111 protein-coding genes, 1 other RNA gene and 1 pseudogene (2 of these 113 running past the window's edge) are annotated in these 113,059 nt (G+C 59.9%); 63 read left to right on the top strand and 50 right to left on the bottom strand.

The features are described 5' to 3' along the window. The 3 genes from alg8 to yaaA form a co-directional block, all read right to left on the bottom strand. Positions 1-742, bottom strand: partial view of a mannuronan synthase gene (alg8, locus tag FX982_RS03420; RefSeq protein ID WP_172609646.1) — the 5' portion only. Its footprint begins 740 nt before the window's first position; 742 of the gene's 1,482 nt are visible here — the first part of the coding sequence; its start codon is at positions 740-742; the stop codon falls past the left edge of the window. Positions 743-871: 129 nt separating this feature from the next. Next, a complete protein-coding gene (locus tag FX982_RS03415; protein WP_122535847.1) occupies positions 872-2,188 on the bottom strand; it encodes a nucleotide sugar dehydrogenase in 1,317 nt (438 codons plus the stop codon). 997 nt (positions 2,189-3,185) lie between these two features. Beyond that, complete coding sequence (gene yaaA, locus FX982_RS03410; protein WP_172609645.1) at positions 3,186-3,965, bottom strand: peroxide stress protein YaaA; 780 nt, start codon at positions 3,963-3,965, stop codon at positions 3,186-3,188. A gap of 183 nt (positions 3,966-4,148) precedes the next feature. Here yaaA and FX982_RS03405 point away from each other — a divergent pair, with 183 nt between their 5' ends. From FX982_RS03405 to moaE, 5 genes are all read left to right on the top strand, one after another. Then, positions 4,149-5,402: a polysaccharide deacetylase family protein gene (locus FX982_RS03405; RefSeq protein ID WP_172612968.1), complete on the top strand. Its 1,254-nt coding sequence runs from the start codon at positions 4,149-4,151 to the stop codon at positions 5,400-5,402. Positions 5,403-5,716: 314 nt separating this feature from the next. Next, positions 5,717-7,111 (top strand): PhoH family protein, encoded by a 1,395-nt coding sequence (locus FX982_RS03400; RefSeq protein ID WP_172609644.1) that lies wholly within the window; start codon positions 5,717-5,719, stop codon positions 7,109-7,111. A gap of 148 nt (positions 7,112-7,259) precedes the next feature. Further along, positions 7,260-7,745 (top strand): cyclic pyranopterin monophosphate synthase MoaC, encoded by a 486-nt coding sequence (gene moaC / locus FX982_RS03395; RefSeq protein WP_172609643.1) that lies wholly within the window; start codon positions 7,260-7,262, stop codon positions 7,743-7,745. Positions 7,746-7,747: 2 nt separating this feature from the next. Then, positions 7,748-7,993, top strand: coding sequence for a MoaD/ThiS family protein (locus FX982_RS03390; RefSeq protein WP_172612967.1), 246 nt, complete (start codon positions 7,748-7,750; stop codon positions 7,991-7,993). Position 7,994: 1 nt separating this feature from the next. Next, positions 7,995-8,444, top strand: coding sequence for a molybdopterin synthase catalytic subunit MoaE (gene moaE, locus FX982_RS03385; protein ID WP_172609642.1), 450 nt, complete (start codon positions 7,995-7,997; stop codon positions 8,442-8,444). Between the two features lie 32 nt (positions 8,445-8,476). Here the strand turns inward: moaE and rhlB are convergent. Then, positions 8,477-9,760, bottom strand: a pseudogene (gene rhlB, locus FX982_RS03380) (ATP-dependent RNA helicase RhlB); the annotation flags it as partial. A 297-nt stretch (positions 9,761-10,057) separates the two neighbouring features. Beyond that, a complete protein-coding gene (locus tag FX982_RS03375; protein ID WP_172609640.1) occupies positions 10,058-10,714 on the bottom strand; it encodes an alpha/beta hydrolase in 657 nt (218 codons plus the stop codon). Positions 10,715-11,204: 490 nt separating this feature from the next. Between FX982_RS03375 and FX982_RS03370 the strand changes: the two genes are divergently transcribed. From FX982_RS03370 to FX982_RS03345, 6 genes are all read left to right on the top strand, one after another. Beyond that, positions 11,205-12,236, top strand: a complete 1,032-nt coding sequence (locus FX982_RS03370) for an amino acid ABC transporter substrate-binding protein (protein ID WP_172609639.1) — start codon at positions 11,205-11,207, stop codon at positions 12,234-12,236. A 65-nt stretch (positions 12,237-12,301) separates the two neighbouring features. Continuing rightward, positions 12,302-13,483, top strand: a complete 1,182-nt coding sequence (locus FX982_RS03365) for an amino acid ABC transporter permease (protein ID WP_172609638.1) — start codon at positions 12,302-12,304, stop codon at positions 13,481-13,483. Positions 13,484-13,493: 10 nt separating this feature from the next. Continuing rightward, a complete protein-coding gene (locus FX982_RS03360) occupies positions 13,494-14,591 on the top strand; it encodes an amino acid ABC transporter permease (RefSeq protein WP_172609637.1) in 1,098 nt (365 codons plus the stop codon). Between the two features lie 10 nt (positions 14,592-14,601). Next, positions 14,602-15,366: an amino acid ABC transporter ATP-binding protein gene (locus FX982_RS03355; RefSeq protein WP_037014923.1), complete on the top strand. Its 765-nt coding sequence runs from the start codon at positions 14,602-14,604 to the stop codon at positions 15,364-15,366. A gap of 223 nt (positions 15,367-15,589) precedes the next feature. After that, entirely contained in the window at positions 15,590-16,897 is a 1,308-nt protein-coding gene (locus tag FX982_RS03350; protein ID WP_172609636.1) for a CynX/NimT family MFS transporter, read from the top strand. Positions 16,898-16,986: 89 nt separating this feature from the next. Beyond that, a complete protein-coding gene (locus FX982_RS03345; RefSeq protein ID WP_172609635.1) occupies positions 16,987-17,472 on the top strand; it encodes a nuclear transport factor 2 family protein in 486 nt (161 codons plus the stop codon). Positions 17,473-17,491: 19 nt separating this feature from the next. On the opposite strand, the gene FX982_RS03340 is transcribed toward FX982_RS03345, so the two are convergent. Then, positions 17,492-18,376, bottom strand: a complete 885-nt coding sequence (locus FX982_RS03340; RefSeq protein WP_172609634.1) for a hypothetical protein — start codon at positions 18,374-18,376, stop codon at positions 17,492-17,494. A 208-nt stretch (positions 18,377-18,584) separates the two neighbouring features. Between FX982_RS03340 and FX982_RS03335 the strand changes: the two genes are divergently transcribed. The 3 genes from FX982_RS03335 to FX982_RS03325 all read left to right on the top strand — a co-directional run bounded on the left by FX982_RS03335 (position 18,585) and on the right by FX982_RS03325 (position 21,381). Beyond that, positions 18,585-18,908 (top strand): GIY-YIG nuclease family protein, encoded by a 324-nt coding sequence (locus FX982_RS03335; protein ID WP_172609633.1) that lies wholly within the window; start codon positions 18,585-18,587, stop codon positions 18,906-18,908. A gap of 49 nt (positions 18,909-18,957) precedes the next feature. Further along, complete coding sequence (locus FX982_RS03330) at positions 18,958-19,890, top strand: glutathione S-transferase family protein (RefSeq protein ID WP_172609632.1); 933 nt, start codon at positions 18,958-18,960, stop codon at positions 19,888-19,890. Positions 19,891-20,166: 276 nt separating this feature from the next. After that, positions 20,167-21,381: a DUF2599 domain-containing protein gene (locus tag FX982_RS03325; RefSeq protein WP_172609631.1), complete on the top strand. Its 1,215-nt coding sequence runs from the start codon at positions 20,167-20,169 to the stop codon at positions 21,379-21,381. 25 nt (positions 21,382-21,406) lie between these two features. Here the strand turns inward: FX982_RS03325 and FX982_RS03320 are convergent, their stop codons facing one another. Together FX982_RS03320 and yejK are read right to left on the bottom strand one after the other, a co-directional pair. After that, a complete protein-coding gene (locus FX982_RS03320) occupies positions 21,407-21,757 on the bottom strand; it encodes a glutaredoxin family protein (RefSeq protein WP_172609630.1) in 351 nt (116 codons plus the stop codon). 24 nt (positions 21,758-21,781) lie between these two features. Beyond that, positions 21,782-22,783: a nucleoid-associated protein YejK gene (yejK, locus tag FX982_RS03315; RefSeq protein WP_074884246.1), complete on the bottom strand. Its 1,002-nt coding sequence runs from the start codon at positions 22,781-22,783 to the stop codon at positions 21,782-21,784. A gap of 354 nt (positions 22,784-23,137) precedes the next feature. Here yejK and FX982_RS03310 point away from each other — a divergent pair, with 354 nt between their 5' ends. Further along, positions 23,138-23,419, top strand: coding sequence for an HU family DNA-binding protein (locus FX982_RS03310; protein WP_037014905.1), 282 nt, complete (start codon positions 23,138-23,140; stop codon positions 23,417-23,419). A 66-nt stretch (positions 23,420-23,485) separates the two neighbouring features. On the opposite strand, the gene FX982_RS03305 is transcribed toward FX982_RS03310, so the two are convergent. The 6 genes from FX982_RS03305 to FX982_RS03280 form a co-directional block, all read right to left on the bottom strand. Further along, entirely contained in the window at positions 23,486-24,820 is a 1,335-nt protein-coding gene (locus tag FX982_RS03305) for a DUF2599 domain-containing protein (protein WP_172609629.1), read from the bottom strand. A gap of 95 nt (positions 24,821-24,915) precedes the next feature. After that, the gene (rlmF, locus tag FX982_RS03300) at positions 24,916-25,956 is read right to left on the bottom strand and encodes a 23S rRNA (adenine(1618)-N(6))-methyltransferase RlmF (protein WP_172609628.1); all 1,041 of its coding nucleotides are present in this window, start codon (positions 25,954-25,956) and stop codon (positions 24,916-24,918) included. 170 nt (positions 25,957-26,126) lie between these two features. Next, positions 26,127-28,973, bottom strand: a complete 2,847-nt coding sequence (locus FX982_RS03295) for a valine--tRNA ligase (protein ID WP_172609627.1) — start codon at positions 28,971-28,973, stop codon at positions 26,127-26,129. 174 nt (positions 28,974-29,147) lie between these two features. Next, a complete protein-coding gene (locus tag FX982_RS03290; protein WP_172609626.1) occupies positions 29,148-29,588 on the bottom strand; it encodes a DNA polymerase III subunit chi in 441 nt (146 codons plus the stop codon). A 7-nt stretch (positions 29,589-29,595) separates the two neighbouring features. After that, positions 29,596-30,024 carry a DNA polymerase III subunit chi gene (locus tag FX982_RS03285; RefSeq protein WP_172609625.1) on the bottom strand — a complete coding sequence of 143 codons (429 nt, stop codon included), beginning with the start codon at positions 30,022-30,024 and terminating at the stop codon, positions 29,596-29,598. A gap of 57 nt (positions 30,025-30,081) precedes the next feature. Next, on the bottom strand, positions 30,082-31,572 hold the full coding sequence (locus FX982_RS03280; RefSeq protein ID WP_122535869.1) for a leucyl aminopeptidase: 1,491 nt from the start codon (positions 31,570-31,572) through the stop codon (positions 30,082-30,084). Positions 31,573-31,877: 305 nt separating this feature from the next. On the opposite strand from FX982_RS03280, the gene lptF reads away from it, so the two are divergent. After that, positions 31,878-32,996: an LPS export ABC transporter permease LptF gene (gene lptF / locus FX982_RS03275; RefSeq protein WP_065992010.1), complete on the top strand. Its 1,119-nt coding sequence runs from the start codon at positions 31,878-31,880 to the stop codon at positions 32,994-32,996. Then, entirely contained in the window at positions 32,989-34,050 is a 1,062-nt protein-coding gene (gene lptG / locus FX982_RS03270; protein WP_122622521.1) for an LPS export ABC transporter permease LptG, read from the top strand. The genes lptF and lptG overlap by 8 nt, the downstream gene beginning before the upstream one ends. Positions 34,051-34,113: 63 nt before the next feature. On the opposite strand, the gene FX982_RS03265 is transcribed toward lptG, so the two are convergent. The 14 genes from FX982_RS03265 to gap form a co-directional block, all read right to left on the bottom strand. After that, a complete protein-coding gene (locus FX982_RS03265; protein ID WP_172609624.1) occupies positions 34,114-34,602 on the bottom strand; it encodes an RDD family protein in 489 nt (162 codons plus the stop codon). A 96-nt stretch (positions 34,603-34,698) separates the two neighbouring features. Next, the gene (locus tag FX982_RS03260; RefSeq protein WP_003227496.1) at positions 34,699-34,911 is read right to left on the bottom strand and encodes a cold-shock protein; all 213 of its coding nucleotides are present in this window, start codon (positions 34,909-34,911) and stop codon (positions 34,699-34,701) included. Positions 34,912-35,306: 395 nt separating this feature from the next. Further along, positions 35,307-36,428 carry a glycine cleavage system aminomethyltransferase GcvT gene (gene gcvT, locus FX982_RS03255; protein WP_172609623.1) on the bottom strand — a complete coding sequence of 374 codons (1,122 nt, stop codon included), beginning with the start codon at positions 36,426-36,428 and terminating at the stop codon, positions 35,307-35,309. Between the two features lie 70 nt (positions 36,429-36,498). Further along, positions 36,499-37,875, bottom strand: coding sequence for an L-serine ammonia-lyase (locus tag FX982_RS03250; protein ID WP_172609622.1), 1,377 nt, complete (start codon positions 37,873-37,875; stop codon positions 36,499-36,501). Between the two features lie 106 nt (positions 37,876-37,981). Next, positions 37,982-40,840 (bottom strand): aminomethyl-transferring glycine dehydrogenase, encoded by a 2,859-nt coding sequence (gene gcvP / locus FX982_RS03245; RefSeq protein WP_172609621.1) that lies wholly within the window; start codon positions 40,838-40,840, stop codon positions 37,982-37,984. Positions 40,841-40,850: 10 nt separating this feature from the next. Beyond that, the gene (gcvH, locus tag FX982_RS03240) at positions 40,851-41,234 is read right to left on the bottom strand and encodes a glycine cleavage system protein GcvH (RefSeq protein WP_122535875.1); all 384 of its coding nucleotides are present in this window, start codon (positions 41,232-41,234) and stop codon (positions 40,851-40,853) included. A gap of 455 nt (positions 41,235-41,689) precedes the next feature. Next, positions 41,690-43,198 (bottom strand): sigma-54-dependent transcriptional regulator, encoded by a 1,509-nt coding sequence (locus FX982_RS03235; RefSeq protein ID WP_172609620.1) that lies wholly within the window; start codon positions 43,196-43,198, stop codon positions 41,690-41,692. Positions 43,199-43,283: 85 nt separating this feature from the next. Continuing rightward, entirely contained in the window at positions 43,284-43,634 is a 351-nt protein-coding gene (locus tag FX982_RS03230; RefSeq protein WP_172609619.1) for a DUF5064 family protein, read from the bottom strand. A 184-nt stretch (positions 43,635-43,818) separates the two neighbouring features. After that, complete coding sequence (locus FX982_RS03225; protein ID WP_172609618.1) at positions 43,819-44,223, bottom strand: YbaN family protein; 405 nt, start codon at positions 44,221-44,223, stop codon at positions 43,819-43,821. Positions 44,224-44,316: 93 nt separating this feature from the next. Continuing rightward, on the bottom strand, positions 44,317-44,916 hold the full coding sequence (locus FX982_RS03220) for a biliverdin-producing heme oxygenase (protein ID WP_172609617.1): 600 nt from the start codon (positions 44,914-44,916) through the stop codon (positions 44,317-44,319). Positions 44,917-45,005: 89 nt separating this feature from the next. Continuing rightward, positions 45,006-47,363, bottom strand: coding sequence for a TonB-dependent hemoglobin/transferrin/lactoferrin family receptor (locus tag FX982_RS03215; protein WP_172609616.1), 2,358 nt, complete (start codon positions 47,361-47,363; stop codon positions 45,006-45,008). Positions 47,364-47,536: 173 nt separating this feature from the next. After that, positions 47,537-47,791 (bottom strand): FecR/PupR family sigma factor regulator, encoded by a 255-nt coding sequence (locus FX982_RS03210; RefSeq protein WP_254074872.1) that lies wholly within the window; start codon positions 47,789-47,791, stop codon positions 47,537-47,539. Between the two features lie 80 nt (positions 47,792-47,871). Further along, on the bottom strand, positions 47,872-48,387 hold the full coding sequence (locus FX982_RS03205; RefSeq protein WP_172609615.1) for an RNA polymerase sigma factor: 516 nt from the start codon (positions 48,385-48,387) through the stop codon (positions 47,872-47,874). A 225-nt stretch (positions 48,388-48,612) separates the two neighbouring features. Continuing rightward, positions 48,613-49,614, bottom strand: a complete 1,002-nt coding sequence (gene gap / locus FX982_RS03200; RefSeq protein WP_172609614.1) for a type I glyceraldehyde-3-phosphate dehydrogenase — start codon at positions 49,612-49,614, stop codon at positions 48,613-48,615. Between the two features lie 232 nt (positions 49,615-49,846). Here gap and edd point away from each other — a divergent pair, with 232 nt between their 5' ends. The 10 genes from edd to FX982_RS03150 all read left to right on the top strand — a co-directional run bounded on the left by edd (position 49,847) and on the right by FX982_RS03150 (position 61,948). Beyond that, the gene (gene edd, locus FX982_RS03195; RefSeq protein ID WP_172609613.1) at positions 49,847-51,673 is read left to right on the top strand and encodes a phosphogluconate dehydratase; all 1,827 of its coding nucleotides are present in this window, start codon (positions 49,847-49,849) and stop codon (positions 51,671-51,673) included. Then, positions 51,670-52,632 carry a glucokinase gene (locus tag FX982_RS03190; RefSeq protein WP_172609612.1) on the top strand — a complete coding sequence of 321 codons (963 nt, stop codon included), beginning with the start codon at positions 51,670-51,672 and terminating at the stop codon, positions 52,630-52,632. The genes edd and FX982_RS03190 overlap by 4 nt, the downstream gene beginning before the upstream one ends. A gap of 125 nt (positions 52,633-52,757) precedes the next feature. Then, complete coding sequence (locus tag FX982_RS03185) at positions 52,758-53,495, top strand: response regulator (protein WP_122622508.1); 738 nt, start codon at positions 52,758-52,760, stop codon at positions 53,493-53,495. 6 nt (positions 53,496-53,501) lie between these two features. After that, positions 53,502-54,962, top strand: a complete 1,461-nt coding sequence (locus FX982_RS03180; RefSeq protein ID WP_122622507.1) for an ATP-binding protein — start codon at positions 53,502-53,504, stop codon at positions 54,960-54,962. 138 nt (positions 54,963-55,100) lie between these two features. Continuing rightward, positions 55,101-56,387 carry an ABC transporter substrate-binding protein gene (locus FX982_RS03175; protein WP_122535890.1) on the top strand — a complete coding sequence of 429 codons (1,287 nt, stop codon included), beginning with the start codon at positions 55,101-55,103 and terminating at the stop codon, positions 56,385-56,387. Between the two features lie 114 nt (positions 56,388-56,501). Beyond that, positions 56,502-57,410: a carbohydrate ABC transporter permease gene (locus FX982_RS03170; protein WP_037014845.1), complete on the top strand. Its 909-nt coding sequence runs from the start codon at positions 56,502-56,504 to the stop codon at positions 57,408-57,410. Beyond that, on the top strand, positions 57,403-58,248 hold the full coding sequence (locus FX982_RS03165; protein WP_122622506.1) for a carbohydrate ABC transporter permease: 846 nt from the start codon (positions 57,403-57,405) through the stop codon (positions 58,246-58,248). Before FX982_RS03170 ends, FX982_RS03165 begins: the two co-directional genes overlap by 8 nt. A gap of 2 nt (positions 58,249-58,250) precedes the next feature. Then, positions 58,251-59,411: an ABC transporter ATP-binding protein gene (locus tag FX982_RS03160; protein WP_172609611.1), complete on the top strand. Its 1,161-nt coding sequence runs from the start codon at positions 58,251-58,253 to the stop codon at positions 59,409-59,411. A gap of 137 nt (positions 59,412-59,548) precedes the next feature. Beyond that, the gene (locus tag FX982_RS03155; protein WP_122535893.1) at positions 59,549-60,904 is read left to right on the top strand and encodes a carbohydrate porin; all 1,356 of its coding nucleotides are present in this window, start codon (positions 59,549-59,551) and stop codon (positions 60,902-60,904) included. Between the two features lie 168 nt (positions 60,905-61,072). Then, a complete protein-coding gene (locus tag FX982_RS03150) occupies positions 61,073-61,948 on the top strand; it encodes a D-hexose-6-phosphate mutarotase (RefSeq protein ID WP_172609610.1) in 876 nt (291 codons plus the stop codon). Between the two features lie 38 nt (positions 61,949-61,986). Here FX982_RS03150 and FX982_RS03145 read toward each other — a convergent pair whose 3' ends face one another. Beyond that, positions 61,987-62,856, bottom strand: coding sequence for a MurR/RpiR family transcriptional regulator (locus FX982_RS03145; protein ID WP_065992054.1), 870 nt, complete (start codon positions 62,854-62,856; stop codon positions 61,987-61,989). A 230-nt stretch (positions 62,857-63,086) separates the two neighbouring features. Here FX982_RS03145 and zwf point away from each other — a divergent pair, with 230 nt between their 5' ends. From zwf to FX982_RS03130, 3 genes are read left to right on the top strand one after another with little or no spacing between them, the layout of a single operon-like run. Continuing rightward, positions 63,087-64,556, top strand: coding sequence for a glucose-6-phosphate dehydrogenase (gene zwf, locus FX982_RS03140; RefSeq protein ID WP_172609609.1), 1,470 nt, complete (start codon positions 63,087-63,089; stop codon positions 64,554-64,556). After that, the gene (gene pgl / locus FX982_RS03135) at positions 64,543-65,262 is read left to right on the top strand and encodes a 6-phosphogluconolactonase (RefSeq protein ID WP_172609608.1); all 720 of its coding nucleotides are present in this window, start codon (positions 64,543-64,545) and stop codon (positions 65,260-65,262) included. The genes zwf and pgl overlap by 14 nt, the downstream gene beginning before the upstream one ends. A 17-nt stretch (positions 65,263-65,279) precedes the next feature. After that, complete coding sequence (locus tag FX982_RS03130; RefSeq protein WP_122535897.1) at positions 65,280-65,954, top strand: bifunctional 4-hydroxy-2-oxoglutarate aldolase/2-dehydro-3-deoxy-phosphogluconate aldolase; 675 nt, start codon at positions 65,280-65,282, stop codon at positions 65,952-65,954. Positions 65,955-66,301: 347 nt separating this feature from the next. Here FX982_RS03130 and FX982_RS03125 read toward each other — a convergent pair whose 3' ends face one another. Both FX982_RS03125 and FX982_RS03120 read right to left on the bottom strand, forming a co-directional pair. Further along, positions 66,302-67,507 carry an aminotransferase class V-fold PLP-dependent enzyme gene (locus FX982_RS03125; protein ID WP_172609607.1) on the bottom strand — a complete coding sequence of 402 codons (1,206 nt, stop codon included), beginning with the start codon at positions 67,505-67,507 and terminating at the stop codon, positions 66,302-66,304. Between the two features lie 26 nt (positions 67,508-67,533). After that, complete coding sequence (locus FX982_RS03120) at positions 67,534-67,797, bottom strand: DUF3820 family protein (RefSeq protein WP_172609606.1); 264 nt, start codon at positions 67,795-67,797, stop codon at positions 67,534-67,536. Positions 67,798-68,029: 232 nt separating this feature from the next. Here FX982_RS03120 and FX982_RS03115 point away from each other — a divergent pair, with 232 nt between their 5' ends. Next, positions 68,030-68,503: a PA2169 family four-helix-bundle protein gene (locus FX982_RS03115; protein ID WP_172609605.1), complete on the top strand. Its 474-nt coding sequence runs from the start codon at positions 68,030-68,032 to the stop codon at positions 68,501-68,503. Positions 68,504-68,545: 42 nt separating this feature from the next. Here the strand turns inward: FX982_RS03115 and FX982_RS03110 are convergent, their stop codons facing one another. The 11 genes from FX982_RS03110 to FX982_RS03060 form a co-directional block, all read right to left on the bottom strand. Next, positions 68,546-70,075 carry a sensor domain-containing diguanylate cyclase gene (locus FX982_RS03110; protein ID WP_438826297.1) on the bottom strand — a complete coding sequence of 510 codons (1,530 nt, stop codon included), beginning with the start codon at positions 70,073-70,075 and terminating at the stop codon, positions 68,546-68,548. 45 nt (positions 70,076-70,120) lie between these two features. Next, positions 70,121-70,393 (bottom strand): HPr family phosphocarrier protein, encoded by a 273-nt coding sequence (locus FX982_RS03105; protein ID WP_122535902.1) that lies wholly within the window; start codon positions 70,391-70,393, stop codon positions 70,121-70,123. A 16-nt stretch (positions 70,394-70,409) separates the two neighbouring features. After that, on the bottom strand, positions 70,410-71,267 hold the full coding sequence (gene rapZ, locus FX982_RS03100) for an RNase adapter RapZ (protein WP_122535903.1): 858 nt from the start codon (positions 71,265-71,267) through the stop codon (positions 70,410-70,412). A 2-nt stretch (positions 71,268-71,269) separates the two neighbouring features. Then, on the bottom strand, positions 71,270-71,734 hold the full coding sequence (gene ptsN / locus FX982_RS03095) for a PTS IIA-like nitrogen regulatory protein PtsN (RefSeq protein WP_172609603.1): 465 nt from the start codon (positions 71,732-71,734) through the stop codon (positions 71,270-71,272). A 12-nt stretch (positions 71,735-71,746) separates the two neighbouring features. Then, a complete protein-coding gene (gene hpf / locus FX982_RS03090; protein WP_172609602.1) occupies positions 71,747-72,055 on the bottom strand; it encodes a ribosome hibernation-promoting factor, HPF/YfiA family in 309 nt (102 codons plus the stop codon). Between the two features lie 76 nt (positions 72,056-72,131). Beyond that, a complete protein-coding gene (locus FX982_RS03085) occupies positions 72,132-73,625 on the bottom strand; it encodes an RNA polymerase factor sigma-54 (RefSeq protein WP_122535905.1) in 1,494 nt (497 codons plus the stop codon). Positions 73,626-73,814: 189 nt separating this feature from the next. Next, positions 73,815-74,540, bottom strand: a complete 726-nt coding sequence (gene lptB, locus FX982_RS03080) for an LPS export ABC transporter ATP-binding protein (RefSeq protein ID WP_074884367.1) — start codon at positions 74,538-74,540, stop codon at positions 73,815-73,817. Beyond that, the gene (gene lptA / locus FX982_RS03075; RefSeq protein ID WP_037014791.1) at positions 74,540-75,082 is read right to left on the bottom strand and encodes a lipopolysaccharide transport periplasmic protein LptA; all 543 of its coding nucleotides are present in this window, start codon (positions 75,080-75,082) and stop codon (positions 74,540-74,542) included. The genes lptB and lptA overlap by 1 nt, the downstream gene beginning before the upstream one ends. Next, the gene (gene lptC / locus FX982_RS03070) at positions 75,069-75,641 is read right to left on the bottom strand and encodes an LPS export ABC transporter periplasmic protein LptC (protein ID WP_037014789.1); all 573 of its coding nucleotides are present in this window, start codon (positions 75,639-75,641) and stop codon (positions 75,069-75,071) included. Before lptC ends, lptA begins: the two co-directional genes overlap by 14 nt. Before the next feature lie 10 nt (positions 75,642-75,651). Further along, on the bottom strand, positions 75,652-76,185 hold the full coding sequence (gene kdsC / locus FX982_RS03065) for a 3-deoxy-manno-octulosonate-8-phosphatase KdsC (RefSeq protein ID WP_172609601.1): 534 nt from the start codon (positions 76,183-76,185) through the stop codon (positions 75,652-75,654). Continuing rightward, on the bottom strand, positions 76,186-77,160 hold the full coding sequence (locus FX982_RS03060; protein ID WP_172609600.1) for a KpsF/GutQ family sugar-phosphate isomerase: 975 nt from the start codon (positions 77,158-77,160) through the stop codon (positions 76,186-76,188). A 308-nt stretch (positions 77,161-77,468) separates the two neighbouring features. Between FX982_RS03060 and FX982_RS03055 the strand changes: the two genes are divergently transcribed. The 10 genes from FX982_RS03055 (at position 77,469) to hisC (ending at position 85,498) form a co-directional block, all read left to right on the top strand. Beyond that, complete coding sequence (locus tag FX982_RS03055; RefSeq protein ID WP_122535907.1) at positions 77,469-78,278, top strand: ATP-binding cassette domain-containing protein; 810 nt, start codon at positions 77,469-77,471, stop codon at positions 78,276-78,278. After that, positions 78,278-79,075 (top strand): lipid asymmetry maintenance ABC transporter permease subunit MlaE, encoded by a 798-nt coding sequence (gene mlaE, locus FX982_RS03050; RefSeq protein ID WP_122535908.1) that lies wholly within the window; start codon positions 78,278-78,280, stop codon positions 79,073-79,075. The genes FX982_RS03055 and mlaE overlap by 1 nt, the downstream gene beginning before the upstream one ends. Then, positions 79,075-79,542, top strand: a complete 468-nt coding sequence (mlaD, locus tag FX982_RS03045) for an outer membrane lipid asymmetry maintenance protein MlaD (RefSeq protein WP_172609599.1) — start codon at positions 79,075-79,077, stop codon at positions 79,540-79,542. Before mlaE ends, mlaD begins: the two co-directional genes overlap by 1 nt. Before the next feature lie 11 nt (positions 79,543-79,553). Then, entirely contained in the window at positions 79,554-80,207 is a 654-nt protein-coding gene (locus tag FX982_RS03040) for an MlaC/ttg2D family ABC transporter substrate-binding protein (RefSeq protein ID WP_172609598.1), read from the top strand. Next, positions 80,204-80,509 (top strand): STAS domain-containing protein, encoded by a 306-nt coding sequence (locus tag FX982_RS03035; protein WP_172609597.1) that lies wholly within the window; start codon positions 80,204-80,206, stop codon positions 80,507-80,509. Before FX982_RS03040 ends, FX982_RS03035 begins: the two co-directional genes overlap by 4 nt. A 114-nt stretch (positions 80,510-80,623) precedes the next feature. Further along, a complete protein-coding gene (locus tag FX982_RS03030; RefSeq protein WP_065992095.1) occupies positions 80,624-80,863 on the top strand; it encodes a BolA family protein in 240 nt (79 codons plus the stop codon). Positions 80,864-80,886: 23 nt separating this feature from the next. After that, positions 80,887-82,152 carry a UDP-N-acetylglucosamine 1-carboxyvinyltransferase gene (gene murA / locus FX982_RS03025; protein ID WP_172609596.1) on the top strand — a complete coding sequence of 422 codons (1,266 nt, stop codon included), beginning with the start codon at positions 80,887-80,889 and terminating at the stop codon, positions 82,150-82,152. A 164-nt stretch (positions 82,153-82,316) separates the two neighbouring features. Further along, positions 82,317-82,952: an ATP phosphoribosyltransferase gene (gene hisG / locus FX982_RS03020; RefSeq protein ID WP_065992096.1), complete on the top strand. Its 636-nt coding sequence runs from the start codon at positions 82,317-82,319 to the stop codon at positions 82,950-82,952. Positions 82,953-83,108: 156 nt separating this feature from the next. After that, on the top strand, positions 83,109-84,437 hold the full coding sequence (gene hisD, locus FX982_RS03015) for a histidinol dehydrogenase (RefSeq protein ID WP_172609595.1): 1,329 nt from the start codon (positions 83,109-83,111) through the stop codon (positions 84,435-84,437). Between the two features lie 2 nt (positions 84,438-84,439). Next, positions 84,440-85,498, top strand: a complete 1,059-nt coding sequence (gene hisC / locus FX982_RS03010) for a histidinol-phosphate transaminase (protein WP_172609594.1) — start codon at positions 84,440-84,442, stop codon at positions 85,496-85,498. A gap of 195 nt (positions 85,499-85,693) precedes the next feature. On the opposite strand, the gene algW is transcribed toward hisC, so the two are convergent. Further along, positions 85,694-86,860, bottom strand: coding sequence for a Do family serine endopeptidase AlgW (gene algW / locus FX982_RS03005; RefSeq protein ID WP_172609593.1), 1,167 nt, complete (start codon positions 86,858-86,860; stop codon positions 85,694-85,696). Positions 86,861-86,958: 98 nt separating this feature from the next. Between algW and FX982_RS03000 the strand changes: the two genes are divergently transcribed. The 4 genes from FX982_RS03000 to cysN all read left to right on the top strand — a co-directional run bounded on the left by FX982_RS03000 (position 86,959) and on the right by cysN (position 91,136). Further along, a complete protein-coding gene (locus FX982_RS03000; protein ID WP_122535915.1) occupies positions 86,959-87,717 on the top strand; it encodes a Nif3-like dinuclear metal center hexameric protein in 759 nt (252 codons plus the stop codon). A 147-nt stretch (positions 87,718-87,864) separates the two neighbouring features. Next, positions 87,865-88,782, top strand: coding sequence for a sulfate adenylyltransferase subunit CysD (cysD, locus tag FX982_RS02995; RefSeq protein WP_122535916.1), 918 nt, complete (start codon positions 87,865-87,867; stop codon positions 88,780-88,782). Between the two features lie 60 nt (positions 88,783-88,842). After that, positions 88,843-89,145 (top strand): four helix bundle protein, encoded by a 303-nt coding sequence (locus FX982_RS02990; RefSeq protein ID WP_172609592.1) that lies wholly within the window; start codon positions 88,843-88,845, stop codon positions 89,143-89,145. Between the two features lie 92 nt (positions 89,146-89,237). Then, complete coding sequence (gene cysN, locus FX982_RS02985; RefSeq protein WP_172609591.1) at positions 89,238-91,136, top strand: sulfate adenylyltransferase subunit CysN; 1,899 nt, start codon at positions 89,238-89,240, stop codon at positions 91,134-91,136. A 140-nt stretch (positions 91,137-91,276) separates the two neighbouring features. Here cysN and FX982_RS02980 read toward each other — a convergent pair whose 3' ends face one another. After that, positions 91,277-91,714, bottom strand: a complete 438-nt coding sequence (locus FX982_RS02980; RefSeq protein ID WP_122535918.1) for a YhcB family protein — start codon at positions 91,712-91,714, stop codon at positions 91,277-91,279. Between the two features lie 145 nt (positions 91,715-91,859). Between FX982_RS02980 and FX982_RS02975 the strand changes: the two genes are divergently transcribed. From FX982_RS02975 to zapE, 3 genes are all read left to right on the top strand, one after another. Next, positions 91,860-92,489, top strand: coding sequence for an alpha/beta hydrolase (locus tag FX982_RS02975; RefSeq protein ID WP_172609590.1), 630 nt, complete (start codon positions 91,860-91,862; stop codon positions 92,487-92,489). A 28-nt stretch (positions 92,490-92,517) separates the two neighbouring features. After that, positions 92,518-93,873 (top strand): tryptophan--tRNA ligase, encoded by a 1,356-nt coding sequence (locus FX982_RS02970; RefSeq protein WP_172609589.1) that lies wholly within the window; start codon positions 92,518-92,520, stop codon positions 93,871-93,873. A 61-nt stretch (positions 93,874-93,934) separates the two neighbouring features. After that, on the top strand, positions 93,935-95,029 hold the full coding sequence (zapE, locus tag FX982_RS02965) for a cell division protein ZapE (RefSeq protein ID WP_172609588.1): 1,095 nt from the start codon (positions 93,935-93,937) through the stop codon (positions 95,027-95,029). A gap of 84 nt (positions 95,030-95,113) precedes the next feature. Here zapE and FX982_RS02960 read toward each other — a convergent pair whose 3' ends face one another. Continuing rightward, positions 95,114-96,034: a GlxA family transcriptional regulator gene (locus FX982_RS02960; RefSeq protein WP_172612965.1), complete on the bottom strand. Its 921-nt coding sequence runs from the start codon at positions 96,032-96,034 to the stop codon at positions 95,114-95,116. Positions 96,035-96,254: 220 nt separating this feature from the next. Here FX982_RS02960 and FX982_RS02955 point away from each other — a divergent pair, with 220 nt between their 5' ends. Continuing rightward, positions 96,255-97,391 carry an acyl-CoA dehydrogenase family protein gene (locus tag FX982_RS02955; protein WP_172609587.1) on the top strand — a complete coding sequence of 379 codons (1,137 nt, stop codon included), beginning with the start codon at positions 96,255-96,257 and terminating at the stop codon, positions 97,389-97,391. 78 nt (positions 97,392-97,469) lie between these two features. Here FX982_RS02955 and FX982_RS02950 read toward each other — a convergent pair whose 3' ends face one another. Then, positions 97,470-98,507 (bottom strand): NADP(H)-dependent aldo-keto reductase, encoded by a 1,038-nt coding sequence (locus FX982_RS02950; protein ID WP_172609586.1) that lies wholly within the window; start codon positions 98,505-98,507, stop codon positions 97,470-97,472. Between the two features lie 240 nt (positions 98,508-98,747). On the opposite strand from FX982_RS02950, the gene rplM reads away from it, so the two are divergent. The 7 genes from rplM (at position 98,748) to FX982_RS02915 (ending at position 103,553) form a co-directional block, all read left to right on the top strand. Continuing rightward, positions 98,748-99,176 (top strand): 50S ribosomal protein L13, encoded by a 429-nt coding sequence (rplM, locus tag FX982_RS02945; RefSeq protein ID WP_019693576.1) that lies wholly within the window; start codon positions 98,748-98,750, stop codon positions 99,174-99,176. Between the two features lie 14 nt (positions 99,177-99,190). Further along, positions 99,191-99,583, top strand: coding sequence for a 30S ribosomal protein S9 (rpsI, locus tag FX982_RS02940; protein WP_172609585.1), 393 nt, complete (start codon positions 99,191-99,193; stop codon positions 99,581-99,583). 123 nt (positions 99,584-99,706) lie between these two features. Further along, positions 99,707-100,300, top strand: a complete 594-nt coding sequence (petA, locus tag FX982_RS02935; RefSeq protein WP_172609584.1) for a ubiquinol-cytochrome c reductase iron-sulfur subunit — start codon at positions 99,707-99,709, stop codon at positions 100,298-100,300. Beyond that, positions 100,300-101,511, top strand: coding sequence for a cytochrome b (locus FX982_RS02930; protein ID WP_172609583.1), 1,212 nt, complete (start codon positions 100,300-100,302; stop codon positions 101,509-101,511). The genes petA and FX982_RS02930 overlap by 1 nt, the downstream gene beginning before the upstream one ends. Next, positions 101,511-102,278 carry a cytochrome c1 gene (locus tag FX982_RS02925; protein WP_172609582.1) on the top strand — a complete coding sequence of 256 codons (768 nt, stop codon included), beginning with the start codon at positions 101,511-101,513 and terminating at the stop codon, positions 102,276-102,278. Before FX982_RS02930 ends, FX982_RS02925 begins: the two co-directional genes overlap by 1 nt. Before the next feature lie 225 nt (positions 102,279-102,503). Further along, a complete protein-coding gene (locus tag FX982_RS02920) occupies positions 102,504-103,121 on the top strand; it encodes a glutathione S-transferase N-terminal domain-containing protein (RefSeq protein WP_037014722.1) in 618 nt (205 codons plus the stop codon). Between the two features lie 18 nt (positions 103,122-103,139). Further along, a complete protein-coding gene (locus tag FX982_RS02915; protein WP_172609581.1) occupies positions 103,140-103,553 on the top strand; it encodes a ClpXP protease specificity-enhancing factor in 414 nt (137 codons plus the stop codon). A 79-nt stretch (positions 103,554-103,632) separates the two neighbouring features. Here FX982_RS02915 and FX982_RS02910 read toward each other — a convergent pair whose 3' ends face one another. From FX982_RS02910 to FX982_RS02895, 4 genes are all read right to left on the bottom strand, one after another. Then, on the bottom strand, positions 103,633-104,211 hold the full coding sequence (locus FX982_RS02910) for a BON domain-containing protein (RefSeq protein ID WP_065992133.1): 579 nt from the start codon (positions 104,209-104,211) through the stop codon (positions 103,633-103,635). Then, positions 104,208-104,801: a phosphoheptose isomerase gene (locus FX982_RS02905; protein ID WP_065992135.1), complete on the bottom strand. Its 594-nt coding sequence runs from the start codon at positions 104,799-104,801 to the stop codon at positions 104,208-104,210. Before FX982_RS02905 ends, FX982_RS02910 begins: the two co-directional genes overlap by 4 nt. Positions 104,802-104,995: 194 nt before the next feature. Further along, positions 104,996-105,370 (bottom strand): YraN family protein, encoded by a 375-nt coding sequence (locus FX982_RS02900; protein ID WP_172609580.1) that lies wholly within the window; start codon positions 105,368-105,370, stop codon positions 104,996-104,998. Next, positions 105,367-107,181, bottom strand: coding sequence for a penicillin-binding protein activator (locus FX982_RS02895; RefSeq protein ID WP_172609579.1), 1,815 nt, complete (start codon positions 107,179-107,181; stop codon positions 105,367-105,369). The genes FX982_RS02900 and FX982_RS02895 overlap by 4 nt, the downstream gene beginning before the upstream one ends. Positions 107,182-107,403: 222 nt before the next feature. On the opposite strand from FX982_RS02895, the gene rsmI reads away from it, so the two are divergent. From rsmI to FX982_RS02860, 7 genes are all read left to right on the top strand, one after another. Further along, positions 107,404-108,309 carry a 16S rRNA (cytidine(1402)-2'-O)-methyltransferase gene (gene rsmI, locus FX982_RS02890; RefSeq protein WP_172612964.1) on the top strand — a complete coding sequence of 302 codons (906 nt, stop codon included), beginning with the start codon at positions 107,404-107,406 and terminating at the stop codon, positions 108,307-108,309. A gap of 86 nt (positions 108,310-108,395) precedes the next feature. After that, an RNA gene (gene rnpB, locus FX982_RS02885) (RNase P RNA component class A) lies at positions 108,396-108,753 on the top strand. A gap of 306 nt (positions 108,754-109,059) precedes the next feature. Then, positions 109,060-109,515 carry a division/cell wall cluster transcriptional repressor MraZ gene (gene mraZ, locus FX982_RS02880; protein WP_037017349.1) on the top strand — a complete coding sequence of 152 codons (456 nt, stop codon included), beginning with the start codon at positions 109,060-109,062 and terminating at the stop codon, positions 109,513-109,515. Next, a complete protein-coding gene (rsmH, locus tag FX982_RS02875; protein WP_172609578.1) occupies positions 109,512-110,459 on the top strand; it encodes a 16S rRNA (cytosine(1402)-N(4))-methyltransferase RsmH in 948 nt (315 codons plus the stop codon). The genes mraZ and rsmH overlap by 4 nt, the downstream gene beginning before the upstream one ends. After that, entirely contained in the window at positions 110,456-110,749 is a 294-nt protein-coding gene (gene ftsL / locus FX982_RS02870; RefSeq protein ID WP_037014701.1) for a cell division protein FtsL, read from the top strand. The genes rsmH and ftsL overlap by 4 nt, the downstream gene beginning before the upstream one ends. Next, the gene (locus FX982_RS02865) at positions 110,749-112,494 is read left to right on the top strand and encodes a peptidoglycan D,D-transpeptidase FtsI family protein (protein ID WP_206084628.1); all 1,746 of its coding nucleotides are present in this window, start codon (positions 110,749-110,751) and stop codon (positions 112,492-112,494) included. Before ftsL ends, FX982_RS02865 begins: the two co-directional genes overlap by 1 nt. Continuing rightward, on the top strand, positions 112,494-113,059 hold the 5' portion of the coding sequence (locus FX982_RS02860; protein WP_172609577.1) for a UDP-N-acetylmuramoyl-L-alanyl-D-glutamate--2,6-diaminopimelate ligase. It continues 898 nt past the right edge of the window; only the first 566 of its 1,464 coding nucleotides appear in the window; the start codon lies at positions 112,494-112,496; the stop codon falls past the right edge of the window. Before FX982_RS02865 ends, FX982_RS02860 begins: the two co-directional genes overlap by 1 nt.

Here is a 113,059-nt window from a genome sequence, read left to right as displayed (position 1 = left end):
ACAGCGCCATCGAGCACATGTTGATGTGGCGCTGAGCGAAACGCAGCTTGTGCCACTCGCTCATGATGTAGCCGCCACGTACTTCACAGAACTCGTTGGTGGTCAGGCCGCCGACGTTGCCGAACAGCTGGAACCACGGAACGGTTTTCTGCACCACGCCCTCAGCCAGAACGGTGTCGCCGTCGATCACCGCAACCACCGAGCGGTCGTCCGGCATGTGGCGGGAGATGGCGCGAAAACCGAACGCCAGACCATCACGCTTGCCGGTACCGGCGATGCGCACGAAGTCGAGCTTGACGTGCTCCGGCGGGTTGTACTTGGCCCACAGTGCCTTGACCAGCAGCTCGTCGGACATTTCCACCAGGGAGCACACGATGGTGGTCGGGAAGCCGCAGTTGATGGCTTCGCGGATCACCGAGCTGTACACCTGAGCGGTGGTCAGCGCATCGATACGAAAGCTGGTGACCATCAGGAACACGTGAGACGGATCGGCTGCCTTGCCCAGCTTGCGCACTTTACGGCGCAGGTGCGGGTAGACGATGTACAGGAAGATCATGCCGCGCACAAAGTGCGTTGCGCCCATCGAGTAGCGCCAGATGCCGACGATACCGATCAGGAAAATGAAATCTTTGGAATGCGAGTCAAACAGCGATGCAGGCAGCGCCATGGCAATGGCAGCCAGCAAAGTTAGATAAAACAGCCAACCTGCGGCCTGGAGGAAGCCGTGCTTCAGCCTTTGCATAGTGTGTATCCCTAAGTCAGTTGCAACCTCAAGCCGCAAGCTTCAAACCTCCCGTCGCAGGCGCTGACGCCTTGGACGGGAGGGATGAAGCCTGAAACTTGCAGCTCGTGGCTTGCAGCTCGCTGTGTGTTACCAGCAGATACCTTCGATTTGACCGTTTTCGGTGGTGGTGCCTTTCATGAAGCCCACCAGGTCAATGACACGCTTGCCGGCTGGCGCGTTGTTGGCGAGTGCACGGAAGCGCTCGTCGCGGTTACCCAGGATGATCACGTCGGAGTTGTTGATGACCGCGTCGAAGTCCGAGTTCAGCAGGGACGAAACGTGCGGGATCTTGGACTCGATGTAGTCTTTGTTGGCGCCGTGAACGCGAGCGTATTCGACGTTGCTGTCGAAGATGCTCAGGTCGTAGCCCTTGCCGATCAGCATTTCTGCCAGCTCGACCAGTGGGCTTTCGCGCAGGTCATCGGTGCCGGCCTTGAAGCTCAGACCCAGCAGGGCCACTTTGCGAGTGTTGCTGGCAGCGACGATGTCGAAAGCGTTCTGAACCTGGGAAACGTTGCTGCGCATCAGGGAGTTGAGCAGGGGAGCTTCAACGTCCAGGGTGCTGGCGCGGTAGGTCAGGGCGCGGACGTCCTTCGGCAGGCAGGAGCCGCCGAAAGCGAAGCCTGGGCGCATGTAGTACTGCGACAGGTTCAGAGCCTTGTCCTGGCAGACCACGTCCATCACTTCACGGCCGTCGACGCCGACTGCCTTGGCGATGTTGCCGATTTCGTTGGCGAAGGTGACCTTGGTCGCGTGCCATACGTTGCAGGTGTACTTGATCATCTCGGCAACGGCGATGTCCTTGCGGATGATCGGTGCGTCGAGTTCTTCGTACAAGGACTGCAGAACGTCACCGGACGCTGTGTCGAATTCGCCGATAACGGTCATCGGAGGATGGTCGTAGTCGGCGATCGCGGTGCTTTCACGCAGGAATTCAGGGTTTACCGCGACACCGAAGTCGACGCCGGCTTTCTTGCCCGAGCAGTCTTCGAGGATAGGGATAACAACGTTTGCGACGGTGCCCGGCAGAACGGTGCTGCGCACGACGATGGTGTGACGGGTGCTCTTGTCACGCAGTACGAAGCCGATTTCGCGGCAGACCGACTCAATGAAGTCCAGCTCCAGATCGCCGTTCTTCTTGCTTGGCGTGCCGACGCAGATCATCGACAGGTCAGTGTCGCGAATGGCTTCGGAGAAATCGGTGGTGCCGCGCAGCTTGCCGGTCTTGATGCCGGTTTCCAGCAACTCGCCCAGACCTGGCTCAACGATTGGCGACTTGCCTTTGTTGATCAGGTCGATCTTGGCGGCAGAGATGTCCACGCCAACAACATCATGACCACGCGCCGAGAGGCAGCCTGCGCAGACTGCACCGACATAGCCCAAACCAAAGATGCTGATACGCATAGTAATCTCCTCGATGTTTACGCCATTAGTTGGCCGAATATAAAAACTGTCTTACAACTTTCGCGCACTCGTACGCACGGCAAATGAATGTCGCGTGACAAGCACAGGCAGAATTAAGGGGTGAGTTACCTATATGAAAGGCAAACCCGAATGTTACAGATCAACAGTGTCGAGTGGCCCATACATATTTATATAGGTTCCCGATCTGGGATGTGGCAGGCACTCCAGCGGATGGTTTGCGCGTCATGCTCAGGCGGTCAAGGACAAGGCTTTTGGCCGTCTCCCGATGAATCAGCCCCGATTCACGACTGCGGGCACCCGAATGGTGCTAGCTCAATTCACTTCAACTAGTTTGGTGCGTGACTCCTTGTACGTACCACTTGACCCACGGGTCTAACTTCGTTGAGAAGCAACTTCCAGATCTGTCCATGTGCCATGTAAGAGATGTCCTACATGGGGGACGAGAATTGTTACGGGATGTAGGAGCGTGGGCATTCCCCATAAGTTCCGGGCCGCTCGTCCTCTTTTTGAGATTTTTCGTAACACTGAGCGGTTTAGGGCAGGTTCCGACGGGCTGGTGATCATGGTCCGAGCCTTAGTTTGTAAGGCTTTCGTCGGTATGAAGCCGGGAGTGACTATCGTTCAATCAGAGGGGCGAAAATCTGCAAAAAAAGTTGTTAAATTTTTGAGAAAAAAAGAACGCGTTAGATTTTGACTTTTAGTTGGCGCCAATTAGTCGGCAGCACTACCGTTCGTCCGCGCAAACTGTAGGTTATGAACTAAGTTAGTGTGGGAATTTGCGAACAACGTCACTGTTTTCTTTGCTTCCGGTTGGATGGATGGACGCATTCGAATGATGGGATCACGGCATGCACACTAAAATGGTGACACTTGTGTCTTGGGAAGTGCACCGAAGTAGGGATTGAATGCCGTCGCGTTGCCCGTCATGAAGTGGACACGGGCGACGCTGACTGGCGAACGTTCAGGGCGGTGCCGCTCAGGCGTCTTGCTCATCCCGCAGGAAAATAAGCTTGTCCGGAGAGGACTGCTCTTTGCTGTAGCGATAGCCGTGGGCATCGAACTGCATCAGGTCCTTGGGCTTGCTGATGCGCTCGGAAATCACGAAGCGAGCCATCATGCCCCGGGCCTTCTTGGCGTAGAAACTGATGATCTTGTACTGACCGTTTTTCTGGTCGCGGAACTCGGTTTCAATGACGCGGGCATTGAGTGCCGGACGCTTGACCGCTGAAAAGTATTCGTTCGACGCCAGGTTGAGCAGCACGTCGTCGCCTTGTTCTTTCAGCGCCTCGTTGAGCCATTCGCTGATGCGGTCGCCCCAGAATGCGTAAAGATCCTTGCCCCTTGCGTTCGCCAGCTTTGTACCCATTTCCAGCCGATAGGGTTGCATCAGGTCCAGAGGACGCAGCAGCCCATAAAGCCCGGACAACATACGCAAGTGCTTCTGGGCGTAAGTGAGATCAGCTGCGCTCAGGGTGTCGGCATCGAGACCGGTGTAGACGTCGCCCTTGAAGGCCAGCAGTGCCTGTTTGGCGTTTTCAGGCGTAAACGCCGGATTCCAGCTGCCGAAGCGGGCGGCGTTTAAGCCGGAGAGCTTGTCGGACAGGTGCATCAGCTCACCGATCTGTGCTGGCGTCAGGTCACGCAATTGGCTGATGAGCTCCTGGGAGTGATCCAGAAATTGCGGCTGGGTGTAGCGCTTGGTAGTAGGCGGCGTTTCGAAGTCGAGGGTTTTGGCTGGGGAAATCACCATCAGCATGGGCAGGGCTCCTTTGATCGTCGGGGGATTCTAGGGGTTGCGTGCGTATCACTCCAGCTATGGTGTCGATAGGCGCCATCCTACGGAAGCGGTGCCGGAATCCGGCATTCTGGTCCGAGGCAAATCCGCTATAGTGCCTCGCCGGTTTTCGGCCTTTTTATCAAGGATTGGGAGCACGTCGTGTTGCGCATGCTGGTATTGATTGGAGCCTGTTTATTGGGGCTCAACGCACAGGCGGCCACGGGCGAAATTGCGACGCTGGATCGCGCAGTCTGGCCGGAGGCACTGGAAACGCCGCAGCTGTTCGACGTCGCTTCGCGCGCGCAAATTCTCAGCTTCGCCCATCAGCTGCTGGAGAGCGAAAACCTCAGCGACGCCCAGCTGAGTGCGCGCCTGGGCCTGCGCCAGATCAACCTGCCGACGGTGAACCTGATCCGCACACGCTTATGGACGCGCCTGTTCGAGAACTGGACATTCGCTGAAAAAACCTGCGGAGCCGACGCGTCCTTCTGTGTACTGGTTGATGACGTGCCGATGCTGCGCCAGCGCGCCGCCGAGTACAAAGTGGCCGATGATTCCTTCTATGCGCAGTGGGCAGCGCCGGCCGATGCCTTCAACCAGCGTTACCTCAATGAACTGTTGCGCATGGCCGCCTTGTTCCCGCAGACCAGCAGCGAGATCGAGCGCTACAACTCCGACGAGCTCAGCGGCGAGGAAATGCCGGACCGGACCTTCCTGCTCAATTTCGAGAGTGGTCCGACCGTCGCCGATGGCGCCACCGACTGGCTGGCTGATTTCATGCGCCAGCAGAAAATCACCGCGACTTTCTTCGTTCTGGGCAAAAGCATCCAGAGTCGTCTGGACAGCACCTCGGCTCAGGCGCTGCAAAACGTCTACCGGCAGCAATGCGTCGGCTTGCAAGGCTGGGAGTTCAGGTCCCATGCCCACTGGCGCGACTGGCAAGACTCCATCGAGCGTACGGCCGCGCTGGTTCAGCAGGTGCTGCCGGACAATTTCGTGCCGCTGTTTCGCCCGCCTTACGGCCATCGTCGTGCCGACAGCGCGCCGTTCTTCCGGGATCAGCAGCTGCGTGTTTCGCTGTGGAACATCGATTCCCAGGACAGCACCGGACGCATCAGCGCCGAGCAGGCTGCCAATCGGGTGCTTACGCTGATGCTGCTGTGGCGGCGCGGGAACGTGGTGTTCCATGACAGCACGGACAAGGCGCAGCAGGCGGTGCCGTGGCTGATGGCGAACACCGCGCAAAGCGGCGTGATGTGGCAAGACTGCCATATTTATCCGCAGCAGTTGGCGGACGAAGAAGATGGGCCGGATGAGGAGGATGACACGCCAGGCGATGACGCCGCAGAAGAGCCTGTCGAGCAGCCGGGTGCAGCGGTTGAGCAGACAGTGCCGCCAGTGAAAGAAGGGGAATGACGAGGGGGGAGGTGGGAAATTTCTGAGGATTTGTCCCGGACCGGACTTCCGACTTTAAACGCGGCTGATCCATCCGCCAAGGCCTAATGTGCCCCTTGAGAAATAAACCTCAAAAAGCGCCGAAACGCGTTTTTATGTCATCGGTTTTGCGGTATTACGACAACAGACCGCCGAACCCTGCAACACAGGTGGCGTCATCCCAGACCCCACTTTGCGCAATTTTCTCCTGCCTCAAGGGGAAAGCCTCGGCGGCCTTTTCGTGGCGCAGCATCGCTGTGTGTTGCGTCACTTGGCTACTACAAAGGTGAGCGAGTATGGATGACCACGGACGCACCCCTTCCTCTAACCAGCCAATCCTCTACGTGCTCGATACCAACGTATTGATCCATGATCCAAACGCACTTCTGAATTTCGAAGAACATCACGTTGCACTTCCCATGACCGTCCTGGAAGAACTGGACAAGCTCAAGGCGGGCAAGCACTCGGTGGCTGCTGAATGTCGGCAGGCGATCCGGTTGATTGACAAGACACTCGGCGAAGCGACCCCGGAGGAGGTCGAAAAAGGCGTACCGATCGATCGCGGTACAGGCGTTTTCAAGGGTTATCTGTCCATCCTCATGAACAAGCGGCAAGAGCCCAACCGGGTCCTGCCTGACAACCTCAATGACAACATCATCATCAATCAGTTGATCGACCTGCATGCGCGGAAAAAGGACGCGCGCATCGTACTGGTCACCAAAGACATCAACATGCGCCTCAAGGCGCGGGCCTGCGGCATCGAGGCCGAGGATTACAGCACCGACCAACTGGTTGACGACGTGTCGATGCTGTCCCGCGGTTATCACAACATGACCGGCTCTTTCTGGGACCGGGTGAGCAAAGTCGATACCCGTCAGGATCACGGCCGTACCTGGCACAAAGTGCAGATGATCGAGCAGATTCCGTCTGTGCACATCAACGAGTTCATCATTGATGAGCAAGGCTTCGTCGGTTGGGTCAAAGGCGTCAAGCCTGACGAGCTGCTGTTGCTGGACATGCATCAAGAGCCGCTGCTGCACCAGGAAGCGTGGGGGCTGAAACCGCGCGACATTTATCAAGGGCTGGCGCTGTTCGCGCTGCTCGATCCGGATATTCATCTGGTCAACCTGTCCGGCGCGGCAGGTTCGGGCAAAACCATTCTCGCCCTGGCCGCGGCCATCGAGCAGACCATGGTCAGCAAGCGTTACCGCCGCATCATTGCCACCCGAAGCGTGCAGGGGCTCGACCAGGAGATTGGCTTTCTGCCCGGGACCGAGGCGGAAAAGATGGAACCCTGGCTTGGCGCGATCACCGACAACCTGGAAGCGTTGCACATGGATGACGAAAACACCCATGGCAGTGTCGATTACATCCTCAGCAAGGTGCCGCTGCAGTTTAAATCCCTCAACTACATTCGCGGTCGAAGCTTCCAGCAGAGCCTGATCCTGATCGATGAATGCCAGAACCTCACACCGCACCAGATGAAAACCATCATTACCCGTGCAGGCGCTGGTTCCAAGGTGGTCTGCCTGGGTAACCTGGCACAGATCGACACGCCTTATCTGTCGGCCACCAGCTCGGGGCTGACTTACCTGACGGAGCGTTTCAAGGACTTCCCCAACGGCGTGCACATCAGTCTGCAAGGTGTTCCACGCTCGATCCTGGCCGAATACGCGGAGAGCCATTTGTAACGTGGCAGCAGCTTCAAGCCTCTAGCCTCTAGCCGCAAGCTGCAAGCCGGCGTCCACTAACGGTCGTCAGCTTGTAGCTTGTAGCTTGCAGCTTGTAGCTTCTAGCCCTAACTCCCTACAATCCCCGCTCCTGTTCAGGAGTCATCCCGTGCTCACTCATCTCGATTCCCAAGGTCGCGCCCACATGGTCGACGTCACTGAAAAAGACGTGACGTTCCGTGAAGCCGTGGCCGAAGCGCGCGTGCGCATGCTGCCCGAAACCCTGCAAATGATTGTCGAGGGCGGTCATCCCAAAGGCGACGTGTTCGCCGTCGCGCGCATCGCCGGCATTCAGGCCGCGAAAAAAACCAGCGATCTGATTCCCCTTTGCCATCCGCTGATGCTCACCGGCGTAAAGGTCGAACTCACCGCCGAAAGTCCTGACACCGTGCACATCCTTGCCCGCTGCAAACTTTCCGGCCAGACCGGCGTGGAGATGGAAGCGCTGACCGCCGCCAGCATCGCGGCCCTGACCATCTACGACATGTGCAAGGCGGTGGACCGCGGCATGACCATCGAACACGTCCGGTTGCTTGAAAAGCTCGGTGGCAAAAGCGGACATTTCATCGCTGATGAGCAGGTGAGCGCCCAATGACCATTCACGTACAAGTCCAATATTTCGCGCGTTTTCGCGAAACCCTCGGCACCGAGAGCGAGAACCTCGAAGGCGCATTCGCCACCGTCGACGCGGTGCGCCAGCATCTGCTTGAGCGCGGTGGTGTGTGGGAAGTGCTGAGCGAGAAAGGCATCATGTGTGCCCGCAATCAGGAGCTGTGCTCGCTGGACACGGCTGTCGAGCCGGGCGATGAAGTGGCGTTCTTCCCGACCGTCACCGGAGGCTGATATGAGCGTGCGAGTGCAACCCGATGCGTTCGATCCGGGGGCTGAAGTCAACGCCATGCACGACGCCAACGTCGGCGTGGGTGCGGTGGTCAGCTTTGTCGGCTACGTGCGGGACTTCAACGATGGACGTGACGTGGCGGGGATGTTCCTTGAACACTATCCCGGCATGACCGAGAAAGCGCTGCTCAAGATCGTTGATGAAGCGCAGCAGCGCTGGCCCTTACTCAAGCTGGAAGTGATTCATCGGGTGGGCGAGTTGGAGCCGGGCGAGCCTATCGTGTTCGTCGCGGCCGCCAGCGCCCATCGCCAGGCCGCGTTCGAGGCCTGCGATTTCGTCATGGACTACCTGAAAACCCGCGCGCCGTTCTGGAAGAAGGAAAACACTTCAGAAGGACCGCGCTGGGTTGAGGGGCGCGACAGCGATCACAAGGCTGCGGATCGCTGGAAATAGGCCGAGGGCTCAGCCTTGGTAGCAGCGTGGCGTCATTCCGCCGCAGGAATCGCCCGCTGCACACGCACCACTGGCCGCAACAACACGGTTGGCGGCGTTTCGCAGCTGATCTTGCGACCCAGCTTCTCTTCGATCGACGGCAACTGATACGAATCGTCTTCACCAGCGAAACTGATGGACACGCCGTCCGCGCCAGCACGACCGGTCCGGCCGATGCGGTGTACGTAGTCGTCCGGTACTTCCGGCAGGGTGAAGTTGATTACGTGGCTGATGCCGTCGATGTGGATTCCGCGACCCGCCACGTCAGTGGCCACCAGCACACGAATCTTGCCTTCGCGGAAACCTTCCAGGGTCTTGATGCGCTTGTGCTGCGGCACGTCGCCTGACAACTGCGCAGCATTGATGCCGTCTCGCACCAGACGCTCTTCGATGCGTCGCACTTCATCCTTGCGGTTGGCGAAGACCATCACCCGCTCCCAACCGTGATCATTGATCAGGTTGAACAGCAACTTGTACTTGTCGGCGCCGGCGACGGCATAGATGTGCTGCTCGACCGTGTCACTGGCGACGTTCAGCGATTCGATCTCGACGATCGCAGGGTCCGTCGTCCACTGCTTGGCCAGGTTCATCACATCCTCGGTAAAGGTGGCGGAGAACAACAGCGTCTGGCGCTCGCCCTTGTGCGGGGTCTGGCGAATGATCGAGCGGACCTGAGGGATGAAGCCCATGTCGAGCATGCGGTCAGCTTCGTCCAGCACCATCACTTCAACCATGTCCAGATGCACTTCGCCGCGCTGGGCGAAGTCCAGCAGACGGCCTGGCGTGGCGACCAGGATGTCGCAGTGGCGGGCTTCGAGGTGCTTGAGCTGCTTGTCGAAATCCATGCCGCCGACGAACGTCATCACGTTGAGGTCGGTGTACTTGGTCAGCGCCTCGGCGTCCTTGGCGATCTGCACCACCAGCTCACGGGTGGGCGCAATGATCAGCGCACGGGGCTCACCCATGTAGCGCTCCTTCGGCGGAGGCGTCTGGGTCAACTGGGTAATGATGGAAATCAGGAAAGCGGCGGTCTTGCCAGTGCCGGTCTGGGCGCGGCCGATGGCATCGCGGCCTTTGAGGGTGTAACCCAGAACGCCCGCCTGGATAGGCGTGCAGTACGGGAAGCCCAGGTCCTGGATGGCGTGCATCAATTCAGGGGCGAGGGGGAAATCGTGGAAACGGGTTTTGCCTTCCTGGGGTTCGACGACGAAGTCTTCGGGTTTCCAGGGAATAACGACGGGCTTGGGTGCACGTTCGCGGCGCGGGCGTTCCGCCCTGGTGGGCGAAGTGACGGGCGGTGCAATGGCTGCCGAATGCTCTGGCATTGGCACGTGCACTTCTGCTGCTGACGGTTCCCGCGAGACGCTTTCGGTCTGGCGCTGGGGGACGGGAAGGGGGGCAGCAGGCGCGAGCGGCTCAGCCTCGCTTTTTCCGAACATCTTTTTAAGTGCTTTGAGCACGGTCATCTCATCGATTGATTTAGGAATGTACGCCGGGGAGTGTAAAGCAAGAACCCGGCGCGGCGTAGTGTCCTAGCAAATCCGCAACGTAATTGGAAGGATCAAATGAGTGGACTAGCGAAGCTTATCCGCGAGCCAGACACCTATGTCGGAAATTTCCTGCGGTAACACTTCGTGCTCCATTGGGTATTCCTGCCATGTCACGGTGACGCCCTGGGCCTTCAGATGCTCGTAAGCCGCTCGCCCCATGGCATGCAACACCACCGGGTCATTGCTGCCGTGCAAGCAATAGGCCGGGATGCGTTGCTGGCTGGCGGACAGGCTCATCTCGTCGCTGAATGTCGGTGCGTAGGTGGACAGCGCGAGCACGCCACCGAGGGGGCCTTCCCAACGCAGGAAGGCAGTGTGCAACACCACGGCGCCGCCCTGGGAGAACCCCGCCAGGAAGATTCGGGCCGGGTCGATGCCGCCGTCGCGTTGTTGTTCGATCAGCTTGATGACGCCTTGCGCTGAGGTTTCCAGCTGGTCGCTGTCGATGGCGCGGGCCGGGCTCATGGCCTTGATGTCATACCAGCTGGGCATTGCGTAGCCACCGTTGATGGTGACGGCACGGGTCGGCGCCTGGGGCAGGATGAACCGCGTGGTCTTCAGCGCCTTCTGCAGCATCTCGGCGACCGGCAGAAAATCATAGCGGTCAGCGCCCAGGCCGTGCAGCCAGATTACGCAGGCATCGACTGCCAATTCCGGCTCGATGATCAACGGTTCAGTCATGTGTGCTCCATTAGTGTGCGACGCCTCTGGCACAGCGCTTTAAGGCGGTGCGTCGGGTCGTGTGCGGATGTAGGAAAGATGTCGCAAGGTTACAAGTTTTGATCTTGACCTGTCGCTAATTCGACATTGCCAGCATGGTGGTACGGGCTTTGCTACACAACCCGCGGAGTGAAGGCGCTCACCCCGTGCGGTAACACTAATAGGCTATCAAGCAGACAGCCGAGTGTTGCGTCAGGGGCAGCAAGGAATCATCGAGCAGGATTCCCGGCACGATTCGCTTTGAACCTCGGGGTTCAAGGACATCATGGGGCTTCAGTCTGCAGGACTCGCAACAGGCCGAACACGGGATGACCAGATGCGTGGCGCCGGTGGCGGTAAACGGGTTCAACGTCGCATGACCCAAAAACAAGCCAGCACGGGTCATGAATGCCTCACAAGGGTGCGACGGGGCTAAGGCTCCTACACAACAAAGAGCAAACTGGAGGTTTGAATGAAGATGTTGAAATCCACCCTGGCTGTAGTGGCCGCCGCTGCAGCGCTCGGCCTGACCGGGTTCGCTCAAGCGGGTGCCAAGCTGGACGCCATTCAGAAGAAGGGCTTTATTCAGTGCGGCGTCAGTGACGGTCTGCCAGGCTTCTCGGTTCCGGACGCAAGCGGCAAGATCCAGGGCATCGACGCCGACTTCTGCCGCGCTGTGGCTGCTGCGGTATTCGGCGACGCGACCAAGGTCAAGTTCAGCCAGCTGAACGCCAAAGAGCGCTTCACCGCGCTGCAGTCCGGCGAAATCGACATCCTGTCGCGTAACACCACCTGGACCAGCTCCCGTGATGCGAGCATGGGTCTGGTCTTCCCGGGCTTCGTCACTTATTACGACGGCGTTGGCTTCCTCGCCAACAGCAAGCTGGGCGTGAAAAGTGCCAAGGAACTGGACGGCGCGACCATCTGTATTCAAGCCGGTACCACCACTGAGCTGAACGTGTCGGACTACTTCCGCGCCAACAACCTCAAGTACACCCCGATCACGTTCGACACCTCCGACGAAAGCGCCAAATCGCTGGAATCCGGTCGTTGCGACGTACTGACCTCCGACAAATCCCAGCTCTACGCACAGCGTTCCAAGCTGGCCTCGCCGAAGGATTACGTCGTTCTGCCTGAGACCATCTCCAAAGAACCGCTGGGCCCTGTTGTCGCCCGTGGCGATGAAGATTGGACCACGGTTGTTCGCTGGGTGGGCTACGCCTTGCTGAACGCGGAAGAAGCAGGCGTGACGTCGAAAAACGTTGAAGCCGAAGCCAAATCCACCAAGAACCCTGACGTGGCCCGCTTGCTGGGTGCCGACGGCGATTACGGTCCGCAGCTCAAGCTGAAAAAAGACTGGGTCGTGCAGATCGTCAAGCAAGTCGGTAACTACGGCGAGATCTTCGAGAAGAACCTGGGCGCAGCCACTCCTCTGGAGATCGCTCGCGGTCAGAACGCTCTGTGGAACGCTGGCGGCATTCAATACGCACCACCTGTGCGTTGATTGACCTGCGCCCGGCTGCGTGAATCGCAGCCGGGCGCTTTGTTGCATTTCTTCCGGGGCACTCCATGCAAAATCAAATCAGCGCACCCAAGCAGAGGCTCAGCCTCAGCGACCCTAAAGTGCGTGCGTGGCTATTTCAGATAATTACGGTTGTCGCCGTAGTCGCGATGGGTTGGTATCTGTTCGATAACACCCAGACCAACCTGCAACACCGGGGTATCACCTCAGGTTTCGGTTTCCTTGAAAACAGTGCCGGCTTCGGCATCGCGCAGCACCTGATTCCGTTTACGGAGTCGGACACCTACGCCCGGGTTTTCCTGATCGGATTGCTCAACACGCTGCTGGTGACATTCATCGGCGTGATCCTTGCGACCCTGCTGGGCTTCATCGTCGGCGTCGCGCGTCTGTCCAACAACTGGATCATCAACAAGCTGGCCACGGTTTACGTTGAAGTCTTCCGTAACATTCCGCCGCTGCTGCAGATCCTGTTCTGGTATTTCGCGGTGTTCCTGACCCTGCCAGGGCCGCGGGCTGCCCACGGCTTTCTCGGCTCGTTCTTCGTCAGCAGCCGTGGCCTGAACATGCCGGCCGCGATTGCCACCGATGCGGCATGGCCGTTCGTGATCAGCGTGGTGCTGGCCATTGTTGCCATCGTGTTCATGACCCGTTGGGCGAACAAGCGCTTCGAAGCCACGGGCGTACCGTTCCACAAGTTCTGGGCAGGCCTTGCGCTGTTCATCGTGATCCCGGCGCTCTGCGCGCTGATCTTCGGTGCGCCGGTGCACTGGCAACTGCCTGAGCTCAAGGGCTTCAACTTTGTCGGCGGCTGGGTATTGATTCCTGAACTGCTGGCGCTGACGTTGGCCCTGACGGTGTACACGGCGGCATTCATTGCCGAAATCGTGCGTTCGGGCATCAAGTCCGTGAGCCACGGCCAGACCGAAGCGGCACGTTCGCTGGGCCTGCGTCCAGGGCCGACACTGCGTAAGGTCATCATTCCCCAGGCGCTGCGGGTGATCATCCCGCCATTGACCAGCCAATACTTAAACCTGGCGAAGAACTCGTCGCTGGCCGCCGGTATCGGTTATCCGGAAATGGTTTCGCTGTTCGCCGGTACCGTGCTTAACCAGACCGGTCAGGCCATCGAAGTCATTGCCATCACCATGAGCGTGTACCTGGCGATCAGTATCAGCATTTCCCTGCTGATGAACTGGTACAACAAGCGCATTGCGCTGATCGAGCGGTGAGGAAACGCGCATGACATCCCATACTTTCAAACCCGACATGCCACCGCCGAGCAAAGTCTTCGGCCCCGTGGCATGGATGCGCCAGAACCTTTTCTCGAGCTGGATCAACACGCTGTTGACCCTGTTCGCGATCTACCTGATCTGGCTGGTTGTTCCACCGCTGCTGAGTTGGGCCATCTTCGATGCCAACTGGGTCGGTACCACGCGCGAAGACTGCACCAAGGCCGGCGCCTGCTGGGTGTTCATCGAACAGCGCTTCGGCCAGTTCATGTACGGCTACTACCCGCAGGCACTACGCTGGAGGGTTGATCTGACCGTCTGGCTGGCGATCATCGGCGTCGCGCCGCTGTTCATCAAAGTGATGCCGCGCAAGGCGATCTACGGTCTGTCGTTCCTGTTCATCTACCCGATCGTCGCGTACTTCCTGCTGCACGGCGGCGTGTTCGGCCTGGACCAGGTCGCCACCAATCAGTGGGGCGGCTTGATGCTGACCCTGGTGATCGCCACGGTGGGTATCGCCGGCGCATTGCCGCTGGGCGTGGTGCTGGCACTGGGACGTCGCTCCGAGATGCCGGCCATTCGCGTGTTATGCGTGACGTTCATCGAGTTCTGGCGAGGCGTTCCATTAATCACTGTGTTGTTCATGTCTTCGGTGATGCTGCCGCTGTTCCTGCCTGAAGGCATGAACTTCGACAAATTGCTGCGTGCGTTGATCGGCGTGATCCTGTTCCAGTCGGCGTACGTGGCCGAGGTGGTTCGAGGCGGCATGCAGGCCATTCCCAAGGGTCAGTACGAAGCGGCTGCGGCCATGGGCCTGGGCTACTGGCGCCGCATGGGCCTGGTGATTCTGCCGCAAGCCCTGAAGATGGTCATTCCGGGTCTGGTCAACACCGTGATCGCGTTGTTCAAGGACACCAGCCTTGTGATCATCATCGGCCTGTTCGACCTCCTCAACAGCGTCAAACAAGCTGCCGCCGACCCCAAGTGGCTCGGCATGGCGACCGAGGGTTACGTGTTCGCGGCCCTGGTGTTCTGGATCTTCTGTTTCGGCATGTCCCGCTACTCCATGCATTTGGAGCGTAAGTTGGACACAGGCCACAAGCGTTAGGAGTTTTGTGATGAGTGAAGCTATCAGTAAGCCTCTGGGCGCCGAAGGCATGATCCGGATGGAAGGCGTACACAAGTGGTACGGCCAGTTCCACGTGTTGAAAGACATCAACCTGAACGTACGTCAGGGCGAGCGCATTGTGTTGTGCGGCCCGTCGGGTTCGGGCAAGTCGACGACCATCCGTTGCCTCAACCGTCTGGAGGAGCACCAGCAGGGTCGCATCGTGGTCGATGGCACCGAGCTGACTTCGGACCTGAAGCAGATCGAGACGATTCGTCGCGAAGTCGGCATGGTGTTTCAGCACTTCAACCTGTTCCCGCACCTGACCATCCTGCAGAACTGCACGCTGGCGCCAATGTGGGTGCGCAAGATGCCCAAGCGCAAGGCCGAAGAAATCGCCATGCATTATTTGGAGCGGGTGCGTATTCCCGAGCAAGCGCATAAATATCCGGGCCAGCTCTCCGGCGGTCAGCAACAGCGTGTGGCGATTGCCCGCGCGCTGTGCATGAAGCCGAAGATCATGCTGTTCGACGAGCCGACCTCGGCCCTCGATCCGGAAATGGTGAAAGAGGTGCTCGACACCATGGTCGGCCTGGCGGAAGAGGGCATGACCATGCTCTGCGTGACCCACGAGATGGGTTTCGCCCGGACCGTCGCCAACCGCGTGATCTTCATGGACAAAGGCGAGATCGTCGAACAAGCCGCGCCGAACGACTTCTTCGATAATCCGCAAAGCGACCGTACAAGGCTGTTCCTCAGCCAGATCCTGCACTGAGTCAGCAGCCGCAACACAAAGAGCCCGGGCCTAGTGCCCGGGTTTTTACTTTGTGGGAGCAAGCTTGCTCGCGAAGACGGACGTCATCATATGAGGAGTGGGCGGGTACTCCACCGCAAAACTGTACCCAATCCTCGTAAAACTTGTGTTCTCTGCCGATCTCCAACAGGATTACTCCTTTGCGCAATGCGCTGTTACATCCTCCTGCCCCCACGAGAATCCCATGACGACCAAGGCGCCGACGGCGAGCAGTTCCCGTTCCAATGCTTCGACTCCCCATGAAATTGACAAACTGCTGATCGACGCGGAAGCGGATGACGAGCAAGTGCAGCAGCAACATCCTGTGCTCAAGCGCCCGTGGTTCCTGTTATTAGGCCTGGTACTGGTGGCGCTGAATCTGCGTCCGGCGTTGTCGAGCATGGCGCCGTTGTTGAGTGAGGTGTCACGAAGCCTGGGACTTTCTGCGGCCACGGCCGGATTGCTGACCACGCTGCCGGTGTTGTGCCTGGGCCTGTTCGCGCCCCTTGCGCCGATCCTTGCGCGGCGATTCGGCAGTGAGCGCGTGGTACTCGGCATTCTGCTGACCTTGGCCTGCGGCATCATTCTGCGCAGCTCGTTGGGCGAGTTCGGTCTGTTCGCCGGCAGCATCATGGCTGGCGCCAGCATCGGCATTATCGGGGTTCTGCTTCCCGGCATCGTCAAACGTGACTTCGCCAGGCAGGCCGGTGCCATGACGGGCGTTTACACCATGGCGCTGTGCCTGGGCGCCGCCGTTGCGGCCGGCTCCACGGTTCCGTTGAGCGAGGCGCTGGGTAACGGCGACGGCCGCGACTGGACACTGGGCCTGGGTTTCTGGATCGCCCCGGCAATTCTTGCTGCAATCTTTTGGTGGCCGCAGACGCGTCAACGTCATGGCCAGCATCAGGTGGCTTATCGGGTACGCGGTTTGCGCCGCGATCCTCTGGCCTGGCAAGTCACCCTTTATATGGGCCTGCAGTCCTCACTGGCCTACATCGTGTTCGGCTGGCTGCCGTCGATCCTGATCGGGCGAGGACTGACTGCCGTTGACGCCGGCCTGCTGTTGTCCGGTTCGATCATGGTGCAATTGGTCAGCTCGCTGACCGCGCCGTGGCTGGCCACTCGCGGCAAGGATCAGCGCATCGCCATTGTGCTGGTGATGCTGCTGACACTGGCCGGTCTGTTCGGCTGCCTGTATGCGCCACTTGAACAGTTATGGGGCTGGGCCGTGGTGCTCGGCGTGGGGCAGGGCGGCACGTTCAGCCTGGCATTGACCCTGATCGTGTTGCGCTCGCGGGACTCACATGTCGCCGCCAACCTGTCGAGCATGGCCCAAGGCTTCGGCTACACCCTGGCGTCGCTCGGACCTTTCGCGGTCGGCGTCGTGCATGACTGGACCGGAAACTGGAACTCGGTGGGCTGGATCTTCGGCATCATCGGCATCGCCGCGATCATCGCTGGTCTGGGCGCCGGGCGCGCGCTGTACGTGGGCGTGACCAGCGAGAAAGTCTGAGGGCCGGCATTTCTCTTGCGAATGCCCGTGGCATAACGCGCTGCGGCCGCTTATCGTGCAGGCATCCTATATCCATGGACGGCGTTCCCATGAGCGAGACCTTTACTAGCGAACACAACAGCGCGGTGATCACGCGCTTCTACGAGGCGTTCAGCCGCCTCGACGCCGAGGCGATGGCTGCGTGCTACAGCGAGGACGTGGTGTTCTCCGACCCGGTGTTTGGCGAGTTGCACGGGCGGGATGCCGGCGACATGTGGCGCATGCTGACCTCCCGGGCCCGTGACTTTTCGGTGGTGTTCGATCACGTTCGTGCCGATGCCACAACTGGCGCGGCGCACTGGGTCGCGACCTACCTGTTCAGCCAGACCGGCCGCACGGTGGTCAACGACATTCAGGCGCGGTTTGTTTTTCGCGACGGCAAAATCTGCGAGCACCACGATCAGTTTGACCTGTGGCGATGGGCGCGGCAGGCGCTGGGCACGAGGGGCCTGTTGCTGGGCTGGACGCCGTTGCTGCGCGCAAAGGTTCGTCGTCAGGCAACTGAAGGGCTGAGCAAATTCCGCCAGGCGCGATGACCTGGCGGGTTTGATTCGCTTACTGCGGCTCACTCACGGCCTGATCCGAACTGCGATAAATGAACGTGGCGTTTTGCGTCTCATCGCGTGGCAGACCGATCTCGATGATCGGGACGATGCGTCCAACGGTTGTGTGGTAATCCGTCTGGTCATATCGGGCCTGCTCCAGGCCGCCTGGCATCCCCCTGATATAGAAAAACGACTGAATGGGCACGCCGTTACTTTGCGTCTCGTCCCAGGCCTGGATCACCATTTCGTTCCACGGGAAAGGCTCGCCGTTGAGTAAACGCATCGCTTTGAGGTTCTCCATAAACTCGCGCGCTGCAGCTCCGTCACGGGATGTGTGCATGTCGAACGCACATTGGCTGAAATAGCGCTCCGCCGGGTTTCCGGGGGTGCGCTGGTAGTTGACGATCCAGTCCTCGGCGCTTCGAATGCCTTGCTCGTGGCAGAAGGTTTCCACCTGCGCGGTCTGTTGGTTGTCGCCGCAGCCTCCCTGGTCACGGGTCCAGCTGTCGCCATCGGTAGGAAACGCACACAGGACCCTGTATTGCAGAGTATCCGCTGGCCGGTTGCTGACCGGCGCCAGGCTATAGCCACTGCGTGCATCCTCCGCCAGACTGCTGATGGGAGCGTCGGCCCGGAGGAAAGAGAACGCCACTCCTCCCTTGGCTTTTGAGTTCGGACTGTGTTCCCACGAATGGTAAGCGGGTGAGGGCCGAGTGGACCGCAGGAAAATGCCCGAGCAGACGAACGCTGGCGACTGCGCTCCGCATGACTCTCGTGTGTCGTGGTACTGGCGAGTCATCGCCCTCGCGGTGTTTTCCCCCTCGCTGGCTTGCACCGAACCGATGTTGAATGCAACTGCGGCGAGGGTGCCGGTGATAGATAATGCCTTGAACATGTCGAATGGCTCCGTCCTTGGAATGAGTGATGAGCTTACTGATCTCGGATGGGGCAATGCTGTAGGCAACGCGCATTTTGGATAAGGCGTTGTTGGATTGAGTGCGTAGGTTCGTGGCCCTTGCCGTTGTTGGTTGGCGTCCATTCCGGGAAGGTCGACGGTAGGAAACTTCCTGTGTACCCTCCGCCAAACCTTTCGGAAACCTCGTGTGCCTGTCCAGACTCCCGCAGAACCTGTGGCTAAATCCTGGTTCGTGTACTTGGTGCGCGCGGCCAACGGTTCTTTGTACTGCGGCATCAGCAATGATCCGCAGCGCCGATTCGCCCAACATCAAGCCGGCAAAGGCGCGCGCTTTTTCAGCTCGAGCCCGGCGATGGCGCTGGTGTATGTGGAGGCCTGCCGCGACAAGGGCGACGCCTTGCGACAGGAGCGCCTGATCAAAAAGCTGCGTAAAAGCGCCAAGGAATACCTCGCCGCCAGCTACATCCAGCCGAGTGATGCCGCGCCATCAGGCCGAGCGGGTATGCCATAAGCGCGCAGGAGGCTAAGCTGGGGCTTTATCCCTGCGGATGGCCCGAAGCATGTCTGAGTTGATTCTTCATCACTATCCAACGTCACTTTTTGCCGAGAAAGCCCGCCTGATGCTGGGCTTCAAAGGCCTGTCATGGCGCTCGGTCAACATCCCGTCGATCATGCCCAAGCCCGACCTCATGCCCCTCACCGGCGGCTATCGCAAAACCCCGGTTCTGCAAGTTGGCGCCGACATCTACTGCGACACCGCATTGATCGCCCGGCGTCTTGAGCAGGAAAAATCGTCTCCCACGTTCTATCCCGAAGGTCAGGAGTTCACGGCGGCGAGCCTCGCGGCGTGGGCGGATTCGGTGCTGTTCCTGCATGCGGTCAGCCTGGTGTTTCAGCCGGCATCCCTTGCTGTGCGTTTCGCCAAAGTCCCGCCTGAGGCCGTGAAGGCATTTGTTGCCGACCGTGCCACGTTGTTCAATGGCGGCAGCGCCAATCGCGTGCCGCTGGAAGTGGCGCAGCATCAATGGCCGACGCTGATGGCGCGTCTGGAAACCCAGCTTGAGCGCAACGGTGATTTCCTCCTGGGTGCGCCCTCGATTGCCGACTTCTCGGTCGCTCACACCTTGTGGTTCCTCAAACAAACCCCTGTCACGTCCCCGCTCGTTGACGCCTATCCGGCGGTGTTGAGCTGGTACGAGCGCGTTATTGCGTTCGGGCATGGTGCGCCGAGTGAATTGAGTTCGGGAGACGCCGTTGAGATCGCCCGTGCTGCTACCCCGGCGGCGATCCCTGACGAAGATTTCACCGACCCCAACGGCTTTACCGTCGGCCAGCCAGTCACCGTGTCGGCGGTGGATTACGGCGTTGACGCAGTGGCGGGCGAGCTGATTTTCAGCGGGCGCGAAGCGATCATCCTGCGTCGCGAAGATGAACGCGCAGGCACCGTGCATGTGCACTTCCCGCGTTTCGGTTTTCAAATCAAGGCTGTTTGATTAGGTGATTGGGAAATAAGCCCGGCGCAATGCCGGGCTTTATCGCGGTGCCGAATAATCGCTTTGTTTTAATTGCCTATCAATCTGAAGGATTAACGCACGACGGTCGTAACTGTCAGTTGTGACAGTTGTTAAAAAAAACACTCGGTTTACTCTCTTCTTTCAACGTGAAAAAAACTCGTCCGGTCCTTGAGAACGTCGGTGCCCCCTTGTGCCTTGGATATTCTCAATGTTCAGTGATGTCGGACGGTTTATTCCAGGACGGGAGAGCATGTCATGGTCAACGCAAATACGTTTGGTGTATCGCTACTTGTTATTGCGATGCAAAGCGCTGATGTTTATGCGGCCAGTTGCACTGATACGGCCAAGGCACTGACGCGTCAGTATTACGATACGCGAGACAACTGCGGCAAAGCCTCGTCACCTGCGTTTTTGTGCAACGGGGTTATCTTCAGGGCTACCATTCCGTCGGACGACTACAATTCATGGGACCCGAGCCCGGCCTCGGTCAAAAGCGGCGGCACATCGTTCTCTTATCTGCGCAAGGACGCCAAGTTTTCCCGGCTCGTCCGCTATGAAAACAATGGCTACGTGCTTTTTCCGATTCAGGCGCTGCCGACTGACAAAAGCCCCTATAACGTGCTGTGCTCGTTCCCGATGGATGGCGGCACTGATTCGCGGGTCGACAAGGGCTGCGGCTCCTCTCCGGTGGCGACCGCGCCAGGCAAAGGCGCTGAGTGCTTTTCTCAAAAGATCGAGACCGGTCGCCAGTGGGCAGAGCAGTACAAGACGCAGACCAAGGGCGACAATCGCAATGAGTGCGGCTTTGATGTGCGCGATCCACTGGACCGGCACGCAACTGACAACTTCAATGCAAGTCTGAGCGCCATGCGCGAAATGGGAAAGACGTCGTTCAATAAACAGAATGAACTCAGGCTGGATACCTGGAGTGCTGAAACGCCTGATAAAGACTTGCCGATTCAGGCTTTTTTCTATTTGCCCGAACCTGGGGGCGGCAAGGACGATGCCCGGTTTGATCAACAACGTTATTACTCACAAACGGGTATCTGGGTGCCGATTATCGCAATGACACTTCCGGACTCCCCGTCTAAAGATGCAACGTTTGCCTGCGACGCCGATGATCAGGCCGTCTCTGAATCGGGCAAGACAATCAATCGGTATATCAAGTCCGCCACGTGGGCACTGCGCCCTGACCCGGGCACGGGAGAAGAGGAGTGGTCGCTGTCGGTCGTGCTGACCGAATTGGGCAAGAAGCAAACGGGTTCTTCAGGCTCTGACGCGGTGTATGCCGAACTGGTCCGCAAGTATAAAAACGATTTTCAATGGAAACAAAATGATGGCGGTGGCATGCGCCGCCAACTGGTGTGCCACTTCAACATCGCGCGCAACAAAGATGAATTCAATCTTGAGCCGTTCCGCCCCGATCTCTCTGAAGAGAAAGCCGAGGCGGCGGGTTGCAATCCGGTGTGACCCCACAGCAGCCAAGCGTCAGGTGTCACTTCAGCGCAGCGAGAATCTGCTCTTCGCTAAACCCCCTGATCAACGTGCCATTCACGTCGATCAGGGGAATGCCGCGGCCACCCAGGGCCTCATAGGCTTTGCGCCCTGCGGCGTCTTTCTCGATATCGAACTCGGTATAGCGAATGCCCTGGCTGTCGAGAAAACGCCGGGTCTGTTTGCAGTAGCCGCACCAGTCGGTGGCGTACAACGTCACCCGCGCGTTGGCCTGCGCATGCTCCGATAAAGTGGAGGAGGGGTGGACCAGGTTTTCGATCTTGCCCCAGTTCTGGTAAACGACTACCGCCAGCATGATGAGCAAGAACTTCTTCAGGGTACGAACGAACATTCGGGTCTTGGCTCCTCGGCAGAATCAGCGGCGTTTGAGCTGATCGGTCAATTGAGTGGGCAGCCCTTTGATGATCAACGTGCCTTTCTCTTCGTCGTACTCGATCTTGTCGCCCAGCAGGTGCGCCTCAAAGCTGATCGACAGACCTTCTGCGCGGCCGGTGAAGCGACGGAACTGACTGAGGGTACGCTTATCGGCCGGAATCTCGGGCGACAGGCCGTAATCCTTGTTGCGGATGTGATCGTAGAAGGCGCGCGGGCGGTCCTCGTCGATCAGGCCTGACAATTCTTCCAGGGCGATGGGCTCGCCCATTTTGCTCTGGCTGCTGGCGTAGTCGACCAGCGCCTTGGTCTTCTCGCGGGTCGATTCTTCTGGCAGGTCTTCACTCTCGACGAAATCACTGAAGGCCTTGAGCAGGGTGCGGGTCTCGCCCGGTCCGTCGACGCCTTCCTGGCAGCCGATGAAGTCCCGGAAGTACTCGGAAACCTTCTTGCCGTTCTTGCCCTTGATGAACGAGATGTACTGCTTGGACGCCTTGTTGTTCTGCCACTCGGAAATGTTGATCCGGGCTGCAAGGTGCAGCTGACCCAGATCCAGATGCCGGGAGGGCGTCACGTCCAGCGCTTCGTTCACCGCCACGCCTTCGCTGTGGTGCAGCAGCGCGATCGCCAGGTATTCGGTCATGCCCTGCTGGTAGTGCGCAAACAGCACGTGGCCACCGACCGACAGGTTCGACTCTTCCATCAGCTTCTGCAGATGCTCGACCGCGATGCGGCTGAACTGGGTGAAATCCTTGCCCTGATCCAGGTATTCCTTCAGCCAGCCACTGAACGGGTGCGCGCCGGACTCGGCATGAAACAGCCCCCACGCTTTGCCTTGTTTGGCGTTATAGCTCTCGTTGAGGTCTGCCAGCATGTTCTCGATGGCTTGGGATTCGGCGAGTTCCGAGTCCCGGGCGTGGAGCACGGCGGGCGTGCCGTCAGGTTTTTTGTCGATCAGGTGGACGATGGCGTGACGGATCGGCATGGATTTCTCGGCTGCTGAAGGGGAACTGAACGGGACCAGACCAGGCCCGTGCGAAAGTCGGCAAGTGTACCGCAGACGGGGGGCGGAACGCTCTGGAAGGGCCGAAAACGCTGACCTCGGTCCATTAATATGACTTTTTTACGCCTCTCGGGCGATAAAGCTGACCAAATGGGTAGGTAGGGGCGGATATTTGCGTTGCGCTGTGCTAGTTTTGCCCGGTCCTGAGCGCCCAAGCGCGCCAGGCGTGCAGTTTGTGGGCGTTCGGCCGAACCAAAGGCCGTTTACAGTATCTACATTTCGCGTCTGTACCACACTCTGCAAACCATTCGAATTTGATAGGGAAGGAACACCACCATGGCTCTGACTAAAGACCAATTGATCGCCGATATCGCAGAAGCTATCGACGCGCCTAAAACCACCGCGCGCAACGCTCTCGACCAATTGGGTCAAATCGTCGCTGACCAACTGGAAAACGGTAGTGAAATCACTCTGCCAGGCATCGGCAAACTGAAAGTCACCGAGCGTCCAGCACGCACCGGCCGCAACCCTTCGACTGGCGCAGCCATCGAAATCGCTGCCAAGAAAGTGGTCAAGTTCGTACCCGCCAAAGTGCTGACTGACTCGGTCAACAAGTAAGCGAAAACGCTGCTTGGATGAGGAACCGTGTGACGGAGTGATCCGGACACGGTTTTTTTGTGCCCGCTATTTCTTGAAAGGGTTGCACCCGGCCGCTTTGGCCGCTGCCTCGGAAACCACCGGGCGGAAGGGCTCCAGGTTCCAGTCAGCGCGTTGCGGATAGTTGCGCACGATGCAGGCGATTTGTTGCTTCATGCTGCCCGCGTCTTTTTCTTCGTCCCGCCATTGCGGGTCTGAACCGCGCAAGTCGTAGAGCTCCTGATAGACCACTTGCTGCTGACTCGCTTGCACTTTTTTCCCGAGCTCCGTCAGCACGACATTCAGGGTCCACTCTGTTTTCCCGGTGCCTGGGTCCAGGCGCTGCTCCCAGTTGCTCTTTGCGATGAATTTCGCGCTTATGTTGCTGTTGAGGTTAAGCGAAACCCCTTGATCGGCGGCGCTGTAGGTGAATCGTTGCTCCGGCGCCCGTGTGAAATCGACTTTCAGAATAGGTACTGCGTAGCCTTGCCCATAGAGTTTTCGTTGGAAGGTGCGCGCATTGGCCAGGCCGTCCTGCTGCACCGCGGCTTTGCCGTTGTCGCCTCGGACGGGGTAGTTGAAAGCGCTTTTACCTTGGTAAATAAACGCATCGATGTCATCCATGATGTCGCTGCCGCCGGCGGCATTCTTGAGCATGAATTCGTTGAAGAAGTCCTTGCGCGAATAAGGGTCGGCGTTGGTGGTGGTCACTCTGGCTTCATGGGCCTGGATCATCGCGTCCCACTGCGCAGGCACTTCGGCGTTCCACGAGCACTGCGTCGTCTGGATAGGCTGTCGGGCGCCGCCCTGATATTTCTGTTTCCACTGCTCGGCCGTGTTGACGTTCTGATCGGCACAGGTGCCGTAGGCCCATTGAGCGTTCTTGTTCACTGTCGTAGGTTGGGCAGGGGGCACGAAGGTGGCGTCATTGAAGGGCCCGCAGCCGTACCACTTGCGATCCGGTCCGGTGTAACCATCGAACGTGTAGATACAGGCCCAGCCCTCCTGCTTGACCGGGAGCTGCAGCGCGAGCCCGTCCGTTGGCGTCCTGAGAATGAAGCCGGCGGGATGCACGAGCACTGTTGTGCTCAGGTCTCGGCGTATCCAGGTGTAGGACGTTGCGCCGGTTTGCAGCGCGTAGGGGCTGTAGTCCCAGGGATTGAAATTGCCGTCATTGACCATGCGCAAGGTGATGCCGCTGCAGTAGTAATGGCCCCGGGCGGCGCCGGTGTCCGGCTCTGTGCAGTGGTTGTCGATGCGGTTGTAACTGGCGTTGATGCGCCGGACCGTTTCGACCGGATCAAGGTTTGCCTTCAACTCAACTGCCCACGACGGGCAGCTCCAGACCATCAACGTGCAGATAACGCAGGCTAAGACGCGCATGGCTGACCTCCTTGTGCCGGGGCACGCAACGAGGATTCAGCTTATGAACGGGGGCGTTTGCCGTCTACTGACAGAAATGACACTGCCGTTGAGGCTCAGGGCTTGCGTGCGGTCCAGCGCTGTTCCCGCCAGGCTTGCTGACGGGCTGTGTCGTGAAAGGTCCAGGCAACGAAGCGGCTCTGTTTCTGACCCTGGCCCATCTCCACCGTGTGGCTTTCAACGGCACCGGCTTTTTTCAGCGCGCTCTGGATGAGAGGCAGGTTCGACGCCTTGGATACCAGCGTGCTGAACCACAACACCTGCGCCACCACCTGAGCACTTTCATTGATCAACTGCGTCACGAAGCGCGCCTCGCCACCTTCGCACCACAGCTCCGCCGCCTGGCCGCCGAAATTCAGCACCGGCAATTTGCGTTTGGGGTCTGCCTTCCCGAGGGCTCGCCATTTGCGCTGGCTGCCGCTTAGCGCTTGCGCAGCAGAGGCGTGGAAAGGCGGGTTACACACGCTGATGTCGAAGCGTTCATCGGGCTGCAGCAAACCGGTCAAGATGTGCTTTTGGTTGGACTGCTCCCGAAAGCCGATGCTCTTGCTCAAGCCGTTGGCTTTGACGATGGTGGTCGCCGAAGCAAGGGCGATCTTGTCGATGTCAGAGCCCAGAAACGACCAGCCGTATTCGCCCTGACCGATCAGTGGGTAGATGCAGTTGGCGCCCGTGCCAATGTCCAGCGCTGTAACGGATGCGCCGCGAGGAATGACGCCGTCGTTGCGCTCCGCCAGCAGGTCCGCCAGAAAGTGCAGATAATCGGCGCGCCCAGGTATTGGCGGGCACAGGTAGTCCGCGGGGATATCCCAATGGGCAATGCCGTAGAACGCTTTGAGCAGAGCACGGTTGAATACCCGCACAGCAGCGGGGTTGGCGAAGTCGATGCTTTCCTTGCCATAGGGATTGAGGATCACAAATTTGCCCAGTTCGGGGCTGCTTTTGATCAGGCGCGGAAAATCGTAATGACCCTGGTGGCGGTTGCGTGGGTGCAGGGTGGCTTTCTCACGCGGCGCGGCAGGCTTGGCCTGTTGGGCAGGTTTGGCTTTCTTGCGTGGGGTGTTGCGTTGGGGTTTGGGGGCGTCGTGGCTGGTCATCGGTGATGCATCTCGTGAAAGCACAACCCCTGTAGGAATGAGCTTGCTCGCGATAACCGTGTATCAGTAACGGTTGAGTTGCTGATACACGGTTATCGCGAGCAAGCTCACGCCTACAGGGGCCATAGTCGTCAACCGGCCTGCGATTCAGACCGGCTGATTTGATCGGATTACAGACTCGCGATCCGCGCGTGCTGCTCGGCCAGTTTGCCCAGCGCCTGTTCGGCTTCGGCCATCTTCGCGCGTTCCTTGGCGATGACTTCAGGCGGCGCCTTGTCGACGAACGCGGCATTGGACAGCTTGCCGCCAACCCGCTGAACTTCGCCCTGCAGACGCTGGATTTCCTTATCCAGACGCGCCAGTTCGGCGTCCTTGTCGATCAATCCGGCCATCGGCACCAGCACTTCCATCTCACCGACCAGAGCGGTCGCCGACAGCGGTGCTTCAGCGCCGGCTTCCAGCACGGTGAACGATTCAAGCTTGGCCAGCTTCTTCAGCAGGTGCTCGTTCTCGTTCAGACGGCGCTGGTCCTCGACGCTGACGTTCTTGAGGAACAACTGCAGCGGCTTGCCCGGGCCGATGTTCATCTCCCCGCGGATGTTGCGCACGCCGAGCATCAGGCTCTTGAGCCATTCGATGTCGCCTTCGGCCGCGACGTCGATGCGCGCATCGTTCGCCACCGGCCACGGTTGCAGCATGATGGTCTTGCCTTCAACGCCGGCCAGCGGCGCGAGGCGCTGCCAGATTTCTTCGGTGATGAATGGCATGAACGGATGCGCCAGACGCAGTGCGACTTCCAGCACACGCACCAGCGTGCGACGGGTGCCACGCTGACGCTCGACCGGCGCCGTCTCGTCCCACAAAACCGGCTTGGACAGCTCCAGGTACCAGTCGCAATACTGGTTCCAGATGAACTCGTACAGCGCCTGCGCCGCGAGGTCGAAGCGGAACTGATCCAGCTGACGGGTCACTTCGGCTTCAGTGCGTTGCAGCTGCGAGATGATCCAGCGATCCGGCAGCGAGAGCTCGAACGCTTCGCCGTTCTGGCCGCAGTCTTCGCCCTTGTCGAGCACGTAGCGCGCGGCGTTCCAGATCTTGTTGCAGAAGTTGCGATAGCCTTCGACGCGGCCCATGTCGAACTTGATGTCACGGCCCGTGGAAGCCAGCGAGCAGAAGGTGAAGCGCAGGGCATCGGTGCCGTAGCTGGCGATGCCGTCGGCGAATTCGTCGCGGGTCTGCTTTTCGATCTTCTTGGCAAGCTTGGGCTGCATCATGCCGGAGGTGCGTTTCTGCACCAGGGCTTCGAGCTCGATGCCGTCGATGATGTCCAGCGGATCAAGGACGTTGCCCTTGGACTTGGACATTTTCTGGCCCTGGCCATCACGCACCAGACCGTGCACATACACGGTCTTGAACGGCACCTGCGCCGTACCGTCTTCGTTCTTCACCAGATGCATGGTGAGCATGATCATCCGGGCAACCCAGAAGAAAATGATGTCGAAACCGGTAACCAGCACGTCGGTCGGGTGGAAGGTTTTCAGGAAATCGGTCTGCTCCGGCCAGCCCAGGGTGGAGAACGTCCACAGACCGGAACTGAACCAGGTGTCTAGCACGTCGTTGTCCTGCTGCAGGGCAACATCAGGACCGAGGTTGTGCTTGGCGCGGACTTCGGCTTCGTCGCGGCCGACGTAGACCTTGCCGGATTCGTCGTACCAGGCCGGAATGCGGTGGCCCCACCAGAGCTGACGGCTGATGCACCAGTCCTGAATGTCGCGCATCCACGAGAAGTACATGTTCTCGTATTGCTTGGGCACGAAGGCGATGCGGCCGTCTTCGACGGCAGCGATGGCAGGTTCTGCCAGCGGCTTGGTCGACACGTACCACTGATCCGTCAGCCACGGCTCGATGATGGTGCCGGAGCGGTCGCCTTTCGGTACTTTCAAGGCGTGGTCGTCAACGCTGACCAACAGGCCGGCGGCGTCGAACGCAGCCACGATCTGCTTGCGTGCCTCGAAGCGGGCGAGGCCGGCGTACTCGGCAGGGAGGGTGCCGTCGACCGTGTCGTTCAGCGTGCCGTCGAGGTTGAACACCTGGGCAGCGGGCAAAACGGCAGCGTTCTTGTCGAAGATGTTCAGCAGCGGCAGGTTGTGGCGCTTGCCGACGTCGTAGTCGTTGAAGTCGTGGGCCGGGGTGATCTTCACGCAGCCGGTGCCGAATTCAGGGTCGCAGTAGTCGTCCGCGATGATCGGGATGCGACGGCCTACCAGCGGCAGCTCGACGAACTTGCCGATCAGCGCCTGGTAGCGCTCATCGTTCGGGTTCACCGCGACGGCGGCGTCGCCAAGCATGGTTTCCGGACGGGTCGTGGCAACGATCAGGTAGTCCAGACCTTCAGCGGTCTTGGCACCATCGGCCAAGGGGTAGCGCAGATTCCACAGATGGCCTTTCTCGTCGTGGCTTTCCACTTCGAGGTCGGAGATTGCGGTGTGCAGCTTGGTGTCCCAGTTGACCAGCCGCTTTCCACGGTAGATCAGGCCGTCTTCGTGCAGCCGCACGAACGCCTCTTTAACCGCTTCGGACAAACCGTCGTCCATCGTGAAGCGCTCACGGCTCCAGTCGACCGACGAGCCCAGGCGACGGATCTGACGGCTGATGTTGCCGCCGGACTGATCCTTCCACTCCCAGACTTTTTCGAGAAATTTGTCGCGACCCAAGTCGTGACGGCTCTGACCCAAGGCCTCGAGCTGACGCTCCACCAGCATCTGCGTGGCGATACCGGCGTGGTCGGTGCCCGGCTGCCACAGGGTGTTGCGACCCTGCATGCGGCGGAAGCGGATCAGGGCATCCATGATCGCGTTGTTGAAACCGTGGCCCATGTGCAGGCTGCCGGTGACGTTCGGCGGCGGAATCATGATGGTGTACGAGTCGCCCGCGCCTTGCGGAGCGAAATAGTTTTCGGACTCCCAGGTCTGGTACCAGGAAGTTTCGATGGCGTGCGGCTGGTAGGTCTTGTCCATGCGAGGCGGGAACCTGATCTGCTTTGAGTCGGAAAAGCCGACGAGTATAGCTTTTCAAGGCGGCGTCAAGCTACAAGCGCTAGGTCAGGTGCTACGAGCGGTGATGCCCGGAATCGTCGCGGGCATCTGTAGGACTGCGCTTACCCGCGATCCCGGATCGGAAAGAGAACGGGTTCAGCTGGTGTATTGACTCAGTAGCCGTTCCATCCGCGCATCCAGACGGCGTTTGATCTCGTTCTCGATGTGCGGGGCGAAGTCGTCGATCACGTCCTGCATGATCAACTGTGCAGCGGCCCGCAGTTCGGCATCCAGGTGCAGCAGCGCGTCAGCGTTCGGCGCCTTGGCGCTTGACGCGTTGGCCGCGGGTGCGGGAGGTGCCACGGCAGCAACCGGCTCGGGCGTGAGCAGGGGAATGTCATTGAGGTTGGCTTCGTGCTCATCGAGCGTCACGACCTGGCCAGTGACCACGTCAAACAGCAGCGGGATCTGCTCGTCGCTGTTCACGGACTCGGTCAGCAGGGGAGGCTGGGCCGGGTCATCGCCCAACAGCTGGCGAATCGACTCGAGGTCGTCCAGCAGGTGCGCTGAATCTTTCAGGTGTTTTGAATTATCCATCGTGTGCTCAAAGACGCTGCAGCTTGTGATCCTGCAGAGGATAGCCCTGTTCGCGGTAGAAGCGAAAACTCTCGCGCGCCGCGAGGCGAATGGCCGGGTCCTCGACAACGATCTCGGCGACACGCGCGAATCGTTTGAAGAATTCCGGGATGCGCAGGTCGAGATTGACCAGCAAATCCTGATGTTGGCCGGGGTCGCTGCCAATGCCCAGCGCCACGGGTGCGTCCTGGTCGTCTTCGACCGCACCATGGGGAACGAACGCTTCGCCCCTGAACCGCCACAGTCGGGCGTCCAGTTCTTCGCGCTGTCCGGCATCGCTGCAATGCAGGTACACCCGATGGCCGAGGCGCCAGGCCTTGTCCGTGAGTTTGCAGGCGAAGTCCAGGCGCGCGACAGGGTCGGCACTCGGCAGAATGTAGAAGTCGACTTGGGTCATGGGTGATTCCAGAACGCTGAACGCGCCGACCGGGGAGGCCGGCGCGTTTGCAGCGGCTTAAACGCCAGCGCGGTCGATCAGGTATTGGGTCAGCAGCGGAACCGGACGGCCCGTTGCGCCCTTGTCCTTGCCGCCGCTCAGCCATGCCGTACCGGCGATGTCCAGGTGCGCCCACTCGTAGGCTTTGGCAAAGCGCGAGAGGAAACAGGCCGCGGTGATGGTGCCGGCTTTCGGACCGCCGATGTTGGCGATGTCGGCAAATGGGCTGTCCAGTTGCTCTTGATACTCATCGAACAACGGCAGCTGCCAGGCACGGTCGTCGGCGCGCTTGCCGGCTTCGAGCACTTGGTTGATCAACGCGTCGCTGTTGCCCAGCAGGCCCGACGTGTGACCGCCCAGCGCAACGACGCAAGCACCGGTCAGGGTAGCGATGTCGATAACGGCCTGTGGCTTGAAGCGTTCGGCGTAAGTCAGCGCATCGCACAGCACCAGACGGCCTTCGGCGTCGGTGTTGAGGATCTCGACGGTCTGGCCGCTCATGGTCTTGACGATGTCGCCCGGACGCGTGGCGTTGCCGCTCGGCATATTTTCGGCCGCCGCGACGATGCACACCAGATTGATTGGCAGTTGCAGTTCAAGCACGGCGTTCAACGTGCCGAACACGCTCGCCGCGCCGCACATGTCGAATTTCATTTCGTCCATGCCCAGGCCCGGCTTGAGGCTGATGCCGCCCGTGTCGAAGGTGATGCCTTTACCCACCAGCACGAAAGGCTTTTCGCTTTTCTTGCCGTTGGAGTACTGCATGACGATCAGGCGTGGCGGCTGGGCGCTGCCTTGACCGACCGCCAGGAACGAACCCATGCCCAGCTTTTCGATGTCTTTCTCGTCGAAGATTTCGACCTTGAGGCCCTTGTTGGCTTTACCCATCGCCTTGGCCTGCTCGCCCAGATACGTCGGATGGCAGATGTTCGGCGGCATGTTGCCGAGGTCGCGGGTCACGGCCATGCCGGCAGCGATGGCCTGTGCATGCTTGGCCGCTCGCTCGACGTCGGCGACGTTGGCCTTGGCGGTCAGCAGGGTGACTTTTTTCAGGGCGCGAGGATCGACTTTCTGACTCTTGAACCGATCGAAGACGTATTCGCCATCGGCCAGCGTCTCGACCAACAGGCGGTTCTTGCCATAAACGTCGCGGTTCTTGACGTTCAGTTGATCAAGGTCGAAGCCGGCATCGACGCCGCCCAGGCTTTTAAGGGTGCTGAGGGCGCCGCTGATGATTTTGCGGAATTGACGATCGTTCAGTTCCGGCTCTTTGCCCGAACCGACCAGCAACACGCGTTCGGCTTTCAGGTTGGGCAGGCTGTGCAGCAACAGGCTCTGGCCGATCTTGCCCGACAGGTCGCCGCGCTTGAGCACAGCGCTGATGGCGCCGCCGCTCAGGGTGTCGAGGGTGCTTGCGGTGTCGCTCAGCGTGCGGCCTTCACCGACGGCGACCACCAGCGTGGCGGTCTTCAAGGTTTCTGCACTGACGCTTTTAACAACCAATTCCATGTCGGGGTCCCCGAATAAACTGTGAGTTATCGCACTTGAGCACAGGGCTCGGCAGCGGCGCGGAGGTATTTATACCGGCATGCCTGCGGCAAGGCCCGCAGTTTGACCCTGCGAGCCAATGGATGACAACCCCGTCCGGGTGCGCGCGTGCGCCGGTTGCAGAAGTATCCCGCACGCGCAGTGACAGACACACCCAATCACAGGATAATGCCGCATATTTTTTTGGTGGTACGCCGTCGCGCGCATCATGGCTGATTCATTTCATTGTCATGCCGCCTTAGCGTGACAACCCTGGAGTGTCTGGTTTGATTGTCTTCCGTTACCTGTCCCGAGAAGTGCTGGTTACCCTGAGCGCTGTCAGTGCTGTGCTGCTGGTAATCATCATGAGTGGCCGTTTCATCAAGTACCTGGCCCAGGCGGCATCGGGTGCACTCGATCCGGGTGTCCTGTTTCTGATCATGGGTTTCCGTCTGCCGGGCTTCCTGCAACTGATCCTTCCCCTGGGGTTGTTCCTCGGGATTCTCCTGGCGTACGGCCGGTTGTACCTCGAAAGTGAAATGACCGTACTGGCCGCCACCGGCATGAGCCAGCAACGTCTGCTCCTGATCACCCTCGCACCGGCTGCGCTTGTTTCACTGCTGGTGGCCTGGCTCAGCTTCAGCCTCGCCCCTCAGGGCGCTACGCAGTTCCAGCTGCTGATCAACAAGCAGGACGCGATGACCGAATTCGACACGCTGGTGCCGGGTCGCTTCCAGCTCCTGCGTGACGGCAGCCGCGTGACTTACACCGAGACCATGAGCGACGACCGCATCAACCTGGGCGGCGTGTTCATCTCCGAGAAGAAGCTCGACGAGAAGAAAGACCACGGCATCACCGTGCTGGTCGCGGAAAAAGGCCGGCAGGAAATCAAACCCGACGGCACGCGCTACCTGATTCTGGACAACGGCTATCGCTACGACGGCAATCCCGGTCAGGCCGATTACCGCGCGATCAAATACGACACCTACGGCGCCTTGCTGCCCAAGCCGGACATCAGCGATGAAGTCACTGACCGTGATGCCATCTCCACCAGCGAGCTGCTGACCGGCGAAGACAGCCTGCGCAACCGGGCCGAGCTGCAATGGCGAGTTTCGCTGCCGATTCTGGTGTTCATCGTGACGCTGATGGCGGTACCGCTGGCTCGGGTCAACCCGCGTCAGGGTCGCTTCCTCAAGCTTCTCCCGGCGATTCTCCTTTATATGGCTTACCTCACCATCCTGATTGCCGCGCGCGGCGCGCTGGAGAAGGGCAAGATTCCGATGGGCCTCGGCCTGTGGTGGGTGCATGCACTGTTCCTGTCCATCGGACTGGCGTTGCTCTACTGGGAGCCTCTGCGCCTGAAGCTTGCGAGTCGCCGCAGCGTGTCGGGGGTGGCTCATGGTTAAGCTCGATCGTTACATCGGCAAAAGCGTGTTCATGGCGATCCTTGCGGTACTGGGGATCATCCTCGGGCTGGCCTCGCTGTTCGCCTTCATCGACGAAATGGCTGACATCAGCGACACCTACACCTTCTGGGACGCTGGCAGTTTCGTGTTGATGACCGCGCCGCGTCGTCTCTACGACATGCTTCCGATGGCCGCGCTGATCGGTTGCCTGATCGGTCTTGGCGCACTGGCGAGCAGCAGCGAACTGACCATCATGCGCGCCGCCGGTGTGTCGATCGGCCGTATCGTCTGGGCGGTCATGAAGCCCATGCTGGTGCTGATGGTGGCGGGTCTGTTGATTGGCGAGTATGTCGCGCCGGTGACCGAAGCCTCGGCCCAGGCCGCGCGTTCCCTCGCTCAAGGCACCGGCGATGCGCAGAGCGCCAAGCACGGTCTGTGGCACCGTCAGGGTGAGGAGTTCATCCACATCAACACGGTGCAACCGAACGGCCTGCTGTATGGCGTCACTCGTTACCATTTCGATGACCAGCGCCACATGCTGACCTCGAGCTTCGCCAGGCAAGCCAACTTCATGACCGATTACTGGTTGTTGAAGGACGTTACCACTACGGTGTTCCACGACGGTCGCACCGAAGTGGTCACCGCCCCTGAAGAGCGCTGGAACGTCGCGTTGAGCCCGCAGTTGCTGAGCACGGTGGTGCTGCCGCCTGAGTCACTGTCGATGACCGGGCTTTATGGCTATGCGCGTTATCTCGCCGATCAGGGGTTGAACAACGGTCGTTACTGGCTGGCGTTCTACACCAAGATCCTCCAGCCGCTGGTCACCGTTGCGCTGGTGCTGATGGCGATTTCCTTCATCTTCGGGCCTTTGCGCTCGGTGACGCTCGGGCAACGGGTGTTCACGGGCGTGCTCGTGGGCTTCACCTTCCGTATCGCTCAGGACCTGTTGGGGCCGTCGAGCCTTGTGTTCGGCTTCTCGCCACTCTTCGCCGTGCTGGTGCCGGCGGGCGTGTGCGCCCTGGCGGGTATCTGGTTGCTGCGCCGCGCGGGCTGATACCTGCTGCGCGATGAAAAGCCGACCCCTGGGTCGGCTTTTTTGTGGGCGGCCTGCCGAGGTTCACCTCCTAATGCCGGGCACTCGCACCAGCTGCGTTTCGGAATACAGGTCATGCCAGCAGCGTTTCTGTTTGTCGAACAGGCTCCAGAAGAAACCCAGCCCGACACACAGCCACGAGGCGATGGCCACGACGAAACGCAGCAGCGCTTGCCACAGGCTGATGGCGGTTCCGTCGGCGTTCTGCACGCGTATTCCCCACACCTGCATGCCAAGGGTCTGGCCCGCGCGGGTCCAGAAATGGGCGAAGAAACCGAACAGCGTGATCAGCAGAATTGAGGACAGCAGCGGATCGGCATCAAGCGCGCCGGACTCGGAAAGCTGGCGCAGTCTGGCTTCGCCGATGAATCCCATCCAGAACAGCTTGTAGAGAAACGCAGTGACCATCAGCAAAGCCACGCATAACAGCGCGTCGTAGCTGATGGCAGCCAGGCGCCGGCCCAATCCGGCGGCAGGGAAGTCGCCCTGGGGGTGTAAAACGCGTCGGATCATGGCGGCGCTCGTGTAATCGGAGGCGGGCAGTTTACGGAATCGCAGGCACAAAAAAGCCCCTGATGTTGGCCATCAGGGGCTTTTAGCGTCGGCTGATCAGGCCTCGGCTTGTACTTCGTCAGCCTGCATGCCTTTTTGGCCCTGCACTGCGACGAACGTCACTTTCTGGCCTTCTTTCAGGCTTTTGAAGCCGTTGCCTTGAATAGCGCGGAAGTGGACGAACAGATCCGGACCGCTTTCAGGCGTGATAAAACCGAAACCCTTTTCATCGTTAAACCACTTAACGGTGCCGCTCTGACGTGTAGACATTTTCTTATTCCTTGACGCATTAAATTAATGACAGTCTCTTTCACGCGAAAGAGTACTGGGGCTGGTTGCAGGAAGAAGAAACGTAGAGCGGGATGTAGCATTGCTTTTGGCGCTACTGCCCGGGTCACGATCCCAGCGACCCATGCAAACACAGTCGAGAAACTCTACGCTAACTCTCGTCGAAAAAACAAGCCCCGCTCGGGCCAGCATTCATAGGGGTTTTCGGCTTTTTGAAAACATTAACCACGTTCGCAAGATCGATAGTTTTTAATGTTTAGAGGGTTATCGAAGTTCAATATTTTGACAGTTTTGAATGCACTTAACGCTGGCGCCAGACTGCAGCATCCGCACAGTTTAATGCACTGTTGCGGTGCCGCATTTTTTGACGGTGTTACTTACCCGCGGAAGTAACGTGCCGGAACGAATGGCATTTTCGTCACCTGCATAGGGACTCTCTTGCCGCGGACGATTGCCCAGACGGCTGTTTCCAGCGCAGTGAAACCCGCATCGACATAACCCATGGCCAACGGCGCACTCAGGGTCGGGCCAAAGCCGCCGCTGCAGACAGTCCCTATGGTCTTTCCATCGGCATCGACGATTTCAGCGCCTTCACGCACCGGCGTACGTTCCTGTGGCAACAGGCCGACACGTTTGCGTGCCGCACCGCTTTGGTGCTGGGCGAAGATCTTGTCGGCACCGGGGAATCCGCCGGCACGCGCACCGTCGGCACGACGCACCTTGGAAATCGCCCAAAGCAGGCTGGCTTCGATCGGCGTGGTGTCGGTGTTCATGTCGTGGCCGTAAAGGCATAGCCCGGCTTCCAGTCGCAGCGAGTCGCGTGCACCCAGGCCAATCGGCGCCACTTCGGGCTCCGCGAGCAGTCGACGTGCCAGGGCTTCTGCCTGATCTGCCGGCACCGAAATCTCGTAGCCGTCTTCACCGGTGTAGCCCGAGCGGCTGACGTAGCAGTCAATGCCGCCGATCTTCGTCGAGGTGTACTGCATGAAGGTCATTTTCGCGACTTCCGGGGCCAGCCGCGCCAGTGCGGTGACGGCCTGCGGACCTTGCAGTGCGAGCAATGCGCGTTCGTCGAACAGCGGCGTGATCTCGCACTGATGGCCGATGTGCTGCTGCAAGTGCGCCAAATCTTCGTTCTTGCAGGCGGCGTTGACCACCAGCATGAGCTGATCGTTGCCCAGATTGGCGACCATCAGGTCGTCGAGAATGCCGCCGGTTTCATTGGTGAACATCGCGTAACGCTGCATACCGACCGGCAGATCGATGATGTCCACTGGCACCAGGGTTTCAAGCGCTTTCGCTGCATTCGCGCCGCTCAAGAGGATCTGACCCATGTGCGAAACGTCGAACAGGCCGGCCTGATCCCGGGTGTGCAGGTGTTCTTTCATCACGCCAGCAGGGTACTGAACGGGCATGTCGTAGCCGGCGAACTCGACCATTTTCGCGCCGAGTTCACGGTGCAGGGCGTTGAGCGGGGTCTTCAGCAATTCGGTGGTCATGGGGTCACTCCTTGAAAGCGGTTCCGGCTTCCCCGCCCATGGCAGGGAAGTCTGTGAATAGGGGCTGATGTCAGCACTCGATGATGTTCACGGCCAGCCCGCCACGGGCTGTTTCCTTGTATTTGCTTTTCATGTCGGCGCCGGTCTGGCGCATGGTGCGGATCACTTTATCCAGCGAGACAAAATGCTGGCCGTCGCCGCGCAAGGCCATGCGGACCGCGTTGATGGCCTTCACCGAACCCATGGCATTGCGTTCAATGCATGGCACTTGAACCAGGCCGCCAATCGGGTCGCAGGTCAGACCGAGGTTGTGTTCCATGCCGATTTCAGCGGCGTTTTCCACTTGTTGAACGTTGCCGCCCAGGACTTCGCACAACGCGCCGGCGGCCATGGAACAGGCCACGCCGACTTCGCCCTGACAGCCGACTTCGGCGCCTGAGATCGACGCGTTCTCTTTATAGAGAATGCCGATGGCCGCCGCCGTGAGCAGGAAGCGCACGACGCCGTCCTCGTTCGCCCCGGTGATAAAGCGCATGTAGTAATGCAGCACGGCCGGGATGATCCCTGCTGCGCCGTTGGTGGGTGCGGTGACCACACGGCCGCCGTTGGCGTTTTCTTCATTGACCGCCAGCGCGTACAGATTGACCCAGTCGAGCACCGACAACGCATCGCGCAGCGCGGCTTCCGGGTTTTTGCACAACTGGCGATGCAGCGCCGCCGCACGCCGTTTGACCTTCAGGCCCCCCGGCAAAATGCCTTCGTTGCGGCACCCCGCTTCGACGCAGTCCTGCATGACCTGCCAGATGTGCAACAGGCCCTGACGGGTTTCGGCTTCGGGGCGCCACGCGGCTTCGTTCGCCAGCATGATCTGGCTGATGGAGAGACCGCTGGCGCTGCAATGCACCATCAGATCCCGTGCGGTTTTGAAGGGGTACACCAGCGGGGTCTGGTCTTCTACGATGCGATCCGCGCCAGCCGCATCCTCGTCCACCACGAAGCCGCCGCCGACGGAGTAGTACTCGCGGCTGCGGACCTGTATGCCAGAGGCGTCGAAGGCACGGAAAATCATGCCGTTGGGGTGGTAGGCCAAGGGCTTGCGAATCATCGCCAAGTGATGCTTTTCGATGAATGCGACGCTGTGCTGGCCGAGCAGGTTCAGGCGTTCACTGCTGCGTATCTGCTGCAGGCGAGCATCAACGGTTTCGGTATCGACGGTGTCCGGGTGCTCACCTTCAAGGCCCAACAACACGGCCTTGTCGCTGCCGTGGCCTTTGCCGGTGGCACCGAGTGAGCCGTAAAGTTCGACTTTGACGCAGATGATGGTTTCCAGCAGGCCATCGCGCTGCAAGCCTTCGGCAAAACGCGCCGCCGCTCGCATCGGGCCCACCGTGTGGGAACTGGAGGGACCAATGCCGATCTTGAACAGGTCAAATACGCTCAGCGACATGATGGGGTTCCGGGAAGTGAAGCAGTAACAAGCAGCAAGCTACAAGCCGCAAGTTAAAGCTGATCGGCTTTCACTTGTAGCTTGCGGCTTGAAGCTCGTGGCTGGGTTAAGCGTAGTCTTCGATCGACGGACAGGCGCAGACCAGATTGCGGTCGCCGAACACGTTGTCGACGCGCCCGACCGGCGGCCAGTATTTGCCTTCGATCAACGACGCAACCGGGTACACGGCCTGCTCGCGGGTGTACGGATGGCTCCATTCGCCCACCAGTTCAGCGGCGGTGTGTGGCGCGTTTTTCAGCGGGTTGTCGTCCTTGTCCAGCGCGCCGCTTTCGACCGCGCGGATTTCTTCGCGGATCTTGATCATCGCGTCGCAGAAGCGGTCCAGCTCCTCTTTCGATTCGCTTTCGGTCGGCTCGATCATCAACGTACCCGCGACCGGGAAAGACATGGTCGGTGCGTGGAAACCGAAGTCGATCAGGCGCTTGGCAACGTCATCGACGCTGATGCCGCTGGTTTCTTTCAGTGGGCGCAGGTCGAGAATGCATTCGTGGGCGACCAGGCCGTTGCTGCCGGTGTAGAGCACGGGGTAGTGCTCTTCCAGACGACGGGAAATGTAGTTGGCGTTGAGGATCGCCAGTTGCGAGGCGCGCTTGAGGCCTTCGCCGCCCATCATGCGGATGTACATCCAGGTGATCGGCAAGATGCTCGCGCTGCCGAACGGCGCCGCGCAGACCGCGCCTTCCTTGCGTTCCATCTTCGCGTGACCCGGCATGAACGCCGCCAGGTGTGATTTCACGCCGATCGGGCCAACGCCCGGGCCGCCGCCGCCGTGGGGGATGCAAAAGGTTTTGTGCAGATTCAGGTGGGACACGTCGCCGCCGAACTTGCCCGGTGCGCAAAGGCCGACCATGGCATTCATGTTGGCGCCGTCGATGTACACCTGGCCGCCGTTGTCATGCACGATGCCGCAAATTTCGCGGATGCCTTCTTCGAACACGCCGTGGGTCGACGGGTAGGTGATCATCAGCGCCGCGAGGTGTTCGCGGTGTTCGATGGCCTTGGCGCGCAGGTCTTCGATGTCAACGTTGCCGCGGGCGTCGCAAGCGGTCACGACGACACGCATGCCGGCCATGTTAGCGGTTGCCGGATTAGTGCCGTGCGCTGACGAAGGAATCAGGCAGATGTCGCGACGCTCATCGCCACGGCTCTGGTGGTAAGCACGGATGGCCAAGAGGCCCGCGTACTCGCCCTGGGAGCCAGCATTCGGCTGCAGGGAGATCGCGTCATAGCCGGTGGCGGCACAGAGCATCGCTTCCAGTTCGTCGGTCAGTTGCTGATAACCAGCGCTTTGCTCGGCTGGGGCGAACGGGTGCAGATTGCCGAACTCGGCCCAGGTCACCGGGATCATCTCGCTGGCGGCGTTGAGTTTCATGGTGCACGAGCCCAGCGGGATCATCGTGCGGTCCAGCGCCAGGTCCTTGTCCGCCAGGCGACGCAGGTAGCGCATCAGCTCGGTTTCGGAGTGGTAACGGTTGAACACCGGGTGGCTGAGGATCGCCGACTGGCGCTTCAGCTCGGCAGGCAGGCGCGCTTCGACGCTTTCGGCCAGCGCGGCGAAGTCAGGCAGGGCTTGGCCTTCTGCAGCGAAGAGCGACCACAGCACTTCGACGTCGGCTTGCTGGGTGGTTTCGTCCAGGGAAACGCCCAAACGCTCGCCGTCTACTTCACGCAGGTTGATTTCGTGTGCGCGGGCCTTGGCGTGCAGATCGGCCGTTTTGGCGCCGGTGTTCAGGGTGATGCTGTCAAAGAAGAACGACTGCTCGGCCTTCAAACCCAGCTGGCTCAGGCCCTCGGCGAAAATCGCGGTCAGGTGATGCACGCGGTTGGCGATGCGGGTCAGGCCGCGCGGGCCGTGGTACACGGCGTACATGCTGGCGATGTTGGCGAGCAGCACCTGCGCGGTGCAGATGTTGCTGGTGGCCTTCTCGCGACGAATGTGTTGCTCGCGGGTTTGCATGGCCAGACGCAGGGCGGTCTTGCCGAAGCGGTCGATGGACACACCGACCAGTCGCCCGGGCATGTCGCGCTTGTAGGCGTCGCGGGTAGAGAAGTAGGCCGCGTGCGGGCCACCGAAGCCCAGCGGCACACCGAAGCGTTGCGCGCTGCCGATGGCCACGTCAGCGCCAAACTCGCCCGGTGGGGTGAGCAGGGTCAGGGCCAGCAGGTCGGCGGCCACGGCGACCAGAGCGTTGGCGGCATGGAAGCGCTCGACCAGTTCGCGGTAGTCGAACACGTCGCCATTGCTGGCAGGGTACTGCAGCAGCGCGCCGAAGAACTCGCTGACGTCGGTCAGTTGAGCTTCATCCGCTACGACCACTTCAATGCCCAGCGGCTCGGCGCGGGTTTGCAGCACGTCGAGGGTTTGCGGGTGGCAATGGGCGGAGGCGAAGAACTTATTGCTGCTCTTGTTCTTGCTCAGGCGTTTGCAGAAGGTCATGGCCTCGGCGGCGGCGGTGGCTTCGTCGAGCAGCGAGGCGTTGGCGATCGGCAGGCCGGTCAGGTCGCTGATCAGGGTCTGGAAGTTCAGCAGCGACTCCAGACGGCCTTGGGAAATTTCCGGCTGATACGGCGTGTAAGCGGTGTACCAGGCCGGGTTTTCCAGCAGGTTGCGTAGGATCGGCGCCGGCGTGTGGGTGTTGTAGTAACCCTGGCCGATGTAGGTTTTGAACAGCTGATTCTTGCCGGCGATGGCTTTGATGTCAGCCAGCGCGTCGGCTTCGCTTTGCCCGGCGGACAAGTCGAGAACGCTGGTGCCCTTGATGGATTCGGGGATGACGCTGGCGGTCAACGCGTCGAGGGAGTCATAGCCCAACGTGGTAAGCATGGCTTTTTCGTCAGCGGCACGCGGGCCGATGTGGCGGGCGATGAACTCATTGGCGGTGCTCAAATCAATACGGTCAGTCATTGCGCGCTCCTCAGGCTTCGGCGTTGGCTTTGATCAGACGATCATAGGCGTCTTGGGTCAGCAGTTGGCCGACAGCATCGGGATTGGAAGGAATAAAGCGAAAGAACCAGCCCTGGCCGAGCGGGTCTTCGTTGACCAGTTCGGGGTTGGCGTCCAGCGCGGGATTGGTTTCGACAACTTCACCGTCGAGGGGCATGTACACGCCGCTGGCGGCTTTGACCGATTCGACGGTGGCGGCTTCAGCACCTTTGTCGTAGGCCTGCAGCTCCGGCAGTTGCACGAAAACCACGTCACCCAGTGCGTCCTGCGCGAAGGCGGTGATTCCGACTGTGACGCTGCCGTCAGCTTCGGCGCGCAGCCACTCGTGGTCTTCGGTAAAACGCAACTCGCTCATGAAATCTCCCCAGATGGTAAATCGCCCGTTATGCCCGGGCGTGATGGGGGAGTGCATAGCAAGTTTGCGGCCAAGGTGGGGAAAGGGGCGTAAACGTTGGGCTCGGGCCTTGGCTATGGTTTTTCGAGGGGCAGGTGCTGGAACGAAATCGATACGGAGTATAGGAGCTTTGGTCGAGTTTCAACGTTCGGACGCCAAAGATGTTATGTCTGGATGGCTGGAATGTTTTCGATACGGTGTTTCGATTCCGTTCCGGGCGCTGTGAGTGAGTGGGGTGTCTCGGACATGTGGGAGCGACCGGGGTGGCGCTCCACCTTGCTCGCGAAGGGGCAGGTACAGTCGCCGAATATGCAGCGGCAGGGATAATGTCTTCGCGAGCAAGCTCGCTCCCACCCGACCGGGGATTGATCCGAGATGGCGGCGCTTGAGCGACCGTGAATCTCCGTCGAGCTTTTTTAGCTTTTTCCGGGAATGCCGTATTTGCGCAGCCGGTGCGCGATTGCGGTGTGGGATGTCTGTAACCGAGCGGCCAATTGGCGAGTTGAAGGATATTGGCTGTAGAGCTTCTCCAGCACGGACCTTTCAAAATCCTCAACCGCCGCTTCCAGGCTTTCGACTTCGCCATCACTGCCCCTCGCTACCGACGTGCCGGCAATGTCGAGGTCACCGATGTCGACCAGCGAACTGTCGCAGATGGCCGCCGCGCGGAAGATCACGTTCTGCAACTGGCGAACGTTTCCCGGCCAGCGATTCCCAAGGAGGGCAGGGTATGTAGTCGGCGCAAGGCGGCAGACCGGTCGCTGAATCTGCGTGCAGGCCTGCTCCATGAAATAGCGCGCCAGCATCAGGATGTCCTGACCCCGTTCACGCAGCGGTGGCACGTCCAGATTGAGCACGTTCAAGCGATAAAAGAGGTCTTCGCGAAAGGTGCCTTCGGCGACCATTTTCTCCAGGTCGCGGTGGGTGGCGCTCAGGATGCGTACGTTGACCTGCACCTCCTTATCGCCGCCGACCCGCCGAAAGCTGCCGTCATTCAGGAAACGCAGCAATTTGGCTTGCAGATACGGCGACATCTCGCCGATCTCGTCGAGAAACACGGTGCCTTTGTTGGCGAGTTCCATCAGCCCGGGTTTGCCGCCCCGTTGCGCGCCGGTAAAGGCGCCAGGGGCATAACCGAACAGTTCGCTCTCTGCGAGGTTCTCCGGCAGCGCCGCGCAGTTCAGCGCGAGAAAAGGCGCGCCATTGCGCGCGCTGACGGCATGACACGCCCGCGCCACCAATTCCTTGCCCGTCCCGGTTTCGCCCTGAATCAGTAGCGGTGCATCCAGTGCCGCGACCCGTTGCGCCCGCGCCTTGAGGGTGCGAATCGGCGCAGAATCGCCCAGCAGCGCGTCGAAGCCTTCAGCGTGATCGTGGTGCAGTGCTGACAGGCGCTCGCCGATTCGGCTCGGTTGATAAAGGGTCAGCAATGCGCCCGCGTCGGTGATCGGCGTCGCGTCGAGCAGCAAGGCCTCTCCGTTCAGCGTGACTTCCCGCAGTGGCAGGCGAAAGCCGTTTTCCAGCAGCGCCGATTGCAGGCCATCATCGGAGAACAGTTCGCCAATCGACTCTCCCGTCGGTTCCCGGCCATACAACGCAACCAGCGCCGGGTTTGCCAGCAATACATGGCCGGCGCTGTCGAGGGCGAGCACCGGGTCGGTCATCGCTGCCAGCAAGGCGTCAAGCTGCAGGTGACGGCGCTGACCGGGAAGAATGTCGACCACCGTGATCGCTTCCACGCCGCGCACGCGAAACAGCCGGTCCTTGAGTTCTTCAAGCACGTCATGGCTCAGCGTCGGCGCGTCGATATAGACGTTCGGGGGAACCATTTCCACGGCATCGAGGTTCAGGTTGCGCGCGCCGAGGATGGCCAGCACTTCCTGGGTGATGCCGACGCGATCAATGAACGTGACGTGAATGCGCATGGGGAAGGAAAGGGTTCGCGGGAGTGAGGGGGGCGATTATGCCAGTAATCTCATAAGCCATCCCGAGACCCTGAAAGCGCGCTGGTTATTCCAGATGCTCCGGCGTTACCGGGTCACCGGATTTCATGTCGAGCTTGTGACGGATGTCTTCGAACATCTGGTCGTATTCACCGTGCATCGCGTGCAGGTCAGTGGTTTTTGGCAGGCCATGCTTTTCGAGTCTGCGGGACGCTTCGCTGGCGAAGTTGTAGGCCTTGTCCTTGGGCAGTTCGAACGTTTCATTGACCGGCTGGCCACTGACGTCGCCTTCCACGGTGAACTGCATGCCCGGCCCCGAGTCGGTCTGGCTGACTTCGTAGCGGATGTGAAGGTCGTAGCCGACGTCGTGTGGTTGCACAGCGGGGTGGACGATGTGCAGATGACCTGGCTCGAACATGGCGGTGGCTCCTGGGAAGGTGAATGGACCTAAAGGGACAGACCCATAGGACCGCCTCGGGTTCAGGTTCATATGCCGAGTGCCGTTGGTGGGACCGGCTTCAGCCGGGAAAGCGTCAGACGTCACACCTCAGAATAGAGGGTGTTCAAGCCGGCCTCTTCCCGGCTAAAGCCGGTCCTACACCTCACTTTTCCCGTTGAAGGCGCGAAGGCTCGGGCCGTGACCAGATCCACAGATTGACCAGCACCATGCCGGCCACCGCGAAATAGATCCACCAATTGTGTTTCAGCAACACCAGCATCATGACAGCGCAGATCAGCATGGTGACCGTGGCGCTGATTTTGGCCCTGCGCGCAATCATCTTGCCGTTTCGCCAGTTGCGCAACATCGGTCCGAACAGCCGGTGGTTTTCCAGCCAGGCGCTTAAACGCGGCGAGCTTCGAGTGGCCGCCCATGCCGCCAGCAGAATGAACTCTGTGGTGGGCAGGCCGGGAATGAAAATCGCGATGATGCCGATGGTCAGGCTCACGTAGGCGAGAATGCCAAACAGGATGCGGGACAGTTTGCTGCCGGGTGGAGTACGGGTCATGGTCTCGGTAATGCAGAGTGAGCAGGTGCTGCGGGATTTTCACGTCCCGCAAAGGCGCTCAGCTTATCAGTGCCGGGCGCAAAAGGCCCGGCGTCAGGCGGGTTCTGCTTCAGACGCTGTTGCATAGGCGTGTTGCAGCAGCACGTTGAAGCGTTCGAAGGCCGCCACTGCGCCACGGTCTATCTCACGCTCCTGTTCGGCGTTGAACGGCAGATCGTCAATGATCCGGATAAAGCGTTTCCAGCCTTCGGCGCGACCGCCCGCCGGTTCGCCCAGATGGCGGGCGCCGAAGGTCTCGCTGAGGTTCAAGGCCACGGCGCGCTTGATCAAAAACGCTGCGCCCAGCTTCGAGCCTTCCGAGACGAACAACCAGCCCAGCGCCTCGGCAAGGCTGGGCCCAATGACGGCGCCGGCGACCGGATCAGGGATGGCAGCCTGAAGATCAAGCAGATCGGCTTTGGCCTGTTCGGCGCGGCATCGGTCCGGCAGGTCGGCAATCAGCTCGATCAACTGTGGGTGCGTGTACAGCGTTTTCAGCTCTTCCTGAAAAAGGTATTGGGCACTGAGGAATCGGCTGTAGCTGGCCAGTGTTTCGAACGGCGCGTTGGCCTTCACTGCCTCGTCCAGTTGTTCATGGGGAGCATGGGTGATCTGGTTCAGTCGTTGCGAGCGACGAATCGAGTTGTCGGTCATGGGGTCTTCCTTGGAAATGAGGCGCTTGTTAACAAGACGAACGAGCGTTGCAGGCGCGTAAAGAATCACGCACCTGCGACGGGGATCGGTCAGATATCCCACACCACGTTCACGGCGAAATTGCGGCCGGGCTGGGTCAAACGGTCGAGGTTGGCGGGAGCAGTGGCGCCTGCTTCGCCGACGTTGTCGTAGCCGCGCACGTCGTCCCACAGCCAGTATTTCTTGTCCGCGAGGTTGTACAGGCCACCGCTGACCGTGACGTCGTTGGTGACTTTGTAATAGCCCGTCAAATCGACGAGACCGAAGCCCGGCGTCTTGAACCGGGTGGCACCGTCGGGGGCGTAGTAGCTACGGGTGTCGACCCGCGTCTTGCGCTTGACCAGCGTCCAGTTCAGCAAGCCGCCGTAGTTGTTCTGGTCATAACCCAGCCCGACTACGCCGGTGAGCGGATTGATGCTATTGAGGGGCTGGCCGCTGTCGTTGTTGCGGCCGTACAGATAGGCCAGCGAGCCTCGGGTGTAGAGGCCTTCGGGTGCGCCGAAGCTGTCCAGGTTCAGCCGGCCCTTGAGCTCAACGCCCTTGATCGTGGCGTGCTTGATGTTGTTGGACTGGAAGGTCGTGGTGGTGGCGTTGGCTGGAATCACTGCGTCCTCATTAATGAAGTCGCGATACGTGTTGTAGAACACCGCCAGATCAAACGTGCCCTCGTCGAAGTGACCGCGCAGCCCGGTTTCGTAGCTCTTGCTGGTCTCCGGTTTCAGGTCGGGATTGGGCTCGACGACGTAATTGCCCCGGGTGTTTTCGAAGCGGCCATACAAGGCTTTGGCGCTCGGCGTGCGGAAACCCTCGGCGTATTGGCCGTACCAGGTGTAGGCGTCGTTGAACGCATAGGTCAGCCCCAGCTTGGGTGACAGGCGATGCCATTTTTTCGTGCTGTCGTCGAACCCGCTCTTGCTTTTCAGGTTGACGCTTTTGAGGAATGAATCTGTGGCGTCTGGTTCGAGCGTGGTGTAGTCGTAGCGCGCGCCGGGCATGAAGGTCCAGTCGCCCCACTTGATCTGATCCTGAGCGAACAGCGCGTAGGTGGTGATCGTCGGGTTCGGGAAGTCGTTGGTGGGTGCCACGATGTCGTTCGCGCTGGCACTGACTGCGCCGAGGGTGCGGCAGGTTCCGACGACCGACGCACAGGTGGCTGATCCTGTCCGCAGTCCTGTCACCTTCTGTTGCTTGAGGGTCGTGCCGTACGTCAGCAAGTGCTGGGTGTCGCCCATGTCGAATGCTTTATCCAGCTGGGCGTCGAGAATCCACTGGCGTTCCTTGTAATGGGTGTCCCGGGTGCGCCAGACATCTCGCAAAACCGCCCCGCTTCTGGGGTCAGAGGGCAGATACCTTTCAAAGGTATTTTGATCCGTCTTGGCAATCTGGTAGTTCACGCTCCACTTGGCGTTGTCGGCCAGCACACTGTCCAACGCAAAGCTGTTTTCCAGGCCAAACCGCTCTCGGGTGATAACGTCGTTCCCTTCGCGTGAACCGTAGTAGCCGAAGCCACGACCGTTATTGAAAGGCCCGCCCACCACACTCTTCTGATTCGTATGCGTGTCGTCCTTGTACGTCTCGTACGTGAACGCCAGACGATCATTGTTGCCGTAGTTCCAACCCAGCTTGGCCAGCACATTGGTTGCGCGTGCGTCTTCCGGATTGGCCGCGTTGCGGGACAGCCCTGTGCCGCCATGCTCACCGTAGGATTCGGTCTCGTGGCCGTTGCGTTGACTGACGTGCAGCAAACCGTCGACATCTCCCACGCGTCCGGCAACCGTGGATGAATTCAGCCAGCTGTTGTCCGCCGAGCTGTAGCCTGTTTTCAGGCGGGCGCCGACGTCCTTGCCCGGCTTGATGATGTCCTCGGGGTCGAGGGTGTAATAGCTCACGGCGCCGCCGATGGCGCTGCTCCCATACAGCGCCGACGCAGGCCCGCGCAGGATCTCGACGCGCTTGATGATCTCCGGATCTACGTAATTGCGATGGGTGTTGGCGAAAGGACCCTGGAAGAAGTTGTCCGGCACTTCGACGCCATCTACCTGCGTCAGGATGCGGTCGCCGTCGATGCCGCGAATGTTGTAGCCGCTGGTGCCCGCACGCTGGCCGGCCCCGCCCACGGAGACGCCCGGCTCGTCGCGTACCAGGTCGCGGATGCTGTTGACGTTGCGCCGATCCAGCGTTGCGCGGTCCTGCACGGTCACTGTACCGGGCACCGATTCCACCGACTGCGCGTGACGCGTGGCACTGACCGTAATCTGCTCGATTTCCAGCGCATTGCCCTGTTCCGCGGCAGCAATGGCGGGGCTGTGCAGAGTTGCGGCGATAACGGCGATCGTCAGCAGCGAAGGCCCGAGGGGGTGGGTGGGTGTCGGCGAGGCGGGCGGTGCGGGGTTGAAACTGGACAGCATGGATAGCGCTCCCTGTCGTGCGGGTCGTCATAGTTGTTGCGAGATGATTCAAATAGGAATCAGTTGCATTGGCTATGACTAGACGTACGGGCCGCGGCTATCGCGTAAAAATAATTTCGATCAGTGCAAGGTCGTCATGCATGGGAGCATTGCGCGGCTGTGATGCCAGCACGTTATTCGGCGTCACGTTTTTTCCGCGTAGCCAGCGCCGCTGCTGCATCAAACACGGCTTGCGAGTGCCACACGGCCTCGGCGCTGGCAAACGCTTCGCGGTGGGCGGGATCGGCGTCGAGCCATTCCAGAAAGCGCGCGTATGTTGCGACATCGGCGATTTCCAGCTCGATCAGCCAGGTCAGGGCCTGGTCCATCGTCTCGGCAGCGCGCGCTGCATTGGCTTTAGCGGGGCGGGGTGATTGAGCGTGCGTCAAGCAGCGTCCTCGGGTCCACGGTTTGGCCGGCAGTGTAGCGTCACTCTGTAGCACCAGATGACGATTCTTGCCGGCGAAGCTCAGTGATCCAGACGCGCGGCCACACTCAGGCAAACCCTCATGATCAGCTTCAATTCTTTTTGCACGGTGCTGGTGGACACGCCCAGTTGCTCGGCGATTTCCAGATAACTCGCGCCGTGAAGTCGACTGAGGGTAAAGATTTTCTGCTGCCGCGGCGACAGGGTTTCCAGGCTCGCGCTAAGACTTTCCAGCAGACGGTTGGCGTGGGCGGCATCCTCCAGTGAGGTGTCGGGGGCGACGACATTATGGATATCGCTGAGGGGCGCATCGTCAATGATGGTGCGCGCGTGAACGCGCCGGGCGCGCAGATGATCCAGGGCCAGATTGCGCGCGGTCTGGAAGACGAAGGGTTCGAGGTGTTCGATGGCCCGCTCGGCGAGCGCACGGGTCACCCGCAGGTAGGTTTCCTGGAGCAGGTCTTCGGCGGTGGTGTGGCTGCGGACCATGCGCTGAAGCGTGCGCAACAGCATGGTTCGCCTGGCGAGAAAGACAGCATTGAAGTGCGACTGAGTCACGGGGACACCCGACCAGAATTCAGCAGATGATAATGCTTATCATCTAGAGGTCAGGTCAAGGCGGGGATTTGCACAGATTGTAAGGGCGTTGTCCGGGGACGGTAGTCATTACTGAAGGAGGGAGTTTGATCGCGAAGAGCTTGGTAAATCCGCTGACTCTTCAGCGGCGTGATTCCTTCTTCGCGAGCAAGCTCGCTCCTACATAGGGGGGATCCCGTTGCTTACTTACTCGGCGTTCATCAACGCCAGGCAGTTATCCAGCATGCGGTTGGAGAAGCCCCATTCGTTGTCGTACCACGCCAGCACCTTCAGCAGGCGACCGCTGACTTTGGTGTGGTTCGCGTCGAAGATGGACGACAGCGGGTTGTGATTGAAGTCGTGGGAAACCAGCGGCAGGGTGTTGTAGCCGAGGATTTTCGAATGCTGGGCCGCTTCTTTCATGATCGCGTTGACTTCTTCAGCCGTCGCGTCGCGCTTGAGCTGAATGGTCAGGTCGACCAACGACACGTTGATCACCGGCACACGCACGGCCATGCCGGTCAGCTTGCCCGCCAGTTCCGGCAGCACCAGGCCGACCGCTTCAGCAGCGCCCGTCTTGCTCGGAATCATCGACTGGGTAGCCGAACGCGCGCGGTACGGATCAGTGTGGTAGACGTCGATCAGGTTCTGGTCGTTGGTGTAGGCGTGGATGGTGGTCATCAGACCGCTCTCGATGCCCAACTCACGGTTCAACACCTGGGCAACCGGCGCCAGGCAGTTGGTGGTGCAGGAGGCGTTGGAAATGACCTGATGGGACTGGCGCAGCACGTCATGGTTGACGCCGTAGACGATCGTCGCATCGGCGCCTTTGGCCGGAGCCGAGATAATCACTTTTTTGGCGCCGGCAGTGATGTGGGCAGCAGCCTTGGTGCGGTCGGTGAACAGACCGGTGCATTCGAACACCACGTCGATGTTCAGGGATTTCCACGGCAGCTCGGCCGGGTTGCGAATGGCGCTGACCGAAATTCGGTCACCATTGACGGTCAGACTTTCCTGATCGTGCTCGACGGTGCCGTCGAATGGCCCGTGGACGGTGTCGAATTTAAGCAGGTGGGCGTTGATCTCGCTGTCGCCCAAGTCATTGATGGCGACGACTTGCAGGTCCTGACGGTAGCCTTGGGTATAAAGTGCGCGTAGGACGTTGCGGCCGATTCGGCCAAAGCCATTGATTGCGATGCGGAGAGTCATACACCCGTCCTCAGGAATTTGTTGTTGGAATTACAAGATTATTCTCATAAAAATAGAAAACAACCCCTTTTAGTGGCAGTATTTTGTTTTATCTACAAATAGAAACCCGTCTGGCCGTCACAACTGGCTGAAAATCAAGCGCTTGCCGCCGCTCTCGTCTGAGCCCGGAATGATCGCAGCCTGGTGAAAGCGCCTGAACGAGTGACCACATCGCTAGCCTGGAGTCCATGACATGCATCCCCGCGTCCTTGAGGTAACCGAACGGCTGATTGCTCGCAGCCGTGAAACCCGTCAACGCTACCTGCAATTGATCCGGGGTGCGGCGAGCGACGGGCCGATGCGCGGCAAGCTGCAATGTGCCAACTTCGCCCACGGCGTCGCGGCATGTGGTCCCGAAGACAAGAACAGCCTGCGCATGATGAATGCGGCCAACATCGCCATCGTCTCTTCCTACAACGACATGCTCTCGGCCCACCAGCCGTACGAACACTTCCCCGAACAGATCAAAAAAGCGCTGCGTGAAATCGGCTCGGTGGGGCAGTTTGCCGGTGGCGTTCCCGCCATGTGCGACGGCGTCACCCAGGGTGAGCCGGGCATGGAATTGAGTATCGCCAGCCGAGAAGTCATTGCGATGGCAACGGCGGTGGCGTTGTCCCACAACATGTTCGACGGCGCGCTGATGCTGGGCATCTGCGACAAGATTGTTCCGGGCCTGCTGATGGGCTCGCTGCGTTTCGGTCATCTGCCGACGATTTTTGTACCGGGCGGGCCGATGGTCTCGGGCATCTCCAACAAAGAGAAGGCCGACGTGCGTCAGCGCTACGCCGAAGGCAAGGCGACCCGCGAAGAGCTGCTGGACTCGGAGATGAAGTCCTATCACGGCCCGGGGACCTGCACGTTCTACGGCACGGCGAACACCAACCAGTTGCTCATGGAAGTCATGGGTCTGCATCTTCCGGGTGCCTCTTTCGTCAATCCTTACACACCGCTGCGCGATGCCCTGACACGCGAGGCGGCGTTCCAGGTCACGCGTCTGACCAAACAAAGCGGCGACTTCATCCCTCTCGGAGAGATTGTGGACGAACGTTCGCTGGTCAACTCGATTGTTGCCCTGCACGCGACGGGCGGTTCCACCAACCACACGCTGCACATGCCGGCCATTGCCCAGTGCGCTGGCATTCAGCTGACCTGGCAGGACATGGCCGACCTGTCGGAAGTCGTGCCGACCCTGTCCCACGTCTACCCGAACGGCAAGGCCGACATCAACCACTTCCAGGCCGCCGGCGGCATGTCGTTCCTGATTCGTGAACTGCTCGACGCGGGCCTGATGCATGAAGACGTCAACACGGTGATGGGCCGTGGTCTGCGTCGCTACACCCAAGAGCCGTTCCTGGAAGAAGGCACACTGGTGTGGCGCGATGGCCCAACCGAAAGCCTCGACGAAAACGTCCTGCGCCCCATCGCGCGTCCGTTTTCGGCCGAAGGCGGCCTGCGGGTGATGGAAGGCAACCTGGGCCGTGGCGTGATGAAAGTCTCCGCCGTTGCGCTGGAGCATCAGATCGTCGAAGCCCCCGCCAAAGTGTTCGAAGACCAGCAGGACCTTGCCGACGCCTTCAAGGCCGGTGAGCTGGAATGCGATTTTGTCGCGGTCATGCGCTTCCAGGGGCCGCGCTCCAACGGCATGCCGGAACTGCACAAGATGACGCCGTTTCTGGGCGTGCTGCAGGACCGTGGCTTCAAAGTGGCGCTCATTACAGACGGACGCATGTCCGGCGCCTCCGGGAAAATCCCGGCGGCTATTCACGTTTGCCCGGAAGCCTCCGACGGCGGACCGCTGGCGTTACTGCGTGATGGGGATCTCATTCGTGTCGATGGCGTGAAAGGAACGTTGCAAGTTCTGGTCGAACCGGCAGAATTGGCCGCCAGAGAGCCGGCGATCGGTCGCTTGTCCCATAACGTGGGCAGCGGCCGCGAACTGTTCGGCTTCATGCGCATGGCCTTCAGCTCGGCAGAGAAGGGCGCCAGCGCCTTTACTTCGAATCTGGAGACGCTCAAGTGACATTGGCGATGGTGGGTGATATCGGCGGCACAAATGCGCGGTTTGCCATTTGGGAAGACGAGCAGTTGCATTCGATCCGCGTGTTCGCGACGGTCGATTACGCCAGTCCTGAAAAGGCCCTGACGGTCTATTTGCAGGACCTGGAATTGCAGCGCGGTGATGTCACCTCCATCTGCCTGGCCGTGGCCGGGCCGGTGACCGGCGATGATTTTCACTTCACCAACAGCCACTGGAAGATCAATAGGCAGGCATTCTGCGCCGAGCTGAAGATCGACCACCTGATCCTGGTCAACGACTTCACTGCCATGGCCCTAGGCATGACCCGCCTGAAGGACGACGAGTACCTGACCGTGCGCCATGGCAAGGGCGATCCTCGCGGCGCGCGGGTGGTGATCGGGCCAGGCACCGGCCTTGGCGTCGGCACGTTGATCCGCAGCGGCGAAGCGCGTTGGACTGCGGTGCCGGGCGAGGGCGGTCACGTTGATCTGCCGATCGGTACCCCTCGCGAAGCCCTGCTGTGGATGCGGTTGATGGCGACCCATGAGCACGTCAGCGCCGAGACCATTCTGAGTGGCGCCGGGCTGTTGCTGCTGTATCAAGTCAGCTGCGGGCTGGACGAGATCGAGCCGGAACTCAAATCCCCTGCGGCCATCACCTCGGCGGCGCTCAAGGGCGATCCGGTCGCCAGCGCGGTGCTTGAGCAGTTCTGCGTGTTCCTCGGTCGCGTGGCGGGCAATAACGTACTGACTGTCGGCGGACGCGGCGGCGTGTATATTGCCGGGGGCGTAATCCCGCGCTTCGTCGATTTCTTCATGCAGAGCGGCTTCAACAAGGCGTTCGCCGAGAAGGGCTTGATGAAGGATTACTTCAATGACGTGCCGGTCTGGCTGGTTACTGCCGAATATCCTGGCTTGATGGGCGCGGGCGTGGCGCTGGATCAATATGCGACGAGTCGCTAGCGGCAAGTTATGAGCGGCAAGCGGCAAGCAAAGACCGCGCACGTCTCGCTGGCCGCTTTGAGCTTTGAGCTTTGAGCTTGAAGCTTGAAGCTGCCTTACCCACCATTGCTCACAAGGACGACCATGTGAACGCTGTCAGTAAATCGATTCTGGTGGTCGACGATGACGAGGAGATTTGCGAGTTGCTGCAAGCCTACCTGAGCCGATCCGGTTTTCAGGTGCGCACGGTCGGCGATGGGGCGGAGTTTCGTCAGGCGTTCAACGAAGAGGCCAGTGACCTGCTGATTCTCGACGTCATGCTCCCCGATGAAGACGGCTTCAGCCTGTGTCGCTGGGTCAGGCAGCATCCGCGTCAGCCGCATATTCCCATCATCATGCTCACCGCCAGCTCCGACGAGGCTGATCGCGTAATTGGTCTGGAGCTCGGCGCCGATGACTACATGGCCAAGCCCTTCAGCCCCCGTGAGCTTCAGGCCCGGATCAAAGCCCTGTTGCGCCGTGCCCAGTTCGGCCAGGAACGCAGCGGCGGTGAAGTGCTGGTGTTCGATGAATGGCGGCTGGACATGGTCAGTCATCGGCTGTTCCACAACGACGGCGAGGAGGTGATTTTGTCCGGCGCCGATTTCGCGCTGCTCAAGCTGTTCCTCGACAACCCCCAACAGATTCTCGATCGCGACACCATCGGCAACGCCACCCGTGGCCGTGAGCTGATGCCGCTGGAGCGCATCGTCGACATGGCGGTGAGCCGCCTGCGTCAGCGTTTGCGCGACACCGGCAAGGCGCCGCGATTGATCCGCACCGTGCGAGGCAGCGGTTATCTGCTGGCAGCCAATGTGCTGCCGCAAGCCGGCAACGGCTACTAGCCCTTGATGGTGGCGGACAGGAAACGTCGCTTGCCGGTGCCGCGCTCGCTGCTCGGGCGCATGTTGCTGCTGACCTTGCTCGCCGTGCTGCTGGCGCAAACCCTGTCCAGCCTGATCTGGCTCTCGCAATTGCGCGCGACGCAAATGGAAGGCCTGGTCACCAGTGCCCGCAGCCTGGGTTTTTCCATGGCGGCAAGCGTGAGTTACTTCCGCTCGCTGCCTGTTGCGTTTCGACCGCTGGTACTCGATCAACTGCGCAGCATGGGCGGCACGCGTTTCTTCGTTTCACTTAATGACCGTCCGCTGGAAATGCAAGTGCTTGAGCCCACCGTCCGCAAGACGGCTGTCATCGATGTGGTCGGTCAGGTGTTGCGGCAGAACCTCGGCGCCGACCCGGACATCCTCGTGCGTTTTGTGCGTCCCGAAGACCTGCGCATTTTCAACAGCGGCCTCAGGCTCGATGAGCTGCCACGCTCGTGGGCTCATTACGCGCTAACCCTCGAACCGGTGAATCCGCCCGTGCTGGTGACGCAGATCGAGCTGTCGCCTGGCGAATGGCTGTACATCGCCTCGCTGCTGCCTGAGCCCTACACCATGCTCGAAGCCGAAGGTCTGCCTTCTCAGCAGGTCTGGTTCATTGCCCTGACCAGTCTCTTTCTGCTGGTCTTCATCGGCCTGCTGGTGCACTGGCAGAGCGGCCCGCTCAAGCGTCTGGCTCATGCTGCGCGGGATCTGTCGCTGGGTGCCGACGTCGAGCCGGTGGTGGAGGGCGGCGGCAGTGAAGTGGTGGAAGTGACCCGGGCGTTCAACACCATGCGCGATCGCATCAGCCGTTACCTGACCGAACGCGGTCAGCTGTTCAGCGCGATTTCTCATGACTTGCGCACGCCGATCACTCGCTTGCGGCTACGCGTTGAGCTGCTCGAAGACGAACAGATGCAGGCCAAATTCACCCGCGATCTGGATGAGTTGGAGCTGCTGGTCAAAGGCGCATTGCAGTGCGTGAAGGACACCGACATTCACGAGAACATCGAGCCGGTCGACCTCAATCACGCGCTGGATTGCCTGATCGAACCCTATCTCGCCCCCGATGGCGCGGGCCGTGTCACGTTGCAGGGCAAGGCGATGTCGATGTACTACGGCAAGCCTCTGGCGCTGCGTCGCTGCATGGGCAACCTGATCGATAACGCGATCAAGTACGGCGACCGCGCGCACCTGTTCGTCGAAGACGACGCCGACGCGTTCATTCTGCACGTCGAAGACGAAGGCCCGGGCGTGCCGGAACAGCGGCTTGAGCAGGTCTTCGAGCCGCACTTCCGGCTGGCCGGCAAACACCAGCAGGGCTACGGGCTGGGTCTCGGAATTGCGCGCAACATTGCCCATAGCCATGGCGGCGAAGTGACGTTGCAGAACATGCGCGAAGGCGGGTTGCGGGTCACGCTGTATCTGCCGCGCGGCGTGGAGTAATCCGGCCGCTTTTCTGAATGTCACAGCTCTGTGACATTCGCGCATCCCTTCGTTACCGTCCTCTCTAACCCCTTGGTTAGAATCCACGCAGCGCAAGCGCCACGACTTGCTCATGCATAACAACAAGAAAGGTCAGATATGAATTCGATTTCCCGTCTCGCTGCACTTATTTCCCTCGCCTCGTTGTTCCCTCTGAGCGCCATGGCGGCTGATGCCAAAGGCACCGTCGAAGTTGTGCACTGGTGGACGTCCGGTGGCGAAAAAGCCGCTGTCGATGTGCTCCGCGCGCAAGTTGAAAAAGACGGTTTCACCTGGAAAGACGGCGCTGTCGCAGGCGGCGGCGGTGCAACTGCAATGACCGTGCTAAAGAGCCGCGCCGTTGCTGGCAACCCGCCTGGCGTTGCCCAAATCAAAGGCCCGGACATTCAGGAATGGGCTTCCACCGGCCTGCTTGATACCGACGTGCTGAAAAACGTCTCCAAAGAGGAGAAGTGGGACAGCCTGCTGGACAAGAAAGTCTCCGATACCGTGAAGTACGACGGTGATTACGTGGCCGTGCCGGTGAACATCCACCGCGTCAACTGGCTGTGGATCAACCCGGAAGTCTTCAAGAAAGCCGGTATCGAAAAAGCTCCTACCACCCTCGAAGAATTCTACGCAGCGGGCGACAAGCTCAAAGCGGCAGGCTTCATCCCTCTGGCCCACGGTGGCCAACCTTGGCAGGACAGCACCGTTTTTGAAGCCGTCGTTCTCTCTGTCATGGGCGCTGACGGTTACAAGAAGGCACTGGTCGACCTCGACAACGCTGCGCTAACCGGCCCTGAAATGGTCAAGTCGCTGACCGAGCTGAAGAAAGTCGCTACCTACATGGATGCCGACGGCAAAGGCCAGGACTGGAACCTGGAAGCGGCCAAAGTCATCAACGGCAAGGCCGGCATGCAGATCATGGGTGACTGGGCCAAGAGCGAATGGACCGCCGCCAAGAAAGTCGCCGGCAAGGACTACGAGTGCGTAGCGTTCCCGGGCACCGACAAGGCGTTCACCTACAACATTGACTCCCTGGCTGTTTTCAAGCAGAAGGATGCGGGTACTGCTGCGGGTCAGCAGGACATCGCCAAGGTCGTGTTGGGTGAAAACTTCCAGAAAGTCTTCAGCATCAACAAAGGCTCGATCCCGGTTCGCAACGACATGCTGGCTGACATGGGCAAGTACGGTTTCGACTCGTGCGCCCAGACCGCAGCCAAGGATTTCCTGGCTGACGCCAAAACCGGCGGCCTGCAACCAAGCATGGCGCACAACATGGCCACCACACTGGCCGTGCAAGGCGCGTTCTTTGATGTCGTGACCAACTTCATCAACGACCCGAAAGCCGATCCGGCCGATGCGGCGAAGAAGCTGGGCGCTGCGATCAAGTCTGCCAAATAAAGGCCAGCGACTAGCGGCAAGCTGCAAGTCTCAAGCTGATCGATGATTGGCTTCTGACTTGCAGCTTGAGGCTTGCGACTTGCGGCCGCTTTCACTTCTTATTGGATTTTCACCATGAGTTCTGTTGCTGTGTTCAGCAAAGCCTCGCCGTTCGATGCACTGCAGCGCTGGCTACCCAAACTGGTGCTGGCGCCCAGCATGTTCATCGTATTGGTGGGCTTCTACGGCTATATCCTGTGGACGTTCGTTCTGTCGTTCACTAACTCGACTTTCTTGCCAACTTACAAGTTTGTGGGTCTGGCGCAATACGCGCGGTTGTTCGACAACGACCGGTGGTGGGTAGCCAGCAAAAACCTCGCGGTGTTCGGTGGCATGTTCATCGGCATCAGCATGGTGGTTGGCGTGCTGCTGGCAGTCTTTCTGGATCAGCGCATCCGCCGCGAAGGTTTCATCCGCACCATCTACCTGTACCCGATGGCGCTCTCGATGATCGTCACCGGTACGGCCTGGAAATGGCTGCTCAACCCAGGCATGGGCCTGGACAAACTGCTGCGTGACTGGGGCTGGGAAGGCTTCCGCCTGGACTGGCTGATCGATCCGGACCGCGTTGTCTACTGCCTGGTGATCGCTGCGGTATGGCAGGCGTCAGGCTTCATCATGGCGATGTTTCTGGCCGGCCTTCGCGGTGTCGATCAGTCGATCATCCGTGCTGCGCAGATCGACGGCGCGAGCATGCCGAAAATCTACTGGAAGGTCGTGCTGCCAAGCCTGCGTCCGGTGTTCTTCAGTGCGGTCATGATCCTGGCGCACATCGCCATCAAGAGTTTCGACCTGGTCGCTGCCATGACGGCGGGTGGCCCGGGCTATTCGTCGGACTTGCCCGCGATGTTCATGTACTCGTTCACCTTCAGCCGTGGCCAGATGGGCATGGGTTCCGCCAGTGCGATTTTGATGCTCGGCGCAATTCTCGCCATCCTTGTCCCTTATCTGTATTCCGAGCTGAGGGCCAAGCGCAATGACTAGTCTCGTCAACAAGCCTGCCCTCAGCCTGAGCCGCGTCGCCATCTATGCGGTGCTGATCGTTGCGGTGTTCATTTATTTGGTGCCGTTGGTGGTCATGCTGCTGACCAGCTTCAAATCGCCGGAAGACATCGGCAGCGGCAACCTGCTCAGCTGGCCGACCGAAGTGACCGCCATCGGCTGGATCAAAGCCTGGGCGACGGTGAAGGGCTACTTCTGGAACTCGTTCCTGATCACCGTTCCCGCGGTGCTGATCTCTACCACCATTGGTGCGCTGAACGGCTACGTACTGTCGATGTGGCGCTTCCGCGGTTCGCAGTTGTTCTTTGGTCTGCTGCTGTTCGGTTGCTTCCTGCCGTTCCAGACCGTGCTGCTGCCGGCGTCTTTCACCCTCGGCAAAATGGGCCTGGCCAGCACCACAACGGGTCTCGTGTTCGTCCACGTCGTTTACGGTCTGGCGTTCACCACGCTGTTCTTCCGCAACTACTACGTCAGTATTCCGGATGCACTGGTGAAAGCGGCGCGGCTGGACGGTGCAGGTTTCTTCACCATCTTCCGTCGGATCATTCTGCCGATGTCGACGCCGATCATCATGGTCTGCCTGATCTGGCAGTTCACCCAGATCTGGAACGACTTCCTGTTCGGCGTGGTGTTCTCCAGTGGTGATTCGCAGCCGATCACGGTCGCGCTGAACAACCTGGTCAACACCAGCACCGGCGTCAAGGAATACAACGTTGATATGGCGGCGGCGATGATCGCCGGGCTGCCGACCCTGCTGGTCTACGTGGTCGCAGGCAAGTATTTCGTGCGCGGGCTGACGGCCGGCGCAGTCAAGGGGTAATCATGGCAACGCTTGAACTACGCAATGTAAACAAGACTTACGGGGCCGGTCTGCCGGACACCCTGAAGAACATCGAACTCTCCATCAAAGAAGGCGAGTTCCTGATTCTGGTCGGTCCTTCGGGCTGCGGTAAGTCGACCCTGATGAACTGCATCGCTGGCCTGGAAAACATTACCGGCGGCGCGATCATGATCGGTGATCAGGACGTCAGCGGCATGAGCCCGAAGGATCGTGACATCGCAATGGTGTTCCAGTCCTACGCGCTGTACCCGACCATGAGCGTGCGCGAGAACATCGAGTTCGGGCTGAAGATTCGCAAGATGAACCAGGCTGATATCGACGCCGAAGTGGCGCGGGTCGCCAAGCTGCTGCAGATCGAGCACCTGCTCAACCGCAAGCCGGGGCAATTGTCCGGTGGTCAGCAACAGCGTGTCGCCATGGGCCGGGCACTGGCTCGTCGTCCGAAGATCTACCTGTTCGACGAGCCGCTTTCCAACCTCGATGCCAAGCTGCGCGTCGAGATGCGGACCGAAATGAAACTGATGCACCAGCGCCTGAAGACCACCACGGTCTACGTGACCCACGACCAGATCGAAGCCATGACCCTGGGCGACAAGGTGGCGGTCATGAAGGACGGCATCATTCAGCAGTTCGGCACGCCGAAGCAGATCTACAACGATCCGGCGAACCTGTTCGTGGCCAGCTTCATCGGCTCGCCGCCCATGAATTTCATCCCGCTGCGTCTGCAACGCAAGGACGGTCGCCTCTTCGCACTGCTCGACAGCGGTCAGGCCCGTTGCGAACTGCCGATGAGCATGAACGACGCCGGCCTTGAAGACCGTGAGGTGATTCTGGGCCTGCGTCCCGAGCAGATTGTGCTAGCGTCCGGTGATGCTGCAGGTCTGCCGACCATTCGCGCCGAAGTCCAGGTGACCGAGCCGACTGGCCCGGATACGCTGGTATTCGTTACCCTCAACGAGAGCAAGGTCTGCTGCCGTCTGGCACCGGATATTGCACCTGCTGTGGGCGAGACCTTGACGCTGCAGTTCGATCCGGCGAAGGTTCTGCTGTTCGACGCAAAAAACGGCGAGCGCCTTGGCGTATTGGCACCGAGTCAGTCGGTGGAGAACATGGGGAATGTCACGCGGCTCAACCGCAACTGATCCCGACGTGCAGGAGCACTGCACAAACGAGCACCTGTGACGGGTGGATGTCTGCCGTACAAAACCCGTCATGCACACGATGTACGTGGTTACAACGCTGTTCAAAAGCTAATAACAATAAAACGAGGATCCAAGGGATGAAAAAGGTACGTAACAAGTCGCTTAACCAGTTTCAGCTGATCGGTGGGTTGTCTGTCCTGAGCGCGTTGACGATTTCCGGAACGGCGTCTGCAATGGAGCCTTTCAAAGCCAGCGAGCACATGACCGGTGACTGGGGTGGTCTGCGTCAAGAGCTGTATGACAAGGGTTACGACTTCCCGATCGAGTATGTAGGCGAAGCCGCCTCCAACCTCAACGGTGGTTACAACGACGACAGAACCGGCCGCTACAGCGACCAGTTTGCGTTTGGCGTACAGATGGACCTGCAAAAAATCCTCGGCTGGCACGACGCAGAGTTCAAGCTCGCGATCACCGAGCGTAGTGGCAACAACATTTCCAACGACCGTATCGGCGATCCGCGTGCCGGCACGCTCAGTTCCTCCCAGGAAGTCTGGGGCCGTGGCCAGACCTGGCGTCTGACCCAGATGTGGGTCAAGCAGAAGTACTTCGACGGCAAGCTGGACATCAAGGTCGGCCGTTTCGGCGAAGGCGAAGACTTCAACAGCTTCCCTTGCGACTTCCAGAACCTGTCGTTCTGCGGCTCGCAAGTCGGTAACTACGTAAACACCTGGTACAACTGGCCGGTCAGCCAGTGGGCTGCACGCGTGAAGTACAACATCACGCCTGAGTTGTTCGCCCAGATCGGTGTCTACGAGCAGAACCCTTCGTACCTCGAAACCGGCAACAGCTTCAAGCTCAGCGGCAGCGGCTCGAAAGGCACCGTCGTACCGGTTGAAGTGGTGTGGTCGCCAAGCGTCAACTCGCTGCCAGGCGAATACCGTCTGGGCTACTACGTGAGCAATCCGAGCGCCGACGATCTCTACGAGAACGAAAACGGCCAGCCGCAGGCGACTGCCGGCGGTGACTTCAAGTCTCACAAAGACAAGCACGGCTGGTGGGTCGTGGCTCAGCAACAGCTGACCGCGCACAACGGCGACGCATCCCGTGGTCTGAGCATTTTTGCCAACGCGACGGTGCATGACAAAGCCACCAACTTCGTCGACAACTACCAGCAGGTCGGCTTCGTCTACAAAGGCCCGTTCGATGCACGTCCGAAGGATGACATCGGTATCGGCGTCGCACGTATCCACGTGAACGATGATGCCCAGGACAACCGTCGTCTGGTTAACGCCGTCAACGGTATCGAAGACTACGACAACCCAGGCTACCTGCCGATCCAGAAGACCGAATACAACTCGGAAATCTACTACGGCGTGCACGTAACCGACTGGCTGACCGTGCGTCCCAACCTGCAGTACGTGAAGAGCCCGGGCGGTGTGGACGACGTTCAGAACGCACTGGTTGCCGGTATCAAGATTCAATCGAAGTTCTAAGTTAAAGCGGACGCTCCTCCGCGCTCCACAAACGATCAAGGGTCGTGTGTGCTTTACGGGCAGCCTGGCTGCCCGTTTTTTTTCATCTATTTATTCCGCAGCAATGGCTCCGTGTTCGGAGCATTTTTTCTCGCGTGACGAGTGACCGCAATCTGGAGTGCTACAACGATGCCCTTCAGGGATTCCGGCTCAACCGAGCATCCTCTTCAGCGTTTTTTCACTTCGGTGCGACCGCAACCGACTTTTCAGTGGGAACGCTACCAACAGCGCGATGTGCTGGTGATCAATCATGCCCAGTGCCAGGCCGTCTTCAGTCGGCAGGGCGCTCAACTCCTGCATTTCGAACCTGCCGGGCAGAAGCCGTGGTTGTGGTGTGCTGCCCATTGGCCTCTGGTCGGTGCGATCCGCGGCGGCGTGCCGGTCAGTTGGCCCTGGGTCGGGCGTCATCCGGGGGAGAGTGGCTGGCCGGCGAATGGCTGGGGCCGGCTGCTCGACTGGAAACTGGTTGAAAGCCATGAGCACGAGCTGGGAGTGACGTTGCGCTGGCAGCTCAGGTTGTGGGACTGGCAGGCCGATCTGTTCGCTGACCTGGGGCAGGCGATGGACCTGCGCCTTGAAACGCTTCACGACGACAGCGAGCCTTGCCACTTCGGCCATGGCTTGCACGCCTATTGGCGCATCAGCGACGTGGCAGATGTTGCACTCCAAGGGCTCGACGGTGCTCACGGCTACGATGAACTCAGCCGCAGCGCCTGCGAGCAGCGGGGCGAGCTACGGGTCCAGGGTGGTTGTCAGCGGGTATTCGAGCATGCCGGACTGCTTGAGCTACAGGATGACACCTGGCAGCGGCGTCTGTGCATCGACACCGGAGACAGCGACAGCACGGTGGTCTGGCATCCTGGCAGCCGACCCTTGCTCGGTGTGGGTGGCGATGAAGCCATGGGCTTCTTGCGTGTCGAGGCGGCGTCAGGTGTTGAGGATTGCCTGAGCCTGGCGCCCGGGCAGCACGCCAGTTTGAGCCTGCAGGCCACTCTGGTTCACTGAGTGTGGAGGCGGGGATCGCCTCCCAATGAGGCGTTCCCTCAATTCAACTCATCGTCCGCGGGATACCGGCTCGCGTTCAGGCTTTCCTTGATCTTGCGCAGGTGCGGCTGGAAGTCGACGCCCCGACGCAGGGTCATGCCGGTCGCCAGCACATCCAGCACCGTCAGCTGGACGATCCTCGACGTCATGGGCATATAGATGTCGGTGTCTTCGGGCAGCGGGATGTTCAGGCTCAGCGTGCTGGCCTTTGCCAGCGGCGAGTCGGCAGCGGTGAGGCCCAGCACTGACGCGCCGTTCTCCCGGGCGATCCGCGCCACTTCCACCAGCTCGCGGGTGCGCCCGGTGTAGGAAATGATCACAAACAGCTCGCCGGTGTGCGCGACCGAGGCGAGCATGCGCTGCACCAGCACGTCGGCGTGGGCGGTGACAGCGAGATTGAAGCGGAAGAATTTATGCTGCGCATCCAGTGCCACCGGCGCCGAAGCGCCCAGGCCGAAGAAGTGAATCTGCCGCGCCTGAATCAGCAGGTCGACCGCTTTGCTGATCAGGTTGGGATCAAGCACCTGGCACACGCTGTCGAGGGACGCGATGGCGCTGCCGAAAATCTTGCGGGTGTAGGCTTCCGGGTTGTCATCGGCTTCCACCGCGCGGCTGACGTAGGCGGCGCCGCTGGCCAGACTCTGGGCCAGCTGCAGTTTCAGTTCCGGATAGCCGCTGACATCGAAGGAGCGGCAGAAGCGGTTGACCGTCGGTTCACTGACTTTCGCGGCCTGTGCCAGCGCAGCGATGCTGAAGCGGGTGGCCTGCTGCGGATTGCTCAGAATCGCCTCGGCGACCTTGCGCTCGGCCTTGTTCAGCTCTTCCAGACGACTCTGGATCTGCTCCAGAAGATTGCGTACGCGGTCCATTGTTTGTCCTTCTGATGAAACGGCGACGGGCCGGTGGACAGGCCTTTATTTGAAGAGTGGGAATTTGGCCTTTAGCCTGTCGCAAAGGTGGCCTATCGTACTGAGGGCCTGTGGTGATCACCACTCTAATGTGGTTCTGGTGGGAATGTTGTGGTTATTACTACATTCGGCCTTGAGTAACGCCTTTAAAAAAGGTATTTGTAGCTTAACTTGATAAAAGAACCAACATTATGCTCTCGATTACGGTTGAACCGTGCACTTTTGCGTTGTTTGGCGCCTTGGGTGACCTGGCGGTACGCAAACTGTTTCCTGCGTTGTACCAGCTTGACCGAGCTGGACTGCTGCATGCCGAGACCCGAATTATTGCGTTGGCCCGTGAGCCCGGCACTCCTGAGGAGCACCTGGCCTACATCGATAAAAGCCTGCGTCGCTTTGTTCCCGAGGCGCAGCTTGAGACCGAACACGTGGAGCGTTTTCAGGCCCGCCTGAGTTACCTGCACGTCGACTTTCTCAAGGGCGAGGATTACGTCGCGCTCGCCGAGGCCGTGGGCGACGCGCCGACCATGATTGCCTACTTCGCGACCCCGGCGTCGGTCTATGGCGCCATCTGCGAAAACCTTGCACTGGTCGGCCTGAAAGATCGCACCCGCGCCGTACTGGAAAAACCCATCGGCCACGACCTCGCGTCGTCGCGCCGGGTGAACGATGCCGTTGCCAAGTTCCTGCCTGAAACCCGCATTTACCGGATCGACCACTACCTGGGCAAGGACACGGTGCAGAACCTCATTGCCCTGCGGTTTGCCAACAGCCTGTTCGAGACGCAGTGGAACCAGAACCACATCTCCCACGTGGAAATCACCGTGGCGGAAAAGGTCGGCATCGAAGGGCGGTGGGGCTATTTCGACCAAGCCGGTCAGCTGCGCGACATGATCCAGAATCACCTGCTGCAGCTGCTGTGCCTAATCGCGATGGACCCGCCCAGCGACCTGTCCGCCGACAGCATCCGTGACGAGAAGGTGAAAGTGCTCAAGGCACTGGCGCCGTTCACCCCGGAGCGTCTCGCCACACAGGTGGTGCGTGGTCAGTACATCGCCGGGTACAGCGAGGGCAAGCCGGTCCCGGGCTATCTGGAGGAAGAAAACTCCAATACCCAGAGCGACACGGAGACGTTCGTCGCCATTCGTGCCGACATCCGTAACTGGCGCTGGTCGGGCGTGCCGTTCTACCTGCGTACCGGCAAGCGCATGCCGCAGAAGCTGTCGCAGATCGTGATCCACTTCAAAGAGCCGCCGCATTACATCTTCGCCCCAGAGCAGCGCTTGCAGATCAGCAACCGCCTGATCATCCGCCTGCAGCCCGACGAAGGCATCTCGCTGCAAGTGATGACCAAGGATCAGGGCCTGGACAAAGGCATGCAGCTGCGCAGCAACCCTTTGCAACTGAGCTTCTCCGACGCCTACCGCAGCGCCCGCGTGCCGGACGCGTACGAGCGGTTGTTGCTGGAGGTCATGCGTGGCAATCAGAATTTGTTTGTCCGCAAAGACGAAATTGAATACGCCTGGCAATGGTGTGACCAGTTGATCGCTGGCTGGAAAAAGGCGGGCGATGCGCCCAAGCCTTACCCAGCCGGTTCCTGGGGGCCGATGAGCTCCATTGCTCTTATTACGCGTGACGGGAGGTCCTGGTATGGCGATATGTGAACTTGAATTTCCGGCGGGCCTGAAGGCCCACGAATTTGGTAGCCCCGAAGTGCTGGCGAACGCGCTGGCTGATCAGGTGGCCGAGCGACTGACGGCTGCGATTTCCAGCAACCCCCACGGCACGGCCACGTTGGTGGTGTCGGGCGGCAAAAGTCCGGTGGCATTTTTCAAGGCGCTGGCGCAGAAGCCGCTCGAGTGGTCGAAAGTCTGCGTGAGCCTGGCCGACGAGCGTTGGGTACCGACCGAGCACGCCGACAGCAACGAAGGCCTGCTCAAGCGTTTCCTGCTTCAGGGCCCGGCGGCCGAGGCGGGGTTCTTTAGCCTGTACCGTGCGACCACGACAGTGGATGAAGCCGCGGCTGCAACGGACGAAGCGCTCAAGGCGCTGCCGAACATCGACGTGCTCATTCTGGGGATGGGCGACGACGGCCACACCGCGTCGCTGTTCCCCGACAGTCCGCATCTGAAGGAAGCGCTGGACCTCAATAGCGAGCGTCGTTGCCTGCCCATGCTCGCGCCGACTGTTCCGCATCAGCGCCTGACCCTGACGCGTCCGGTACTGGCATCGGCAGCGACCACCATTCTGTCCGTTTCCGGCCAGGCCAAACTCGACACATTGCGCGCTGCACTGGCAGGTAATGACCTTGCCGAAATGCCGGTGCGCGCGTTCCTTAACCCGTCTCTAGAGATCTACTGGTGCCCATAAGCAAAGGATCAGCCGCCATGGAAAATACCCAAGTGAAACAGCCGTTGAATAGCATGGCGAGCAAGATTGCCCAGATCGACGCACTCTGCGCGAAAGCGAAGATTCTGCCGGTCATTACCATTGCCCGCGAACAGGATGTCCTGCCGCTGGCCGATGCCCTGGCCGCGGGTGGCCTGAACGCGCTGGAAATCACCCTGCGTTCGGAGTTCGGCCTCAAAGCCATTCGCATGCTGCGTGATGCGCGCCCTGAGCTGAGCGTTGGCGCCGGCACCATCCTTGACCGCCATATGCTCAAAGCGGCCGAGGAGGCGGGTTCACAGTTCATCGTCACCCCCGGCAGCACCCAGGATTTGCTGGAAGCCGCGGCACTAAGCGAATTGCCGCTGCTGCCAGGCATCAGCAGCGCCTCGGAAATCATGATCGGTTACGCGCTGGGTTATCGCCGCTTCAAGCTGTTTCCGGCGGAAATCAGTGGCGGTGTGGGTGCAATCAAGGCACTGGGCGGTCCCTTCCCGGAAGTGCGCTTCTGCCCAACCGGCGGCGTCAGTGCGGCCAACTTAAAAAGCTACATGGCGCTGCCCAACGTGATGTGCGTTGGCGGCACCTGGATGATCGATAACGCGTGGGTGAAGAACGGCGACTGGCAGCGGATTACCGACGCCACTGCCGAAGCCATCGCGTTGTTCGACTGAGTCAGGATTTGCCGGTCGGGCTCGGCTATCGACAGCTTTCGTTCAAGTAGAGGCTGTTTAACTGCTGAGCATGATCCGTTTATGGCGCCCTGTCGGGGCGTTGCTGCAGAAGTCGTCGTTGCATGGCTTTTTTACGGTGTTCCTTGGTCGGGAACGCCGTTTTTTTTTGTGCTTTTTATACGCAATACATATGTACCGCACAGGCGGTGGCAGGAGCGCTTATCTTTGCCGCTCCTTTGTAGTTCGTTTCTCGATGGATTTACGGCGCCTTCGTCATGGAGGCGCCGTCTTTTTTTCTGCGGGCTTACCGAAGGCTTTGATCCGGCGCAGCCACTCGGGAGCAGAGCCTAAGCCAGCGCCCGGAGTGCTGCCACCAACTGGTCAACGTCCTTTGCCGACGTGGTGAATCCCGGTGTGATACGAATACACGTCCCGCAGGCCGAGCCTTCCCGCGTCACCGCAAAAATGCCGTGCTCATCGAGCAGTCGCTTGACCATGAGTTCCTGATCCGCGTGACGGCTGAACCGGAAAGACGTGATTCCGCAATAAAGCCGTGGGTCGTCCGGGGTCAACACGTCGATGCCATCGATGGTGCGCGCTTGAGTCACCCACAGGTCTCGTAGGTAGGCCAAACGTGCGCCTTTGGCCGGTGCGCCGCCCATGGCGCGATGCTCGGCGAATACTTTGGGCAGGGTCATCAATGCCGGAATATTCGGCGTCCCGTAAGGCACGCGCCCAAGGATGTCGTCCGCACCGTAGCGCTCGTCTGCCATGTCGGGATCGATGGCGCTCAGGCGGTCCTGCTTCACATAAATGAAGCCCAGGCTCAGCGGCGCGCCAATCCATTTCTGCAGGTTGAAGCCGGCGAACGACACGCCAAGGTCAGCCAGTTCGAAATCCAGCAGGCCCAAGGCATGGGCGCCATCCAGAATGACCTCGATGCCGTGGGCGTTGGCCAGCTCGGCGATGGCCTTCACCGGCATTACCAGCCCGGTCCGGTGGGTGACGTAAGTCAGCGCCACCAGCTTGAGCCGTGGATGTGCGGCAAAGGCGTCGCGGTAAGTTTGCAGCAGCGCATCATGGCTCGCAGGGTGCTGATGAGTGACCTCAATCACTTCCACGCCTCGGTTTTTCGCCAGCCAGCGCATGCCGGTCTGTACGCTGTTGTAATCCAGGTCGCTGACCAGCACCTGGTCGCCTGCCACGAGGCCGTTGTAGTTGCGAATCAGCGCTTGCACCGCCTCCGAGGCGGAACGGGTGAGGGCGACTTCGCGGACGGGTACGTTCAGCAGATCGGCAAGGTCCGCGCGAATGAATTCGCTGTCTTCGGTATCAAACTTCTGCCGCACGTAGACCGAGTTGCTGCGATTGACGTAGGCGAGGTTCTGCTCGTAATCCTTGAGTGCCGCGCGGGTCATGCGGCCAAAATAGCCGTATTCGAAATTGACCGGCCCAGGCTCCACGTCGTACTGCGCCGCGACCTGCTGCCAGAACCCCTCGTCCCGAGCCTGTTCATCCGCCAAATCCGTTATTGCGTATGCAGTGCTGTTCATCGCGACTCGCTTTTATCAATGGACGTTTAGTTGAAGCGTATCGGGGCTTTTGAGGGACCTGAACGCAAAGGCTCGCGAGGTCGGGTGCGCAGGGGGTCCAGCAGTGCGGAGAGACCGTTGTGATCAATCTCATGCATGAGTGCCAGCAGGCTGCCCAGTTCGCCGGCTGGAAATCCCTGGCGGGCGAACCAGTTCAGGTAGTCCCCAGGCAGATCTGCCAGCAACCGACCCTGATACTTGCCGAACGGCATGTCGCGCGTGACTAACAGTTTGAGTTTCTCTGGATTCATTCAGAAACCGCTTATCCGTTCGAGTGAACCTGAAAGATACGTGCATTCTGCAATTGCTCAAACACACAGATCATGCATAAAGCGCGGCGCAACTGTCGCTTGATATTGTTAAATTATTGAAAAATATAGGGATTTCCTGCTGTGAAAAGCTGGCATGCACAATGCAATATTCCCTCTATCGAGTGTTTCATTAACTAAACCTTTGATAAACCTGCCAGAAAGGAACCGCAAAATGTCGGATATCAACAAAGAAGCCATCTCTATTCTGAATGACTTGATCGAGACCAGCATTGACGGTGAGAAAGGTTTTCACACTGCCGCTGAAGACGCCAAGAACCCGGAAATCAAGGCTTACCTGCTTTCGCGTTCTTCCGGCTGCAAGACTTCCGTCGCCGAACTTCAGGCTGAAGTCCGTGCTCTGGGCGGTAACCCAGAAGATTCGTCCAGCATCGCTGGCGGCGCACACCGTCTGTGGGTCAACCTGAAAAGCGCGTTGAGCGGCAAGAACGACGAAGCCGTCCTCAATGAAGTAGAGAGCGGCGAAGACCACGCCCTGAAGGCTTACAAAAAGGCTGCCCAGGAAGCTACCGAGAAGAACTTGCCAGTCAACGTGACTACCCTGATCCAGCGTCAGCTGCAGGGCGTGCAAGCGAATCACGACAAGGTCAAAGCCCTGCGTGACACCGTTCGTGCTGCCAACAAGTAATTTGCAGCAGGTTCGAAAAACGCCAGCCAGCCTGGCGTTTTTTTATGTCTGCAGTTCGGCGGAAGGCGGGTCATACGCTCCGACTTCTACCCGATTTCTGCCATTTCTTTTGGCGCGGTACAGAGCCCGGTCAGCGGCTTGAAACAGAGCCCCTGGCAAGTCGTGGGTCACCGGCAGATGCGTGGCGACGCCGATGCTCACCGTGATGGGCGCTGTGTCATTGGCGAACGGCGGCAGCGCTTCGATTGCCAGACGCAGCTTTTCTGCGATAACGCAGGCACCTGCCTTGTCGGTCTCCGGTAGCACTACCATGAATTCCTCACCGCCGTAGCGCGCGGCCAGGTCACCCGGCCGGCGAATGCTGGCAGCCAGCGTCTGGGCAACACTGCGCAAGGCGACGTCGCCGCCATGATGCCCATGGCGGTCATTGAACGCCTTGAAGTGGTCTACGTCGATCATCAGGAGCGCCAAAGGTCGCCCTGAACGCATCCCGCGCGCCCATTCCTGCGCGAGCGCCTGATCCAGCTTGCGGCGATTGGCCAAACCCGTCAGCCCATCCGTCGACGCCAGGCCAGCCAGTTCGCGCTCGGCGTTCTGGCGCAGACGCAGTTGGCGACCCAACAGCCACGACAGCGAAAGGATGCCGATACACAGCAAACCGGTGGCGCCCGCCACCAGCAGGGCATTGCGCTTCCACACGGCGTAGACATCATCCTGGGATTGAGCGACCACGACGATCAATGGCAGATCCCCGACCCGCGAGAACGTGTACAGCCGCTTGGCGCCGTCGAGTTCGGACACGGCGGCAAAGCTGCCGTTGACCTCGTCCAGGATGCGTTTGAAGTTGGGGCGCATACTGAAGTTCTGGCCGACAAAGGTGCGATTGTTTTCATCGGGTTGGCGGGCGAGCAGCACGCCATCTGCGCTGAGCAAGTTGACGGTGCTGGTGGGGCCGATGTCCAGCGTGCGAAACAGCTGGTTAAAATACGACAGGCGCATTGATGCACTGGCGATGCCGACGAACTGCCCGGTGTCGGAGGGAAGACGCCGACTGAAACTGATGCACAGGTCCTTGAAGCCCCAGCGCGACAGGAAAGGTCCATCTACCACCAGCGCCAGCGAGCTGCTCTCCCGGTGTTTTTGAAAGCCTGGCCGATCGGAAAAGTTGTCTAGCCGAGGCGTCAGAGAAGTGGAATCGGCAACGATGCGCCCGGTCTCATCGAGCAGCACCAGATCGCCCTTGTAGGGCGCGGCCGTAGCCCGGTCGAACAGCACCAACTGCCGTAACTCCGGCGAAATCGTCATGACATCGGGTCGTCGCCATGCGGCGATCAGGCCCTGAAGAGAGGTGTCGTACAACTCGGCGTTACGCTGCACATCCGCATCGATCAACTGCACCACGTTGTTCGCCGAGCGCACGGCGGCTTCGTTGGCGGTGCCCAGCTCCCGAAACAATAACCAGGTGACGATGGCCAGGATGGCTCCCACCGCCAGGGCGCTGCCCAGCATCAGCATCTTCTCGGACCCTGATCTGATCCCTCGCGCTAATGGAGGCATGGCTGTCAGTGGCATCGATCATCTCTGACGGGGAATGGTAACGTCGTGCAGCGATAAGGCTTATTCGCCTTCGTCGAACTTGTTGTTGATCAGTTCTACCAGTCCCGCCAGCGCGGCATCGGCTTCGTCACCTTCGGTGGCCAGGTGGATCAGGGTGCCCTTGCCGGCGGCGAGCATCATGACGGCCATGATGCTTTTGCCATCGACCATGGTTTCCGGCGTGCGGCCGACCCGGATCTGGCAAGGGTACTTGCCGGCGACACCCACGAATTTGGCGGCGGCCCGGGCGTGCAGACCCAGCTTGTTGATGATGGTGATTTCTAGAGCGGGCATCGCGAGGGAGGTCCTTTCAGCTTAGGTCGCGGTGGCGGACCTGAACATTCTTGAGCGATTGCTGCAGCACCTGACCCAGACGTTCGGTCAGGTAGACGGAGCGGTGGTGTCCGCCGGTGCAGCCAATGGCAATAGTGACGTAGGCGCGGTTGCTGGCGGCGAAGCGCGGCAACCACTTATTGAGGTACGAAAAGATGTCCTGGAACATTTCCTCGACGTCCGGTTGAGCGGCGAGGTAATCGGCCACCGGCTTGTCGAGGCCCGACTGCTCACGCAGTTCGGGCTTCCAGTACGGGTTCGGCAGGCAGCGCACATCGAACACCAGATCGGCATCCACGGGCATGCCACGCTTGAAGCCAAAGGATTCGATGAGAAAGGCAGTGCCCGGCTCGGGTTTGTTCAGCAGGCGCAACTTGAGGATGTCGCGCAACTGATAGAGATTCAGGTGCGTGGTGTCGACCGTCAGATCAGCCAGATCGATGATCGGACCCAGCAGGGTTTTCTCGTCACGGATCGCTTCGGCCAGCGAGCGCGTTGCCGTGCTCAGCGGATGACGGCGACGGGTCTCGGAAAAACGCTTGAGCAGGGTAGGTTCATCCGCATCGAGGAACAGCACGTCGCACTGGATGTGCCGGGCGCGCACCTCGGCGAGCATGCGCGGAAATCGCGTCAGGTGACTGGGCAGGTTGCGTGCGTCGATCGAGACCGCTAGCAGCGGCTCAGCCAGTTCGCTGTTGATCAGCGCGCGTTCGGCCAGCTCCGGTAGCAGGCCGGCAGGCAGATTGTCGACGCAGTAGAAACCGCTGTCTTCAAGGACATCGAGGGCCGTGCTCTTGCCGGAGCCGGAGCGGCCGCTGACGATGATCATGCGCATGGTCAGTGACCGTTCTGGACGTCGAGCACGACGTTGTAGAGCTCTTCGTCGGTTTTGGCGCCGCGCAGGCGCTTACGCGCATCGTCACGGTCGAGCATGCTGGCGATCTGGCGCAGGAGTTCCAGATGAGCATCAGTGGCCGCTTCCGGGACCAGCAGCACAAACAGCAGGTCAACCGGTGCGCCGTCGATGGCGTCGAAATCGATGGGCTTTTCCAGATGGAGTACGGCGCTAACAGGCGTTGAACAGCCCTTCAGCCGACAGTGGGGAATGGCGATGCCATTACCGAATCCGGTGGAACCGAGCTTTTCACGGGCAATGAGGCTTTCAAACACGACCTGCTCATCCAGATCAGGCACTTGCGTGCCGATCATTTTGGCGATGCTTTGGAGTACGGCTTTTTTGCTGCCGCCTGGCACGTTCACGAGTGAACGGCCAGGGGTCAGGATATTTTCAAGTCGGATCATGGGTGGGGAGTGTCAGCGAGCAGTCGCGCCTTGCAGCAGACTTTGCTGTTTTTCCTTATGTTTTTTGAGTTGGCGGTCAAGCTTGTCGGCAAGCAGGTCAATGGCTGCATACATGTCGTCGTGTTCGGCGTTGGCAACCACTTCAGCGCCAGGAACGTGCAAGGTGGCTTCGATTTTCTGCTTGAGCTTCTCGACCTCCATGGTGACCTGCACATTCGTGATCTTGTCAAAGTGGCGCTCCAATCGGGCGAGTTTCTCGCCGACGTAGGTACGCAGAGGTTCAGTCACTTCCAGCTGGTGTCCACTGATGTTGACTTGCATACAGCTTCTCCTTCGTTGCCAGTGCATTAAGTGGCAGGCGTGATGCCTGCCACTGGAACGCTTTGACGTGTGACCTTTACATCAGTCGCTTGCGTTCGCTGGACGGCGAGATCCCGAGGGATTCGCGGTACTTGGCGACTGTGCGACGGGCCACTTGAATGCCTTGTGCTTCCAGTAAACCAGCGATCTTGCTGTCACTCAACGGCTTTTTCTGATTTTCCGCGGCGACCAGTTTTTTGATGATCGCGCGAATCGCCGTAGACGAGCATTCGCCGCCTTCCGAGGTGCTGACGTGGCTGGAAAAGAAATATTTGAGCTCGTAGATCCCGCGCGGCGTATGCATGAACTTCTGCGTGGTCACCCGGGAAATCGTCGATTCGTGCATGCCGACCGCTTCAGCAATGTCATGCAGAACCAGCGGCTTCATGGCCTCGTCGCCGTACTCCAGAAAGCCGCGCTGGTGTTCGACGATCTGCGTGGCCACCTTCATCAGCGTCTCGTTGCGGCTCTGCAGGCTCTTGATGAACCAGCGCGCTTCTTGCAGCTGATTGCGCATGAACGTGTTGTCGGCACTGGTATCGGCGCGACGCACAAAGCCTGCGTATTGCGGATTGACCCGCAGGCGCGGCACGGATTCCTGGTTCAGCTCCACTAACCAGCGCTCGTTATCCTTGCGCACGATGACGTCAGGTACGACGTATTCGGGTTCGCTGGATTCGATCTGCGAGCCCGGGCGCGGGTTGAGGCTCTGGACCAGCTCGATGACCTGGCGCAGGTCGTCTTCCTTGAGCTTCATGCGGCGCATCAGTTGCGCGTAGTCGCGGCTGCCCAACAGATCGATGTACTCGCTGACCAGCTTCTGCGCTTCTGCCAGCCACTTGGTTTTGGCTGGCAACTGGCGAAGTTGCAGCAGCAGGCATTCGCTCAGGTTGCGGGCGCCGATGCCCGCAGGCTCGAACTGCTGGATGCGGTGCAGAACGGCTTCGATTTCGTCCAGTTCGATATCAAGCTCGGGATCGAACGCGTCGAGCAATTCTTCAAGTGTTTCGTCGAGGTAGCCCTGGTTGTTGATGCAGTCGATCAGGGTCACGGCGATCAGGCGATCGGTGTCCGACATCGGCGCCAGGTTGAGCTGCCAGAGCAGGTGGCTTTGCAGGCTCTCGCCAACGGAGGTGCGGGTGGTGAAATCCCACTCGTCATCATCATTGCTGGGGAGACTGCTGGCGCTGGTCTGATAGACGTCTTCCCACGCCGTGTCGACCGGCAGTTCGTTGGGGATGCGCTCGTTCCAGTCACCCTCATCCAGATTGTCGACGGTAGGCGCCGACTCCTGATAAGTGGGTTCCTGAACGTCAGCGTTGGGCTTTTGCTCTACGTTATCGGCCAAGGGGTCGGCGTTGTCGAAATCGTCGCCTTCCTCCTGCCGTTCCAGCATCGGGTTCGACTCCAGCGCCTCCTGAATCTCCTGTTGGAGATCCAGCGTCGACAACTGAAGCAAGCGGATTGCCTGTTGCAGCTGAGGTGTCATCGTCAGCTGCTGGCCCATTCTCAAGACTAGCGAAGGTTTCATGGCAGGGCTTAACACCTTATTCGCCGGCGCACTGCGCGCCATTTACTACCAGGGCGCCGAGGGCGCCAACTTAAGCAAATTATATGCCTGAAGCTGGAGGGTTTGCCTAGAGTGTGATGACAATTAAAAAACGAGGTCGGCGATGGCATCCGTTATGGAAGGGCGCACGACCTCATGTCATCACTGCGGTTACAGGCGGAACTCGTGACCTAGATACACTTCCTTGACCAACTGGTTGGCCAGGATGGACTCGGCGTCGCCTTCGGCAATCAGCTGGCCATCGTTGACGATGTAGGCGGTTTCGCAGATATCCAGCGTTTCACGCACGTTGTGGTCAGTGATCAGCACGCCGATCCCTTTGGCCTTGAGGTGGTGAATGATCTGCTTGATGTCGCCTACGGAAATAGGGTCAACACCGGCAAACGGTTCGTCGAGCAGAATGAATTTCGGCGAAGTGGCAAGGGCGCGTGCAATTTCCACACGACGGCGTTCACCGCCCGACAGGCTCATGCCCAGGTTGTCGCGGATGTGGGTGATGTGGAATTCCTGCAGCAGGCTTTCCAGCTCTTTGCGGCGGGCCGCGCGATCAAGCTCCTTGCGGGTCTCAAGGATCGCCATGATGTTGTCCGAGACGGAGAGCTTGCGAAAGATCGACGCTTCCTGTGGCAGGTAGCCAATACCGGCACGGGCGCGGCCATGCATCGGCTGGTGGCTGACGTCCTGGTCGTCGATCAGCACGCGACCCTGATCCGCCTGAACCAGGCCGACGATCATGTAGAAGCAGGTGGTCTTGCCGGCGCCGTTGGGGCCGAGCAGGCCAACGATCTGGCCGCTCTCGATGGACAGGCTGACGTCACGTACGACCTGGCGGCTTTTATAGGCCTTGGCCAGGTGTTGGGCTTTCAGCGTTGCCATTACTGGGCCTTCTGCTGGTCGGTTTTCTTTTTCGGCTGGATGACCATGTCGATGCGAGGGCGTGGTGCGGTGACCTTGGTGCCGTTGGCGCGGCCGGCGTTCACGACCTGCTTGACGGTGTCATAGACAATTTTCTCGCCTTCGGACGTGTTGCCGTCGTTGACCACTTTGGCTTTGTCGATCAGCACGATGCGGTTCTGCGCCGCGAAGTATTGAATAGTGACGCCCCAGGCCTGAACGATCGGCTTGTCCACCGATGGCTTCTGCTCGTAGTAGGCCAGGTTGCCCACGGACGTGAACACGTCCACGTCGCCTTGCGGTGTGCGGGTGATGGTCACAGTGTTGCCGGTGATCTTCATCGTGCCCTGGGTGATGATGACATTGCCTTTGTAAGTGGCGATGCCTTGCTTGTCGTCCAGCTGCGCGTCATCCGACTGGATGTGGATGGGTTGATCGCGATCCGTCGGCAGAGACCAGGCGCTCGCGCTTCCCAGTGCTGCGCCCAGGCCGAGCAAAAAAGGAAGGGTTTTAACGAGCCTCATACTGTCCTCTTACGTTGGATAGCAGGTTCATCCTGCTTTCTTTCAGATACGCTTTCATACCCGTGCCGGTCGTTACACCGCCAAGGCCGTCGATTCTAACGGGTTGGGCAGTCTCCGCATATTGCTTCTGCGGGAATACAGTCATGCGGCTGCTGGTGATGATAGTGGTGCGGTTCTTTTCGTCGGTGCGGTTGATGCGCACCGAGTCGATCAGCTCGACGTGATCACCGCCCGGCGACACCTCGGCACGAACGCTCTGTACATGCCAGGGGAAGGTCGAACCTCGATACATCTGCAGCACCGGCGTGGTCATCAGGGTGACGTCGGTGGCTTTCAGGTGCTCGACCTTGTCGGCGGTCATGTCGTACTGCATGGTCCCGTCGGGCAGGTACTGAATGCTGTGGGCGTTGGTCGCATAGTAATCGACAGCGCTTTCATCCACGGCAGCCTTGGGTTGATCGAGGAAGCTTTCCGGACTGATATTCCAGTAGCCGACCGCTGCCAGCAGCAGAGCCAGCACCCCGAACAGCAGAAATGTTCGAAACTTTTTGCTCAGCATAAATGCACTTCTATAGGTAGGCGGCGTGAGCCGCTTCGAGGTTGCCCTGAGCCTTCAGGATCAACTCGCAGAATTCGCGGGCAGCGCCTTCGCCGCCACGTGCCTGGGTGGTGCCATGGGCATGCTCGCGGACGAAGCCGGCAGCGTTGGCAACCGCCATGCCCAGACCGACCCGGCGAATGACCGGCAGATCAGGCAAATCGTCACCCAGATACGCGACCTGCTCGTAGCTTAGATTCAGTTGCTGCAAAAGCTCATCGAGGACCACGAGTTTGTCTTCGCGGCCCTGATAAAGATGTGCGATGCCGAGGTTCTTCGCCCGCCGCTCAACCACGGGGGTCTTGCGCCCGCTGATGATGGCGGTGGTAACGCCAGAGTTGATGAGCATCTTGATGCCCTGGCCATCGAGCGTGTTGAACGTCTTGAATTCGCTACCGTCTTCGAGGAAATACAGGCGCCCATCGGTGAGCACGCCATCGACATCGAAGATCGCCAGTTTGATGTTCTTGCCGCGTTGCATCAGGTCATTCATATCGGCGCTCATTTACATGACTCCTGCGCGGAGCAGGTCTTGAAGGTTGAACGCGCCAACAGGGCGATCGTTCTCGTCGACCACGATGAGTGCGCCGATCTTGTTGTCTTCCATGATTTTCAAGGCTTCGGCCGCAAGCATCTCCGGGCGCACGGTCTTGCCGTGGACGGTCATCACTTCATCGATGCTGGCCTGTCGTATGTCGATCGGGCGATCCAGGGTGCGACGTAAATCACCGTCCGTGAAGATACCGGCAAGGCGGCCATCGCTCTCGATGATGGCGGTCATGCCCAGCCCCTTGCGGGTCATTTCCATCAGCGAATCGCGAAGCGGCGTGCCCCGCGCAACCTGCGGGAGGTCGACGCCAGTGTGCATGACATGCTCGACCTTCAACAGCAGCCGGCGACCCAGCGCACCGCCCGGGTGGGAAAAGGCGAAGTCTTCGGCGGTGAAGCCTCTGGCGTCCAGCAGCGCAACGGCCAGGGCGTCGCCCATGACCAGCGCCGCCGTGGTGGAGGAGGTGGGCGCCAGATTCAGCGGGCAGGCTTCTTTTTCGACCCGCGCATTGAGGTTGACGTCTGCGGCCTTGGCCAGCGTTGACTCCGGGTTGCCGGTCAGGCTGATCATCTTGATGCCCAGGCGCTTGATCAACGGCAGCAATGTGACGATCTCGGCTGTCGTACCCGAATTGGACAGGGCCAGGATGATGTCAGCGCTGGTGATCATGCCCATGTCGCCGTGGCTGGCCTCGGCCGGGTGCACGAAAAACGAAGGGGTGCCGGTGCTGGCGAGCGTGGCGGCGATCTTCTTGCCGATATGCCCTGACTTGCCCATGCCGACCACGACCACGCGGCCCTGACTGCCCAGAATCATGTCGCACGCGTTGACGAAATCGGCATCTATATGCGCAAGCAAACCTTCCACAGCTTCTATTTCAAGGCGGATGGTGCTCTGTGCCGATTCAATCAGATTGCGCGCAGTGGACATATCGGAAGGGGTCGCATGGTGAAAGGCCGGGGATTATAGCGGCAATGTTCAAAAGCCTCACGCTTCATCGTTGCTGTTTGTTTAATGAACGGAGACGTCCTTCAGCAGCGGCGTGATAAAGGCTAGCGGTGGGTACGAAAATTCCACACCGTCCTTAATACCCTTCTTTGTTTGCGACTTGACACGTTGGAGCTTGGGCGGCGTGCGACAGCGGTGGTATAGTCCGCCGCTTGTTCGGCCCCTCCAAAAGTGTGTCGTTCGTCAAGAACGCGGCATCTGAGAGACAGGTTGCATCGCAAGGAGTTTAGATGAGTGCCGATAACGCCTACGCGGTCGAGCTGAAGGGCGTTTCCTTCAAGCGCGGTGCGCGCAGCATCTTCAATAATGTGGACATCCGCATCCCCCGGGGCAAAGTCACCGGCATCATGGGGCCGTCGGGCAGTGGTAAAACCACCCTGCTGCGATTGATGGGCGCACAACTGCGTCCGAGCGCAGGCGAAGTCTGGGTCAATGGCCAGAACTTGCCGAAGCTTTCGCGCAGCGATCTTTTCGATGCGCGCAAGCAGATGGGCGTGCTCTTTCAGAGCGGCGCGCTGTTCACCGACCTCGACGTTTTCGAAAACGTGGCGTTCCCGCTGCGGGTTCACACCAAGCTGCCTGAAGACATGATCCGCGACATCGTCCTGCTGAAACTGCAGGCGGTCGGGCTTCGTGGCGCCGTCGACCTGATGCCCGACGAATTGTCGGGTGGCATGAAACGCCGTGTAGCGCTGGCGCGCGCCATCGCGCTGGACCCCCAGATCCTAATGTATGACGAACCCTTCGTCGGCCAGGACCCGATCGCCATGGGCGTGCTGGTGCGTCTGATCCGGCTGCTGAACGATGCGCTCGGCATCACCAGTATCGTGGTGTCCCACGACCTCGCCGAGACTGCCAGCATCGCCGACTACCTCTATGTCGTTGGTGACGGTCAGGTGCTGGGGCAGGGCACGCCGCAGGAACTGATGGAGTCGGATAACCCTCGTATACGTCAGTTCATGACGGGTGATCCCGACGGGCCGGTGCCTTTCCATTACCCGGCGCCGGATTATCGCGACGATCTTTTGGGGAAGCGCTGATGCGCAGAAAGTCTTTAATGGATCGCGTACGCCTGATGGGGCGTTCGGCGATCGATATTGTTGCAGTGCTGGGCCGTTCAGGGATTTTTCTGGTTCATGCGTTGCTTGGGCGCGGCGGAATCGGCGGCGGTTTTCAGCTGCTGGTTCGTCAGCTGCACTCTGTGGGCGTCATGTCCCTGGCCATTATTGTCGTGTCCGGCGTGTTCATCGGCATGGTGCTGGCGTTGCAAGGCTTCAGCATTCTTGCCAAGTATGGCTCTGAACAGGCTGTGGGGCAGATGGTTGCCCTGACGCTGCTGCGTGAACTAGGGCCGGTGGTTACTGCTCTATTGTTCGCCGGTCGTGCAGGCTCTGCTCTTACCGCTGAAATCGGCAACATGAAATCCACCGAGCAGCTGTCCAGCCTCGAGATGATCGGCGTTGACCCGCTCAAATACATCGTTGCGCCGCGTCTGTGGGCCGGCTTCATCTCGCTGCCGGTACTGGCGCTGATTTTCAGTGTGGTGGGCATCTGGGGTGGTTCGTGGGTGGCCGTCGACTGGCTGGGCGTCTACGAAGGCTCCTTCTGGGCCAACATGCAGAACAGCGTTTCGTTTTCCGATGATGTACTCAACGGTGTCATCAAGAGCGTCGTGTTCGCTTTTGTCGTCACCTGGATTGCCGTGTTCCAGGGCTACGACTGCGAGCCCACGTCCGAAGGGATCAGTCGCGCCACGACCAAGACCGTGGTCTACGCCTCGTTGGCCGTACTGGGCCTGGACTTTATTATGACCGCCTTGATGTTTGGAGACTTCTGATGCAAAACCGCACCCTCGAAACCGGTGTAGGCCTGTTTCTGCTGGCCGGGATCCTGGCTTTGCTCCTGCTCGCCCTGCGCGTCAGCGGTCTGAGCGCCAGCGCCACCAACGACAGTTATAAACTTTATGCAAATTTCGACAATATCGCCGGTTTGACTGTCAGAGCGAAAGTGACCATGGCCGGTGTGACCATCGGCAAGGTCACTGCAATCGATCTGGATCACGATACCTTCACCGGTCGTGTGACGATGGAAGTGGATAAGCGGGTCAACAACCTGCCTTCGGATTCCACTGCTTCCATCCTGACCGCAGGCCTGCTGGGTGAAAAGTACGTCGGCATCAGTGTCGGTGGCGATGACCAGCTGTTGAAAGACGGCGGCATCATCCATGACACCCAGTCCTCGTTGGTACTCGAAGACCTGATCGGTAAATTCCTGCTCAATTCAGTGGGCAAAGACGCCAAATGAGGAGTTTTTTCATGATCTCGATTCTGCGCCGTGGCCTTCTGGTGCTACTGGCCGCCCTGCCTTTGTTCGCCAACGCAGCGGCGTCCGATTCCGCTCACGATCTGGTTGATCGCACCACCAAACAATTGTTGGCCGATCTGTCCGCCAACAAGGAAACCTACAAGTCCAATCCCCAAGCCTTTTACGATGCACTTAACGGCATCGTTGGCCCTGTCATCGACGCTGACGGCATCTCCAAAAGCATCATGACCGTGAAGTATTCGCGCAACGCCACCCCGGCGCAGATGCAACGCTTCCAGGAAAACTTCAAGCGCAGCCTGATCCAGTTCTATGGCAACGCGCTGCTCGAGTACAACAACCAGGGCATCACGGTTTCTCCGGCCAAGCAGGAAGCAGCTGATCGCACTTCCGTTGACATGTCCGTCAAGGGCAACAACGGCGCGGTCTACCCTGTTTCCTACACCCTCGTCAAAATCGGCGGTGAATGGAAAGTGCGGAACGTGATCATCAACGGCATCAACATCGGCAAGCTCTTCCGCGATCAGTTCGCTGACGCCATGCAGCGCAACGGTAACAACCTGGACAAAACCATTGACGGCTGGGCTGGCGAAGTTGCCAAGGCCAAGGAGACCTCCGAAGCCTCCAAAGACAAGGTCGTCAAATGAGTCAAGCGTCCGTCACTGCCGCTGGTGCCGGAGAGCTGATGCTCTCCGGCGTGATCGACTATCGGACCGGCCCGGCCTTGCGTGAGCAGGGTGCGGCGCTGATCAAGTCAAATACCGCAGCGACCCTGACACTGGATTGCTCCGGCGTCGAAAAGTCCAGCAGTGTCGGCCTGGCTTTGCTTCTTGCGTTCATGCGTGATGCGCAGGCCGCTGGCAAGTCAGTCACCGTCCGGGCGTTGCCTGAAGACATGCAGGAAATCGCCAAAGTCTCTGAGCTGACCGAGCTGTTGCAGCATCATTAATTGCTTTCATCGATCAAGCCCCTCGTCCGGCCCCTGCAAAGTAGGGTTCGCAACGAGAGGGCTTTTTTGTATGATGGCCGACCCGCGCGCGTAGGGCGCCGATAGAGGTTAAGCATGCAGGCCGTAGAAGTTAAAAGCTTCCTGGAAGCTAAGTTGCCAGATATCCAGGTCGAAGTTGAGGGCGAAGGCTGTAATTTCCAGCTGAACGTAATCAGCGATGAACTGGCCGCACTGAGCCCGGTCAAGCGCCAGCAGCAGATCTACACGCATTTGAACCCATGGATCGCCGATGGCAGCATCCACGCGGTCACCATGAAATTTTTCAGCCGCGCTGCATGGGCCGAGCGCACCTGAGCCAACACGGCGTCGAGATTCCAATGGATAAATTGATTATTACTGGCGGCATTCGTCTTGACGGCGAAATCCGCATCTCCGGGGCGAAAAACTCTGCCCTGCCGATTCTCGCAGCCACGCTGCTGGCTGATGGTCCTGTGACCGTCGCCAACCTGCCGCACCTGCACGACATCACCACCATGATCGAGCTGTTCGGTCGCATGGGCATCGAGCCGATCATCGACGAGAAGCTCAGCGTCGAAATCGACCCACGTACCATCAAGACCCTGGTCGCTCCGTACGAGCTGGTGAAAACCATGCGTGCGTCGATCCTCGTGCTGGGCCCGATGGTTGCGCGTTTCGGTGAAGCCGAAGTGGCGCTGCCTGGCGGTTGCGCCATTGGTTCACGTCCGGTCGATCTGCACATCCGTGGTCTTGAAGCCATGGGTGCGGTCATCGACGTCGAAGGCGGCTACATCAAGGCCAAGGCGCCGGAAGGCGGCCTGCGTGGCGCGAACTTCTTTTTCGACACCGTCAGCGTGACCGGTACCGAGAACATCATGATGGCTGCTGCACTGGCCAACGGCCGCAGCGTCCTGCAAAACGCCGCCCGTGAGCCTGAAGTCGTCGATCTGGCGAACTTCATCAACGCCATGGGCGGTAAAGTCTCTGGCGCCGGCACCGACACCATCACCATCGATGGCGTCAAGCGTCTGGGTTCAGCGATCTATCGCGTCATGCCCGACCGTATCGAAACCGGCACCTACCTGGTGGCGGCGGCGGCAACCGGCGGCCGTGTGAAACTCAAGGACACCGACCCGACGATTCTCGAAGCCGTACTTGAGAAGCTTCGTGAATCCGGCGCCGAGATCACCACCGGCAAGGACTGGATCGAGCTGAACATGCACGGCAAACGTCCGAAAGCGGTCAATGTGCGCACTGCGCCGTACCCGGCTTTCCCGACTGACATGCAGGCGCAGTTCATCTCGCTGAACGCCATCGCCGAAGGCACCGGTGCGGTCATCGAGACCATCTTCGAAAACCGCTTCATGCACGTGTATGAAATGCACCGCATGGGCGCGCAGATTCAGGTCGAAGGCAACACCGCGATCGTCACCGGCTGCACCAAGCTCAAGGGCGCGCCAGTCATGGCGACCGACCTGCGTGCTTCGGCAAGCCTGGTCATTTCGGCGCTGGTTGCCGAAGGCGACACGCTGATCGACCGTATCTACCACATCGACCGTGGTTACGAGTGCATCGAAGAAAAACTGCAGATGCTGGGCGCGAAGATCCGTCGCGTTCCGGGCTAGTCAGCTGCTGCGCGTTCGCCCGGGTCAATGTAATCGACGCGGGCGACGTGTCTGGCCATCGCGCCAAGACTTTCTGATTCGTTTCACTCCGGCTCCTTGAGCCGGAGGTTGTCGGGCGCCAGTCGCGACCCGGCACGCGCTGCTGATAAGGACTGACGTTTCCCATGTTGACCATCGCACTGTCCAAGGGCCGTATCCTCGACGACACTCTGCCGCTGCTCGCTGCTGCGGGCATCGTGCCGACCGAGAATCCGGACAAGAGCCGCAAGCTGATCATCCCCACGACCCAGGCCGACGTGCGCTTGCTGATCGTGCGTGCCACCGACGTGCCGACCTATGTCGAGCATGGCGCTGCGGATCTCGGCGTCGCAGGGAAGGACGTGCTGATGGAATACGGCGGTCAGGGGCTGTATGAGCCGCTTGACCTGCAAATCGCCCAGTGCAAGCTGATGACTGCAGGCGCAGTTGGCGCCGTCGAACCCAAGGGGCGGCTGCGCGTTGCAACCAAGTTCGTCAATGTTGCCAAGCGCTACTACGCCGAACAGGGCCGTCAGGTCGACATCATCAAGCTGTACGGCTCCATGGAGCTCGCGCCGCTGGTGGGTCTGGCCGACAAGATCATCGACGTCGTTGACACCGGTAACACGCTGCGTGCCAACGGCCTCGAACCCCAGGACATGATTGCCCACATCAGCTCGCGTCTGGTGGTGAACAAGGCGTCCATGAAAATGCAGCACGCCCGCATTCAGTCGCTGATCGACACCCTGCGCACCGCCGTGGAGTCGCGACACCGCGGTTGACTGTATCGCGTGACCCTCAACGGGATCACGCCCAGCTATCCGTGTCATAGCCAAATTTCTCAGGTGCCCGCGCGGATGGCTTGCTAGCTTAGGCATCTGCCTATCCTTGCAACTGAAATCGCCACCTGAGAAATCGCCATCATTGAGGCCCACGCTATGACCACTCCCAACGCTATTCGCCGACTCAACGCTGCCGATCCGGACTTTGCCCGTCATCTGGATCATCTGCTGAGCTGGGAAAGTGTGTCTGACGACTCGGTCAATGAGCGTGTGCTGGACATCATCAAGAACGTGCGTGAGCGCGGCGATGCGGCGCTGGTGGAGTACACCCGCCGTTTCGACGGCCTGGACGTGGCGTCGATGGCGGACCTGATCCTGCCGCGGGAGCGTCTGGAGCTGGCACTGACCCGCATCACGCCCGCCCAGCGCCAAGCCCTCGAGAAAGCAGCTGACCGTGTGCGCAGTTACCACGAGCGGCAGAAGCAGGATTCCTGGAGCTACACCGAAGCTGACGGCACCGTGCTCGGCCAGAAGGTCACTCCGTTGGACCGCGCCGGGCTTTACGTCCCGGGCGGTAAAGCGTCTTACCCGTCTTCGGTGTTGATGAACGCCATTCCGGCCAAAGTCGCCGGCGTAGGCGAGGTAGTCATGGTCGTGCCAACCCCGCGCGGTGAGCTCAACGAGCTGGTACTGGCGGCGGCCTGCATCGCCGGCGTCGATCGCGTGTTTACCATCGGCGGCGCGCAGGCGGTTGCGGCGCTGGCGTATGGCACTGAAAGCGTCCCGAAAGTGGACAAGGTTGTGGGCCCGGGCAACATCTATGTGGCTACTGCCAAGCGTCACGTCTTTGGTCAGGTGGGCATCGACATGATCGCCGGCCCGTCGGAGATTCTGGTGGTGTGCGACGGCCAGACCGACCCGGACTGGATCGCCATGGACCTGTTCTCCCAGGCCGAGCACGACGAAGACGCCCAGGCGATCCTGGTCAGCCCCGACGCCGACTTCCTCGACCGCGTCGCGGCCAGCATCGCCAAATTGATGCCGACGATGGAGCGCGCGGAAATTATCCAGACCTCGATCAATGGCCGTGGCGCCTTGATCAAAGTGGCCGACATGGCCCAGGCCATCGAAGTCGCCAATCGCATCGCGCCGGAACACTTGGAGTTGTCAGTGGCTGATCCTGAGGCATGGCTGCCGCAGATTCGCCACGCCGGCGCGATCTTCATGGGCCGCCACACGTCCGAAGCGCTGGGCGACTACTGCGCCGGTCCCAACCACGTGTTGCCTACGTCGGGCACCGCACGGTTCTCCTCGCCCTTGGGTGTGTACGATTTCCAGAAACGCTCATCGATCATTTTCTGCTCGGAGCAGGGCGCGTCCGAGCTGGGCAAAACGGCTTCGGTTCTGGCACGTGGCGAGTCATTGACCGCCCACGCCCGCAGCGCCGAATACCGCATCGTCGACACCGAACAAGAGGGCAACTGAACATGAGCAAATTCTGGAGTCCCTTCGTCAACGACCTGGTGCCGTATGTGCCGGGCGAGCAGCCCAAGCTGACCAAGCTGGTGAAGCTCAACACCAATGAAAACCCCTATGGCCCGTCGCCCAAGGCGATCGATGCCATGCGTGCTGCAATCAGTGATGAACTGCGTCTATACCCCGACCCCAACAGCGATCTGCTGAAGCAGGCGGTGGCGCGTTATTACGGCGTCGACGCCAGTCGCGTGTTCCTCGGCAACGGTTCGGACGAAGTACTGGCCCACGCCTATAACGCGTTTTTCCGGCAGGATAAGCCGCTGCTTTTTCCGGACATCAGCTACAGCTTCTATCCGGTGTACTGCGGCCTGTATGGCGTCGATTACCAAGCCGTGCCGCTGGACGAGCAGTTTCAGATTCGCGTCGAAGATTATGCGCGCCCTAATGGCGGCATCATTTTCCCGAACCCCAACGCACCCACCGGCTGCCTGTTGGCCCTCGATGCCGTTGAGCAAATCCTCAAGAACAGCCCGGATTCAGTGGTGATCGTCGACGAGGCGTATATTGACTTCGGTGGCGAAACCGCGATCAGTCTGGTGGACCGCTATCCGAACCTGCTGGTCACTCAAACGCTGTCCAAATCGCGCTCCCTCGCCGGGCTGCGGGTGGGCCTTGCGGTGGGGCATCCGGACCTGATCGAAGCGCTGGAACGGGTCAAGAACAGCTTCAACTCGTATCCCCTGGACCGAATGGCGATTGTCGGCGCGGCCGCAGCGTTCGATGACCGCGAGTATTTCGAGAGCACCTGCCAGCGCGTCATCGCCAGCCGTGAAGCGCTGGTCGAGCAGTTGGAAGGCAAGGGCTTTGAAGTGCTGCCCTCGGCGGCGAACTTCATTTTCGCCCGCCACCCTCAGCATGACGCTGCCGGTCTGGCAGCGAAGGTGCGCGAGCAGGGCGTGATCGTGCGCCACTTCAAACAGGCGCGCATCGCGCAATTCCTGCGTATCACCATCGGCACGCCTGAACAGAACCAGGCGCTGGTGGATGCGTTGGGTGACGTGTCGAACTAATGTAAAGCCTGCTTGGGCTGGGCTGAATCCTCTTGGAGTCAGCTCTGCAGGCGGCAGATGGAAGTGCAGGTGGGAGCGAGCTTGCTCGCGAAGGTGGTTCAGCCGCCAAAGATGTGGCGGGCAACCCGGCCTCTTCGTGAGCAAGTTATCGTCGTCTGTTGCATCCGCCAAAAAGGTGATCGATGACCGCGCCGATCAATTCTCCGCCGCAGGCGCCGTTGTCTGCGGTGGGCGCACACCCACCTCGGCGTTCAGTTTCAATTCCTTGCCGTTGCGCATGACCTCAATGGCGATCTTGTCAGTCGGCTTGGTGCGGGCCACCTGATTCATTGAACGACGGCCATCACCTGCCGGTTCGCCGTTGATGCTCAAGATCACATCACCCAGTTGCAAGCCTGCCTTCTGCGCCGGGCCGTCGCGGAAGATCCCGGCGACCACGATGCCCGGACGATCCTTAAGCCCGAACGATCCAGACAGCTCCTCGGTTAGCGGCTGTACCTCGATGCCCAACCAGCCGCGAATCACCTGACCGTGCTCGATGATCGACTTCATCACCTCCAGGGCCAACTTGGTCGGGATCGCAAAACCGATGCCTTGGGAGCCGCCGGACTTGGAAAAGATCGCCGTGTTGATCCCCGTCAGGTTGCCGTTGGCGTCCACCAGCGCGCCGCCCGAGTTACCGGGGTTGATCGCCGCGTCGGTCTGAATGAAGTCTTCGTAGGTGTTGAGGCCCAGTTGGTTGCGTCCGGTGGCACTGATGATGCCCATGGTCACGGTCTGGCCAACGCCGAACGGGTTACCGATGGCCAATGCAACGTCGCCGATGCGGATGGCATCAGAACGGCCGAGGGTAATGGAGGGCAGGTTCTTCAGATCAATCTTCAGGACCGCAAGATCGGTCTCGGGGTCGCTGCCGACGACTTTGGCAATCGTCTCGCGGCCATCCTTGAGCGCCACGACAATCTGGTCCGCACCAGAGGTCACGTGGTTGTTGGTCAGCAGGTAGCCTTCCGGGCTCATGATCACGGCCGATCCCAGGCTCGACTGCATGCGCTTTTGTTTAGGCAGGTTGTCGCCGAAGAAACGACGGAACTGCGGGTCGTCGAACAGCGGATGGTTGGGCTTATTGTTGTTATTGACCATCTTGGTCGTGTACAGATTGGCCACGGCGGGGGCGGCGCTGCTGACGGCGTCCGCGTACGACACAGGGCCTTGTTGCACGAAGGTCTGCTGCGGCGCTTGTTGCAGGTTCACGTCCTGGCTTGGAAGCCCGACCCACTCTGGGTAGCGCTGGATAATCAATAAAGCGATAAGCACACCAGCGAGCAAGGGCCAGCCGAGAAAACGCAGCGCTTTAAACATTGAGCGGAGTCCTGAAGGTAGAAGCGCCTAGCTGCGCCATAATGGCCGGCATTATACGAGGACCGACACGGTCTGGATTGCATATTTAGGAGACTTTTATGGCGGTTGCCTTGAGCACCCTGGTTGAAGAAGCGGACCGTTATCTCGGGAGCGCGCGGATTCAGGATTATTGCCCCAACGGCCTGCAGGTCGAGGGTCGGCCGCAGGTCAGCCGAATCGTCTCCGGCGTCACCGCCAGTCAGGCGCTGCTGGACGCGGCGGTGGAGGCCAATGCCGATCTGGTGCTGGTTCATCACGGCTATTTCTGGAAAGGCGAGAACCCCTGCATCACCGGCATGAAACAGCGCCGGCTGAAGACGCTGCTCAAGCACGACATCAGCCTGCTCTCCTATCACTTGCCCCTCGACCTTCATGCCGACGTGGGCAATAACGTTCAATTGGCCCAGCAGTTGGAGATCACCGTCGAAGGGCCGCTGGACCCGGACAATCCGCGCATCGTCGGGTTGGTCGGCTCACTCAGCGAGGCCATGACACCCCGGGATTTCGCCCGTCGTGTGCAGAGTGCGTTGGGGCGCGAGCCGCTGCTGATCGAGGGCGATGGCATGATTCGACGGGTCGGCTGGTGCACCGGTGGCGGGCAGGGCTACATCGATCAAGCCGTGCTGGCCGGCGTGGACCTGTATTTGAGCGGCGAGGCGTCCGAGCAGACCTTTCACAGCGCGCGGGAAAACGGTATCAGCTTCATCGCCGCCGGCCATCACGCCACCGAGCGGTATGGTGTGCAGGCCCTGGGCGATTATCTGGCGCGGCGCTTTGCCCTGGAGCATCTGTTCATCGACTGTCCGAACCCGATCTAGCGAGTTGGGAGGTCCAAAGCCTGAGCTATATGGTTAGATCGTTTCGATCTATCCCCGCCGCTGAATAGAATCAGGGCCCATGATAAAGTGCCTCGCTCGATAGAGCCCGCAGGCTCTCCATACATGTACGTTATCCCGTGAGTAACCATGGTCGACAAACTGACGCATCTGAAACAGCTGGAGGCGGAAAGCATCCACATCATCCGCGAGGTCGCTGCCGAGTTTGATAACCCGGTGATGCTGTACTCCGTCGGTAAAGACTCTGCCGTGATGCTGCATCTGGCGCGCAAGGCCTTCTTTCCGGGCAAGCTGCCGTTCCCGGTGATGCACGTCGACACCCGCTGGAAATTCCAGGAGATGTACCGCTTCCGCGACAAGATGGTCGAGGAGATGGGCCTGGACCTAATCGTGCACGTGAATCCGGAAGGTGTCGCGCAGGGTATCAACCCTCTGACCCACGGCAGCTCGAAGCACACCGATATCATGAAAACCCAGGGCCTCAAACAGGCCCTCGACAAGCACGGCTTCGATGCCGCGTTCGGCGGCGCCCGTCGTGACGAAGAGAAATCCCGCGCCAAAGAGCGCGTGTATTCCTTCCGTGACACCAAGCACCGCTGGGACCCGAAAAACCAGCGTCCCGAGCTGTGGAATGTTTACAACGGCAACGTCAACAAAGGCGAGTCGATCCGCGTGTTCCCGCTCTCCAACTGGACCGAGCTGGACATCTGGCAGTACATCTACCTCGAAGGCATCCCGATCGTCCCGCTGTATTTCGCCGCCGAACGCGAAGTTATCGAGATGAACGGCACCTGGATCATGATCGACGACGACCGCCTGCGTAATCACCTGTCCGACGAGGACAAAAAGCGCATCGTCAAGAAAAAGGTCCGCTTCCGCACACTGGGCGACTACCCGTTGACGGGCGCTGTCGAGTCCGAGGCCACCAGCCTCACCGACATCATTCAGGAAATGCTCCTGACGCGAACTTCCGAGCGCCAGGGCCGGGTCATCGACCACGATGGCGCCGGCTCCATGGAAGAAAAGAAACGTCAGGGTTATTTCTAACAAGCAGCCGCAAGCTTCAAGTGGCAAGCTTCAAGCAAAAGCGAATACGAGGTGATCGAAATGGATTTCGAGCGACTTGTGGTTTGGCAGAGAGCCAAATCACTAGCTGTCATGATTTACAAGGAACTGGCTGCATGCAGAGATCTTGCTTTCAAGAGCCAGATCACGCGCTCAGCTTTGTCAGTGCCCAGCAATATCGCAGAAGGCATGGAGCGCTACACAGCAAAGGATAAGTGCCGGTTTTTATGGATAGCGAAAGCGTCCTGCGGTGAGTTGAGAACCCAGCTCATTGTGGTTAAAGAAATCGGCTATATCTCTGAGTCACTTGCTGCCGCTTGGATAATTGAAACCCGCGAGCTTTGAAAAATGCTTTGCGGGCTGATCAACAAAATTTCTGACTAGCTGTATGCCGACGAGCTTGCCGCTTGAAGCTTACAGCTTGGAGCTTGAACCCAATGAGCCATCAATCTGAATTGATCAGCGAGGACATCCTCGCCTATCTGGGCCAGCATGAACGCAAGGAAATGCTGCGCTTCCTGACCTGTGGCAACGTCGACGACGGCAAGAGCACGTTGATCGGGCGTCTGCTGCACGATTCCAAGATGATCTATGAAGATCATCTGGAAGCCATCACCCGTGATTCGAAAAAATCCGGCACCACGGGCGATGAAGTCGATCTGGCGCTGCTGGTCGACGGCCTGCAGGCCGAGCGCGAGCAGGGCATCACCATCGATGTCGCGTACCGTTACTTCTCCACCGCCAAGCGCAAATTCATCATCGCCGACACCCCCGGCCATGAGCAGTACACCCGCAACATGGCCACCGGTGCGTCCACCTGTGACCTGGCGATCATTCTGGTCGACGCCCGCTACGGCGTGCAGACTCAGACCAAGCGCCACAGCTACATCGCCTCGTTGCTGGGAATCAAGCACATCGTGGTCGCCATCAACAAGATGGACCTTAACGGCTTCGACGAGAAAGTCTTCGAGCAGATCAAGGCTGATTACCTGGCGTTCGCCGACCGCATTGCGCTGAAGCCGACCACCATGGAATTCGTGCCGATGTCGGCCCTCAAGGGCGACAATGTGGTCAACCGCAGCGAGCGTTCGCCGTGGTACACCGGCAAGTCGCTGATGGAGATTCTCGAAACCGTCGAGATCGCCAACGACCGCAATTTCACCGACCTGCGGTTCCCGGTGCAGTACGTCAACCGTCCTAACCTGAACTTCCGCGGTTTCGCCGGCACCCTGGCGAGCGGCATCGTGCACAAGGGCGATGAAGTGGTTGTGCTGCCGTCCGGCAAGAGCAGCCGCGTGAAATCCATCGTCACCTTCGAAGGCGAGCTGGAGCACGCGGGCCCGGGCCAGGCCGTGACGCTGACCATGGAAGACGAGATCGACATCTCCCGTGGCGATCTGTTGGTGCATGCGGACAACGTCCCGCAGGTGGCCGACGCCTTCGACGCCATGCTGGTGTGGATGGCCGAAGAGCCGATGCTGCCGGGCAAGAAATACGACATCAAACGCGCCACGTCATACGTGCCGGGTTCGATTGCCAGCATCACCCATCGTGTTGACGTGAACACTCTGGAAGAAGGCCCTGCCAGTTCGCTGCAGCTGAATGAAATCGGTCGCGTGAAGATCGCACTGGACGCGCCAATCGCTCTTGACGGCTACGACAGCAACCGCACGACGGGTGCGTTCATCGTCATCGACCGTTTGACCAACGGCACCGTGGCGGCCGGCATGATCATCGCCAAACCGGTGGTTGCGGGTGGCGGGAGTCATCACGGCGCGCCGGCCCATGTGTCCGCAGAAGAGCGCGCTCAGCGCTTCGGCCAGAAGCCGGCGACCGTGCTGTTCAGCGGTCTGTCGGGTGCAGGCAAGAGCACGCTGGCGTATGCCGTGGAGCGCAAGCTTTTCGACATGGGCCGTGGGGTGTTCGTCCTTGATGGCCAGAATCTGCGTCACGACGTCAACAAGGGCTTGCCGCAAGATCGCGCCGGTCGCACCGAGAACTGGCGTCGTGCCGCCCACGTTGCGCGTCAGTTCAACGAAGCGGGCCTGCTGACCCTCGCGGCGTTCGTCGCGCCGGACGCGGGCGGTCGGCAGAATGCCAAGGCGCTGATCGGCGATGATCGATTGATCACCGTGTACGTTCAGGCGTCGCCACAGGTCTGTCGCGAGCGTGACCCGCAAGGGCTCTATGCCGCCGACAAGGACAACATCCCGGGTGAATCCTTCCCGTATGACGTCCCGCTGGACGCCGATCTGGTCATCGACACGCAGTCGCTGAATGTCGAAGAAAGCGTCAAGCACGTGCTGGATCTGCTGCGGACCCGTGGCGTGATCTAAACGCCGCTTGCCCAACAAGAAGCCCGCCAGCGATGGCGGGTTTTTTGTTTCCGGCCCATTGCGGATCACGGCCAACCACTCGCCACAAAAAAGCCCGCCCCTGATCACCTCAGGGGCGGGCTTTCTGTGAAACGTGTTGGCTACTTCTTCAAACCGTAATGCTCGTCCAGCATGCCGGGGGAATCAGCCGACTTGGGCGCGTAGTCCTTCGGCGGTTCAGCGGCGGTGCGTGGTGGCGTCAGGCGGTCGCGGTGTGGATGGAGCGCGTCAGGGTGCAGCGCGGCGAGCAGTCGTTGACGGGTGATGTCGTCGGTGGCCAGACGGTTGGCGCCTTCGGCCAGATGCTCCTGGACATCGTGGTAGCTTTGCGACAGCTTCTGCACCAGATTGGCCGTGCTGTTGAAGTGGGTGATCACCTCGTTCTGATACGTATCGAAACGCTCCTGAACGTCATCCAGCTGGCGCTGAGTCCCGTTAGGCACGGCATTGGGCAGCGCGCGCGCCACGAAGAAACCGATGATCACACCAACCACCAGGGCGATGGTCGGCAGCAACCAAACTAAGAGCGAGTAATCCACGAGTCCTTCCTCTATAAACGGCTTTGCTTTACGTTAACGGCTCGAACCTGCGCTGTATAGCGGCGACACGTCGCCAGCCTGCCAGCCACAGACAATCAGCTAGACGAGTCGACCCAATTGAAGGTCACGGAGTTCATTCTTGCTCATGCGTGAGACCCCTGTATTCATCGACGGCCCGGTGGGCCAACTCGAAGCGTTGTACCTCGATCTGGACGAGGCCAAAGGCATCGCGCTGATATGCCATCCTAACCCGGTTCAGGGCGGCACCATGCTCAATAAAGTGATTTCGACACTGCAGCGCACCGCGCGGGATGACGGCCTGATCACCCTGCGCTTCAACTATCGGGGCGTTGGCGCCAGCGCCGGCAGCTCGGACATGGGCGAGGGCGAAGTCGACGACGCACAGGCGGCGGCGAAATGGCTGCGGGATAAACATCCCGATCTGCCCATGACCTTGTTCGGTTTTTCCTTCGGTGGTTTCGTGGCGGCTACCCTGGGCGGGCGTCTTGAGGCTGAAGGCGAAACCCTGAAGCATTTGTTCATGGTTGCGCCTGCCGTGATGCGCATCACCAGCGTCGACGCATTGCCGCAGAAGGGCGCTTTGACGATCATTCAGCCCGACAACGACGAAGTCGTTGAGCCACAACTCGTATACGACTGGTCTGACAAACTCCCGCGCCCCCATGAGCTGCTGAAAGTGGCAGAATGCGGGCACTTTTTTCACGGCAAGCTGACCGATCTCAAGGATCTGATTCTGCCGCGCCTTTCGAATTGATCGCAGCACCCAAAATAAGCGACTCGCCATGACCACTCGTATCCTCACCGGTATCACCACCACCGGCACGCCGCACCTGGGCAACTACGCCGGTGCCATCCGCCCGGCCATCGTTGCCAGCCGCCAAAGCGATGCCGACTCTTTCTACTTCCTGGCTGACTACCACGCGCTGATCAAATGCGATGACCCGCTGCGCATTCAGCGCTCGCGTCTGGAAATCGCCGCGACCTGGCTCGCGGCAGGGCTGGACGTCGAGCGCGTCACGTTCTATCGCCAGTCCGACATTCCGGAAATCCCCGAGTTGACCTGGCTGTTGACCTGCGTGGCCGGCAAGGGCCTGCTCAACCGCGCCCACGCCTACAAGGCCTCGGTGGACAAGAACGTCGAGGCCGGTGAAGACCCGGACGCCGGCATCACCATGGGCCTGTTCAGCTACCCGGTGCTGATGGCCGCCGACATCCTGATGTTCAACGCCCATCAAGTGCCGGTCGGCCGTGATCAGATCCAGCACGTCGAAATGGCGCGCGACATCGGTCAGCGCTTCAATCACCTGTTCGGCAACGGCAAAGAGTTCTTCGTGATGCCGGAAGCGCTGATTGAAGAAAGCGTCGCGACCCTGCCTGGCTTGGACGGTCGCAAGATGTCGAAGAGCTACGACAACACCGTGCCGCTTTTCACCAGCGCCAAAGACATGAAGGAAGCAATTTCCCGCATCGTCACTGACTCGCGCCTTCCGGGCGAAGCCAAGGATCCGGACACTTCGCATTTGTTCACGCTGTACCAGGCATTCGCCAGCAAAGAGCAAGGCGACGAGTTCCGCGCCGACCTGTTGCAGGGATTGGGTTGGGGCGATGCCAAGCAACGCCTGTTCCAGTTGCTGGACGCGGAGCTGGGCGAGGCACGGGAGAATTACCATCGTCTGATCGAGCGGCCCACTGATCTGGAAGACATCCTGCAGGCAGGCGCCGAGAAGGCCCGTCGTGTGGCCACGCCGTTTCTCGGCGAGCTGCGCGAAGCGGTAGGCCTGCGTTCATTCCGCACCGCCGCGCAAACCGTCACGACGGCCAAGAAGAAGGCCAGCAAGGGCGCGCGCTTCGTCAGCTTCCGTGAAGACGACGGCAGCTTCCGCTTCCGCCTGCTGGCGGCCGACGGCGAGCAACTGCTGCTGTCGCGCCATTTCGCAGACGGCAAAGCGGCCGGCGCGGTGACCAAAGCGTTGCAGCAGGGCGGTGAGCTGGACATTCGGCCCGAAGGCGATGCCTTCACCCTGTGGCTGAATGATGCCTGTGTCGCCGACAGCCCGGCGTTCGCCGATGCCACTGCTCGTGACGCCGCGATCGAGAGCCTGAAGCTGGCGCTCGCGCCCGCGCCACAACAGGATTAATTGCCATTCCAATGGGCCATCGCTACAGTGACGGCCCGTTTTTGCTCCCTTGCAAGCGACTATGACTCCTCTAGAACGATACCAAGCTGACCTTAAGCGTCCGGACTTTTTCCACGACGCCGCGCAAGAGAATGCGGTGCGCCATCTGCAGCGTCTGTACGACGATCTGGTCGCCGCCCATGACCGCAAGCCGGGATTGCTGGGCAAGCTGTTCGGCAAGAAAGAAGTCCCGATTGTGAAGGGGCTGTATTTCTGGGGTGGTGTCGGCCGGGGCAAGACCTACCTGGTTGACACCTTCTTCGAAGCGCTGCCGTTTGAAGACAAAACGCGCACCCACTTCCATCGCTTCATGAAGCGTGTGCACGAGGAGATGAAAAACCTCAAGGGCGAGAAGAACCCGCTGACCCTGATCGCCAAGCAGTTTTCCGAAGAAGCGCGGGTGATCTGTTTCGACGAATTTTTCGTATCGGACATTACCGACGCGATGATCCTCGGCACACTGATGGAAGAGCTGTTCAAGAACGGTGTGACCCTGGTCGCGACCTCGAACATCGTTCCCGACGGTCTCTACAAGGACGGTTTGCAGCGTGCGCGTTTCCTGCCGGCGATCGCGCTGATCAAGCAGAACACCGAGATCGTCAACGTCGACAGCGGCGTCGACTATCGCCTGCGCCATCTGGAGCAAGCCGAGCTGTTCCACTTCCCGCTGAACGAAGCGGCGGAGGAGAGCATGCGCAAGAGCTTCCGTGCGCTGACCCCGGAATGCACCAAGGCCATCGAAAACGATGTGCTGATCATCGAGAATCGGCAGATCAAGGCCATTCGTACCTGCGACGACGTGGCGTGGTTCGACTTCCGTGAGCTGTGCGACGGGCCGCGTAGCCAGAACGACTACATCGAACTCGGCAAGATCTTCCATGCGGTGCTGCTCAGCGGCGTCGAGCAGATGAGCGTGACCACCGACGACATCGCGCGCCGGTTCATCAACATGGTCGACGAGTTCTACGACCGCAACGTCAAGTTGATCATCTCGGCGGAAGTCGAATTGAAAGACCTGTACACCGGCGGCCGTCTGAACTTCGAATTCCAGCGCACGCTCAGCCGGTTGCTGGAAATGCAGTCCCACGAATTCCTGTCGCGGGCGCATAAGCCCTAGGCGGGAGCTGCAAGCTTCAAGCGGAAAGCTGCAAGAGGAGATCTCGCTCACTTGCAGCTTGAAGCTTGCCGCTTGAAGCTGCTGTCAGGCAGCCTGCTGAAACTGCTGCCGATACTGGTTCGGAGACAGGTCGGTGTGTTGACGGAACAGCCGCGCGAAGAAGCTGGCATCGTCGTAGCCGACTTCATAGCTGATGGTCTTGATGCTCTTGCGTGAGCCCGACAGCAAGCCCTTCGCGGTTTCGATGCGCAGGCGTTGCAGGTAATGCAGCGGCTTGTCGCCCGTTGCGGTCTGGAAGCGGCGCATGAAGTTGCGGATGCTCATGCCATGCTCGCGAGCCACATCCTCGAAACGGAATTTGTCGGCGAAGTGTTCTTCGAGCCAGTGCTGAATCTGCAGGATGATCACGTCCTGGTGCAGCTTCTGCCCGCCAAAACCAATCCGTCCCGGCGCGTAGCTGCGCTGCACTTCATAGAGAATGTCGCGGGCGACGGTCTGCGCGACATGGGCGCCGCAGAAGCGCTCGATCAGGTAGATATAAAGATCACACGCTGAAATCGTGCCGCCTGCGCAATACAGGTTATCGGCGTCGGTCAGGTGCTTTTCCTGATTGAGCAGCACGTTCGGAAAACGCTCGGCGAACTCGTTGAAAAACCGCCAGTAGGTGGTCGCTTCCTTGCCGTCGAGCAGCCCCGCATCCCCAAGCCAGAACACGCCGCTGGCCTCGCCGCAGAGCACGGCGCCGCGCGCATGTTGCTCACGCAGCCACGGCAGGATTTGCGGATAGCGTTCGCGCAGGGTGTCGAAATCTTCGACGAAAGCGGGAAGGATGATGATGTCGCTGTGTTCAAGCACGCCGTCTACAGGGATGACGACGTCGCTGAAGCTGCGCACTTCCTTGCCGTCCGGGCTGACCAGTCGGGTTTCGAAGGCCGGCTTGAAGCCCTGTCCCAACTGCTTGCCATAGCGCAGGCTGGCGAGGTGAAAGAAGTCTTTGGCTTGCATGAGCGTGGAGGCAAAAATTCCATCGATCGCAAGAATGCTGACACGCCGCAACGGCGCGTTTGGTTGGATAGACATAGTCTTTTGTTCTTATATGGGAAAGTGGTCAAGCAACGGCGTGATCGTCTTATTTTTTGTCGGATGTGTCCAGTGTCGCCGTCAACCGGCTGCGCCTACGCTCTGCTGACGTTTTGTCCGACAATCCTTCGCATCAGGTGCAGCCATGCTTCCCAGAACACTCTTCAGCTCGGAGCACGAGCTTTTCCGAAATAGCGTGCGCAAGTTCTTCGAACAGCACGCGGCGCCCTTTCATGCCCAGTGGGAGAAGCAGGGCCACATCGACCGCACGCTGTGGAACCGGGCGGGGGAGCAGGGCATGTTGTGTTCGCATCTGCCGGAAGAGTACGGCGGCATGGGCGCGGATTTTCTCTACACCACCGTGGTGATCGAAGAGATCTCCCGGCTCGGCCTGACCGGTATCGGTTTTTCCCTTCATTCGGACATCGTCGCGCCCTACATCCTGCACTACGGCAGCGAGGCGCTGAAGCTCAAATATCTGCCCAAACTGGTCTCCGGGGAGCTGGTCACCGCCATTGCGATGACCGAGCCGGGCGCAGGTTCCGACCTGCAAGGGGTCAAGACCACTGCGGTGCTGGACGGGGACGAGTACGTCATTAATGGCTCGAAGACCTTCATCACCAACGGGTTTCTTGCTGATCTGATGATTGTCGTCGCGAAGACCGATCCCAAGGCGGGCGCGAAGGGCACCAGTCTGTTTGTCGTGGAAGCGGGCACGCCGGGCTTCGCGAAAGGCAAGCGACTGGAGAAGGTCGGCATGAAGGCGCAGGACACGTCGGAATTGTTCTTCCAGGACGTCAGAGTGCCCAGGGAGAATCTGCTCGGGCAGGCCGGGATGGGGTTTGCGTATTTGATGCAGGAGCTGCCGCAGGAGCGTCTGACAGTCGCCATCGGTGCCATTGCCTCCGCCGAAGCCGCCTTGCAATGGACACTCGAGTACACGCGGGAACGCAAGGCGTTTGGCAAGGCGATCATCGACTTCCAGAACACACGTTTCAAACTGGCTGAAATCGCTACCGAAGTTCAGATTGGTCGTACGTTCATTGATCGATGCCTGGAGTTGCATTTGGAAGGGAAGCTGGATGTGCCAACGGCGGCCATGGCGAAATATTGGTCGACCGACCTGCAATGCAAGGTGCTGGACGAATGCGTCCAGCTGCATGGCGGCTACGGCTTCATGTGGGAATACCCGATCGCCCGGGCGTGGGCCGATGCGCGGGTGCAGCGGATTTATGCCGGGACCAACGAAATCATGAAAGAGATCATCGCCCGGTCTCTGTAATCCTGTGCGGAACCCCAGAGGGGCCTTATAAAGACCCTCTGCGGTTCCACAGTCAATCAGCGATCACGCAATCACCGATCAAGGCGCAGGATTAGGGTGATCCTTGTGTATCGCCTCAATGCCCGCCAGCACTTCATCCGACAGCACCAGTTCCGCGCTCGCCAGGTTGCTTTCCAGCTGCTCCAGCGTGGTCGCACCGATGATGTTGCTGGTAACGAAGCTGCGACTGGTGACGAACGCCAACGCCATTTGCGCCGGATCAAGGCCGTGCTCGCGAGCCAGCGCAACGTAGCGCGCGCAGGCTGCTTCCGATTGCGGGTTGAAATAGCGCGTGAAGCGGCTGTACAGGCTCAAACGGCCCTTGGCAGGGCGAGCGCCGTCTGCGTATTTGCCGGACAACATGCCGAACGCCATGGGCGAATAGGCCAACAGGCCGCATTGCTCGCGAATCGCCACTTCCGCCAGACCCACTTCGAAGCTGCGGTTGAGCAGGTTGTAGGGGTTCTGAATCGACACCGGACGCGTCAAACCATGGGCATCCGACTCAGCGAGAAACTTCATGGTGCCCCACGGCGTTTCGTTCGACAGACCCACGTGGCGGATCTTGCCGGCCTTGACCTGCTCGTCCAGCGCTTCGAGCACTTCAAGCAGCGGGGTGAACTGCTCCTCACTGTGGTTGTAACCCAGCTTGCCGAAGAAGTTGGTGCTGCGCTCAGGCCAGTGCAGTTGATACAGGTCGAGGTAATCGGTCTGCAGGCGTTTGAGGCTGGCATCCAGCGCCGCAACGATGTGATCGCGGTTGAATTTCAGCTGGCCGTCACGAACGTAATCAATGCCGTTGCCGGGACCGGCGATTTTGCTGGCGAGAATCCAGTCGGCGCGGTCGCCGCTCTGCTTGAACCAGTTGCCGATGATGGTTTCGGTGCTGGCGTAGGTTTCTTTCTTCGGCGGGACCGGATACATCTCGGCGGTGTCGATGAAATTGATGCCGGCGGCCTTGGCCCGTTCGATCTGCGCGAAGGCCTCGGACTGGCTGTTCTGCTCACCCCAGGTCATCGTGCCGAGGCAGATTGCGCTGACATTGAGGTCGGTTCTGCCCAGTTGGCGGTAGTCCATTTGGCTCTCCTGTTTAAAAGAGCCATAAAAGCAGGTTGAAATTTTTTTCGCAATCTGCATAATTCCGCTCCTCTTTGTCGCTGGAGTGATGCCCCGCGACAAAAGAAACCGCTGCGATCGAACGCGCTGACCCGAGCCCCCTATAGCGTTCGTGCCCGGCGGCCTTTGACTTGTCAAAGACCGTACTAATGAGTATGCTCCGCCGTCTATTTTTCAGGGCGGCCTTTGAGGCTATAAAGAATGAAAACTTTTACCGCTAAACCGGAAACAGTAAAGCGCGACTGGTTCGTCGTCGACGCTGCTGGTCAGACCCTGGGTCGTCTGGCCACTGAAATCGCGAGCCGTCTGCGTGGCAAGCACAAGCCGGAATACACTCCGCACGTTGACACTGGCGACTACATCGTCGTGATCAATGCCGAGCAGATCCGTGTGACCGGTGCCAAGACCACCGACAAGATCTACTACTCTCACTCCGGTTTCCCGGGCGGGATCAAGTCGATCAACTTTGAAAAGCTGATCGCCAAAGCTCCTGAGCGCGTGATCGAGACCGCGGTCAAAGGCATGCTGCCTAAGAACCCGCTGGGTCGCGACATGTATCGTAAGCTGAAAGTCTATGCGGGCGCTGCACACCCTCATACTGCTCAGCAGCCCCAAGAACTGAAGTTTTAACGGAATAGTTCATTATGTCGGCGACTCAAAATTACGGCACTGGCCGTCGCAAGACCGCAACCGCTCGCGTTTTCCTGCGTCCGGGCACCGGTAACATCTCCATCAACAACCGTTCCCTGGACTCGTTCTTCGGTCGCGAAACTGCCCGCATGGTAGTTCGTCAGCCGCTGGAACTGACTCAGACTGTCGAGAAATTCGACATCTACGTCACTGTCATTGGCGGTGGTGTGAGTGGTCAAGCTGGCGCAATCCGCCACGGTATCACCCGCGCTCTGATGCAGTACGACGAAACCCTGCGTAGCGCTCTGCGCAAAGCAGGCTTCGTAACTCGCGATGCTCGCGAAGTTGAACGTAAGAAAGTCGGTCTGCGTAAAGCGCGTAAGCGTCCGCAGTACTCGAAGCGTTAATTCGCTTCCGTTCAAAAAGAACGCTCAGTTTCTATACGAAGCTGGGCGTTTTTTTATGGCTGTCTATTATTGATTCCGAGGCCTTGGCCAGGGAGATCTCGGATGCTGACGGGAGAGGGCGCCATGGGCAATGACGGCGTAAACACGGGCCGGCGTCGCTTCCTTGTGACGGCCACGTCTGTGGTAGGCGCAGCAGGAGCGGTCGGCGCCGCCGTGCCGTTCGTAGGCTCATGGTTCCCGAGCGCCAAAGCCAGGGCTGCGGGAGCGCCTGTCAAAGTCAACATCAGCAAGATCGAACCCGGCCAGCAGATGATCGCCGAGTGGCGAGGTCAGCCGGTGTTGATTGTCCGTCGTACGCCCGAGATCCTTTCCAGTCTGGGCCAGCTCACGGGCCGGCTCTCCGATCCCGAATCAAAGGATTCTACCCAGCCTGGCTATGTCGATCCGGTGGTCCGTTCCATCCGGCCGGAAATCCTGCTGTTGGTCGGCATCTGTACCCATCTCGGCTGCTCGCCCACGTTTCGCCCCGAAGTCGCCCCCGCTGACTTGGGCAAGGACTGGGTCGGTGGATATTTTTGCCCTTGTCACGGCTCCAGATATGACCTCGCCGGACGCGTGTACAAGGCACAGCCTGCACCGCTGAATCTGCCGGTGCCGCCGCATTCCTACGAGTCGGACTCAGTTATCGTCATCGGTGTGGATCAGGAGGAAGCGTAATGAGCAGGCTCATGGGCGGGATCAATGCGCGCTTTCCCGCGACTTCATTGTGGGAAAACCACCTCAGCAAGTACTACGTACCGAAGAATCTCAATTTTTTCTATCTCTTCGGCTCACTGGCGTTGCTGGTGCTGGTCAACCAGATCCTCACGGGCATCTGGCTGACGATGAGTTACACGCCCACGGCCGAGGGGGCCTTCGCCTCGGTCGAGTCCATCATGCGTGACGTTGAATACGGCTCGATCCTGCGGCTGTTGCATTCGACAGGCGCGTCGGCGTTCTTCATCGTCATCTACCTGCACATGTTTCGCGGGCTGCTGTACGGCTCGTACCAGAAGCCGCGGGAGCTGGTCTGGGTCTTCGGCATGCTGATTTATCTGGCGCTGATGGCCGAGGCGTTCACAGGCTACCTGCTGCCGTGGGGGCAAATGTCGTACTGGGGCGCCCAGGTGATCATTTCGCTGTTCGGCGCCATTCCGATCATCGGCAACGACCTTGCGCAGTGGATTCGCGGTGATTACCTGGTCTCCGGGATCACCCTCAATCGCTTCTTCGCGCTGCATGTCGTGGCGCTGCCAATCGTGGTGCTCGGGCTAGTGGTGCTGCATATCCTGGCGCTGCATGAAGTGGGCTCCAACAACCCTGATGGCGTCGACATCAAGAAGTACAAGGATGAGAACGGCAATCCTCTGGATGGCATTCCCTTTCACCCGTACTACACGGTCAAGGATTTGCTTGGCGTCGTGGTGTTTCTGTTTATCTTCTGCTCAGTGGTTTTTTTCTTTCCGGAGATGGGCGGTTACTTCCTCGAGAACTCCAACTTCGAGCAGGCCAACGCCTTAAAGACCCCGGAGCACATTGCGCCGGTCTGGTACTTCACGCCGTTCTACGCGATCTTGCGGGCCATCCCGGACAAGCTCCTCGGCGTCATGGCCATGGGTGCAGCCATCGCCGTGCTGTTCGTGCTGCCGTGGCTTGACCGCAGTCCGGTCAAATCGATGCGCTACAAGGGCTGGCTGAGCCGGGTCTGGCTGCTGCTGTTTTGCGGGTCCTTCGTGACGCTCGGGGTGCTGGGCGTATTGCCGCCGAGCCCCGGGCGGGCATTGCTGTCGCAGGCCTGCACCTTCCTGTATTTCGCGTACTTCATCCTGATGCCGTTCTACACGCGAATGGAGCGGACGAAGCCGGTGCCGGACAGGGTGACGAGTTGATGAAGCGGCTGCTCGCTGTCTTGCTCATTGCCCTGTTGCCGGCGTTGTCGTTCGCTGCTGAGCACGCTGCGGACCTGGAGAGCGTCGACATCGACGTGTCTGACAAGGCCTCTCTGCAGGATGGTGCGCGCACGTTCGTCAATTACTGCATGGGTTGCCACAGCGCCAGGTTCCAGCGCTACGAGCGCGTGGCGGACGATCTCGGTATTCCCCACGACCTGATGCTGGAAAAGCTGGCGCCTGCCGGGGCAAAGATCGGCGATCACATGACCATCGGCATGCAGCCGGCGGACGCGAAAACATGGTTCGGCGCAGCACCGCCCGATCTGACCCTCGTCGCGCGCGTTCGCGGGACGGACTGGCTCTATGGCTACCTGCGTTCGTTCTACGAGGACCCGACGCGGCCCTGGGGCGTGAACAACACCGTCTTTCCGAACGTGGCCATGCCCAATGTGCTGGAAGGGCTTCAGGGGCGTCAGAGGCTCGGCTGCAGGGAGGTTCAGCGGCGCGGGGTGGAAGCAGAACACGCAGACACGCCCCTTACTCACGAAGGCTGCGATCAACTGGTCGCCGTTCCCAACACGGGCACGCTAACCGAAGCGCAGTTCAACGAGAAGATAAAGAACCTCGTCACCTTCCTCGCTTACTCGGCCAACCCGGACAAGCTGCAGCACCAGCGCATCGGCACCTACGTGCTGCTTTACCTCGCCGTGCTGCTCATCCTGGCCTACCTGCTCAAGCGCGAATTCTGGAAAGACATCCATTGAGCAGCCGTCTGATTCGCGAGCCTGCGCCGCTTGCAGCTGCACTGTTTCAGGTAATGAGGGGAGAGCAGGTATAGTGGCGGGCTGAAGATTGCAGAATCTACCTTGAGTAAATGAGCTATCTTGTCGCCCGCGTTGAACACCCGATCATCGTGGACGTCGCCGAAAGCGCCTCGCGGCGCATCCGTATTTCTGCTTTTTGAATATCTACAAGCGAGGAGGACCGCCATGGGCGTGACCAATCGGTTGGCCTGTTACTCCGACCCCGCCGACCACTATTCCCATCGCGTGCGCATTGTGCTCGCCGAGAAAGGTGTCAGCGCCGAGATCATTGAAGTTGTCGAGGGCCGTCATCCGCCCAAATTGATCGAGGTGAATCCGTACGGCAGCGTGCCGACCCTGGTTGATCGTGACCTGGCGTTGTACGAGTCGACGGTGGTAATGGAATACCTGGACGAGCGTTATCCCCATCCGCCGCTGCTCCCGGTCTATCCGGTAGCGCGTGCCAACAGCCGCTTGCTGATCCACAGGATTCAGCGCGACTGGTGCGGTCTGGTGGATCTGATTCTGGACCCGCGCAGCAAAGAAGCCGCACGTGTTCAGGCGCGCAAGGAACTGCGCGAAAGTCTGACCGGCGTGTCGCCGTTGTTCGCGGACAAGCCTTTTTTCTTGAGCGACGAGCAAAGTCTGGTCGACTGCTGTCTATTGCCCATACTCTGGCGCCTGCCGATTCTGGGTATCGAATTGCCGCGGCCCGCCAAGCCGCTGCTTGATTATATGGAGCGCCAATTTGCGCGTGAGGCATTTCAGGCAAGTCTGTCTGGTGTCGAACGCGACATGCGCTAAGGCCTTAGGAGCCGTTTGATGAACTCCAGTCGCCCTTATCTGATCCGCGCGCTGTATGAGTGGATCGTGGATAACGATTGCACACCGCACGTACTCGTCAATGCCGAGTTTCCCGCGGTGCAAGTCCCGCAAGGCTTTGCCAATGACGGGCAGATCGTTCTGAACATTTCACCGAGCGCCGTGCGCCATCTGCACATGGACAACGACGCGGTGAGTTTCGAAGGCCGCTTCGGTGGCGTTCCCCACAGCCTGTACGTGCCGATTGCCGCCATCATGGGCATTTATGCCCGCGAGAACGGGCAGGGCATGGTCTTCGATCTGGAGCCTGCTGTGGATGAAGACGAAGATATCGACGTCGAAGACGACATGCCGCCACCGAACGACGAGCCACCACGCCCTACGGGCCGGCCGAGTCTGAAAGTGGTCAAGTAAGTCGCTTCTGCAATAACAAAAAAGGCGATCCCGAGGGATCGCCTTTTTTGTGCCTGTTGAGTGGCTATGTAGGAGCGCGTCAGTCGATGTACTCAAACAGCTTCACGATCTTCTGCACGCCGCCGACGCCTTGCACCAGGTTGGTGGCGCGGGTGGCTTCTGCCTGGGTCAGCAGGCCCAGCAGGTAGACGATGCCGTTTTCAGTCACGACCTTGATGCGCGAGCCCGGGATGGCGCTGTCGGTGAGCATCTCGGTTTTGATCTTGCTCGTCAGCCAGGCGTCATTGCTGCGCGCCAGCATCGAGGACGGGCCGGTGACCTGTAGCTCGTTGTTGACCTTCTTGACCTTCTGCACCTGGCTGGCGGTTTGCTCGGCCAGTTGCTTGAGGTCGGCGCGCGGTGTCTGGCCTGCCAACAGCACGATGCCGTTGAAGCTCGTTACGACGATGTGCGAGGCGTTGTCCAGATCAGGGTTGGCCTTGGCGATGTTGACCGAAACCTTGGTCTCGATCAGCGAGTCGTCGATCTTGCTGCCGAAGGTGCGTGTGCCGCGATCGTCATCGATCGGTGCTTCGCGGCTGGCGTTGATCACCGAGCTGCATCCGCTGATGCCCAGGCAGAGCGTCAGGGCCAGCAGGCTAAGACGTTTGGATATCATTCTTCACTCCCGAACAGTTGGCTGTCGATCAAGTCGCAAAGGCAGTGGATCGCCAGCAGGTGGACTTCCTGGATACGTGCGGTGACTTTTGCCGGGACGCGGATCTCCACGTCCTCCGGCAACAGCAGCGACGCAACGTCGCCGCCATCGCGACCGGTCAAGGCTACGACAATCATTTCACGATCATGTGCGGCCTGGATGGCCTGAATAATGTTCGCCGAATTGCCGCTGGTGGAAATCGCCAGCAGCACATCGCCCGGCTGACCCAGTGCACGAATCTGTTTGGAGAAGATTTCGTTGTAGCTGTAGTCGTTGGCGATGGAGGTGATGGTGGACGTGTCGGTGGTCAGCGCGATGGCGGGCAGGCTCGGTCGCTCGCGCTCGAAACGGTTGAGCAGCTCCGAGGAAAAGTGCTGGGCATCGCCAGCCGAACCGCCGTTACCGCAGGCGAGCATCTTGCCCTCATTGAGCAGGGCGTTGACCATCACTTGGCTGGCTTGCTCGATGTGGGGTGCAACAACATCCATCGCCTGTTGCTTGGTGTCGATGCTGGCCTGGAAAAGCTGGCGAATTCGGGATTGCATGTCCATCTATGAAAACCTTAATAGGGGCGGCTGGTCGGGGCGGCGTCCGATAAGTCATCGGCGTCCCGGCACAAAACTGTGCAGCCCGCAAAGCAAAGAGCAAAAGAGCCAATGTGGTTCGTTGGGTTGTTGCAGTAGGACCGGCTTTAGCCGGGAAGGCGGCCGATCTTACGCTGCAATCCGACGGAATCATCGCGTTTTCAGCAATCGAAAGCGTTAGTCAGCCAGTTAAGCGCGGGTGATGTGCCGGGGTCGCCATTGATCGCGACGACGTCGAAGCGACACGGTGAATCGGCCCAGCGCACCTCGCTTTGCAGAAAGGATTGAGCTGCCAAGGTGAGCTTTTGCTGCTTGCGAAAATCGACGCTTTCCAGCGCGCCACCCCAACCGGCGTGGCGACGATACCGAACTTCGACGAATACTACTGTATCGCCGTCGAGCATGACCAGATCAAGCTCGCCGCGTTTGCATGACCAGTTGCGGGTAATCAGCTGCAATCCATGCTGTTGCAGGTGACGCAGGGCGTAGGCTTCGGCCTCGCGCCCTGCCGTTTGACGGGTGGTGCCTGAGGTCAAGGCGCGGTGTCCGGCAGGCGCTGGACCTTGCCATCTACAAACTCTGCCCACGGCAGTTGACGCTCGATGCGCTGGCCCTGACCGATCGCCAGGCTGCCGGACAGGCCATCGATGCGGCTGTCAGGCAGGGTTTTGAGTTGCGTCAATCGTGGCGCCAGACGGTACGCGTCGATGCCCATGGCGTAGAGACGGCCAAGGCTGCCGGCGGCTTGCGGCCATTGAGCGGTCACTTGCTGGCGCAGCGGGTCGTTGGCGTTCAACAGCCAAGGCGTTTCGCAGAAGCGCACACCGTTCAGGTCGTTGTACATCGCCGGGTCGCCGCTGTTGGTGAAGAGGTGCGAAGTGGCATAAACCGGAACATCACCGGCGTACTGGAAGACCATGGTTGGCTTGATTTGTTGAGCCTGTTGAGGCGTTGCAGCTAGGAACATGAAGTCTACGTCCTGGCGACGGGAAGGCTGAGCGGCCATCTGCGTGCCGGTAGCGCTTTGCACACGCTGAGCGCGCCCTTCGCTGTTGCGCAGCTGGAACAGATCGGCAACTTGCTGAGCCAACGCGACTGGCTGGTCGATGCGTTCAGCACCCAACAAGGTACCGCCTTTGGCCTGCCAGCTTTGACGGAAGGCCTCCAGCACGCGATCACCCCATTCACCCTTCGGCACCATGGCAACAGCACTGCGCTTGCCATCGGCCCAGGCGCGACGCGCCACTTCGCGGGCTTCGTCTTCCGCTGCCAGACCGAACTGGAACAGCTCGGCAGGGCCTTGAGTGACTGAATCGCTGTAATTCAGCGCCAGCGTAGTAATCGGCAACTGCGGACGGGCGCTCAACTGTTTAACCAGTGGTTTCTCAAGCGGACCGACCACCAGCTGCACGCCGGCCGCCTTGGCTTGCGCATAGAAGTCGTCCATCGACGTCACGCGGGAGCTGTCGAACACTTCGATCGCCGGTGGCTTCTCGCCGGCCTGCTGAGCTTGATAGTTAGCGGCCATGAAGCCGTCACGCAGAGCGCGCGATACCGCGGCGAGGGGACCGTCTTGCGGCAACAGCAACGCGATTTTGGTCAGCGGCTGGCTCTTCAGGTCACGCAATTGCGCGAGGGCGGTCGGCAGCTGACGTGCCGCCGGGTGCTGCGGGTTCTGCGCCTTCCAGTTGTCGATGGCAGCCTGTTGCTGTTCCAGCGTGCCGGCACCCTTGACCGCGCGGGCCAGGCTCAGCCAGCCGCCGATGTCATCGTTGGCCGAGCTTTGCAGCTGCTCGGGTGGCAATGCGGCAACCAGCGTCCAGATAGCGTCGTTGTTGGCGTTCAAGGCATCGCCTTGCAGCAACGGGCCCATGAACACGCGCTCGCTCGCAGCTGCGAGGGTCTGACCATCTGCTTCAAAAGCCCGGGCGCGAACAGTGTGGGCACGGGTTTGCAGGTCAACCGGCATTTCGCCCAGATGCTGCATGCTCGGGTGGTTGAGGGAAGTCAGCGCAGCTTTCGGCTGGCTACGACCCAGCGCCAGTTCGGCAGACAAGGTGTTGGCGTAGATTTGTTTGTCGGTCTTGAGCTGGTCGATTTGCACCTGCTCGAGGATGCTCGCGGCGCGGCTCGGGTTGTTCTGGCGGGCTGCCAGGTCGGCCGCCGTCAGTTTCAGCAGTGCGGCCTGATCAGGCGACTTGGCCGCTGCGGCCTGTTCGAGCAATTGTTCGATGCTGGCATCGGGGGAGCGAGGCAGTTCGCCAAGGCTAGAGGAGGGCGAACCGGCACAGGCAGCCAGGAGGGCGGCAAGGCAGAGGGCAGAGAACAGCCGCAGGCAAGCGATCATGTGTATGTTCCTGATACTCGAGCAAATTAGCGTGGAAGTGTACCCAAGCACTGGCCGGGGCGCGACGTTGAAGGTGTTAAAGCGTTGATATCGGTCGTCTCCGGGCGCGTCAGTTGACCTGAGTCGCAAGGTCGCGGAGTCGCGGCCGTGATGCCGCGGTTCGAGTTGCTTTTCTGGCCTTACGGGGTGCGACGTCCTGTTTTGTCGGCCGCAGCCTGTACAATGCAGGCTTTTACACAACATGAGGTGTGCGCTTTGACTGCTCCGGGTGCTTCGAATTCCACTACAGGCGCGCTTTATGTGGTGGCCACGCCGATTGGCAACCTGGATGACATGAGCGCCCGTGCCTTGAAGGTGCTGCGCGATGTCTCGCTGATCGCGGCGGAGGATACCCGGCACTCGTTACGGCTGATGCAGCATTTCGGTATCCCCACGCCGTTGGCGGCCTGCCATGAGCACAACGAGCGCGAGGAGGGCAGCCGCTTTATCACACGCTTGCTGGCGGGCGATAACGTTGCGCTGATTTCCGATGCCGGCACGCCGCTCATTTCCGATCCTGGCTACCATCTGGTGCGGCAGGCCCGGGCAGCAGGTATTCAAGTGATCCCGGTCCCGGGCGCCTGCGCCTTGATCGCGGCGCTGTCTGCGGCGGGCCTGCCTTCAGACCGCTTCATCTTCGAAGGCTTCTTGCCGGCCAAATCCGTGGGTCGCAAGGCGCGGCTCGAACTCGTCAAAGAAGAACCCCGCACGCTGATCTTCTATGAAGCGCCCCATCGCATTCTTGAGTGCCTTCAGGACATGGAAGAAATCTTCGGCCCTGACCGTCCCGCGGTGCTCGGCCGCGAATTAACCAAAACGTTCGAAACCCTCAAGGGACTGCCGCTGTCCGAGTTGCGTGCCTTCGTTGAAGGGGACAGCAATCAGCAGCGCGGTGAGTGCGTGGTGCTCGTGGCGGGCTGGAGTGAGCCGGAAGGCGAGGATGCGATTGGCGCCGAAGCGAGGCGGGTGCTGGATCTGCTGCTGGAAGAAATGCCCCTCAAACGTGCCGCCGCACTGGCTGCGGAGATCACAGGCGTACGCAAGAACCTGCTTTATCAGGTGGCGCTGGATAAACAGAAGGGCGTGTGACGGGATGTCGCGGGCGGCTCTGCAAATGGCGCGAGAGCCGATTAAAGCTTGTTCTTGAGCCGTCCTCCCATTAACCTTGGCGGCGGAGAGTCGATTGGACAGTCGCTGCCTTTCATTGTTCTGCAATGAAGGGGGGAGGAAAGTCCGGGCTCCATAGGGCGGAGTGCCAGGTAACGCCTGGGGGGCGCGAGCCTACGGAAAGTGCCACAGAAAATAACCGCCTAAGCACTTCGGTGCCGGTAAGGGTGAAAAGGTGCGGTAAGAGCGCACCGCACGTCTGGCAACAGTTCGTGGCTAGGTAAACCCCACTCGGAGCAAGACCAAATAGGGTTCCAAGGCGTGGCCCGCGCTGGAACCGGGTAGGTTGCTAAAGATGTCCAGTGATGGCCATCGTAGAGGAATGACTGTCCTCGACAGAACCCGGCTTACAGATCGACTCTCCACCTCCTTTTCTTCCCCTCGTTTGTACGATTTATCCCCTCCGGTAATACCAAAAAAATCTTAAACCTCACAAATCACTTTAACTTCGTACGCCATCCTTTTGTTCGTCCTAGGAAATATCCGTCGGACCGATCCGAAATCCGCCATATCTCCTTCGTAAGTGCTCCTAAATATCCGTCCTGTAAGGGTTTTCCTCGTGAAGTCGCCTTGACGGTGTGGTGGGCGCATTCCTATAGTGTGCGCGAGTGGCGGAAAGTGGCGTGAAGTGGGTTTTTTGAGCTCAAAAAGATAATATTTGGAGATCGCGCCGTGTTCCGTGGTGCAAACGCAATCAATCTCGACGCAAAGGGCCGTCTCGCTATGCCGAGCCGGTACCGTGACGAGTTGGATTCGCGTAGCGCAGGGCAGCTGATCGTCACCATTGATACCGTCGACCCGTGCTTATGCATCTATCCGCTTCCGGAATGGGAGCTGATTGAGGCCAAGTTGCGCGAGCTCGCCACATTTCGTGAAGAAAACCGTCGTCTGCAGCGGCTGTTGATCGGTAACGCTGTGGATCTGGAACTGGACGGCAGTGGGCGTTTCCTGGTGCCGCCACGTTTGCGTGAGTACGCCAAGCTCGATAAGCGAGTGATGCTGGTAGGCCAGCTCAACAAGTTTCAACTGTGGGATGAGGACGCCTGGAACGCACTTGCTGATGCGGACCTTGCGGCCATTCAAAAACCGGGTGCGATGCCCGATGAACTGCGTGATTTGATCCTGTGACTACGAATAGCGGCTTTACCCACATCACCGTACTGCTCGAAGAAGCCGTCGAGGCTCTCGCGGTGCGCGCCGATGGCTGCTATCTGGATGGCACCTTTGGGCGTGGCGGGCATAGCCGACTTATATTGCAGAACCTGGGGCCTGAGGGTCGGCTTCTCGGATTCGATAAAGATCCCCAAGCGATTGCCACTGGGCAAGCGCTGGCGGCCGAAGACGGCCGCTTTGTCATTGTGCAGCGCAGCTTTGCTGAACTGGGCGCCGAAGCTCAAGCGCGCGGGTTGGCAGGCAAGGTCAGCGGCATTCTTCTGGACCTCGGTGTGTCTTCGCCTCAGCTGGACGACCCCGAGCGCGGCTTCAGCTTCATGAATGATGGCCCCCTCGACATGCGCATGGACCCGTCCCGCGGTGTCAGTGCAGCCGAGTTCGTCAATACCGCGCCCGCCGAAGAAATCGCCCGCGTTTTCAAAGAATACGGCGAAGAGCGTTTTTCCCGCCGCATGGCAGGCGCCGTCGTGGCCCGCCGCGAGACTCAACCGTTCGAGCGCACCGGCGATCTGGCCGAAGTGCTGAAAGTGGCCAACCCTGCTTGGGAGAAGGGCAAGAATCCGGCGACTCGTGCATTTCAGGGCCTGCGCATTCACGTCAACAACGAACTGGGCGATCTGGAAGCAGGTCTTGAGGCTGCGCTGGAAGTCCTCGAAGTGGGTGGCCGTCTGGTGATCATCAGCTTTCACTCGCTGGAAGACCGTATCGTTAAATTGTTCATGCGCAAACTGGTCAAGGGCGAAGCCGACAACCTGCCACGCAACCTGCCGATCCGTCATCAGGCGTTCGAGCCGCGTATCAAATTGATCGGCAAGGCGCAGTTTGCGTCCGATGATGAAACCCGCGCCAATCCGCGTTCGCGCAGCGCCGTCATGCGCGTCGCGGAGAAACTCCGATGAGCCGCGGTTTCTTCAAGCCCCTGCCGGGCGGCAGCTTCTTCATGCTGATGCTGTTTATCGCCGTGCTGGTGTCGGCGATCGGTGTGGCGTACAGCGCGCACTGGAACCGGCAGTTGCTCAACTCCCTTTACGGTGAACTCAGTGTGCGCGACAAGGCGCAGGCCGAGTGGGGCCGCCTGATTCTTGAACAAAGCACCTGGACCGCCCACAGCCGTATCGAAGCCCTGGCCACCGATCAGCTGAAAATGCGCATCCCGAACGCCGCCGATATCCGGATGGTGTCGCCATGATGAAACTCGAAGGGGCGCTCTACCCGTGGCGGTTCCGTGTCGTGGTCGGCCTGCTGTCAGTCATGGTCATCGCCATCTGCTATCGCATTGTCGACCTGCAAGTCATTGACCATCGCTTCCTGATCGAACAGGGCGATGCGCGCAGCCTGCGTACCGTTTCGATTCCTGCCCACCGTGGTCTGATCACCGACCGCAATGGTGAGCCCCTTGCCGTCAGTACGCCGGTCACTACCATTTGGGCGAACCCGTCCGAAATGCAGGCCGACAAGACCAAGTGGGGCCAACTCGCGCAGGCGCTGGGGCAGGATCCCAAGGCACTGACGGATCGCCTCAACGAGCAGGCAAGCAAAGAATTCATCTACCTGGTCCGCGGCCTGACCCCGGAGCAGGGTCAGTCGGTGCTCGATCTGAAAGTCCCGGGCGTTTACGGCAAGGAAGAATTCCGCCGTTTCTACCCGGCGGGCGATGTCACTGCGCACATGGTCGGCTTTACCGACCTCGACGATCACGGCCGTGAAGGCGTAGAGCTGGCGTATGAAGACTGGCTCGCCGGCGTCCCCGGCAAGCGGCAGGTCATCAAGGACCGGCGCGGCAGGATGATCAAAGACCTGCAAGTGAAGAAAAACGCCAAGGCCGGCAAGACCTTGGCTTTGTCTATTGATCTGCGCCTGCAATACCTGGCGACCCGCGAGCTGCGTAACGCGATTCAGGAAAACGACGCCAAGGCCGGCAGCCTGGTGATCATGGACGTGAAGACAGGCGAAGTGCTGGCGATGGTCAACCAGCCGACTTACAACCCGAACAACCGTCGCACCATGGTTCCGGCCGCGATGCGCAACCGCGCGATCATCGATGTGTTCGAGCCGGGTTCGACCATGAAGCCGATCTCCATGACCGCTGCATTGGAAAGTGGCCGCTGGAAGCCGAGCGACAAGGTCGAGGTATACCCGGGCACGTTGCAGATCGGTAAATACACCATCCGTGACGTCACCAAAACCGAAGGCCCGATCCTCGACCTGACCGGCATCCTGATCAACTCCAGTAACGTCGGCATGAGTAAAGTCGCGTTCGATGTGGGTGGCGAAGCGATTTTCCGCGCCATGCAGCGTGTGGGCCTGGGTCAATACACCGGCCTCGGCTTTCCGGGTGAGCGCGTCGGCAACCTGCCCAACTACCGCGAGTGGCGCAAGGCTGAAACCGCAACGCTGTCGTACGGCTACGGCCTGTCGGTCACAGCGCTGCAGTTGGTGCACGCTTATGCGGCATTGGCCAACAACGGCAAGATTGTCCCGCTGACCATTCTCAAGACCGATAATCCAGCCGAATCGGTTCAGGCCATTCCGGAAGCGACGGCCAAGACCGTGCAGGGCATGTTGCAGCAAGTGATCGAAGACCCGCGCGGCGTTTACCGTGCGCGCGTTCCGTCGTATCACGTGGCGGGCAAGTCCGGTACCGCGCGGAAAACGTCCGTGGGCACCAAGGGCTACGCCGAAAATTCCTATCGTTCGCTGTTCGCCGGTTTCGGCCCGATGAGCAACCCGCGTTACGCGGTCGTTGTGGTCATCGATGAGCCGAGCAAAGGCGGCTACTTCGGTGGTCTGGTTTCCGCTCCAGTGTTCAGCAAGGTGATGTCGGGCACCCTGCGCTTGATGAACGTGCGCCCGGACAACCTCGCGCCGGTTCCACCTGAGCAACAAGCCAACGCCGTGCCCGCCGTCGCTCCAGTCAAGGGAGGACGTGGCTGATGTCTTTGAATTTGAGCAAGCTGTTTGCGCAGTGCAATCGCGATCTGCTGATTCGCGAACTGACCCTCGACAGCCGCAAAGTGCGTCCGGGCGATTTGTTTCTGGCGATTCCGGGCCTCAAGATCGACGGCCGCGAGCACATCACTGACGCCATCGCCCATGGCGCGGCCGCCATCGCTTACGAAGCCGAAGGCGCCAAGGTGCTGCCGATCACCGACATTCCGATGATTCCGGTCAAAGGCCTGGCAGCACAGCTGTCCGACATCGCCGGGCGCTTCTATGGCGACCCTAGCCGCAACCTGAACCTGATCGGCGTGACCGGCACAAACGGCAAAACCAGCGTGACTCAGTTGGTGGCGCAGGCGTTGGACACGCTTGGACAGCACTGCGGCATCATCGGTACGCTGGGCACCGGCTTCTATAGCGAGCTGAAAAGCGGCATTCACACCACGCCGGATCCGATCTCCGTGCAGTCGACCCTGTATGACCTGAAAAGGGCCGGGGCCAAAGCGGTTGCCATGGAAGTCTCGTCCCACGGGCTGGATCAGGGTCGGGTGACCGCGCT

This window comes from Pseudomonas graminis (assembly GCF_013201545.1).
Lineage (GTDB): Bacteria > Pseudomonadota > Gammaproteobacteria > Pseudomonadales > Pseudomonadaceae > Aquipseudomonas.
The sequence above is the reverse complement of the archived record's forward strand: the minus strand, read 5'-3'. Positions and strand labels throughout refer to the sequence as shown.

Bases quoted from the DNA above. Each gene is read 5' to 3' on its own strand.
- FX982_RS03415 (WP_122535847.1), bottom strand. From the start codon at position 2,188: ATGCGTATCAGCATCTTTGGTTTGGGCTATGTCGGTGCAGTCTGCGCA.
- yaaA (WP_172609645.1), bottom strand. From the start codon at position 3,965: ATGCTGATGGTGATTTCCCCAGCCAAAACCCTCGACTTCGAAACGCCG.
- FX982_RS03400 (WP_172609644.1), top strand. From the start codon at position 5,717: ATGGATGACCACGGACGCACCCCTTCCTCTAACCAGCCAATCCTCTAC.
- moaE (WP_172609642.1), top strand. From the start codon at position 7,995: ATGAGCGTGCGAGTGCAACCCGATGCGTTCGATCCGGGGGCTGAAGTC.
- FX982_RS03375 (WP_172609640.1), bottom strand. From the start codon at position 10,714: ATGACTGAACCGTTGATCATCGAGCCGGAATTGGCAGTCGATGCCTGC.
- FX982_RS03370 (WP_172609639.1), top strand. From the start codon at position 11,205: ATGAAGATGTTGAAATCCACCCTGGCTGTAGTGGCCGCCGCTGCAGCG.
- FX982_RS03365 (WP_172609638.1), top strand. From the start codon at position 12,302: ATGCAAAATCAAATCAGCGCACCCAAGCAGAGGCTCAGCCTCAGCGAC.
- FX982_RS03360 (WP_172609637.1), top strand. From the start codon at position 13,494: ATGACATCCCATACTTTCAAACCCGACATGCCACCGCCGAGCAAAGTC.
- FX982_RS03355 (WP_037014923.1), top strand. From the start codon at position 14,602: ATGAGTGAAGCTATCAGTAAGCCTCTGGGCGCCGAAGGCATGATCCGG.
- FX982_RS03350 (WP_172609636.1), top strand. From the start codon at position 15,590: ATGACGACCAAGGCGCCGACGGCGAGCAGTTCCCGTTCCAATGCTTCG.
- FX982_RS03345 (WP_172609635.1), top strand. From the start codon at position 16,987: ATGAGCGAGACCTTTACTAGCGAACACAACAGCGCGGTGATCACGCGC.
- FX982_RS03340 (WP_172609634.1), bottom strand. From the start codon at position 18,376: ATGTTCAAGGCATTATCTATCACCGGCACCCTCGCCGCAGTTGCATTC.
- FX982_RS03330 (WP_172609632.1), top strand. From the start codon at position 18,958: ATGTCTGAGTTGATTCTTCATCACTATCCAACGTCACTTTTTGCCGAG.
- FX982_RS03325 (WP_172609631.1), top strand. From the start codon at position 20,167: ATGGTCAACGCAAATACGTTTGGTGTATCGCTACTTGTTATTGCGATG.
- FX982_RS03320 (WP_172609630.1), bottom strand. From the start codon at position 21,757: ATGTTCGTTCGTACCCTGAAGAAGTTCTTGCTCATCATGCTGGCGGTA.
- yejK (WP_074884246.1), bottom strand. From the start codon at position 22,783: ATGCCGATCCGTCACGCCATCGTCCACCTGATCGACAAAAAACCTGAC.
- FX982_RS03310 (WP_037014905.1), top strand. From the start codon at position 23,138: ATGGCTCTGACTAAAGACCAATTGATCGCCGATATCGCAGAAGCTATC.
- FX982_RS03305 (WP_172609629.1), bottom strand. From the start codon at position 24,820: ATGCGCGTCTTAGCCTGCGTTATCTGCACGTTGATGGTCTGGAGCTGC.
- rlmF (WP_172609628.1), bottom strand. From the start codon at position 25,956: ATGACCAGCCACGACGCCCCCAAACCCCAACGCAACACCCCACGCAAG.
- FX982_RS03295 (WP_172609627.1), bottom strand. From the start codon at position 28,973: ATGGACAAGACCTACCAGCCGCACGCCATCGAAACTTCCTGGTACCAG.
- FX982_RS03290 (WP_172609626.1), bottom strand. From the start codon at position 29,588: ATGGATAATTCAAAACACCTGAAAGATTCAGCGCACCTGCTGGACGAC.
- FX982_RS03285 (WP_172609625.1), bottom strand. From the start codon at position 30,024: ATGACCCAAGTCGACTTCTACATTCTGCCGAGTGCCGACCCTGTCGCG.
- FX982_RS03280 (WP_122535869.1), bottom strand. From the start codon at position 31,572: ATGGAATTGGTTGTTAAAAGCGTCAGTGCAGAAACCTTGAAGACCGCC.
- lptG (WP_122622521.1), top strand. From the start codon at position 32,989: ATGGTTAAGCTCGATCGTTACATCGGCAAAAGCGTGTTCATGGCGATC.
- FX982_RS03265 (WP_172609624.1), bottom strand. From the start codon at position 34,602: ATGATCCGACGCGTTTTACACCCCCAGGGCGACTTCCCTGCCGCCGGA.
- FX982_RS03260 (WP_003227496.1), bottom strand. From the start codon at position 34,911: ATGTCTACACGTCAGAGCGGCACCGTTAAGTGGTTTAACGATGAAAAG.
- gcvT (WP_172609623.1), bottom strand. From the start codon at position 36,428: ATGACCACCGAATTGCTGAAGACCCCGCTCAACGCCCTGCACCGTGAA.
- FX982_RS03250 (WP_172609622.1), bottom strand. From the start codon at position 37,875: ATGTCGCTGAGCGTATTTGACCTGTTCAAGATCGGCATTGGTCCCTCC.
- gcvP (WP_172609621.1), bottom strand. From the start codon at position 40,840: ATGACTGACCGTATTGATTTGAGCACCGCCAATGAGTTCATCGCCCGC.
- gcvH (WP_122535875.1), bottom strand. From the start codon at position 41,234: ATGAGCGAGTTGCGTTTTACCGAAGACCACGAGTGGCTGCGCGCCGAA.
- FX982_RS03235 (WP_172609620.1), bottom strand. From the start codon at position 43,198: ATGCGCATTCACGTCACGTTCATTGATCGCGTCGGCATCACCCAGGAA.
- FX982_RS03230 (WP_172609619.1), bottom strand. From the start codon at position 43,634: ATGTTCGAGCCAGGTCATCTGCACATCGTCCACCCCGCTGTGCAACCA.
- FX982_RS03225 (WP_172609618.1), bottom strand. From the start codon at position 44,223: ATGACCCGTACTCCACCCGGCAGCAAACTGTCCCGCATCCTGTTTGGC.
- FX982_RS03220 (WP_172609617.1), bottom strand. From the start codon at position 44,916: ATGACCGACAACTCGATTCGTCGCTCGCAACGACTGAACCAGATCACC.
- FX982_RS03215 (WP_172609616.1), bottom strand. From the start codon at position 47,363: ATGCTGTCCAGTTTCAACCCCGCACCGCCCGCCTCGCCGACACCCACC.
- gap (WP_172609614.1), bottom strand. From the start codon at position 49,614: ATGACTCTCCGCATCGCAATCAATGGCTTTGGCCGAATCGGCCGCAAC.
- edd (WP_172609613.1), top strand. From the start codon at position 49,847: ATGCATCCCCGCGTCCTTGAGGTAACCGAACGGCTGATTGCTCGCAGC.
- FX982_RS03180 (WP_122622507.1), top strand. From the start codon at position 53,502: ATGGTGGCGGACAGGAAACGTCGCTTGCCGGTGCCGCGCTCGCTGCTC.
- FX982_RS03175 (WP_122535890.1), top strand. From the start codon at position 55,101: ATGAATTCGATTTCCCGTCTCGCTGCACTTATTTCCCTCGCCTCGTTG.
- FX982_RS03170 (WP_037014845.1), top strand. From the start codon at position 56,502: ATGAGTTCTGTTGCTGTGTTCAGCAAAGCCTCGCCGTTCGATGCACTG.
- FX982_RS03165 (WP_122622506.1), top strand. From the start codon at position 57,403: ATGACTAGTCTCGTCAACAAGCCTGCCCTCAGCCTGAGCCGCGTCGCC.
- FX982_RS03160 (WP_172609611.1), top strand. From the start codon at position 58,251: ATGGCAACGCTTGAACTACGCAATGTAAACAAGACTTACGGGGCCGGT.
- FX982_RS03155 (WP_122535893.1), top strand. From the start codon at position 59,549: ATGAAAAAGGTACGTAACAAGTCGCTTAACCAGTTTCAGCTGATCGGT.
- FX982_RS03150 (WP_172609610.1), top strand. From the start codon at position 61,073: ATGCCCTTCAGGGATTCCGGCTCAACCGAGCATCCTCTTCAGCGTTTT.
- FX982_RS03145 (WP_065992054.1), bottom strand. From the start codon at position 62,856: ATGGACCGCGTACGCAATCTTCTGGAGCAGATCCAGAGTCGTCTGGAA.
- zwf (WP_172609609.1), top strand. From the start codon at position 63,087: ATGCTCTCGATTACGGTTGAACCGTGCACTTTTGCGTTGTTTGGCGCC.
- pgl (WP_172609608.1), top strand. From the start codon at position 64,543: ATGGCGATATGTGAACTTGAATTTCCGGCGGGCCTGAAGGCCCACGAA.
- FX982_RS03130 (WP_122535897.1), top strand. From the start codon at position 65,280: ATGGAAAATACCCAAGTGAAACAGCCGTTGAATAGCATGGCGAGCAAG.
- FX982_RS03125 (WP_172609607.1), bottom strand. From the start codon at position 67,507: ATGAACAGCACTGCATACGCAATAACGGATTTGGCGGATGAACAGGCT.
- FX982_RS03120 (WP_172609606.1), bottom strand. From the start codon at position 67,797: ATGAATCCAGAGAAACTCAAACTGTTAGTCACGCGCGACATGCCGTTC.
- FX982_RS03115 (WP_172609605.1), top strand. From the start codon at position 68,030: ATGTCGGATATCAACAAAGAAGCCATCTCTATTCTGAATGACTTGATC.
- FX982_RS03110 (WP_438826297.1), bottom strand. From the start codon at position 70,075: ATGCCACTGACAGCCATGCCTCCATTAGCGCGAGGGATCAGATCAGGG.
- FX982_RS03105 (WP_122535902.1), bottom strand. From the start codon at position 70,393: ATGCCCGCTCTAGAAATCACCATCATCAACAAGCTGGGTCTGCACGCC.
- rapZ (WP_122535903.1), bottom strand. From the start codon at position 71,267: ATGCGCATGATCATCGTCAGCGGCCGCTCCGGCTCCGGCAAGAGCACG.
- ptsN (WP_172609603.1), bottom strand. From the start codon at position 71,734: ATGATCCGACTTGAAAATATCCTGACCCCTGGCCGTTCACTCGTGAAC.
- hpf (WP_172609602.1), bottom strand. From the start codon at position 72,055: ATGCAAGTCAACATCAGTGGACACCAGCTGGAAGTGACTGAACCTCTG.
- FX982_RS03085 (WP_122535905.1), bottom strand. From the start codon at position 73,625: ATGAAACCTTCGCTAGTCTTGAGAATGGGCCAGCAGCTGACGATGACA.
- lptB (WP_074884367.1), bottom strand. From the start codon at position 74,540: ATGGCAACGCTGAAAGCCCAACACCTGGCCAAGGCCTATAAAAGCCGC.
- lptA (WP_037014791.1), bottom strand. From the start codon at position 75,082: ATGAGGCTCGTTAAAACCCTTCCTTTTTTGCTCGGCCTGGGCGCAGCA.
- lptC (WP_037014789.1), bottom strand. From the start codon at position 75,641: ATGCTGAGCAAAAAGTTTCGAACATTTCTGCTGTTCGGGGTGCTGGCT.
- kdsC (WP_172609601.1), bottom strand. From the start codon at position 76,185: ATGAGCGCCGATATGAATGACCTGATGCAACGCGGCAAGAACATCAAA.
- FX982_RS03060 (WP_172609600.1), bottom strand. From the start codon at position 77,160: ATGTCCACTGCGCGCAATCTGATTGAATCGGCACAGAGCACCATCCGC.
- FX982_RS03055 (WP_122535907.1), top strand. From the start codon at position 77,469: ATGAGTGCCGATAACGCCTACGCGGTCGAGCTGAAGGGCGTTTCCTTC.
- mlaE (WP_122535908.1), top strand. From the start codon at position 78,278: ATGCGCAGAAAGTCTTTAATGGATCGCGTACGCCTGATGGGGCGTTCG.
- mlaD (WP_172609599.1), top strand. From the start codon at position 79,075: ATGCAAAACCGCACCCTCGAAACCGGTGTAGGCCTGTTTCTGCTGGCC.
- FX982_RS03040 (WP_172609598.1), top strand. From the start codon at position 79,554: ATGATCTCGATTCTGCGCCGTGGCCTTCTGGTGCTACTGGCCGCCCTG.
- FX982_RS03035 (WP_172609597.1), top strand. From the start codon at position 80,204: ATGAGTCAAGCGTCCGTCACTGCCGCTGGTGCCGGAGAGCTGATGCTC.
- FX982_RS03030 (WP_065992095.1), top strand. From the start codon at position 80,624: ATGCAGGCCGTAGAAGTTAAAAGCTTCCTGGAAGCTAAGTTGCCAGAT.
- murA (WP_172609596.1), top strand. From the start codon at position 80,887: ATGGATAAATTGATTATTACTGGCGGCATTCGTCTTGACGGCGAAATC.
- hisG (WP_065992096.1), top strand. From the start codon at position 82,317: ATGTTGACCATCGCACTGTCCAAGGGCCGTATCCTCGACGACACTCTG.
- hisD (WP_172609595.1), top strand. From the start codon at position 83,109: ATGACCACTCCCAACGCTATTCGCCGACTCAACGCTGCCGATCCGGAC.
- hisC (WP_172609594.1), top strand. From the start codon at position 84,440: ATGAGCAAATTCTGGAGTCCCTTCGTCAACGACCTGGTGCCGTATGTG.
- algW (WP_172609593.1), bottom strand. From the start codon at position 86,860: ATGTTTAAAGCGCTGCGTTTTCTCGGCTGGCCCTTGCTCGCTGGTGTG.
- FX982_RS03000 (WP_122535915.1), top strand. From the start codon at position 86,959: ATGGCGGTTGCCTTGAGCACCCTGGTTGAAGAAGCGGACCGTTATCTC.
- cysD (WP_122535916.1), top strand. From the start codon at position 87,865: ATGGTCGACAAACTGACGCATCTGAAACAGCTGGAGGCGGAAAGCATC.
- FX982_RS02990 (WP_172609592.1), top strand. From the start codon at position 88,843: ATGGATTTCGAGCGACTTGTGGTTTGGCAGAGAGCCAAATCACTAGCT.
- cysN (WP_172609591.1), top strand. From the start codon at position 89,238: ATGAGCCATCAATCTGAATTGATCAGCGAGGACATCCTCGCCTATCTG.
- FX982_RS02975 (WP_172609590.1), top strand. From the start codon at position 91,860: ATGCGTGAGACCCCTGTATTCATCGACGGCCCGGTGGGCCAACTCGAA.
- FX982_RS02970 (WP_172609589.1), top strand. From the start codon at position 92,518: ATGACCACTCGTATCCTCACCGGTATCACCACCACCGGCACGCCGCAC.
- zapE (WP_172609588.1), top strand. From the start codon at position 93,935: ATGACTCCTCTAGAACGATACCAAGCTGACCTTAAGCGTCCGGACTTT.
- FX982_RS02960 (WP_172612965.1), bottom strand. From the start codon at position 96,034: ATGCAAGCCAAAGACTTCTTTCACCTCGCCAGCCTGCGCTATGGCAAG.
- FX982_RS02955 (WP_172609587.1), top strand. From the start codon at position 96,255: ATGCTTCCCAGAACACTCTTCAGCTCGGAGCACGAGCTTTTCCGAAAT.
- FX982_RS02950 (WP_172609586.1), bottom strand. From the start codon at position 98,507: ATGGACTACCGCCAACTGGGCAGAACCGACCTCAATGTCAGCGCAATC.
- rplM (WP_019693576.1), top strand. From the start codon at position 98,748: ATGAAAACTTTTACCGCTAAACCGGAAACAGTAAAGCGCGACTGGTTC.
- rpsI (WP_172609585.1), top strand. From the start codon at position 99,191: ATGTCGGCGACTCAAAATTACGGCACTGGCCGTCGCAAGACCGCAACC.
- petA (WP_172609584.1), top strand. From the start codon at position 99,707: ATGGGCAATGACGGCGTAAACACGGGCCGGCGTCGCTTCCTTGTGACG.
- FX982_RS02930 (WP_172609583.1), top strand. From the start codon at position 100,300: ATGAGCAGGCTCATGGGCGGGATCAATGCGCGCTTTCCCGCGACTTCA.
- FX982_RS02925 (WP_172609582.1), top strand. From the start codon at position 101,511: ATGAAGCGGCTGCTCGCTGTCTTGCTCATTGCCCTGTTGCCGGCGTTG.
- FX982_RS02920 (WP_037014722.1), top strand. From the start codon at position 102,504: ATGGGCGTGACCAATCGGTTGGCCTGTTACTCCGACCCCGCCGACCAC.
- FX982_RS02915 (WP_172609581.1), top strand. From the start codon at position 103,140: ATGAACTCCAGTCGCCCTTATCTGATCCGCGCGCTGTATGAGTGGATC.
- FX982_RS02910 (WP_065992133.1), bottom strand. From the start codon at position 104,211: ATGATATCCAAACGTCTTAGCCTGCTGGCCCTGACGCTCTGCCTGGGC.
- FX982_RS02905 (WP_065992135.1), bottom strand. From the start codon at position 104,801: ATGGACATGCAATCCCGAATTCGCCAGCTTTTCCAGGCCAGCATCGAC.
- FX982_RS02895 (WP_172609579.1), bottom strand. From the start codon at position 107,181: ATGATCGCTTGCCTGCGGCTGTTCTCTGCCCTCTGCCTTGCCGCCCTC.
- rsmI (WP_172612964.1), top strand. From the start codon at position 107,404: ATGCAGGCTTTTACACAACATGAGGTGTGCGCTTTGACTGCTCCGGGT.
- ftsL (WP_037014701.1), top strand. From the start codon at position 110,456: ATGAGCCGCGGTTTCTTCAAGCCCCTGCCGGGCGGCAGCTTCTTCATG.
- FX982_RS02865 (WP_206084628.1), top strand. From the start codon at position 110,749: ATGAAACTCGAAGGGGCGCTCTACCCGTGGCGGTTCCGTGTCGTGGTC.